This window comes from Acerihabitans arboris, assembly GCF_010131535.1.
In the GTDB taxonomy this organism is placed as follows: Bacteria; Pseudomonadota; Gammaproteobacteria; order Enterobacterales; family Enterobacteriaceae; genus Acerihabitans; species Acerihabitans arboris.
This window is the reverse complement of record NZ_WUBS01000014.1, coordinates 57672-171037: the sequence shown is the minus strand read 5'-3', so window position 1 is coordinate 171037 and position 113366 is coordinate 57672. Positions and strand designations below refer to the sequence as shown.

Annotated in this window: 121 protein-coding genes (2 of these 121 cut by a window edge); 58 read left to right on the top strand and 63 right to left on the bottom strand. The window is 54.6% G+C overall.

All coding sequences use genetic code 11. The annotated features are described in order from the left end of the window. Window positions 1-1168 carry the 3' portion of an ankyrin repeat domain-containing protein gene (locus GRH90_RS19230; protein WP_246236147.1) on the top strand. The gene continues 263 nt to the left of window position 1, outside the view, so 1168 of the gene's 1431 nt are visible here — the last part of the coding sequence; its start codon lies beyond the left edge, outside the window; it ends in the stop codon at window positions 1166-1168. Between the two features lie 196 nt (window positions 1169-1364). On the opposite strand, the gene GRH90_RS19225 is transcribed toward GRH90_RS19230, so the two are convergent. Beyond that, entirely contained in the window at window positions 1365-1790 is a 426-nt protein-coding gene (locus GRH90_RS19225) for a lysozyme inhibitor LprI family protein (RefSeq protein ID WP_162367574.1), read from the bottom strand. A 794-nt stretch (window positions 1791-2584) separates the two neighbouring features. Then, on the bottom strand, window positions 2585-2800 hold the full coding sequence (gene rpmE, locus GRH90_RS19220) for a 50S ribosomal protein L31 (RefSeq protein ID WP_162367573.1): 216 nt from the start codon (window positions 2798-2800) through the stop codon (window positions 2585-2587). Window positions 2801-3003: 203 nt separating this feature from the next. On the opposite strand from rpmE, the gene priA reads away from it, so the two are divergent. The 7 genes from priA to rraA all read left to right on the top strand — a co-directional run bounded on the left by priA (window position 3004) and on the right by rraA (window position 11164). Then, window positions 3004-5199, top strand: coding sequence for a primosomal protein N' (gene priA, locus GRH90_RS19215; RefSeq protein WP_162367572.1), 2196 nt, complete (start codon window positions 3004-3006; stop codon window positions 5197-5199). A gap of 259 nt (window positions 5200-5458) precedes the next feature. After that, complete coding sequence (gene cytR, locus GRH90_RS19210) at window positions 5459-6502, top strand: DNA-binding transcriptional regulator CytR (protein ID WP_162367571.1); 1044 nt, start codon at window positions 5459-5461, stop codon at window positions 6500-6502. Between the two features lie 79 nt (window positions 6503-6581). After that, a complete protein-coding gene (gene ftsN / locus GRH90_RS19205) occupies window positions 6582-7607 on the top strand; it encodes a cell division protein FtsN (RefSeq protein ID WP_162367570.1) in 1026 nt (341 codons plus the stop codon). 88 nt (window positions 7608-7695) lie between these two features. Further along, window positions 7696-8244 (top strand): ATP-dependent protease subunit HslV, encoded by a 549-nt coding sequence (gene hslV / locus GRH90_RS19200; RefSeq protein ID WP_162367569.1) that lies wholly within the window; start codon window positions 7696-7698, stop codon window positions 8242-8244. Further along, complete coding sequence (gene hslU / locus GRH90_RS19195) at window positions 8237-9568, top strand: ATP-dependent protease ATPase subunit HslU (protein ID WP_162367568.1); 1332 nt, start codon at window positions 8237-8239, stop codon at window positions 9566-9568. Before hslV ends, hslU begins: the two co-directional genes overlap by 8 nt. 92 nt (window positions 9569-9660) lie before the next feature. Further along, window positions 9661-10578, top strand: coding sequence for a 1,4-dihydroxy-2-naphthoate polyprenyltransferase (locus tag GRH90_RS19190; protein WP_162367567.1), 918 nt, complete (start codon window positions 9661-9663; stop codon window positions 10576-10578). A 100-nt stretch (window positions 10579-10678) separates the two neighbouring features. Then, window positions 10679-11164 (top strand): ribonuclease E activity regulator RraA, encoded by a 486-nt coding sequence (rraA, locus tag GRH90_RS19185; RefSeq protein ID WP_162367566.1) that lies wholly within the window; start codon window positions 10679-10681, stop codon window positions 11162-11164. A gap of 61 nt (window positions 11165-11225) precedes the next feature. On the opposite strand, the gene zapB is transcribed toward rraA, so the two are convergent. Next, the gene (zapB, locus tag GRH90_RS19180; RefSeq protein ID WP_162367565.1) at window positions 11226-11465 is read right to left on the bottom strand and encodes a cell division protein ZapB; all 240 of its coding nucleotides are present in this window, start codon (window positions 11463-11465) and stop codon (window positions 11226-11228) included. A gap of 508 nt (window positions 11466-11973) precedes the next feature. Here zapB and GRH90_RS19175 point away from each other — a divergent pair. The 6 genes from GRH90_RS19175 to tpiA all read left to right on the top strand — a co-directional run bounded on the left by GRH90_RS19175 (window position 11974) and on the right by tpiA (window position 18043). Then, window positions 11974-12831, top strand: coding sequence for an MIP/aquaporin family protein (locus GRH90_RS19175; protein WP_162367564.1), 858 nt, complete (start codon window positions 11974-11976; stop codon window positions 12829-12831). A gap of 39 nt (window positions 12832-12870) precedes the next feature. Further along, window positions 12871-14385, top strand: a complete 1515-nt coding sequence (gene glpK / locus GRH90_RS19170; RefSeq protein ID WP_162367563.1) for a glycerol kinase GlpK — start codon at window positions 12871-12873, stop codon at window positions 14383-14385. Between the two features lie 124 nt (window positions 14386-14509). Beyond that, window positions 14510-15520 carry a class II fructose-bisphosphatase gene (glpX, locus tag GRH90_RS19165; RefSeq protein ID WP_162367562.1) on the top strand — a complete coding sequence of 337 codons (1011 nt, stop codon included), beginning with the start codon at window positions 14510-14512 and terminating at the stop codon, window positions 15518-15520. A gap of 236 nt (window positions 15521-15756) precedes the next feature. Continuing rightward, window positions 15757-16503, top strand: coding sequence for a ferredoxin--NADP(+) reductase (gene fpr, locus GRH90_RS19160; RefSeq protein WP_162367561.1), 747 nt, complete (start codon window positions 15757-15759; stop codon window positions 16501-16503). A 101-nt stretch (window positions 16504-16604) separates the two neighbouring features. Further along, a complete protein-coding gene (locus GRH90_RS19155) occupies window positions 16605-17150 on the top strand; it encodes a DUF1454 family protein (RefSeq protein WP_162367607.1) in 546 nt (181 codons plus the stop codon). A 125-nt stretch (window positions 17151-17275) separates the two neighbouring features. After that, window positions 17276-18043: a triose-phosphate isomerase gene (gene tpiA, locus GRH90_RS19150; RefSeq protein WP_162367560.1), complete on the top strand. Its 768-nt coding sequence runs from the start codon at window positions 17276-17278 to the stop codon at window positions 18041-18043. Between the two features lie 143 nt (window positions 18044-18186). Here tpiA and rbsR read toward each other — a convergent pair whose 3' ends face one another. The 9 genes from rbsR to pfkA form a co-directional block, all read right to left on the bottom strand. Further along, window positions 18187-19188: a ribose operon transcriptional repressor RbsR gene (gene rbsR, locus GRH90_RS19145; RefSeq protein WP_162367559.1), complete on the bottom strand. Its 1002-nt coding sequence runs from the start codon at window positions 19186-19188 to the stop codon at window positions 18187-18189. Window positions 19189-19196: 8 nt separating this feature from the next. After that, window positions 19197-20117, bottom strand: a complete 921-nt coding sequence (rbsK, locus tag GRH90_RS19140; protein WP_162367558.1) for a ribokinase — start codon at window positions 20115-20117, stop codon at window positions 19197-19199. A 76-nt stretch (window positions 20118-20193) separates the two neighbouring features. Next, window positions 20194-21081, bottom strand: a complete 888-nt coding sequence (gene rbsB, locus GRH90_RS19135; RefSeq protein ID WP_162367557.1) for a ribose ABC transporter substrate-binding protein RbsB — start codon at window positions 21079-21081, stop codon at window positions 20194-20196. A gap of 24 nt (window positions 21082-21105) precedes the next feature. Then, on the bottom strand, window positions 21106-22074 hold the full coding sequence (gene rbsC / locus GRH90_RS19130; protein ID WP_162367606.1) for a ribose ABC transporter permease: 969 nt from the start codon (window positions 22072-22074) through the stop codon (window positions 21106-21108). After that, window positions 22074-23585, bottom strand: a complete 1512-nt coding sequence (rbsA, locus tag GRH90_RS19125) for a ribose ABC transporter ATP-binding protein RbsA (RefSeq protein WP_162367556.1) — start codon at window positions 23583-23585, stop codon at window positions 22074-22076. The genes rbsC and rbsA overlap by 1 nt, the downstream gene beginning before the upstream one ends. Window positions 23586-23592: 7 nt before the next feature. Next, a complete protein-coding gene (gene rbsD / locus GRH90_RS19120; protein ID WP_162367555.1) occupies window positions 23593-24012 on the bottom strand; it encodes a D-ribose pyranase in 420 nt (139 codons plus the stop codon). Window positions 24013-24199: 187 nt separating this feature from the next. Then, a complete protein-coding gene (locus GRH90_RS19115) occupies window positions 24200-26995 on the bottom strand; it encodes an OspG family effector kinase (protein ID WP_162367554.1) in 2796 nt (931 codons plus the stop codon). Between the two features lie 343 nt (window positions 26996-27338). After that, window positions 27339-28328, bottom strand: a complete 990-nt coding sequence (locus GRH90_RS19110; protein ID WP_162367553.1) for a sulfate ABC transporter substrate-binding protein — start codon at window positions 28326-28328, stop codon at window positions 27339-27341. A gap of 290 nt (window positions 28329-28618) precedes the next feature. Further along, entirely contained in the window at window positions 28619-29581 is a 963-nt protein-coding gene (pfkA, locus tag GRH90_RS19105; protein WP_162367552.1) for a 6-phosphofructokinase, read from the bottom strand. Between the two features lie 583 nt (window positions 29582-30164). On the opposite strand from pfkA, the gene GRH90_RS19100 reads away from it, so the two are divergent. From GRH90_RS19100 to GRH90_RS19085, 4 genes are all read left to right on the top strand, one after another. After that, entirely contained in the window at window positions 30165-30476 is a 312-nt protein-coding gene (locus tag GRH90_RS19100; protein WP_162367551.1) for a type II toxin-antitoxin system RelE/ParE family toxin, read from the top strand. Beyond that, window positions 30477-30776 carry a NadS family protein gene (gene nadS / locus GRH90_RS19095; RefSeq protein ID WP_162367550.1) on the top strand — a complete coding sequence of 100 codons (300 nt, stop codon included), beginning with the start codon at window positions 30477-30479 and terminating at the stop codon, window positions 30774-30776. It begins immediately after the preceding gene. Window positions 30777-31484: 708 nt separating this feature from the next. Then, window positions 31485-31763, top strand: a complete 279-nt coding sequence (locus tag GRH90_RS19090; RefSeq protein WP_162367549.1) for a helix-turn-helix domain-containing protein — start codon at window positions 31485-31487, stop codon at window positions 31761-31763. Window positions 31764-31839: 76 nt separating this feature from the next. Then, window positions 31840-32076, top strand: a complete 237-nt coding sequence (locus tag GRH90_RS19085) for a DNA polymerase V (RefSeq protein WP_178113233.1) — start codon at window positions 31840-31842, stop codon at window positions 32074-32076. A 595-nt stretch (window positions 32077-32671) separates the two neighbouring features. On the opposite strand, the gene GRH90_RS19080 is transcribed toward GRH90_RS19085, so the two are convergent. The 22 genes from GRH90_RS19080 to GRH90_RS18980 all read right to left on the bottom strand — a co-directional run bounded on the left by GRH90_RS19080 (window position 32672) and on the right by GRH90_RS18980 (window position 49615). Beyond that, the gene (locus tag GRH90_RS19080; RefSeq protein WP_162367548.1) at window positions 32672-34345 is read right to left on the bottom strand and encodes a hypothetical protein; all 1674 of its coding nucleotides are present in this window, start codon (window positions 34343-34345) and stop codon (window positions 32672-32674) included. Continuing rightward, window positions 34345-34887 carry a baseplate complex protein gene (locus tag GRH90_RS19075; protein WP_162367547.1) on the bottom strand — a complete coding sequence of 181 codons (543 nt, stop codon included), beginning with the start codon at window positions 34885-34887 and terminating at the stop codon, window positions 34345-34347. The genes GRH90_RS19080 and GRH90_RS19075 overlap by 1 nt, the downstream gene beginning before the upstream one ends. Beyond that, window positions 34884-35546 carry a hypothetical protein gene (locus GRH90_RS19070; RefSeq protein WP_162367546.1) on the bottom strand — a complete coding sequence of 221 codons (663 nt, stop codon included), beginning with the start codon at window positions 35544-35546 and terminating at the stop codon, window positions 34884-34886. Before GRH90_RS19070 ends, GRH90_RS19075 begins: the two co-directional genes overlap by 4 nt. A 35-nt stretch (window positions 35547-35581) precedes the next feature. Next, the gene (locus GRH90_RS19065; RefSeq protein WP_162367545.1) at window positions 35582-36082 is read right to left on the bottom strand and encodes a tail fiber assembly protein; all 501 of its coding nucleotides are present in this window, start codon (window positions 36080-36082) and stop codon (window positions 35582-35584) included. Between the two features lie 14 nt (window positions 36083-36096). Next, window positions 36097-37620 carry a phage tail-collar fiber domain-containing protein gene (locus GRH90_RS19060; RefSeq protein ID WP_162367544.1) on the bottom strand — a complete coding sequence of 508 codons (1524 nt, stop codon included), beginning with the start codon at window positions 37618-37620 and terminating at the stop codon, window positions 36097-36099. 88 nt (window positions 37621-37708) lie between these two features. After that, window positions 37709-38314: a hypothetical protein gene (locus GRH90_RS19055; protein ID WP_376766093.1), complete on the bottom strand. Its 606-nt coding sequence runs from the start codon at window positions 38312-38314 to the stop codon at window positions 37709-37711. Beyond that, window positions 38307-39494 carry a baseplate J/gp47 family protein gene (locus tag GRH90_RS19050; RefSeq protein WP_162367542.1) on the bottom strand — a complete coding sequence of 396 codons (1188 nt, stop codon included), beginning with the start codon at window positions 39492-39494 and terminating at the stop codon, window positions 38307-38309. Before GRH90_RS19050 ends, GRH90_RS19055 begins: the two co-directional genes overlap by 8 nt. Then, the gene (locus GRH90_RS19045; RefSeq protein WP_162367541.1) at window positions 39484-39822 is read right to left on the bottom strand and encodes a DUF2590 family protein; all 339 of its coding nucleotides are present in this window, start codon (window positions 39820-39822) and stop codon (window positions 39484-39486) included. Before GRH90_RS19045 ends, GRH90_RS19050 begins: the two co-directional genes overlap by 11 nt. Beyond that, entirely contained in the window at window positions 39812-41695 is a 1884-nt protein-coding gene (locus tag GRH90_RS19040; RefSeq protein WP_162367540.1) for a phage tail tape measure protein, read from the bottom strand. Before GRH90_RS19040 ends, GRH90_RS19045 begins: the two co-directional genes overlap by 11 nt. A 2-nt stretch (window positions 41696-41697) precedes the next feature. Continuing rightward, window positions 41698-41835, bottom strand: a complete 138-nt coding sequence (locus tag GRH90_RS26715) for a DUF6890 family protein (protein WP_376766091.1) — start codon at window positions 41833-41835, stop codon at window positions 41698-41700. A gap of 50 nt (window positions 41836-41885) precedes the next feature. Further along, entirely contained in the window at window positions 41886-42152 is a 267-nt protein-coding gene (locus GRH90_RS19035) for a putative phage tail assembly chaperone (protein WP_162367539.1), read from the bottom strand. A 159-nt stretch (window positions 42153-42311) separates the two neighbouring features. Next, on the bottom strand, window positions 42312-42677 hold the full coding sequence (locus GRH90_RS19030; protein WP_162367538.1) for a hypothetical protein: 366 nt from the start codon (window positions 42675-42677) through the stop codon (window positions 42312-42314). Continuing rightward, the gene (locus GRH90_RS19025; protein ID WP_162367537.1) at window positions 42656-43219 is read right to left on the bottom strand and encodes a lysozyme; all 564 of its coding nucleotides are present in this window, start codon (window positions 43217-43219) and stop codon (window positions 42656-42658) included. The genes GRH90_RS19030 and GRH90_RS19025 overlap by 22 nt, the downstream gene beginning before the upstream one ends. Further along, on the bottom strand, window positions 43216-43527 hold the full coding sequence (locus tag GRH90_RS19020) for a hypothetical protein (RefSeq protein ID WP_162367536.1): 312 nt from the start codon (window positions 43525-43527) through the stop codon (window positions 43216-43218). Before GRH90_RS19020 ends, GRH90_RS19025 begins: the two co-directional genes overlap by 4 nt. 31 nt (window positions 43528-43558) lie before the next feature. Next, complete coding sequence (locus GRH90_RS19015) at window positions 43559-44014, bottom strand: phage protein (protein WP_162367535.1); 456 nt, start codon at window positions 44012-44014, stop codon at window positions 43559-43561. 5 nt (window positions 44015-44019) lie between these two features. Next, window positions 44020-45141 (bottom strand): DUF2586 domain-containing protein, encoded by a 1122-nt coding sequence (locus tag GRH90_RS19010; RefSeq protein ID WP_162367534.1) that lies wholly within the window; start codon window positions 45139-45141, stop codon window positions 44020-44022. Further along, a complete protein-coding gene (locus GRH90_RS19005) occupies window positions 45138-45854 on the bottom strand; it encodes a phage virion morphogenesis family protein (RefSeq protein ID WP_162367533.1) in 717 nt (238 codons plus the stop codon). Before GRH90_RS19005 ends, GRH90_RS19010 begins: the two co-directional genes overlap by 4 nt. Then, complete coding sequence (locus GRH90_RS19000; RefSeq protein WP_162367532.1) at window positions 45835-46341, bottom strand: phage tail protein; 507 nt, start codon at window positions 46339-46341, stop codon at window positions 45835-45837. Before GRH90_RS19000 ends, GRH90_RS19005 begins: the two co-directional genes overlap by 20 nt. Continuing rightward, the gene (locus GRH90_RS18995; protein ID WP_162367531.1) at window positions 46338-46829 is read right to left on the bottom strand and encodes a head completion/stabilization protein; all 492 of its coding nucleotides are present in this window, start codon (window positions 46827-46829) and stop codon (window positions 46338-46340) included. Before GRH90_RS18995 ends, GRH90_RS19000 begins: the two co-directional genes overlap by 4 nt. Next, window positions 46826-47629 carry a phage terminase small subunit gene (gpM, locus tag GRH90_RS18990; RefSeq protein ID WP_162367530.1) on the bottom strand — a complete coding sequence of 268 codons (804 nt, stop codon included), beginning with the start codon at window positions 47627-47629 and terminating at the stop codon, window positions 46826-46828. The genes GRH90_RS18995 and gpM overlap by 4 nt, the downstream gene beginning before the upstream one ends. 9 nt (window positions 47630-47638) lie before the next feature. Continuing rightward, window positions 47639-48658 (bottom strand): phage major capsid protein, P2 family, encoded by a 1020-nt coding sequence (locus tag GRH90_RS18985; protein WP_246236145.1) that lies wholly within the window; start codon window positions 48656-48658, stop codon window positions 47639-47641. Between the two features lie 54 nt (window positions 48659-48712). Further along, a complete protein-coding gene (locus GRH90_RS18980) occupies window positions 48713-49615 on the bottom strand; it encodes a GPO family capsid scaffolding protein (protein WP_162367529.1) in 903 nt (300 codons plus the stop codon). 171 nt (window positions 49616-49786) lie between these two features. Here GRH90_RS18980 and GRH90_RS18975 point away from each other — a divergent pair, with 171 nt between their 5' ends. Genes GRH90_RS18975 through GRH90_RS18960 form a run of 4 tightly spaced genes read left to right on the top strand, consistent with a single transcriptional unit; the run spans window position 49787 to window position 55402 of the window. Further along, the gene (locus GRH90_RS18975) at window positions 49787-51589 is read left to right on the top strand and encodes a terminase large subunit domain-containing protein (protein WP_162367528.1); all 1803 of its coding nucleotides are present in this window, start codon (window positions 49787-49789) and stop codon (window positions 51587-51589) included. Continuing rightward, a complete protein-coding gene (locus GRH90_RS18970; RefSeq protein WP_162367527.1) occupies window positions 51586-52632 on the top strand; it encodes a phage portal protein in 1047 nt (348 codons plus the stop codon). The genes GRH90_RS18975 and GRH90_RS18970 overlap by 4 nt, the downstream gene beginning before the upstream one ends. 2 nt (window positions 52633-52634) lie before the next feature. Next, a complete protein-coding gene (locus GRH90_RS18965) occupies window positions 52635-54593 on the top strand; it encodes a TolB-like translocation protein (RefSeq protein WP_162367526.1) in 1959 nt (652 codons plus the stop codon). Then, window positions 54593-55402, top strand: coding sequence for a hypothetical protein (locus tag GRH90_RS18960; protein WP_162367525.1), 810 nt, complete (start codon window positions 54593-54595; stop codon window positions 55400-55402). The genes GRH90_RS18965 and GRH90_RS18960 overlap by 1 nt, the downstream gene beginning before the upstream one ends. 89 nt (window positions 55403-55491) lie before the next feature. On the opposite strand, the gene GRH90_RS18955 is transcribed toward GRH90_RS18960, so the two are convergent. Beyond that, window positions 55492-56049 carry an Rv1289 family protein gene (locus GRH90_RS18955; RefSeq protein ID WP_162367524.1) on the bottom strand — a complete coding sequence of 186 codons (558 nt, stop codon included), beginning with the start codon at window positions 56047-56049 and terminating at the stop codon, window positions 55492-55494. Between the two features lie 665 nt (window positions 56050-56714). Between GRH90_RS18955 and GRH90_RS18950 the strand changes: the two genes are divergently transcribed. Next, window positions 56715-56978 carry an Ogr/Delta-like zinc finger protein gene (locus GRH90_RS18950; RefSeq protein ID WP_162367523.1) on the top strand — a complete coding sequence of 88 codons (264 nt, stop codon included), beginning with the start codon at window positions 56715-56717 and terminating at the stop codon, window positions 56976-56978. A gap of 16 nt (window positions 56979-56994) precedes the next feature. On the opposite strand, the gene GRH90_RS18945 is transcribed toward GRH90_RS18950, so the two are convergent. From GRH90_RS18945 to GRH90_RS18905, 9 genes are all read right to left on the bottom strand, one after another. Next, window positions 56995-57684, bottom strand: coding sequence for a DNA adenine methylase (locus GRH90_RS18945; protein WP_162367522.1), 690 nt, complete (start codon window positions 57682-57684; stop codon window positions 56995-56997). A 108-nt stretch (window positions 57685-57792) separates the two neighbouring features. Further along, on the bottom strand, window positions 57793-60153 hold the full coding sequence (locus tag GRH90_RS18940) for a replication endonuclease (protein WP_162367521.1): 2361 nt from the start codon (window positions 60151-60153) through the stop codon (window positions 57793-57795). After that, the gene (locus GRH90_RS18935) at window positions 60150-60437 is read right to left on the bottom strand and encodes a hypothetical protein (protein ID WP_246236144.1); all 288 of its coding nucleotides are present in this window, start codon (window positions 60435-60437) and stop codon (window positions 60150-60152) included. The genes GRH90_RS18940 and GRH90_RS18935 overlap by 4 nt, the downstream gene beginning before the upstream one ends. Next, complete coding sequence (locus GRH90_RS18930) at window positions 60434-60949, bottom strand: Mu-Gp12 family protein (RefSeq protein WP_162367520.1); 516 nt, start codon at window positions 60947-60949, stop codon at window positions 60434-60436. The genes GRH90_RS18935 and GRH90_RS18930 overlap by 4 nt, the downstream gene beginning before the upstream one ends. An 11-nt stretch (window positions 60950-60960) precedes the next feature. Then, window positions 60961-61779: a DNA adenine methylase gene (locus GRH90_RS18925; protein ID WP_162367519.1), complete on the bottom strand. Its 819-nt coding sequence runs from the start codon at window positions 61777-61779 to the stop codon at window positions 60961-60963. Then, window positions 61776-62399 (bottom strand): hypothetical protein, encoded by a 624-nt coding sequence (locus GRH90_RS18920; RefSeq protein ID WP_162367518.1) that lies wholly within the window; start codon window positions 62397-62399, stop codon window positions 61776-61778. Before GRH90_RS18920 ends, GRH90_RS18925 begins: the two co-directional genes overlap by 4 nt. Before the next feature lie 201 nt (window positions 62400-62600). Beyond that, window positions 62601-62960 (bottom strand): hypothetical protein, encoded by a 360-nt coding sequence (locus GRH90_RS18915; RefSeq protein WP_162367517.1) that lies wholly within the window; start codon window positions 62958-62960, stop codon window positions 62601-62603. Window positions 62961-63166: 206 nt separating this feature from the next. After that, complete coding sequence (locus tag GRH90_RS18910) at window positions 63167-63448, bottom strand: hypothetical protein (RefSeq protein WP_162367516.1); 282 nt, start codon at window positions 63446-63448, stop codon at window positions 63167-63169. Window positions 63449-63464: 16 nt separating this feature from the next. Further along, window positions 63465-63737, bottom strand: a complete 273-nt coding sequence (locus tag GRH90_RS18905) for a Cox family DNA-binding protein (RefSeq protein ID WP_162367515.1) — start codon at window positions 63735-63737, stop codon at window positions 63465-63467. A 140-nt stretch (window positions 63738-63877) separates the two neighbouring features. On the opposite strand from GRH90_RS18905, the gene GRH90_RS18900 reads away from it, so the two are divergent. Both GRH90_RS18900 and GRH90_RS18895 read left to right on the top strand, forming a co-directional pair. Continuing rightward, window positions 63878-64171, top strand: a complete 294-nt coding sequence (locus GRH90_RS18900; RefSeq protein ID WP_162367514.1) for a helix-turn-helix domain-containing protein — start codon at window positions 63878-63880, stop codon at window positions 64169-64171. 66 nt (window positions 64172-64237) lie between these two features. Next, window positions 64238-65221: a phage integrase gene (locus GRH90_RS18895; RefSeq protein ID WP_162367513.1), complete on the top strand. Its 984-nt coding sequence runs from the start codon at window positions 64238-64240 to the stop codon at window positions 65219-65221. A gap of 238 nt (window positions 65222-65459) precedes the next feature. Here the strand turns inward: GRH90_RS18895 and cpxP are convergent, their stop codons facing one another. Next, window positions 65460-65951, bottom strand: a complete 492-nt coding sequence (gene cpxP, locus GRH90_RS18890; RefSeq protein ID WP_162367512.1) for a cell-envelope stress modulator CpxP — start codon at window positions 65949-65951, stop codon at window positions 65460-65462. Between the two features lie 149 nt (window positions 65952-66100). Here cpxP and cpxR point away from each other — a divergent pair, with 149 nt between their 5' ends. The 3 genes from cpxR (at window position 66101) to trmL (ending at window position 68737) form a co-directional block, all read left to right on the top strand. Continuing rightward, complete coding sequence (gene cpxR, locus GRH90_RS18885; protein WP_162367511.1) at window positions 66101-66799, top strand: envelope stress response regulator transcription factor CpxR; 699 nt, start codon at window positions 66101-66103, stop codon at window positions 66797-66799. After that, window positions 66796-68193: an envelope stress sensor histidine kinase CpxA gene (gene cpxA / locus GRH90_RS18880; RefSeq protein WP_162367510.1), complete on the top strand. Its 1398-nt coding sequence runs from the start codon at window positions 66796-66798 to the stop codon at window positions 68191-68193. The genes cpxR and cpxA overlap by 4 nt, the downstream gene beginning before the upstream one ends. 76 nt (window positions 68194-68269) lie before the next feature. After that, window positions 68270-68737 carry a tRNA (uridine(34)/cytosine(34)/5-carboxymethylaminomethyluridine(34)-2'-O)-methyltransferase TrmL gene (gene trmL / locus GRH90_RS18875; RefSeq protein ID WP_162367509.1) on the top strand — a complete coding sequence of 156 codons (468 nt, stop codon included), beginning with the start codon at window positions 68270-68272 and terminating at the stop codon, window positions 68735-68737. A 13-nt stretch (window positions 68738-68750) separates the two neighbouring features. Here trmL and cysE read toward each other — a convergent pair whose 3' ends face one another. The 5 genes from cysE to GRH90_RS18850 are packed head-to-tail and all read right to left on the bottom strand — an operon-like array spanning window position 68751 to window position 71864. Then, a complete protein-coding gene (cysE, locus tag GRH90_RS18870; RefSeq protein WP_162367508.1) occupies window positions 68751-69566 on the bottom strand; it encodes a serine O-acetyltransferase in 816 nt (271 codons plus the stop codon). A gap of 43 nt (window positions 69567-69609) precedes the next feature. Further along, the gene (gene gpsA / locus GRH90_RS18865) at window positions 69610-70626 is read right to left on the bottom strand and encodes an NAD(P)H-dependent glycerol-3-phosphate dehydrogenase (protein WP_178113231.1); all 1017 of its coding nucleotides are present in this window, start codon (window positions 70624-70626) and stop codon (window positions 69610-69612) included. Between the two features lie 2 nt (window positions 70627-70628). Next, window positions 70629-71099 (bottom strand): protein-export chaperone SecB, encoded by a 471-nt coding sequence (secB, locus tag GRH90_RS18860; protein WP_162367507.1) that lies wholly within the window; start codon window positions 71097-71099, stop codon window positions 70629-70631. Window positions 71100-71157: 58 nt separating this feature from the next. After that, window positions 71158-71409 (bottom strand): glutaredoxin 3, encoded by a 252-nt coding sequence (gene grxC / locus GRH90_RS18855; RefSeq protein ID WP_162367506.1) that lies wholly within the window; start codon window positions 71407-71409, stop codon window positions 71158-71160. 23 nt (window positions 71410-71432) lie between these two features. After that, window positions 71433-71864 carry a rhodanese-like domain-containing protein gene (locus tag GRH90_RS18850; RefSeq protein ID WP_162367505.1) on the bottom strand — a complete coding sequence of 144 codons (432 nt, stop codon included), beginning with the start codon at window positions 71862-71864 and terminating at the stop codon, window positions 71433-71435. A gap of 240 nt (window positions 71865-72104) precedes the next feature. Here GRH90_RS18850 and envC point away from each other — a divergent pair, with 240 nt between their 5' ends. From envC to coaD, 16 genes are all read left to right on the top strand, one after another. Next, a complete protein-coding gene (gene envC, locus GRH90_RS18845) occupies window positions 72105-73403 on the top strand; it encodes a murein hydrolase activator EnvC (RefSeq protein WP_162367504.1) in 1299 nt (432 codons plus the stop codon). A gap of 46 nt (window positions 73404-73449) precedes the next feature. Next, window positions 73450-74331 carry a divergent polysaccharide deacetylase family protein gene (locus tag GRH90_RS18840; protein ID WP_162367602.1) on the top strand — a complete coding sequence of 294 codons (882 nt, stop codon included), beginning with the start codon at window positions 73450-73452 and terminating at the stop codon, window positions 74329-74331. Between the two features lie 94 nt (window positions 74332-74425). Continuing rightward, window positions 74426-75643: a glycosyltransferase gene (locus tag GRH90_RS18835; RefSeq protein ID WP_162367601.1), complete on the top strand. Its 1218-nt coding sequence runs from the start codon at window positions 74426-74428 to the stop codon at window positions 75641-75643. A gap of 7 nt (window positions 75644-75650) precedes the next feature. Beyond that, window positions 75651-76565 carry a glycosyltransferase family 2 protein gene (locus tag GRH90_RS18830; RefSeq protein ID WP_162367503.1) on the top strand — a complete coding sequence of 305 codons (915 nt, stop codon included), beginning with the start codon at window positions 75651-75653 and terminating at the stop codon, window positions 76563-76565. Window positions 76566-76712: 147 nt separating this feature from the next. Next, window positions 76713-77645 carry an ADP-glyceromanno-heptose 6-epimerase gene (gene rfaD, locus GRH90_RS18825; protein WP_162367502.1) on the top strand — a complete coding sequence of 311 codons (933 nt, stop codon included), beginning with the start codon at window positions 76713-76715 and terminating at the stop codon, window positions 77643-77645. Window positions 77646-77673: 28 nt separating this feature from the next. Continuing rightward, the gene (gene rfaF / locus GRH90_RS18820) at window positions 77674-78723 is read left to right on the top strand and encodes an ADP-heptose--LPS heptosyltransferase RfaF (protein WP_162367501.1); all 1050 of its coding nucleotides are present in this window, start codon (window positions 77674-77676) and stop codon (window positions 78721-78723) included. After that, window positions 78723-79712, top strand: a complete 990-nt coding sequence (rfaC, locus tag GRH90_RS18815) for a lipopolysaccharide heptosyltransferase RfaC (RefSeq protein WP_162367500.1) — start codon at window positions 78723-78725, stop codon at window positions 79710-79712. The genes rfaF and rfaC overlap by 1 nt, the downstream gene beginning before the upstream one ends. Next, a complete protein-coding gene (locus GRH90_RS18810) occupies window positions 79712-80803 on the top strand; it encodes a glycosyltransferase family 9 protein (protein ID WP_162367499.1) in 1092 nt (363 codons plus the stop codon). Before rfaC ends, GRH90_RS18810 begins: the two co-directional genes overlap by 1 nt. Continuing rightward, the gene (locus GRH90_RS18805; RefSeq protein WP_162367498.1) at window positions 80796-81803 is read left to right on the top strand and encodes a glycosyltransferase family 8 protein; all 1008 of its coding nucleotides are present in this window, start codon (window positions 80796-80798) and stop codon (window positions 81801-81803) included. The genes GRH90_RS18810 and GRH90_RS18805 overlap by 8 nt, the downstream gene beginning before the upstream one ends. A 107-nt stretch (window positions 81804-81910) precedes the next feature. Then, on the top strand, window positions 81911-83122 hold the full coding sequence (locus GRH90_RS26610; protein WP_162367497.1) for an O-antigen ligase family protein: 1212 nt from the start codon (window positions 81911-81913) through the stop codon (window positions 83120-83122). A gap of 66 nt (window positions 83123-83188) precedes the next feature. Then, window positions 83189-84193, top strand: a complete 1005-nt coding sequence (locus GRH90_RS18795; RefSeq protein ID WP_162367496.1) for a glycosyltransferase — start codon at window positions 83189-83191, stop codon at window positions 84191-84193. Between the two features lie 56 nt (window positions 84194-84249). After that, entirely contained in the window at window positions 84250-85335 is a 1086-nt protein-coding gene (gene rfaQ / locus GRH90_RS18790) for a putative lipopolysaccharide heptosyltransferase III (RefSeq protein ID WP_162367495.1), read from the top strand. A gap of 24 nt (window positions 85336-85359) precedes the next feature. After that, a complete protein-coding gene (locus GRH90_RS18785) occupies window positions 85360-86490 on the top strand; it encodes a glycosyltransferase family 4 protein (RefSeq protein ID WP_162367494.1) in 1131 nt (376 codons plus the stop codon). Window positions 86491-86618: 128 nt separating this feature from the next. Next, on the top strand, window positions 86619-87887 hold the full coding sequence (waaA, locus tag GRH90_RS18780) for a lipid IV(A) 3-deoxy-D-manno-octulosonic acid transferase (protein ID WP_162367493.1): 1269 nt from the start codon (window positions 86619-86621) through the stop codon (window positions 87885-87887). After that, a complete protein-coding gene (locus GRH90_RS18775; protein ID WP_162367492.1) occupies window positions 87888-88670 on the top strand; it encodes a glycosyltransferase family 2 protein in 783 nt (260 codons plus the stop codon). After that, entirely contained in the window at window positions 88667-89149 is a 483-nt protein-coding gene (gene coaD, locus GRH90_RS18770; RefSeq protein ID WP_162367491.1) for a pantetheine-phosphate adenylyltransferase, read from the top strand. The genes GRH90_RS18775 and coaD overlap by 4 nt, the downstream gene beginning before the upstream one ends. Window position 89150: 1 nt before the next feature. Here the strand turns inward: coaD and mutM are convergent, their stop codons facing one another. From mutM to radC, 4 genes are all read right to left on the bottom strand, one after another. Next, window positions 89151-89960, bottom strand: coding sequence for a bifunctional DNA-formamidopyrimidine glycosylase/DNA-(apurinic or apyrimidinic site) lyase (gene mutM, locus GRH90_RS18765; RefSeq protein WP_162367490.1), 810 nt, complete (start codon window positions 89958-89960; stop codon window positions 89151-89153). A gap of 102 nt (window positions 89961-90062) precedes the next feature. Next, window positions 90063-90230, bottom strand: coding sequence for a 50S ribosomal protein L33 (gene rpmG, locus GRH90_RS18760; RefSeq protein ID WP_012882902.1), 168 nt, complete (start codon window positions 90228-90230; stop codon window positions 90063-90065). An 11-nt stretch (window positions 90231-90241) separates the two neighbouring features. After that, window positions 90242-90478: a 50S ribosomal protein L28 gene (gene rpmB / locus GRH90_RS18755; RefSeq protein ID WP_132924257.1), complete on the bottom strand. Its 237-nt coding sequence runs from the start codon at window positions 90476-90478 to the stop codon at window positions 90242-90244. 240 nt (window positions 90479-90718) lie between these two features. Beyond that, window positions 90719-91399, bottom strand: coding sequence for a RadC family protein (gene radC / locus GRH90_RS18750; protein ID WP_162367489.1), 681 nt, complete (start codon window positions 91397-91399; stop codon window positions 90719-90721). A gap of 186 nt (window positions 91400-91585) precedes the next feature. Here radC and coaBC point away from each other — a divergent pair, with 186 nt between their 5' ends. The 3 genes from coaBC (at window position 91586) to slmA (ending at window position 93960) form a co-directional block, all read left to right on the top strand. Then, complete coding sequence (gene coaBC, locus GRH90_RS18745; RefSeq protein ID WP_162367488.1) at window positions 91586-92800, top strand: bifunctional phosphopantothenoylcysteine decarboxylase/phosphopantothenate--cysteine ligase CoaBC; 1215 nt, start codon at window positions 91586-91588, stop codon at window positions 92798-92800. Further along, the gene (gene dut, locus GRH90_RS18740; protein ID WP_162367487.1) at window positions 92778-93236 is read left to right on the top strand and encodes a dUTP diphosphatase; all 459 of its coding nucleotides are present in this window, start codon (window positions 92778-92780) and stop codon (window positions 93234-93236) included. Before coaBC ends, dut begins: the two co-directional genes overlap by 23 nt. A 127-nt stretch (window positions 93237-93363) precedes the next feature. Continuing rightward, complete coding sequence (gene slmA, locus GRH90_RS18735) at window positions 93364-93960, top strand: nucleoid occlusion factor SlmA (RefSeq protein WP_162367486.1); 597 nt, start codon at window positions 93364-93366, stop codon at window positions 93958-93960. Window positions 93961-94161: 201 nt separating this feature from the next. On the opposite strand, the gene pyrE is transcribed toward slmA, so the two are convergent. Then, window positions 94162-94803, bottom strand: a complete 642-nt coding sequence (gene pyrE, locus GRH90_RS18730; RefSeq protein WP_162367485.1) for an orotate phosphoribosyltransferase — start codon at window positions 94801-94803, stop codon at window positions 94162-94164. A gap of 121 nt (window positions 94804-94924) precedes the next feature. Next, complete coding sequence (gene rph, locus GRH90_RS18725) at window positions 94925-95641, bottom strand: ribonuclease PH (RefSeq protein WP_162367484.1); 717 nt, start codon at window positions 95639-95641, stop codon at window positions 94925-94927. Window positions 95642-95768: 127 nt separating this feature from the next. On the opposite strand from rph, the gene GRH90_RS18720 reads away from it, so the two are divergent. After that, window positions 95769-96632, top strand: a complete 864-nt coding sequence (locus GRH90_RS18720; RefSeq protein WP_162367483.1) for a YicC/YloC family endoribonuclease — start codon at window positions 95769-95771, stop codon at window positions 96630-96632. A gap of 163 nt (window positions 96633-96795) precedes the next feature. Here the strand turns inward: GRH90_RS18720 and GRH90_RS18715 are convergent, their stop codons facing one another. After that, window positions 96796-97044, bottom strand: coding sequence for a helix-turn-helix domain-containing protein (locus tag GRH90_RS18715; RefSeq protein ID WP_162367600.1), 249 nt, complete (start codon window positions 97042-97044; stop codon window positions 96796-96798). 11 nt (window positions 97045-97055) lie between these two features. On the opposite strand from GRH90_RS18715, the gene GRH90_RS18710 reads away from it, so the two are divergent. Beyond that, complete coding sequence (locus GRH90_RS18710; RefSeq protein WP_162367482.1) at window positions 97056-97268, top strand: cupin domain-containing protein; 213 nt, start codon at window positions 97056-97058, stop codon at window positions 97266-97268. A 232-nt stretch (window positions 97269-97500) separates the two neighbouring features. Here GRH90_RS18710 and fhuE read toward each other — a convergent pair whose 3' ends face one another. Together fhuE and GRH90_RS18700 are read right to left on the bottom strand one after the other, a co-directional pair. Next, complete coding sequence (fhuE, locus tag GRH90_RS18705) at window positions 97501-99690, bottom strand: ferric-rhodotorulic acid/ferric-coprogen receptor FhuE (RefSeq protein WP_162367481.1); 2190 nt, start codon at window positions 99688-99690, stop codon at window positions 97501-97503. 392 nt (window positions 99691-100082) lie between these two features. Beyond that, entirely contained in the window at window positions 100083-101066 is a 984-nt protein-coding gene (locus GRH90_RS18700) for a LysR family transcriptional regulator (protein WP_162367480.1), read from the bottom strand. Window positions 101067-101256: 190 nt separating this feature from the next. Between GRH90_RS18700 and argH the strand changes: the two genes are divergently transcribed. From argH to GRH90_RS18660, 8 genes are all read left to right on the top strand, one after another. Next, window positions 101257-102696, top strand: a complete 1440-nt coding sequence (gene argH / locus GRH90_RS18695) for an argininosuccinate lyase (protein WP_162367479.1) — start codon at window positions 101257-101259, stop codon at window positions 102694-102696. Window positions 102697-102711: 15 nt separating this feature from the next. Beyond that, window positions 102712-103581, top strand: a complete 870-nt coding sequence (locus GRH90_RS18690; RefSeq protein ID WP_162367478.1) for an amino acid ABC transporter permease — start codon at window positions 102712-102714, stop codon at window positions 103579-103581. A gap of 12 nt (window positions 103582-103593) precedes the next feature. Next, window positions 103594-104358 carry an amino acid ABC transporter ATP-binding protein gene (locus GRH90_RS18685; RefSeq protein WP_162367477.1) on the top strand — a complete coding sequence of 255 codons (765 nt, stop codon included), beginning with the start codon at window positions 103594-103596 and terminating at the stop codon, window positions 104356-104358. 27 nt (window positions 104359-104385) lie between these two features. Continuing rightward, window positions 104386-105213: an ABC transporter substrate-binding protein gene (locus GRH90_RS18680; RefSeq protein ID WP_162367476.1), complete on the top strand. Its 828-nt coding sequence runs from the start codon at window positions 104386-104388 to the stop codon at window positions 105211-105213. A 69-nt stretch (window positions 105214-105282) separates the two neighbouring features. Then, on the top strand, window positions 105283-106131 hold the full coding sequence (locus GRH90_RS18675) for a polysaccharide deacetylase family protein (protein ID WP_162367475.1): 849 nt from the start codon (window positions 105283-105285) through the stop codon (window positions 106129-106131). Further along, complete coding sequence (locus GRH90_RS18670; protein ID WP_162367474.1) at window positions 106121-107095, top strand: polysaccharide deacetylase family protein; 975 nt, start codon at window positions 106121-106123, stop codon at window positions 107093-107095. The genes GRH90_RS18675 and GRH90_RS18670 overlap by 11 nt, the downstream gene beginning before the upstream one ends. After that, on the top strand, window positions 107088-108506 hold the full coding sequence (locus tag GRH90_RS18665; RefSeq protein ID WP_162367473.1) for an MmgE/PrpD family protein: 1419 nt from the start codon (window positions 107088-107090) through the stop codon (window positions 108504-108506). The genes GRH90_RS18670 and GRH90_RS18665 overlap by 8 nt, the downstream gene beginning before the upstream one ends. A gap of 173 nt (window positions 108507-108679) precedes the next feature. Next, window positions 108680-109768, top strand: a complete 1089-nt coding sequence (locus tag GRH90_RS18660; RefSeq protein WP_162367472.1) for an iron-containing alcohol dehydrogenase family protein — start codon at window positions 108680-108682, stop codon at window positions 109766-109768. Window positions 109769-109878: 110 nt separating this feature from the next. Here the strand turns inward: GRH90_RS18660 and GRH90_RS18655 are convergent, their stop codons facing one another. Next, window positions 109879-110184: an MFS transporter gene (locus GRH90_RS18655; protein ID WP_162367471.1), complete on the bottom strand. Its 306-nt coding sequence runs from the start codon at window positions 110182-110184 to the stop codon at window positions 109879-109881. Next, window positions 110184-110471: a hypothetical protein gene (locus GRH90_RS18650; protein ID WP_162367470.1), complete on the bottom strand. Its 288-nt coding sequence runs from the start codon at window positions 110469-110471 to the stop codon at window positions 110184-110186. The genes GRH90_RS18655 and GRH90_RS18650 overlap by 1 nt, the downstream gene beginning before the upstream one ends. 12 nt (window positions 110472-110483) lie before the next feature. On the opposite strand from GRH90_RS18650, the gene GRH90_RS18645 reads away from it, so the two are divergent. After that, complete coding sequence (locus tag GRH90_RS18645) at window positions 110484-110984, top strand: LysR family transcriptional regulator (protein WP_162367469.1); 501 nt, start codon at window positions 110484-110486, stop codon at window positions 110982-110984. Window positions 110985-111276: 292 nt separating this feature from the next. Here the strand turns inward: GRH90_RS18645 and GRH90_RS18640 are convergent, their stop codons facing one another. Together GRH90_RS18640 and GRH90_RS18635 are read right to left on the bottom strand one after the other, a co-directional pair. Beyond that, window positions 111277-112662: a formimidoylglutamate deiminase gene (locus tag GRH90_RS18640; protein WP_162367468.1), complete on the bottom strand. Its 1386-nt coding sequence runs from the start codon at window positions 112660-112662 to the stop codon at window positions 111277-111279. A gap of 76 nt (window positions 112663-112738) precedes the next feature. Continuing rightward, a protein-coding gene (locus GRH90_RS18635) for an amino acid ABC transporter ATP-binding protein (RefSeq protein ID WP_312857202.1) crosses the window boundary here: on the bottom strand, window positions 112739-113366 show its 3' portion. Its footprint extends 119 nt past the window's final position; only the last 628 of its 747 coding nucleotides appear in the window; its start codon lies off the right edge, out of view; the stop codon is at window positions 112739-112741.

Below are 113366 nucleotides of genomic sequence, written 5' to 3'. Positions count from 1 at the left end.
TGCCGATCGGTACAACTTAAGCGCTCTGCATTTTGCCGTCCTGCGGGACAGCTCCGCGCTTATTGCACGACTGATTGCCCAACCCGGGATAAATATCAACGCCAGCAGCAGGCATGGGTCGACCGCGCTGCACTGCGCCGCCACGTTCGGTCATGACGCCTCCTTGAAGCTGCTGTTGGAAAGGGCAGACGTTGACGTCAATGCCGCCGATAGCAGCGGCGCGACCGCCTTGCATTATGCCGCCGGCATGGGCCGCACTTCCACCATTGCGACAACCCTCTCGAGAACGGAGTCGGGCGGTTGTAACGACGATGCCAATGATTTCTCACCTTTCTCCGCCCTCGTGCCTGCCCATCTTGGCGCCACCTTGGCCCAACTGCTCGCGACGCCGGGCATTGCCTGCAACGCGGCCGACCAATTGGGATGCACCCCGCTGCATTACGCGATTATCGATGGCTATATGGCGACGGTCGCGATGCTGCTGGATTTGCCCGATATTGATGTTAATGCCGCCGATGCCCATGGCCATACACCCTTGCATCTGGCCATTTTCAGGGAAAGGACAGAGATAGTGCGACTTTTGCTGAAAGCGCCGGGCATGGATGTGAACCGTCGCGATAACGACGGCTGTATTCCTTTGCAATACGCGGTCAGGGGTGGTTTTACCGCCATAGCCCACCTGCTGCTGGAAGCGCCTGGCATTAACTATAATTCCGCCGACGGCCTGGGCTGGACAACCTTGCATTCCGCCCTGGCGTTTTCTCAGACGGAGATAGCCAAACGACTGCTTACCCTGCCGGATATCAACGTTAATGCCGCCCAGGCCGAAGGCTGGACTGCGCTGCATTTTGCCTCAATCCACGGTAATACCCATTTAGTCGAACTGCTGTTGGCCAAGCCGGAGATTAAGGTCAATGTGCGCCAGGGCGATGGATGGACCCCGTTACATTGCGCCGCTATCAACGGTTTTGCCCTGACGATAAAATGCTTGTCCGGCCGGTCGGATATCGATGCAAAGGCCACCGATGCCTACGGCTGCAGCGCACTATATTACGCGTTGGTACGATGTCATCACGAGGCGGCCAGGATATTAAAAAAGATAAAATCGCCGCAAACCGGCAATATTAAGGCCGGCGCAACGAAGCATACTGATTCAACAACGGGTTAAACGCCGTTCGATTTGCTGACCTAACGCCGCCGAAGGCGCCCTTCCCCTTCACGCTGCCATGAAATTATCATGATGGATCCTCAGCGGCGCGGTTCAAGGGCTGCTGGATGGCGAATCATTCCCTCGATAATTCCACTATATTAAACAAACACGCTAAAAATTGCGCATCATCTAATGAACATGGCTCACGCAGGGTTCAATTCATCGGGCAGAAGAAATAATCAGCCGGACAGTCAATCATATTCTTCAGTTGTTCAATTCGCTCTTTAGTTCGTTCTAATTTACAGCTCATGGCACCGATCGACGCACGATTCCCTGAACCAGCATGGGTCACGGCACCAAATGTGCAGTCATCATCCCGAAATTTTATCCAGCTTTTTTGCGCTACTTTAAGTAACGCCCGATCGGCAGGGACATCGGCCATTTTAGCCATGAGATTTTTATAGGCATCATTGAGCAGCATATCCGCCGCAACAAAGTTCGATTTAAGGCAAAATAATTGCTTATCATGGGAATGACTGTGCAAGTGAGTGCATTGTACACTGGCGCGGGAGATTAAAGGAGTTGCGGCCAACAGGATAAAAAGCATTACAGTCTTCAGAATATTTGCAGGGTAGATCATATGTCTTATCCTCAAGAATTAAGTTTTGATAATGCATTGGAATTCATGTATTAAAAAATAATGATCACATATTAATACTTATATTTTCGTTACTGCGTAAGCATTTTTAACGACGGGTGGCCTTAGCCTCCGTTGCTAATCATTTCAATATTTTGTGTTCATATCAACCCATGCCACGGCAAGGAACTCAGCTGAATTTATTGAATTTACTCACTAAGTCATTTATAAAGTCGGCATGACCAATTTTCAATTAGAATATTTAATTTTGTATAAAACGCCCGCAATTATTATCCAGGCACACTATCAGCTTAGATTTTTTGCAGTTCATATTTAATCAACCATCTTGGCATTTGCCAAGTCGTAATATTACAACTCCAACTGAGGTGAAGCCTTCTTTTTTTGATAAGGATGCAATGTGATTTAACAGAAATAAAAAATATATATTATCAGTAATTTTTAACTAAAATTTTATCTTATATGAATATTGCGTCAAGTTTATTAATAACAATTTTAAATGCCCATTAATAGTTACATAAAGCATTCATTATGCATATTTAAATGAACCATAATCTTAATACTTTTAGCCCCTAAATACCAGCCCATTCTCTTTACACCGGATGGGGAAAATAAAGGCAGGCGCTTCAGCTGTCATCATGGCCGGCCGATACCCCCGGCCCCGGCAGAAAAAATCATTCTCCCGGCGCTTAAAAAAAACGAAGCCCCGACCTTTCGGCCAGGGCTTCGTTAAACAGCAAAAGTCACGCTCGGTGATTGTTGTGTTGTCGGTCAGGCAATTATTTTTTGCTAACCGGAACGCTGAAACGTTTGTTGAAGCGATCAACACGTCCGCCGGTATCAACAACACGTTGTTTACCGGTATAGAACGGGTGGCAGGCGCCGCAAACGTCCAGGGTCAGATCGTGGCCCAGGGTGGAATGGGTCTTGATAACGTTACCGCAAGAACAGGTTGCAGTAATTTCTACGTATTTCGGATGGATATCTTTCTTCATGGAAAACCTCGTCGTAAGGCCGCGTCGCTATCCAGTCTTCTACCGCCGGACACCACGCGAATGGAGTTGCGTTTCTCTAAATGCCGGATGGCATCAAAGGCGGCGAATCATACAGAATGCCGCCGCTCTTTGCAAACACATCCGTGCATTGAAGGCGACACAGTGTACACTATCAGCGCAATTTTTCCACCCTGGATGATCCAATGCCTGTTGTACACGTTGCGCTACCGGTGCCATTGGCACGCACGTTCGATTACCTTTTGCCCGGCCATCTGCGCCCCGCGGTGGGCGGACGCGTGCGCGTGCCCTTTGGCCAACGTCATGCCATCGGTATCGTCGTCGGCATCAGCGAAAAGAGTGAATTGCCCCTGGATAAGCTAAAGAGCATCAACGACGTGCTCGATGAACATTCCCTGTTCCCGGAAAGCCTGTGGCGCATCCTGAACTGGGCGATTGGTTATTATCATTACCCGGTCGGGGAAGTGCTGTTCCATGCATTACCAGTATTGATCCGCCAGGGCAAACCCGCCGAAATGACGCCGTTATGGCAATGGTTCGCCACGGAGCAGGGGCGCGTTACGGCGCTTGATACCCTGAAACGCGCGCCGAAACAGCAACAGGCGCTGGCCGCCTTATTGCAAGGGCCTGTTTATCGCCACCAGGTGGCGGAGCTCATGCTGGCCGAAAGCGCATTGCAGGCCCTGCGAGCCAAAGGAGCATGCGACCTGCGTTCCAGCCGGCCCGCCGGCGCCGACTGGCGCGAGAGCTATCGGGTCGAGGGCGAAAGATTACGGTTAAATACCGAACAGGCTACCGCCGTCGGCGCGATCCGCAGTGAGGACGATCGCTTTGCGGCCTGGCTACTGGCCGGGGTTACCGGTTCGGGCAAAACCGAAGTCTATCTGACCGTGCTGGAAAATATCCTGGCCAAGGGAAAGCAGGCGCTGATCCTGGTGCCTGAAATCGGCCTGACCCCGCAGACGATTGCCCGTTTTCGCGAGCGCTTCCACGCGCCGGTGGAGGTTTTGCATTCCGGCTTGAACGACAGCGAACGCATGGCGGTCTGGCTGAAGGCGCGCAGCGGTGAAACGGCAATTGTTATCGGCACCCGTTCGGCGCTGTTTACGCCCTTTGCCCGGCTGGGCATTATCGTTATCGACGAAGAGCATGACAGCTCTTATAAACAGCATGAAGGCTGGCGCTACCATGCCCGCGACCTGGCGGTGTTCAGGGCCCGCGAGGAAAACATTCCTATCGTGCTGGGCTCGGCGACACCCGCGCTGGAAACGCTGTATAACGTCCAGCAGAAAAAATACCGCAACCTGACCCTGGGCAAACGCGCCGGCAACGCCCGGCCGGCCACGCAGCAATTACAGGACCTGAAAGGATTGGCGCTGGCCAACGGCATGTCGCAGCCGCTGCTGAAAAAAATGCGTACCCACCTGGACGCCGGCAATCAGGTCATGCTGTTCCTGAACCGGCGCGGCTTTGCCCCTGCGCTGCTGTGCCACGAATGCGGCTGGATTGCCGAATGTCAACGCTGCGATCATTATTATACCATCCACCAGCAGCAGCGGCTGATGCGTTGCCATCACTGCGACAGCCAACGGCCGATACCCAATCAATGCCCCCAGTGCGGCTCCACCCAACTGGTGCCGGTTGGCCTTGGCACCGAGCAACTTGAAGAGACGCTGACGGCGTTATTCCCCACCACCCCCATCACCCGTGTCGATCGCGACACCACGTCGCGCAAAGGGGCGCTGGAGCATCATCTGGCCCAGGTGCATAAAGGCGGCGCCCGTATCTTAATCGGCACCCAGATGCTGGCGAAAGGGCATCATTTCCCCGACGTCACGCTGGTTTCGTTGCTGGACGTGGACGGCGCGCTGTTTTCAGCCGACTTCCGTTCGGCCGAGCGGTTCGCGCAGCTCTATACCCAGGTCTCGGGACGCGCCGGACGCGCAGGTAAGCCGGGAGAGGTATTTTTGCAAACCCACCATCCCGATCACCCGTTACTGCAAGTGTTACTGCACGAAGGATATATGGCCTTTGCGCAACAGGCGCTGGCCGAGCGCCAGACGGTATTATTGCCGCCGTTCACCAGCCATATCATGATCCGGGCGGAAGATCACGATAACCAGCAGGCCAGGCAATTCCTGGAACGTCTGCGCCAGTTGCTCGACGCCAGTCCGTTACGCGACGAGGCGATGTGGCTGATGGGTCCGATTCCGGCGCTGCAGCCCAAACGCGGCGGTCGTTTCCGGTGGCAATTGCTGCTCCAGCACCCGTCCCGCGTGCAATTACAGCGGCTGGTCGCCGCCAGCCTGCCGCTGGTGGGCGCGCTGACCCAGGCGCGCAAGGTGAAATGGTCGCTGGATGTCGATCCGATGGATATTTAATCCTGATGGGGTTATCAGTATTTTGCGAGCTACATTCGGATAATATGCAAAGTTTGTACCGTGACGATCTTTTTAGTAACTCAACTAACGCACTATCTGATAGAAAGGACGTAATAGGGAATAGTGGAACCGGCCACGTAGGGCGGCCTGCGCTCGGGTTAACCCCGGACAATAGCGTTGGCGGACTGGCCGATAGACCCTGTGGGAACTTGCGCGATTTTGGTCTGTATCTGTATTGCGCCGACATCAGGAGAAAGATGTGGAACAGAAAAAAGCTGCCGGCATGGCGACCATGAAGGATGTGGCGGAAAAGGCCGGCGTGTCGACAGCCACAGTTTCCCGGGCGCTCATGAACCCGGAGAAAGTTTCCGTCACCACACGCAGAAAAGTCCAGCTCGCCGTGAGCGATGTCGGCTATTCACCACAGCCCCTGGGCCGCCAGGTAAAGCGCAATGAAACCCGCAACCTGCTGGCGGTGGTGCCTGATATATGCGATCCCTTTTTCTCTGAAATCCTGCGCGGCATCGAGGAAACCGCCGATGAAAACGGCTATCTGGTCCTGATTGCCGACTGCGCGCATCAGCGGCCACATAAAAAAAGCTTTAGTGATTTGATCATTGCCAGGCAGATAGATGGTATGTTGCTGCTCGGGTCCGAACCGCCGTTTGCCATTGATATCGCGGAACAGCTCAATCTGCCGCCGATGGTCATGGTCAATGAGTTTGTCCCGGAGCTTGCATTGCCGACGGTGCATATCGATAATCTTACCGCCGCCTATGAAGCGGTGGATTATCTGTTCAGCCTGGGGCACCGGCGTATCGCCTGTATCAGCGGACCGAAACATCTGACGCTTTGCCAATACCGGGTACAGGGGTATATTCAGGCGTTGCGGCGCCATGGCATCCCGTCCGAAGAACATATTGTCATTCAGGGCGACATCAGTTACCAGACGGGCGCGACGGGGCTTAACGCATTAATTTCGCGAACTTATCCACCAACTGCTATCTTTTGTCACAGTGATATCATAGCGTTTGGGGTCTTGTCCCAGGCAAAAAAAGTCGGGCTGGACGTGCCGGCGGATCTGTCCCTGATCGGTTTTGATGATATAACGCTCGCACGTTTTTGCGACCCGCCGTTGACTACCGTGGCCCAGCCGGGCTATCAGCTCGGACGCGAGGCGCTATTGTTACTCTTGCAGCAGCTCAGGCAACAGGCGGTAACGAATACCTCCTTGCTATTGGACAGTAAACTGATCGTCCGGGGCAGCACCGCCATGCCCCGCATAAAACGAAATGCGCTTTAGGATTGCAGGCGCTGGTCAAATATTATTGCCTTCAGTAACATGACGGGCTGGTTACTTTCTCAAACTTAGCGAAACGACAGTGGCACAAAGAGACTATGTAGGCCGTGGAAGGACAAACACTCGGCGCAAAAAAACCAACAGTCGAAAAAAACGCACCTCTTCCGGCATTTCAAAGACGATGATCGCATTGGCGGTTGCCGTATTGATTACGTTTATCGGCGGTCTCTACTTTATTGCCCACAATAAAACGGAGGAGGCGGTTATCCTGCCAAGCCATGGCAACCATACCAGCAATGGCCTGCCGCCCAAACCGGAAGAACGTTGGCGTTATATCAAAGAGCTGGAGAACCGCCAGATAGGCGTACAAACGCCTACCGAGCCCACCGCGGGCGGCGAAGTGCAAACACCGGCACAATTGACCGACGAGCAGCGCCAGCTGCTTGAGCAAATGCAGGCGGACATGCGCCAGCAGCCGACCCATCTCAATGAAGTGCCCTATAACGATCAGGTGAAAACGTCGGCGGCGAATCACGCCCGCAGCCAGCAGAACCAGCCGTCATTCCAGACGGCGCCGGCGCCGCGCCAAACGCTCGGCGGCACGACGCCGGTACAGCCGCGCCAGGTCTTTACCGCGCCGGTGGAGCAACAGCAGCCGCGCCAGGCGCCGGCCGCCCAGCCGGTGCAGCAGCCCCCGCGCCAGGCGCCGGCCGCCCAGCCGGTACAGCAGCAGCCGCGCCAGGCGCCGGCCGCCCAGCCGGTGCAGCAGCAACCGCGCCAGGCGCCGGTGACGGCAATAGAACCCGCGCCGCAGCCGAAAGCGGAAGCCCGCGCCGAACCCAAGGCCGAGACGAAGACGGATAAAGAACCGAAAGAAAAATCCCAACGCTGGTTGATACAGTGCGGCTCGTTCAAGACCATGGATCAGGCCGAGTCTATCCGCGCCCAACTTGCCTTTGGCGGCGTTGAAAGCCGGATCACCACCAGCGGCGGCTGGAATCGCGTGATGTTGGGCCCCTACCCGACCCGCGCCGGCGCCGATAAGTCACTGCAGAATTTGCGTGCATCCGGGGTATCAAATTGCATCCCCATCGCCAGCGGGGGTTGAAAACTACCAATCCCACCCCATCTATAAATTCAATATGCCCCATACTTTCTATGGGGCGCGTTAATCTATAGTTACCGGAGGGTTGCTCGTGACAACAATCGTAAGCGTACGCCGCAATGGCCGTGTGGTCATCGGCGGCGACGGCCAGGCCACCCTGGGTAATACCGTGATGAAAGGGAATGTGCGCAAAGTCCGTACTCTCTATGCTGAAAAAGTGATAGCGGGGTTTGCCGGCGGGACTGCGGATGCCTTCACTTTATTTGAACTGTTTGAGCGTAAGCTGGAACTGCATCAGGGCCATCTGACCAAGGCGGCCGTGGAGTTAGCCAAAGACTGGCGTACCGATCGCATGTTACGCAAGCTGGAAGCCATACTGGCGGTAGCGGATGAAACCACATCGCTGATCATTACCGGCAACGGCGATGTTATCAAGCCGGAAGACGATCTGATCGCCATTGGTTCCGGCGGCCCTTATGCCCAGGCTGCAGCGCGGGCCCTGCTTGAAAATACCGAGCTTGGCGCGCGGGACATCGTTGAGAAAGCATTGGCGATCGCGGGGGATATCTGCATTTATACCAATAAATTCCATACGATCAAAGAATTACCGTCCAAAGTGAAGGAGCCTAAAAATGTCTGAAATGACTCCACGCGAAATCGTCAGCGAACTCGACGGGTATATTATCGGTCAGCATAATGCGAAACGCGCTGTTGCCATTGCGCTGCGTAACCGCTGGCGTCGCATGCAGCTGGACGAAGCATTGCGTCATGAAGTGACGCCGAAAAATATCCTGATGATTGGCCCCACCGGCGTCGGTAAAACCGAAATTGCCCGGCGCCTGGCCAAATTGGCCAACGCGCCGTTTATCAAGGTAGAAGCCACCAAATTCACCGAAGTCGGTTATGTCGGCAAAGAGGTGGATTCGATTATCCGCGATCTGACCGATGCGGCGGTGAAAATGGTGCGCCTGCAATCCATAGATAAAAATCGCCAGCGCGCTGAAGAATTAGCGGAAGAACGCGTGCTGGACGTACTTATCCCGCCGGCCAAGAATAACTGGGGCCAGCCGGAAGAATCCGCCGAACCGTCGGCGGCGCGCCAGAATTTCCGTAAAAAACTGCGCGAAGGCCAGTTGGATGAAAAAGAGATTGAGATAAACCTGGCCGCCTCGCCGATGGGCGTCGAGATCATGGCGCCGCCGGGAATGGAGGAGATGACCAACCAGCTGCAGTCGATGTTTAAAAACCTGGCCGGACAAAAACAGAAGCCGCGTAAAATAAAAATCAAGGAAGCGCTGAAACTGCTGGTCGAGGAAGAAGCGGCAAAACTGGTCAATCCGGAGGAGCTGAAAGAGCAGGCCATCGAAGCCGTCGAGCAGCACGGTATCGTGTTTATCGATGAAATCGATAAAATCTGCAAACGCGGCGAAACCACCGGCCCGGATGTTTCCCGTGAGGGCGTGCAGCGGGATTTGCTGCCGCTGGTGGAAGGCTGCACCGTTTCCACTAAGCATGGCATGGTAAAAACCGACCATATCCTGTTTATCGCCTCAGGCGCGTTCCAGGTATCCAGCCCATCGGATCTGATTCCGGAATTGCAGGGCCGCTTGCCGATTCGCGTTGAACTTGAAGCCCTGACCACCAACGACTTTGAGCGTATTTTGACCGAACCCAGCGCCTCGCTGACCATTCAATACAAGGCGCTGATGGCCACCGAAGGCGTCAGCATTGAATTTACCGCCGAAGGCATCCGCCGCATCGCCGAGGCCGCCTGGCAGGTTAACGAACGCACCGAGAATATTGGCGCCCGCCGCCTGCATACGGTACTTGAGCGTTTGATGGAAGATATTTCCTATGACGCCAGCGAATGGGATGGTAAAACAATTTCAATTGATGCAGATTATGTTCGTAGCCATCTGGATGAGTTAGTATCTGATGAAGATTTGAGCCGATTTATCCTGTAGGCGTCAAGGGATAGACGACATCCGCAATGGGGGGCTCCGGCCTCCCGTTTTTTTTTGCCGTAACCGGGTATTAAACATAAGATTCGTTAATTATGAGCGAAACCGTCACCATCAGTCCGACCAAAGCCTGGATGGTCAGCCTGCGTCTGCGTACGCTGCCGCTGGCGCTGGCCTCCATCGTCACCGGTTCGGCGATTGCCGGCTGGCAAGGCCATTTTAAACCCGTCGTCGCGTTGCTGGCGCTGCTCACCGCCGCCCTGCTGCAGATCTTGTCCAACCTGGCCAACGACTATGGCGATTCCGTTAAAGGCAGTGACGATCATGGCCGTCTCGGACCGCTGCGCGGTATGCAACTGGGGGTTATCACCCGTGAGCAGATGAAGCTGGCGCTGATCCTCGCCATCGTGCTGTCGCTGCTCAGCGGCGCCACCTTAATCGCCGTCGCCTGCGAAAAGCCCGCCGATATCCTGGGATTCCTGGTGCTGGGCGTGCTGTCGGTTATCGCCGCCATCACCTATACCATGGGCACCCGTCCTTACGGTTATATGGGACTGGGCGATCTGTCGGTACTGATCTTTTTCGGGTGGCTCAGCGTCGGCGGCAGTTATTACCTGCAAACCGGCGCCTTCCATACCATAGTGATGCTGCCTGCCACCGCCTGTGGCCTGTTGGCGGCGGCGGTCTTGAATATCAATAACCTGCGCGATATTGAAACCGATCGCCTAAACGGTAAAAACACGCTGGCGGTACGTCTGGGACCGCAACGGGCGCGCTATTATCATGCGTGCCTGCTTGCCTGCGCGGTGATATGCCTGGCCATTTTCACGCTGCTTGAGTTGCGCAACCTGGTAGGCTGGCTGTTTGCGCTGGCGGTGCCGGCGCTATATATGCAGGCGCGTTATGTACTGCACGAGCCTAATCCGTCGGGCATCAGGCCCATGCTGGAAAAAACCGTGAAATGTGCGCTGCTGATCAATATTTTGTTTGCCGTCGGGCTGTTGTTTAGCTAAATGTTTTCTGACGCGTATCAAGTTAACAATTGATGATTTTGGCAACTGGCACCAGAACGCGATATACTTCCATCTCCAGCGGCAAACCGACGTAAATCCTATGAAATACGATACTTCAGAACTATGCGACATTTATCATGAAGACGTGAATGTTGTTGAACCTCTCTTCAGCAACTTTGGTGGGAGGACATCGTTTGGCGGGCAAATCGTTACCGTGAAATGCTTCGAGGATAATGGTTTGCTTTACGACGTGCTTGAAGAAAACGGGCTTGGCCGCGTATTAGTCGTTGACGGCGGCGGGTCGGTCAGGCGCGCGCTGATCAATGCCGAGCTGGGCACTCTTGCGGTGCAAAACGAATGGGAAGGTATCGTGGTCTACGGCGCGGTGCGCCAGGTGGACGACCTTGAAGAACTCGACCTGGGCATCCAGGCCATGGCCGCCACGCCGGCGGGCGCCGCCAGCGAGGGCATCGGCGAGAGCGATATCCGGGTCAATTTTGGCGGGGTGACGTTCTTCTCCGGCGACCATCTTTACGCCGACAATACCGGCATTATCCTGTCGGAAGACGCCCTCGACCTCGAATAGACCACCGCAACATTCAAAAGGGCGATCGGGTATCGCCCGTTTTGTTGACCTTAAGCCGGCGTTACACTTCTTCCATTTTACTCAGCAATGCGCGTAAACGCTCTTGCCAAACGCCCTGTTCCTGTTTCAATTGCTCGTTTTCATTGACCAGCGATTCACGGTTGCCGGACGCTTGCTGAATCTCCTGAGCCAAACTGTTGTTCTTCTCTTTCAATTCTTCAATTTCCATTTGCAACAGCGTGATGGTATCTATCGCCTGCTGTACCTTCGCTTCTAGTTTTTCAAATACTTCAAAAGCCATTTCAGCCCCCTTAAGCCTACAAGGTGTAATCGTGAATGTGAGCTACGCGCCGGCGCGCAGCCCTTTGATCGTCTCAGCGTCAGCACCGCTACAGGCGCGTGTCAAAATGCCTTGGTACAGCCTGGAAAGGGGATTTTATGTAGCCCCACCCCCGGTGTCCAGCCGCAATCGTCCAAACGGCCAGATGAGACCGCTATTGTACGCTATGAACCCCGCGGGCAGCGGAAACTTTTCCCTGCGATCGGATGCGCGTTTGGGTAATTAACACCTTTTGTTAAAGAAGGTGATAGCCAGCACACAGAAATTTTGTCCATTTCGGTCTAAATTAAGCGAATACGCTCATTTTTATGACGTACTGCACACAATTTGATTTCGATATTTCTCGTTTCTGCTCGTTAACGATAAATTTACATCATACCTACATGTTTTTCTAGGTTAGATTGATTCGGTAAGCAGACGTGTCCATCACTCCACTGCTAACCCCACTTTTCGCCAGCAGGAAAAGATTATGAGCCAACAAAGAACTCCAACATTGAAAGGCCAATGCATAGCTGAATTTCTGGGAACCGGTCTGCTGATTTTCTTCGGCGCCGGCTGCGTCGCCGCGTTGAAGCTGGCCGGCGCCAGTTTCGGCCAGTGGGAAATCAGCATCATATGGGGTTTTGGCGTCGCCATGGCGGTTTATCTTACCGCCGCCGTTTCCGGTGCCCACCTCAACCCCGCGGTATCCATCGCGCTTTGGCTATTCGCCAGCTTCCAGGGCCGCAAAGTCATACCCTATATCGTTGCGCAAACGCTCGGCGCCTTCTGCGGCGCGGCCCTGGTCTACGGCCTTTACTACAGCCTGTTTATCGATGCCGAACAGGCAAGCCATATGGTGCGCGGCAGCGTGGAAAGCCTGCAGCTTGCCGGCGTGTTCTCCACTTATCCTAACCCCCATATCTCCGTTATCCAGGCGTTTTTAGTGGAAACGGTGATCGCCGCCATTTTGTTATGCCTGATCCTGGCGCTGACCGATGACGGCAATGGTATTCCCCGCGGCGCGCTGGCGCCGTTGTTGATCGGTATCCTGATCGCGGTGATCGGCGCCTCGATGGGTCCATTGACCGGATTTGCCCTGAACCCCGCCCGTGATTTCGGTCCCAAGGTGTTTGCATCCCTGGTGGGCTGGGGGAAAGTGGCCTTTACCGGCGGTCGTGAAATCCCCTACTTCCTGGTGCCGCTGGTTGCACCGATTATCGGCGGTTGCCTTGGCGCGTTTATCTACCGCTCGCTGATCAGCCCTTACCTTCCTTCTAATATTATTGAGGATGGTATGGAAGAGACCCGCTCGGCAAACTCAGCAAAATCCGAACGCAAAGCGTAATGCTTACCTTGTAAATTATAACTTTTGCAGGAATATATTATGTCATCAGATAAAAAATATATCGTGGCTCTCGATCAGGGAACAACCAGCTCACGCGCCATTGTCATGGATCATGACGCCAATATCGTCAGCGTTTCGCAGCGCGAATTCACCCAGATTTATCCCAAACCGGGTTGGGTAGAGCACGATCCGATGGAGATTTGGGCATCACAAAGCTCTACCCTGGTGGAAGTGCTGGCCAAGGCCGATATCCGCTCCGACCAAATCGCCGGCATCGGCATCACCAACCAGCGCGAGACGGCGGTGGTCTGGGATAAGGAAACCGGCAAGCCCATCTATAACGCCATCGTCTGGCAGTGCCGCCGCACATCGGATATGTGCGAAAAATTGAAACGCGACGGCCTGGAGGAGTATGTACGCAACACTACCGGGCTGGTTATCGATCCTTACTTTTCCGGCACCAAGGTCAAATGGATCCTGGATAACGTCGAGGGCGCCAGGGAACGCGCCAAACGCGGCGAACTGCTGTTCGGCACCATCGACACCTGGCTTATCTGGCGCATGACTCAGGGCCGGGTGCACGTTACCGACTATACCAACGCCTCCCGCACCATGTTGTTTAATATCCATGCGTTGGAATGGGATGATAAGCTGCTGGAAATTCTGGATATTCCCCGGTCCATGCTGCCCAAGGTACGTCCTTCTTCCGAAATCTACGGACAGACCAATATCGGTGGTAAAGGCGGAACCCGTATTCCCATCGCCGGTATCGCCGGCGATCAGCAGGCCGCGCTCTACGGGCAGCTGTGCGTACAACCCGGCATGGCCAAGAATACCTACGGCACCGGCTGCTTCCTGCTGATGAATACCGGCACCAAAGCGGTACTATCGAAGCACGGCCTGCTGACCACCATCGCCTGCGGTCCGCGCGGCGAGGTCAATTACGCCCTGGAAGGCGCGGTGTTTGTCGCCGGGGCGGCCATCCAATGGCTGCGCGACGAGCTTAAACTGATTAATGACGCCACCGATTCGGAATATTTCGCCAGCAAGGTGAAGGACACCAACGGTGTTTATGTGGTGCCGGCATTCACAGGCCTGGGCGCGCCGTATTGGGACCCCTACGCGCGCGGCGCGATTTTCGGTTTGACCCGCGGCGTTAACGCCAACCATATTATCCGCGCCACCCTGGAATCCATCGCCTTCCAGACCCGGGATTTGCTCGACGCCATGCAGGCTGACTCCGGCGCGCGCCTGCAGTCCCTGCGCGTGGACGGCGGCGCGGTGGCCAACAATTTCCTGATGCAGTTCCAGTCCGATATCCTCGGCACCCGCGTTGAACGTCCCGAAGTGCGGGAAGTCACCGCCCTGGGCGCGGCTTACCTGGCCGGCCTGGCCGTGGGCTATTGGAACGATCTGGAGGAGGTCAGGAGCAAGGCGGTTATCGAGCGTGAATTCCGTCCGGGCATTGAAACCGTGGAACGCAACATCCGTTATAGCGGCTGGCAAAAAGCGGTTGAGCGCGCCCGTGCGTGGGAAGAACGCTCGGACGAATGATGCCCCGACCGGCACGGTTTTTAATACTGGCCGCCTTGCGGGAAAGCCCGACCACCCGTAATGCGCGCCAGGTGTGATAAACTTTGCGCCAAACTTCTTTCAGGTCGATACGCAAGGTTTAAGCATGAAACGTGAATTAGCCATTGAATTCTCCCGGGTTACGGAAGCCGCCGCGCTGGCTGGCTATAGCTGGCTGGGCCGCGGCGACAAAAACGCGGCGGACAACGCCGCGGTCCAGGCCATGCGCATCATGCTCAACCAGGTACAAATCGACGGGCGAATTGTGATTGGCGAGGGCGAGATTGACGAAGCGCCGATGCTCTACATCGGCGAAGCCGTCGGCACCGGCCAGGGAGACGCGGTGGATATCGCGGTCGATCCCATCGAAGGCACCCGCATGACGGCCATGGGCCAGGCCAACGCGCTGGCGGTATTGGCGGTCGGTGAAAAAGGCGCTTTTCTGCATGCCCCTGATATGTATATGGAAAAGCTGGTGGTCGGTCCCGACGCCAAAGGCGCCATCGACCTTAACCTGCCGCTGGACCAAAACCTGCGCAATATTGCCCGCATCTTGAACAAACCGCTCTCGCAGCTGACCGTGGCCATCCTGGCCAAACCCCGTCATGATGAATGTATCGCCGGTTTGCAGCGGCTTGGCGTGCGCGTGTTTACCGTTCCCGACGGCGATGTGGCCGCGTCCCTGCTCACCTGTATGCCGGACAGCGAAGTGGATGTCATGTATGGCATCGGCGGCGCGCCCGAGGGGGTCATCTCGGCGGCGGCCATCCGCGCGATGGACGGCGATATGCAGGGCCGGCTGTTGCCCCGCCATCAGGTCAAAGGCGATAACGAGGCCAACCGCCGCATCGGCGCCGACGAACTGGCGCGCTGCGCCGCCATGGGCATCAGCGCCAATACCGTGCTCAGGCTCAACGATATGGCGCGTAATGACAACGTGGTTTTTTCCGCCACCGGCATTACCAAAGGGGAACTGTTAAACGGCATCACCCGCAAAGGCAATCTTGCCACCACCGAAACGTTGTTGATTCGCGGCAATAGCCGCACTATCCGGCGCATTGCTGCCACCCATTACCTTGATCGCAAAGATGCCGCCTTGCACCCCTTTATTCTTTAAACAGTGGATTTTGCGCGGCGGCATCATTTATAGAACGAATCCTTAACATTTACCCATGCCCCTCTGGATGCCGCTGCCGAATTAGCTGATAATGACGCGTTCGCGGTAATTAAGGTGGCGCAGGGGAACATGCCGGCGTTTACCTTGTCTGCAATCATCATTAGCCGCTGTGACAGAGTGGGGAATCATTAGCCGGTCCGGGTACCGGCCGGGAAGACCAAGGGGAAAAGATCGTTATGGCTGAATGGGTGACCGGGAAAATCATACATGTGGAACATTGGACGGAGAGCCTTTTTAGCTTAACCGTCAATGCGCCCGTAGATCCTTTTACCGCCGGCCAGTTTGCCAAGCTCGGGCTGGAGATTAACGGCGAACGCGTACAGCGCGCGTATTCATACGTCAACGCGCCGCACAGCGATAACCTGGAATTTTACCTGGTTACGGTGCCCGAAGGTAAGCTCAGTCCACCGCTTCACGCCTTGCAGCCGGGGGATACGCTAATGGTGACCAAGGAGGCCGCCGGCTTTTTTGTCCTGGATGAAATCCCTGAATGCGACACGCTGTGGATGCTGGCGACCGGCACGGCATTGGGGCCGTTCCTGTCTATCCTGCAGCAGGGGGAAGGCCTGGAGCGTTTTAAGGATATCGTCCTGGTGCACGCCGCGCGTTTCGCCCGCGATCTCAGCTACCTGCCGATGATGCTTGAACTACAGCAGCGCTTTAATGGCAAATTGCATGTCCAAACGGTGGTCAGCCGCGAGGCGGTCCCCGGCTCGCTGACCGGCCGTGTCCCGGCGCTGATTGCCGACGGCTCTCTTGAAGCCGCGGTCGGGCTGCCGCTAAATGCCCAAACCGGCCATGTCATGCTGTGCGGTAACCCGCAAATGGTACGGGACACCCAGCAGATATTAAAAGATACCCGCGAAATGCGTAAGCATCTGCGCCGCAAACCGGGTCATATTACCAGCGAACATTACTGGTAAGCGCCGCGCAGCTGTTTAGCGGGCGGCGCCAAGCCAATGGGAAGCTACAGGTTGTGAAGATAAAAATCCGTGTCGCCGTCCCGGCCCTGCTGCTGGGATTAATGTGTCCGATTGCGACGGGCGCGGCGGCGGAAGCCGCCGCTGATACCTCGTCCCCCGCGCCTTATCTCCTGGCCGGCGCGCCGACCTTTGATTTGACGGTAGTAAAATTCCGCGAACAGTATAATGCGCGCAATCCCGCGCTGACCATTGGCGAGTTCCGGGCGATTGATAGCCGCAACGACGGCATCAACCTCACGCGTGCCGCCAGTAAAATTAACGAGACCCTGTATGCCTCCACCGCGCTGGAAAAAGGCAGCGGCAAGATCAAGACCTTGCAACTGACCTACCTGGCGGTGGAAGGGGGCAGCGAAAAAGCGGCGCGCGCCGTGGCCGTAAGTTATATGGCCGCGCTGCTGCGGGAGTTTGAGCCGGGCTTGACCGTGGCGCAAAGCAACGCCCGGGTGGCCGACCTGCTGGCCAAAGGCAAGGGTTCGCGCTTTTTCCAGCAGTCCTGGGGCGCCTTGCGTTATGTCGTGGTCGATAATGGTGACAAAGGTCTCACTTTTGCCATAGAACCAATCAAACTCGCGCTGTCCGAGCCCTGATCGGCCCCGGTTTAATGACAAAAAACAAAGCCACCGCGACGCTTTCTCTCTATACTGGGGGCAGGTAGTACTGTCCCCGGACAGTCAATTTTTTTGTTTCGCGTTTCCTGATTGGAGAATATAAGATGCGACATCCGTTAGTGATGGGTAACTGGAAGCTGAATGGCAGCAAGCATTTGGTGAACGATTTGATCGCCGCGCTGCGCTCTGAGTTGAGCGGTGTTGTAGGCTGCGGCGTGGCTATCGCGCCGCCGGTAATGTACCTGGAACAGGCCAAGCGCCAGCTTGCCGGCAGCCAGTTGGCCCTGGGCGCGCAAAACGTCGATACCAACCTGTCCGGGGCATTTACCGGCGAAGTCTCCGCCGACATGCTCAAGGATATCGGTGCGAAATATATCATTATCGGCCACTCCGAGCGCCGCACCTATCATAAGGAAAGCGACGAACTCATCGCTGAAAAATTCGCGGTACTGAAAGAAGCGGGCCTGATCCCGGTGCTTTGTATCGGTGAGAGCGAAGCGGAAAACGAAGCCGGCCAAACCGAAGCGGTTTGCGCCCGCCAGCTTGACGCGGTACTGAACGCCCTGGGCGCCAAGGCCTTTGATAACGCGGTTATTGCCTATGAACCCATCTGGGCTATCGGTACCGGCAAATCGGCGACTCCGGCACAGGCACAGGCGGTACATAAATTCATCCGCGGCCATATCGCCAAGCACGATGCCGCGGTAGCGGAACAGGTTATTATCCAGTACGGCGGTTCGGTGAATGCCGGCAACGCGGCGGAACTGTTTACCCAGCCGGATATCGACGGCGCGCTGGTAGGCGGCGCCTCGCTGAAGGCGGATGCCTTTGCGGTCATCGTCAAAGCGGCGGCTGAAGCTAAACAAGCCTGAGATAACGCCATGGGCAGGTTAGCGGCGCGATAGCCGCCCGGCCTTGGCGTGCTGTCGGCAAATCAACCGGAAACCGGGCCTTGAAGACCGGGTTGCCGGTTTTTTTTCGCCTCAACCCGGACGGAACGGCTTTTACCGCCGGCTCAACAACGGCCAACCGACGCCCGTTCCACCAGTTCGGGGGTCAACACCAGCACCTGGGGTTCGGTATCGGGATGTTGTAACCGGTAAAGCAGGGTGTCGATCGCCAGCTCGCCCAAAGAATCTTTCGGCTGGTTAATGGTGGTCAGCGGCGGGGTCAGGTATTTTGCCAGCTCGATATCATCGTAGCCGATGACCGCCATATCCTTAGGGACGGACAGGCCGGCTTGGAACAACGCCTGGTAGGCGCCCACCGCCACAGCGTCGTTACCGGTAAACACCGCGTGGGGCGGCTCCGTTAACGATAAAAGTTGCTGCATCGCCGTCACGCCGCCGCCGAATTCGAAATCGCTGAAAACCTCATAACCGGCCGGTATCGCAAGCCCGGCGCGCTCCATGGCCAGACGATATCCCTGCAGCCGATGGCGCGCGGTGGTTTTATCCTGGGGACCGGAGATACAGGCGATCTTGCTGTAACCGCGCGAGATCAGGAATTCAGTAGCCAGGCAGCCGCCCAGTAACGAATTATCCTGGATGATATCCAGCGCGTCTTCAAACGGCGTCCAATCCATCATCACAATCGGCAACGAAGGATAACGACGCAGCGCCAGTCGGGAGGGCCGGTTATTTTCGGTACACATGATAAGCAGCCCGTCGACGCGTTTTTGCAGCAGCGTTTCCATGCTGCGGCTCATGCGGTCGGCATCCTCTTCGGTATTACACAAGATCAGGCTGTAGCCGCGCTCATAGCAGCTGCGTTCAACGCCATGCACCACTTCCGCATAAAACGGGTTATTACTGGAGGTAATCAGCATCCCGATGGTGCGCGTCTGGTTTATCTTCAGGCTGCGGGCTAAGGCCGACGGCGCGTAGTTAAGCTGTTCCACCACCGCCAGCACCTTATCGCGCACCGCATCGCTGACAAAACGGTTGTTATTGATGACATGCGATACGGTGGAAGTGGAAACGCCCGCCAGGCGGGCAACATCCTTCATGGTGGCCAAATAAGCTCCTAATCCTGTAAAAAAGCGTCGATTTCGTCGCGCCACGGGATCGACGGCTGCGCGCCGGGGCGGGTCACCGCTATTGCGGCGGCGGCGTGGGCGAACCTGACGGCGCTACGCATATCCCGGCCTTCAAGCAACGCCGTCATCAGCGCGCCGTTAAAGGTATCGCCGGCCGCGATGGTATCCACCGCGCGGACCTTGAATCCGGGCACCAGCACGCCGTTGCCGCCTTCGCTAAGCCATACGCCCCTGCTGCCAAGCGTAATAATAACAGTGGTTATGCCTTTGTCGTGCAATACCTGCGCGGCGCGGGCGGCGGCGGCGTCATCGCTGATAGTCACGCCCGTCAGCTGTTCCGCCTCGGTTTCATTAGGAGTGATGATATCCACCAAGACCAGCAATTCGTCCGGCAGCTGACGCGCCGGGGCCGGGTTTAATATGACCCGGGTCTGGTGATCCCGCGCCAGCCGGGCGGCGGCAATCACCGTATCAAGCGGAGATTCCAACTGCATCAATAATGCCGAGGCGTTGGCGACCACCTGCTCATAGCGGGCCAGATACGCCGGCGTTACCGCGGCGTTGGCACCGGGATCGATGCCGATGACATTTTCGCCTTCAGCGTTGACGAAAATCAGCGCTACGCCGGTAGCGGCGCCGGCGCTGGGTTCCACCGGCCGGACGTCGATGTTGTCCGCCTGCAATTGCCGGCGGATGCTCGCGCCGATATCATCGTCGCCCACGCGGGCAATAAACGCGATATCCGCCCCGCTCCGGCCGGCCGCCACCGCCTGGTTGGCGCCCTTGCCGCCGAACGCCACCCTATAGTTGCCGCCAATCACCGTTTCACCGGGACGGGGAAAGTGTTTAAGGTTGAGAATATGATCCGCATTAATGCTGCCGAGAACCACCAGCTGTTTGATTGCCATCGCCTGTATCCTGATTAGATGCGTTATCGCCGGGATACGGCGATAACGCAGGGCCCTGCGGTTGAAGTTTTACGGCCTATTTGGTGACCAGCTTCAGGGCAACCGGGATCACCGCATCCACTTTTTCGCCCTTCAGCACTTTGTCGGCGGTTTCCACGCCGATAATGCCGATCTGGTCGGGCTGCTGGGCCACGGTGGCGGCGAGTTTGCCGCTTTGCACCGCTTTGATGCCGTCGGCCGTACCGTCGAAACCCACCACCAGCACATCGGTTTTATTCACGGTTTGCAGGGCGCGCATGGCGCCCAGCGCCATCTCGTCGTTTTGCGCAAATACCGCCTGCACGGTCGGGTGCGCGGTCAGCAGGTTTTGCATCACGTTAAGCCCTTTGGTGCGATCGAAATCGGCGGGCTGGCTGGCCAGCATATTGAACTTATACCGATCGGCGGACTGTTTAAACCCTTCGCCACGCTCGCGCGCCACCGAGGTGCCGGCAATACCTTCCAGCTGGATAACCCTGGTATTCTGGCCCAGCTTTTCACCGATAAAATCACCGGCCATTTTGCCGCCTACCCGGTTGTCCGAGGCGATATGGCTGACGACGGTCCCCCTGCTGGCCTTACGGTCCAGGGTAATCACCGGGATTTTGGCCTGGTTGGCAATGATTACCGCGTTACCCACCGCGTCGGAATCGCTTGGGTTGATCAGCAGCAGTTTAACACCGCGCACCGTCAGGTCCTGCACGTTCGCCAGCTCCTTGGCCGGGTTGTTTTGCGAGTCGAGCACCACCAGTTGATACCCCAGTTTATCCGCTTCCTGCTGCGCGCCGTCTTTCATCGACACAAAGAACGGATTGTTCAGGGTGGAAACCACCAGCGCGATACTATCCTTCGCCAGGGCATTGGCGCTCAGGGTGGCGCTTAACGCAACGGCGGACATCAGAACGGCTAATTTTTTCATTTTCATTTTTATCATTCCTGCGGGGAGAGGTTATTTACTGCTTTTGTTATCCACCAGCACCGCCAGCAAAATCACCACGGCTTTAACAATCATCTGGTAGTAGGAGGAAACGCTTAATAAATTCAGTCCGTTGTTCAGGAAACCCAGGATCAGCGCGCCAATCAGCGTCCCCATGATGCGGCCTTTGCCGCCGGACAGGCTGGTGCCGCCCAGCACCACCGCGGCGATGGCATCCAGCTCATAGCCGGTGCCCGCCGTAGGCTGCGCCGACGATAGGCGCGCGACTTCGATAACGCCCGCCAGGGACGCCAACAGGCCGCACAGCGCATAGACGATAATCTTGACCCGGTCGACGCTGATGCCGGACAGGCGCGTCGCGGCCTCATTGCCGCCCAGCGCGTAGATATAGCGGCCCAGGCGGGTATGGTGCAGCATGTACCAGGCGGCAAGGAACACCACGGCCATGATCCATACCGGCGTCGGCACGCCAAGGGGGCGCCCGATGCCAAACCAGCCGAACGCGTCGGCCGCATCGCTGAAGCCGGTATTGACCGGGCTGCCGTTGGTGTACACCATGGTGATGCCGCGCAGCAGCAGCATCATGACCAGGGTGGCGATAAAGGCCTGTACCTTGCCCTTGGCCACGATAAGGCCGGTCACGGCGCCGATGGCCGCGCCCAGCGCCAGGGAGGTGGCCACCGCCGCCAAAACGTTCATTTCCAGCCCGACCACCGAGGCGGCTACCGCGCCGGTGAGGGCCAGCAGCGAACCGACGGACAAATCAATGCCGGCGGTAAGGATCACCAGCGTCATGCCCACCGCCATAATGGCGTTGACCGAGGTCTGCTGGAGAATGTTGAACAGATTGTTCAGGGTAAAGAAATTGGAACTCATCGAAGAGACCACGGCGATCAGCACCAGCAGCGCAATCAATGATTTTTGCTCCAGCAGCCAGGCTTTGCTGATGCCGCGTTTAACGGGGATGGTCCGGGAATTCATCACTGATTCTCCTGCATTGGACGATAAAGCTTGCCGACGGCCGCGGCCATCAGCACTTCCTGGGTGGCCTGCTCGATGGGGAATATGCCGCTTAGGCGCCCCTCGTGCATCACCATGACGCGATCGCTCATGCCAAGGACTTCGGACATCTCGGAGGACACCAGAATGATGGAGAGCCCTTCCTGCTTAAACTGATTGATCAACTGGTAAATCTCTTTCTTGGCGCCCACGTCGACGCCACGGGTCGGTTCATCCAGGATCAGCACCTTGGGACGGGTCATCAGGCCGCGCGCAATGGCGACTTTTTGCTGGTTGCCGCCGGACAGCAGGCCGATAGGCTGCTCCATCGACGGCGTTTTAATATTAAATAAACGAATAAAATCCCCCACCGCCACCCGCTCGTCGGCGTGTCTCAGCCAACCGGCCTGATGGCTGAAATAGCGCAGGGCGGTCAAGGTCATGTTCTCCTTAACCGACATGCCAAGCACCAGCCCGTCACGCTTGCGGTCTTCGGAAATATAGACGATGCCGTTGGCCAGCCCATCCTGCGGCGTCCTGGCAGCCACGGCGCGTCCGTCAAGCGTCACGCTGCCGCCGGTGCGCCTGGCGGCGCCATATAAGGTTTTCATCAGTTCGGTACGACCGGCGCCCATCAGCCCGGCACAGCCCAGGATTTCACCCTGGCGCAGGGTAAAACTGACGTCATGCACACCGGGGCCGGACAAGTGGCCGACCAGCAGACGCTCCGCGCCCGGACGCTGCGTTATGCGCGGATACTGTTCCTCCAGGCGGCGGCCCACCATCATTTCAATCAGCTGGTCTTCCCGCAGTTCGTTTACCGGCCGCTCGGCAATAAACTGTCCGTCGCGCATTACCGTGACATCGTCGCAGATCTCGAAAATTTCCTTTAACCGGTGGGATATATACACGATGCCGCAACCCTGCTGCCTGAGCTCCCTGATGACGCTGAACAACGAGGCCGTTTCGGTATCGGTCAGGGCATCGGTCGGCTCATCCATGATAATTACCTGGGACTTGAAGCTGATGACCTTGGCGATTTCCACCATCTGCTGATCGCCGATCGACAATTCACCCACCAGCCGGTGGCTGCTGTAGCTCAGGTTCAGGCGGGACAGCAGCCGGTCCGCTTCGCTGTACATCCGCTTCCAGTCGATGCCGCCGAACCGGTTAAGGAATTCGCGGCCCAGGAAGATATTTTCGGCAATCGTCAGTTCGGGGATCAGGTTCAGCTCCTGGTGGATAATACCGATCCCGGCCTCCTGGGAAGCCTTAGGTCCGCTGAATATGACCTCCTGGCCCAGAAAAGAAAGCGTGCCGGCGTCTTTGCTGTAAATACCGGTCAATACCTTCATCATGGTTGATTTACCGGCGCCGTTTTCCCCGACCAGGGCCATCACGCGGCCCGGATAGACCGTCAGCGCAGCGCCGGAAAGCGCCTTGACCCCGGGGAACGACTTGTCTATTCCTGTCAGTTGCAATAACGGTTGCATGGATGCCTCAGAAGGTGACGCCGGAGCAGAGGATAACGTTGGCAAAGGGCGAGCACTCCCCGCTGCGAATAACGGCCCGGCTGTGGGTGGTCTGCGTTTTAAACGCCTGGTGGCTGATATAGTCGATGCCGATGGTATTGCCCTGTGATTGCTCAAGCCGGGACAGCCGGGTCAGCAATGCCTGATGCAGCGCGGAATTATGCGCGGCCATTTCGCTGGCAATGATGGCCCTCTCCACCTGCATCTCACTGGTCACGACGTCGAACACCTGTAAAAATCCCGGCACGCCCTGGGTCAGCGCCAGATCGATCCTGGCGGTGGCCACGGGTATGGGCAGCCCGGCGTCTGCAATGACGATTTCATCGGTATGGCCTAAGCGGGAAATCAACGCGGAGACGTCGGCGTTAAGCAATAACCCTTTCTTCATGTTCAAACCCTCCCAGCGAAACGTTTCGCTAGGCTGAAAATAATCATTAATCCTGTCGGCCACAAGTACGGGATATCAAAAACGTGATCGCCATCGAAACGTTTCGCTGGCCAAGGCTTAAACCGGACGACATACCATCACGGGTTAATGGCCGATACCGCTCGCTGCTGCGGATATGCATACTCCGTTACGTGACGTCGGGCCTTAACGCAACCATTTTATGTTCTATCTCATCAATAACACTGTTCCAATCATCTTCTCCCAATCTATTTTGCATATGTTTGTAGTAGCTGCCGCTTCTGAAATAACTCGGTTTTATATTAGTGATGTCGATGGGAAAAAACATGTTACTCTCACCATCCCACATAATATTTCCCGTATGAAGATCTGCGTGAATAATGTTCTCGACATTCATTTTCTCCAGCATATCCACATATCGTTCAATCGCATCGCGCGGCAGTGAGCCTTCGGGGACAGACTCCAGTGTTCTACCTGGAATTTTATACATTCTGTTGTAAACATTGCCTTTATCGTCTTTAAAAACTTTCGCCGAGTCAGGACCGTAAAATTGACGGAATGTTTCGGCTTCTTTTTTCGCCAATGCTTCAATATCGATATCGCTATCTTCATCTGAACGGGCATGCATTTTTTTGATATAAAAATCTGGATCTTTTGCATCCTTCAACACCAGGCCAAAATCACCTTCACCCACGGTCTCTCCAAAAGAGAACTCATGCACTATGCTCTCATCGTCAGGATCAAACACACGCACGCTCATATCTTGGGTTGAGCCTGAAGGCTCGTTTCGGGGGCTGATTTTAAATCTTTTAGCCCACGGCGGAATAGTGCCGTAATGTTCTATGTCCAAAGCAAACGAACGCTCGTTAAACAGGCCGTTGGTAGGGAAACGGTACTGGGCCAGCAACATTTTGGCTTGCTCAAAACTGAATCCATCTACTTCCTTGAGAATATCGATGGCGGCTTTTCGCTTTCTGACCCCGCCGTGTCCACTCATGCCGACCTGGCGAAGATCGTAAATCCGCTCTTTATAGGTTTCTACGTGGAATTTATTTTTCCTGAATCGAAGCATAATTTTACGATCGTTATTTATCAGAAAATATTTATTATATGAATCTGAGTATTTTTTAATTTTTATAAATTTATTTTTTATTTTTAGATGTGCATTATTATTAGCATCCCAACGCAGGCCTTTCTCATCCGGCGCCGATAAATGATGGGCGCTTATGCCGTCAGCTGTGAGCTTTTTGCTGATAGCGCGTCTTAACGTTTTGCCGGCATGGACTGAGGTAGCTTGCTCAAATAACCACCGGCGCCCGTCAAATTCGACCGGATGCCCGCGCCGGCGGGGCATTGATCTATTATATATTTCGTATTTAATGCCGCGTTCAGGCACGACCACCTCACGAACGGGCACCAACTCTCCCTTCAGCTCGATAACTTTCATCAATGGGACGTGGTTGCCATAGGCGGCGTCTTTAGGCCTGACCTCGATAATCTTGCCTAAGCCATAATATGGCTGGTGAAGATTATCAACCGAAATATAATAATGATCGTTATTAAAATCAATTTTCAATGAATTAATGATTTTTTCTTGTTTTTCCTTGAACACGGGTTTGTGATTATGAGTACCAAGATGCCATGAATGGCTTATTTTTTCCCTATACACCGGCACCCGTGATTCCGTACCGTCACGGTTATGCAATTTCAGTTCAGGCGTTTTTTTAACGCTGTTAAAGGTCAGCTCATAATTTTCGTTATATAATCGTAAAAATTTCTTGCCATCCTGTATTTTATAATCAAACCCCTGTCTCGGAGGAATATTACCCTCGATATTAATTTTATCATTTATCACGTCAAAATACACTTTCCGGTCGGTTTTCCCCGGTTTGCCCTGCTGCGCTGGTGTAATGACATATTCGCCGGTTTTCGCTTCACGCACCGTCAGGGTTGAACCTTCCCGGTCGACCGCCAGATGTTTCACCGTATTGATTCCCGCCGGCAGCCTCTCATGTACAAAGGCCCCATCAGGTTCAAAAACATGGGTCCCCGCCAGTTCCCTGGGTTTGGGATGAACAAGTGAGTTGAAAAAAGCCCGGCGATCGGTGATGCCCACCTCGGTATTAAACAGCAGATTGGCCAGTTCTTCCGGCGAAAAATCGTTCCACACGCAGGCGCTGTCGCCGTTAATGGCATGGCCGGCGACATCGAGGGATTTTGATGAGGTATATTTTATAACCGGATACGCTCCCATGGTGAAAAACCCAAGGATAATGTCTTGCCCAAGATTGGCGATTTCAAGCAGCGTGGCTTGCGTCCGGGACAGTTCACCCTCGCCCTGGATAAGCGCCTTCAGTTTCTCGACGATACCGCGCATCGGATTCCTGACGTATTCGCCTGCAATCAGAAGACTGTCCCCTAACACCTTCCCTTGGAGGGTTTTGGTCCTGATGTGGCAATGGTTTTCAATAAATTCCCGGTATTCCCGCGCACGCATCCCCGATGATCTATCAATAGCTATTCGCTTGCCCCGGCGAGCTGTAGTCATGGCTGGCGAAAAATAGACATAAGGAACGATCCCCCGGTGCTTGCTGTTATCAGGTACGGGTCCCCGTCCGCCCAGCATATTCTGTAAATGCCGCCGTTGGGCCTGGTCCCGCATCTCACAGATTTTAAAAGCGGGTAATCCCGCCGCCGCGCCGCCGGACGTCACCGGCCGGCCGGGTAGCGGGAAAACAGCGCCAGGGTGCGACGACGGCGATGGAAGTAAGCAGCTGATTGATGCGTTAGCCACCAGCGCCAGCGCATGGAGTAACAAATGCGCCCTGGCGGCCGCTACCGGGTCGCCCGGCGACGCGGCCATACGGCTCAACTTGCGCCGCATTTTTTTATCACTGACATTACCATGGGTTTGGTTGTAATAGCGTCCGGTATTGACCCTGTGCTGAATGGCGGATAAAGGCATACTCTGGATCCCTCCCTTCTTAATACGATGAAGTCATTTAAATTGCGGTACCGGAGCGGCAACATAAAACGATAAGAAGCCAATTATTCAATAGCAGGATGTCATTTTATGAGCTGATGTTGGCTTGATTAACGCTATCTCGCATAAATAAATCAGCCTGTCCCAATTGAATATAAAAAATATATGATTAACGGCAGATTAACGGAACCGCTTAAAGCAGTAATGGCGGGATGAGGATGAGAAATAACATTTTGATGGCAGTCCAACAAATGATAAAAAACCGATCGGGGCAACCGATCGGTCATTATTTGTAGCGAAGAGATGCTTGCGGATTTACCCGGCGTTAGCGCTGGCTGATTTGATCGTAACTGCCGCCGGTCGCGAAATGGATTTTTTGCACCTGCTGCCAGTCGCCGAAATCGTCCTTAAGCGTAAATAATTTTATCTGCGGGAACTCCTTGGCAAACTCCTTGGCAACCTGCGGGTCGCGCGGTCGATAATAATTCTTGGCGGCGATACGTTGGCCTTCCGTTGAATAAAGATACTTCAGGTATTCGGTCGCAATATCGCGCGTGCCCCGTTTATCGACCACCTTATCCACCACCGATACGGTAGGCTCAGCCAGAATGGACTCGCTCGGCGCCACGATATCAAATTTATCTTTGCCTACTTCATTGACCGCGAGCAGCGCTTCGTTTTCCCAGGCGATCAGCACATCACCTATGCCGCGTTCCACAAAAGTATTGGTGGAAGCGCGCGCGCCCGAGTCCTGTACCTCGACGTTTTTAAACAGGGCTTTGACAAAGTCCTGGGCCTTCGCCTGATCGTTATTATTATGATGCAGGGCATAACCCCAGGCGGCCAGGTAATTCCAGCGGGCGCCGCCGGATGTTTTTGGATTTGGCGTAATGACCGAAATACCCGGTTTGATCAGATCGGGCCAATCGTGGATTTGCTTCGGATTGCCTTTACGCACCAGGAACACAATAGTGGACGTGTAAGGAGCGGAGTTATCCGGCAGGCGCGAAATCCACTTTTTATCGATACTGCCGCGCTCGGCAATGGCATCGACATCGTAAGCCAGCGCCAGCGTCACTACATCCGCTTCAAGACCGTTGATAACCGAGGTAGCCTGTTTGCCGGAACCGCCGTGTGATTGGCGAACGGTAACCTTGTCGCCGGTCTTGGCCTGCCAATATTTGCTGAATGCCACATTATAGTCCTGGTATAACTCACGCGTCGGGTCGTAGGATACATTCAGTAATTGAATATCCTTCGCCAGCGTGCTTCCTGATAATAAAATCAACAACAACCCTGCTTGCCATTTCGACATCATTCCGCTCCCCAAGAGATTTTTTTTCATATGAATAGTGCATAACCAGAGAGTGTCAGAAATCGCTCCGTGTTTTAAAGAATAAAAACGCAATTTATATAAGCAAAAGAGCTAACCGGGGTGGGAAGCTAAAAATGGGGTTGCCGATTAGGTATCGACCGGACAGGGAGGCTGGAGGCAAACAAACCGCTAAGGCCAGTGGAGAATGGCGGCGGCCGGTCGGTCTCGTCCCTGAGAACCAGGCGGAGGGCCAACGCCTGAAAGCGTTGTTACGCCCTGCTTGCAACTGATTAATACAGTTTTTTAGCGCATTCCAGCAAATCGCTTTTAAACGGCCGCTTCATGTTTTCAATGGCATCGACGATGTCATGGTGAACCAGCTTTTCGTTTTGCACGCCGACACAGCGGCCGCCGTAGCCTTGCAACAACAGCTCAATAGAAAAGGCGCCCATGCGCGAGGCCAGGATGCGATCGTAAGCCACCGGGCTGCCGCCGCGCTGGATATGGCCCAAAACCGTGGCGCGCGTTTCACGTCCGGTCTCTTTTTCAATATATTGCGCAAGTTCGGCTACGTTACAGATATGCTCGGTGATGGCGACAATGGCGTGTTTTTTGCCTTTGGCGATACCGGCTTTGATTTCATACACCAGATCGTCGGGTTTAAATTCGACTTCCGGCAGCACGATAAATTCACAGCCGCCCGCGATAGCCGCCGACATCGTCAGGTCGCCGCAATAGCGGCCCATGACTTCAACAATGGAAATGCGCTGGTGCGAAGAAGACGTATCGCGCAACCGGTCGATCGCCTCGACCACCGTTTCAAGCGCGGTGAAATAACCGATAGTGTAATCGGTGCCGGCGACGTCGTTATCAATGGTGCCGGGCAGGCCGATACAAGGGAAACCCATTTCAGTGAGGCGTTTTGCCCCCATATAGGAACCGTCGCCGCCGATGACCACCAAGGCGTCAAGCCCGCGTTTATTCATGTTTTCGATAGAGATGGCGCGGGTACCTTCTTCCCGGAACTCAGGGAAGCGGGCAGAGCCAAGAAAGGTACCGCCACGGTTAATCATATCCGACACGCTATAGCGGTCCAGCTTGCTCATCCGATCCTGAAACAAACCGAGGTAGCCGTCATAGACGCCATAGACTTCCAATCCCTCGGACAGTCCGGCGCGAACCACGCCCCGGATCGCTGCATTCATGCCTGGTGAATCACCGCCGCTTGTCAGTACACCGATTTTCTTAATCATGACTACCTCTGAACTTTAGATATAATTGTAGAATACACTATGCCGGCTGGATATCGGGGCCCATTTACAACAAGGCCCTTGGCTTATGGTAAAAATAGTATATCAATTCCGTTTAGCTGAATTGATTCAGGTCAGGCAAATTCCGACTATCATCGCGATTTAGGCCATATGATAATGCATTACATTTCCGCTTGCCCGCGCTTTCTCCCGGGGCTAATTCTAAGGGATCGCGGTAACCGCAGCCGCTTATAACCATAATGCCGATTCGTGGCGGATACAGCATTGCAGTTGATAACAGATGTTGCAAACATAGCGCCGTTAAACATCGCTGTTTCGATTATTTATACTAAAATTAAGATAAAAAAAACCCCACCTTTCGGTGGGGAAGACAGGGATGGTGTCCATCATTTCCTGTTAAACATATGAAATAAAAGGATTTATTTTATGCAATGTCCACACATTGACCACATCGACCAAAAATAAAAACAAGACCCCGCAACGCGGGGTTTATTCTATTGTACGCCATTGACTTATAGAAGCATGGTGTTAATCTATGATTATCATACGCCATTGACGCATAGCCATGTTATTTATTGAGTCTGATATTTTTACTGAGGATGTCAAAGAACTACTGACCGACGATGAATACCGCGAGTTTCAGACGTATCTAGCGGCAAACCCTGATAAAGGGGATGTGATCCAAGAAACTGGCGGCTTGCGCAAAATTCGCTGGTCTGCGGCGGGTAAAGGCAAGCGTGGAGGGGTTAGGGTGATTTATTATCACAAAGTCGCCGAATCTCAATTACGAATGATTCTAATTTACAAAAAAGGTATCAAGGACGACCTGAGTTCGGACGAAAAACGGCAGCTACGTGAATTGAATAAGGGGTGGTAAATGGATAAGAAATTATTTGAACGTCTCAAAGAAAGCATGGTGCAAATGAATGAAATTACCGAGGGCTCAAGGGCCCCGGCAAGAGAAACGAGCGTGATCGCCGTGCGAGTGAAAGAAATTCGTCACGCGACCGGGCTTTCCCAAAGCGGATTTGCCAAACTGATATCTGTCAATGTAGACACACTGAAAAATTGGGAGCAAGGGCGGCGCGATCCCACCGGCCCGGCTAAGGCGTTGCTGCGCGCAATTGAACGCGATCCACAACATGTTATCCCGGCGCTTTCTGCTGGTGAATGTTAACCCTGCTTGTCAGTTCTTGGTAACTTGCAATAGGGTTTAATTGATTGAAATAAAAGGATTTATTTTAACTAACGTCCACACATTGACCACATCGACAAAAAAGCCCTGGGAAACCGGGGCTTTTCATTGCATGCCGGTTATGTTCAGCACTTGATTATGCATTGCGGAAAAACAGTAGCAGAACGAAATGCAGTGCTACGGGCGACGGCGGCAAGATAAGCGGGCCTTGATAATTGGGCATTAAAAGTATTCATGAATAATTTATTCTATCTTTAATGAGTTGCTTATAAAGTCCTGAACCTTTTTTCAAACTGATATTCTTTATACCAAATCGCTCTAATACTATTTGATAATGCTCCAATATGTCATTTCCAATATTCCGATCAGATAAACAACAATAAAGCGGTGGTTTTCTATACGGTTCAATGAACATGTAGTAATAACTAAATAAAGTACTCCAGCCTATGAATATTTTAACCGGACCGCCAACAGTTTCACCCATCAAACTATAATGCATTTGAATGCTCTTAATAAATATTGAAACATACATATCATTTTTTGCAAAAAAAATGCCGCCCTTAAAGACGGCTAAGAAGGAGGCTTTTTACATCCCTTTTATTATCACGACTAATGTCAACAACTTGTTTACAGCACCATGTTAGAAATCTGCTAGACATGCGTCAAGTAAAATTTATCTGACGTTAAACAATGATTGGCTATCGACTGAAAAGAGCGCGGCTAGCCGCGAAAATGTCACAAACAGAACTTGGGATAGCTGCGGGCATTGAACCGGAAAGCGCAAGGCAACGGGTGTCACATTATGAAACGAGTCAACGTACCCCTCAATTCCAACTGGCGTGCCGGTTTGCTGATGTGTTGGACGTTCCCGACTGCTATTTTTATATCCGAAGTGAAGATTTTGCAAAAAAAGTGCTGGAACTATACAGGCAGGAAAAAGCAGCGGGAAAATGGGATGGTGTTAAATAAGCAATTGATGCCTCACATACTGTAATTATATACAGTTTATAGTATGCTCTCGTTTGAATCTAAAGGAGAGCAGATCATGCCTAGAATGTACGAAATCCCCGCAGCATTTGATCATGCTGTAAAACGCGCAAAAGACGGGCGCTATACTGTTACCACGCGCGATTTTATCGATGAATTACGCAAGTTAAATCATCACTTTGGCCCAAAAGAAGCTAACGCCTGGATCGCATTTTATAGGGGCGGTTGGCGGCTTTACGACGAGGGCGAGCAAAATTTTAACGTCTATACAAAATTCAATCCGCACTCCAGATAAACCGCCAAGCGGTGATCGTGGCATTGCGCTTTTTTGCTGCCACTGACCAGTAGCGCACTTGACTACAAGCCGCGCCGTACTTAGGTTTCATCAGAAATGCCCTTTTTTGCAACTTCCCCGCCAGCGATAGCTGATCCTCACGGAATTGGAACGATCCTTTTATATTTTAATGGGTTATTAAATTCAACAACTTACATAAATCCCTTCGATCTTTCAAAAAGATGCAAAACAGATCACAGATTGCAATAGCCCTTTGCGGGCAAGACCCCAGCGGCGCTGCGGCCTGGCGATAGTGTTTGCAGTATTTGAGTTTTGCAAAAATATTCGATCACGAAACGGGCAGGCGGGTGCGGTGTAGCGCGGTTTCCGTGGCGGCTGCGCTCCGTTACGTGGCGCTGTGCGTCCTGGGCGGGCCATGGCTTGATGATGATTGACTGAGGTACATAGCGTGATGATTCGAGGCCTGCGCGCCGTGGCGTGGCGCTGGCTGCGTATGATGAGGTGGGGTGTCGTGCTGGGTTTAGGTGATGGCCAATACAGCCGCTTATGGCTGTGCTGCCGGCGGCATCGTCATGAATGGCTATGCCACCAGGGGCTATAGAATGATGGGTTGATATTTGGCTTTGAGCGCGGTTGCCGCGGTGCCGGTAGCTGCGAGGTCTGCGCTATTGGTTGGGTTCCCAGTGTCCGGGTGGGTATGGGTAGCCGTCTGTTGGGCCAGCTCATGCAATAGATCCAGCGTTTCAATCAGGAGCGTTAGCACATTGGTGTCGGCGTTACCCACCTTAACCGTGCCCGCTATCAGCGCGAGGGTGGCCGATACGCTTTCCCGTGCGCCGGCTATCCGCTCGGTGAGCATTCCGCCCACATCGGCCGTCTTGTCGCTGCCAATGTTTTCGGTGCTGTTGCCGCCCGCTTTAGTGGTCAAATTGGCCGACGTGGCCACGGCATAATCCCCCGTCGCCACCTGCATGATGGCGCCGGCCAGCAGCTTAGCCGTACCGATCACCGTGGTGGTGTCGGTGGCCTGAATGGTGGTGGTGCGGGTGGTGATGGTACGTGTTTCTTCATCCGCGGCCACCGTGCGCCGGTGGGATGTGTCTTTGATTTCCTGGTCGGTCTCACGTTGCCAGCTGCCGTCTTGTGTGGCGCGCTGGGCGACGCCGGCGCGATGTTGCCATAGCCGTTCGCCCGGTTTGATTTCCGGCAGGGATTTACCTTCCGGCAGGATTTGACGAATGATCGGCTTATCCTGGCGCCCATCCGGGAATGCCACTTCTACCAGTGTCCCCTCTTCTGGATACGACAAGAATCCGCCCTCGTCCCCGGCTTGCGGAACGGGCAGCGGCACGGCGGCATAAACCGGCGTGTTTTTGTTATCGGCGCCGTTCTGATCCAGCAGTTGCACATTCACGGCGTGGCGCGGGCGAAACGGATCGGCGATGTCGCCCAGGCTGGATGCCTCGGCCGGCCCCTCAATTCTGGCCAGTTTCGGCAAGTGCAGGTTGCTGGCCAGTTCCGGGTGGATTTCCTCAAGCTGACGTTGCAGCGGGGTTTTCTGTTTCGGCGTGCCGTCGCCTTTGAGCGGCGTCCAGGTCAGCGACATCTGATCGTCCTTGAGTGCCACCCGTGTGATGCGCTCGCCGTTTAACACCACTCCGGGGCGGATGGCCGGCGCCGCCGGTATGGTCATGGTATTGCCGCCGTGGGCGGCTGTAGCGAAATTGGCCGGCACAGTGATGGGCTGGCCGGCAAAACGCGAATCTGTCCAGGAGCCTAACCAGACCGTTCCGTCCGGCAACTGCTGCCATATGTAATCACTGATATTAAATGCGCGGCCCAGGGTGGCCAGCAATTGCCAGCCAGTGCCATGGTGCACAAAATGCGGGATAGGCGTGTCGGTATAACTCCGGCCGCCCGGCAGTACAAACGTCACGCCCGTATCTGCGGACAGTTTGTCCGTGACCTGGCGCAACGTCGGGTGCTGCATTGAAAGCGGCCACAGCGATTCGAACACGCCGGCCACTTCACGCACGAATAGCCGGCGCGACCCGTTTTCCGCCGGCTGGTCCCGCTCGACATAGCCGGTAAAAAACCGGTATGCAGTGTTGTTATAGCCGACATCGATGCGCACGGCCTGACCTGTTGCCACCGCGTCATGCACGACAGTGACAAATCCCCGGCCGCAGGCGCTCAAATCTAAAACCAGCTCGCAGGATGATACGGTTACCAGTTCGGCGCCCAGGCGCAGCGTGATTATCTGTTTCATTAGGAGCCTATCTTATCGTTGAGGGATGATAACCATTTCTCAAACCCGGTTAATTCGTGATCGGGAGCATCGCCGCCGGCCCCGCTGTCCGTCGTTGCGCCATCTGCCGTCTGGGTGGTAGTGGTGGTTTTGCTGCTGCGCGCCGCCGTTTTTTCAGCGACGCTGACCTGCTCTTTGAGCGTAAATGATATTTGCCAGGCCATTTTGTTGTCTTGCTCTTCGGCGCTTACGTCGCCGCTGAAAATGCCCTCACGGAATTTGATCGCCTGTGCGACCGGCGAGGCCACGCGATACCGCCGCGCGGCGCCATTATCGCCCTTGGCTTCCGCGAGCTCAAATAGCCGAGTCAAGGCGGCCTTTTCCACGAATGGGATCATGCCTGTTACCTTCAGCTCTTTGGCTTTAACGCCTTGCTCCGCCGTCGCGGTTCCCGATGTTTGCCCGGACTGGTCTTTGTCCTGAATGTTCATGCTGGGCGAGACACGGATAGCCCGTAGCGGGATAGCCTCGCCGTCCAGCGCTAGCATGATAATTTGCGTCACGTCAGCATCTCCAATAATGGATCCAGCTCCCCGACAAACAGCGTTGCCATGGTGTAAATCGCGGCGGGGTTTGGCACTCCCGTTTGGATCGCGTTGGCGACATTGGATAATGCGCCTTTGTCCGAAAACACCCACAAATCGACCCGGCGCCCCGCCAGGTCGGCCAGGCTATCCGCGGCGGCTTGACTGGCGGCGGCGGCGGTGGATTGCAGCTGACTCAACGCCGTGCCCAGGTCGCTTAGTGAGATACCGCCGGCGGCGGCGGTAACGGCTTGCTTGATCCGCTGCGCGCTGACGGCCTGACGGGCAGTACTGACCGCCAGCGGCGCCGCACTCGATAGCGCCTGGCTTTGCGCTCCCGGCAACAGCATTTTTTCGCTATCCAGTTTCGCCTGGGCCGCTGCCCGGCGCGCCAGCTTGGTAAAATCCGGGTGAGGAAATACGGCCGCGAGGTCAGAGATCGACTGTGTGAATTCATTTAATTGCGTCCCTGTTAACAAAAAAATCACTGTCTGCTGCGTGCCACCCGTCTGGGCCAATTTTTTGGCAAGGTAGGCCATGGCATTAGGTGGGCTCAGATAGCGCCCGGAATCAGCCACCTGGGCGGCGCCATAGGTCCATGGGGTTACTGTGGATACGGCACAGTTGATTTGCCCCATCGTGGACGGAAACGCCAGCGTTTTGCGCGCCCAGGTCATGGTGCCACCGGCCAATCAATATTATCGGTAGAAGTGTCTAGACGGCTCAGGTTCACGCGGTACGTTTTCCAGGCCGTGAGCGCCGCCGTCTCGGTTTCGGTGGCCATACCCAGATCGACAGCGTCTTGCAAAATAGCGATTTGCGTTCCGGCGGCGGCCATCAACGCTTGTTTTTTGTTACTGGCCTGCTCCGCAGCATAACCCGCGCGCGGCGTGATTTTTTTCCCGTCATACACCCATGCCCCATTCAGGCTAATCCCGGCTGGAATAGTCGACGCTTTTAATTCCGCAACCGATAAATTGAGCGGCCATAATTTAGAAACATCGGCATCCATTAATCGGATAATACCGGCTGCGTCAAAGGCTATTTTAACAGTCTCTTCACCCCATAATTTACCGTCGATGCTTTCATACCAGTCGCTGCCGTTCTCATCTTTTAAGTAAAGCACGTTAGAGGCTTTTTTTTCATCTGGTGTATATAAAGTAAGCGATTTCATTGTCAGCATTTTCCTTACCCCGAAATAGTTCGCCAGTTGCCATTAATATTTATCTGGATAGGCTTGTATTCAAGAATATCCGATGCCGGGTTGTCACCCTCGAAATAATACCCCGTCACCATGCACCCCGATGGCGCCCTAACCCATGTATCATGAGTTATCACCATATTCCCTGCCGCCCCTAAGCGCGTATCGATAACCGCTTCGGTTTTATACGCATATCGGGGGTTAAATCGATTATCATATCGATCGTCGTAACGCGCATCAAAATGGTCATCCCAATTATTATATTCATCAGGGATAAAACGTCGCGCAAAACTATATCCATTTTGCCTAAACCGGAAAGCATAGGCATTTGATGAGCTATTAATGTCAGCAACCAGCATAACTGATTGAATATAATTACCGATCGATTCCTCTTGATAAAATCTTGTGACCAAACTGCCGTTTTCAATGCTAAAGCCATTGGTATAACGGGTTGCGTTATCAGATGAAACATACGAGCCATTTTTGATAACGAAAGAGGTATTATTAATACTTAATACGCCTGTTATCTCGCCGCCAGCAGCTTTAATAAGATAACGGGCATCAGCAGTGGTTTTACTATAGACATCGAGATTATTCTGGGCAGTAGCCTTATTTTCCAAATCAGACAGATTGGCCGCTTTTTTCAAATACGCCAGCTCTGAATTTTGTTCAGCCAGCGAGCCTTTAGGACGCAGGTCCGTAACGTTGCCGTTTGCATCTATGCTCGCGATTGCAGTGACGTAATGACTAAATCCCAACGCGTCGACATAATCCGCTAAATTAACCGCGGCCGACACCTTAGCGACTACCTCCCATCGGCTGGTCACCTGGCCCTGCAAGCTGACATCCAGCCACATCACGGCCGGCAGCGCGCCAACAACTACGGTCCCTCCTGCTGCCTGGGCGGCGCGGACCCCGCCGACATAACCCACCCCGGCGCCCAGGGCAAACGGCGATGCGTGGCCCGATAGTAAAAACGCATTATCAAAAAACGCCGCGTGGCCGTATCGGTCATAATTCGCCTGGCGTAGGCGTTCGTCGACGCCAAACAGGCGGGCGGAAAAATCAATCTGCCAGGTTGCCGGCGTGACGGTTATTTGCGCCGCCGCCGCCGCGCCGCTGTATTGCATCGCCAGGGTGCGCGTGAGAGTGTTCCCCTGCCCGTCGCCGCTGGTAGCAATTTTTTTCTGGGTCATCGTATGCACAATCATGCATAACGTGCCGCTGGCCGAGTCGAGCAATCCTATCCAGTTATATTCAAAATCACCCACCGTCGTATCCAGGATCACCGAAAACACCACAGCGTCAGTATTCAGCATACCGTATTGCAACACCGGGGCGGTATGCACGATGTACTGCGCAGGCGGCACGGTTTCGTCCCGGCTGATTGCAGCATCGGCATTTTGCCCTGGCACATTGGCAAAAATAAACGTGTCGGGCCGGGCCGGCAGATTAGCGGCCTGCCGCAATGCGGCCCACTGCTCAAATTTTCGCGTGATAATTGATGGCATTGCTATTCTCCCTGGCCACGCTGTCGCGTCGCTGTTTTGTCTGTTTTCATGTGCTGCAGCACAGTCATTAATGGCTGTACTCGATGCGCTATACCGTCAGGATTTTCCCGTCTTCAGTCATCAGGTACTGGCCCAATTCCGTTAAAATCGGGGCGTCCTGGCCTATCTCTCCGACATAAAGCCGGTGATCGTTATCAAACCAACTGGCGCCGACTTGCACGGCCGCCACGTTGAGCACATCAAAGCGGTACCGGCGGCAGGTCCGGCCATATTTGCGAACGATTTCATTCATCAGCGTCGAATTGGCGGCCAGCTGCCCATCTGATACCCGGATAATGATCACGTCCCAATCAACGCCGGGCTGGCGCTCAAACTGTTGAATTGATCCAATGCCCAGACGTTCAAAGATCCGGCCAAATCCTTCATAACTTCCGCTGTCCTGGGCATTAGTAAACGCCCATTTCACGCGCAGCCGGTAGAGTGCCAGCGGTTCACCTTCAAACCGGTCGATGTCCCGCTGATACGCGATCAGATTCAAAATCGACACCGTGCAGGTCAGGGGGTCCATCTGATTAAGAGGCCAATAGAGCCAGTCGCGCACCCTGCCCCAGAATTCCGCGCAAGACGCGGCGATAGCGGCCGGTTGGCTCCCTCCCATCCAGGTTGGTAGGGTGATGGTCGGCTTCTCACTCATCATTCACCGCCACGGCCAGCGAATTCAGGCGCGGAATATTCAACCCGCTGATGATGTCGGCCAGTGAAAACGTCACCGACTCGATCGCCGGGAATTGCGCGTGCAGCTCGGCACCCAATTGGGAGAATGAAAAGCGGCTGTTTGGCCACGTTTTCGTGACATCAAACGTCGCATTCTCGCGAAAGGCACAGCGCACCAGATTTTCAACACCGTTTTTTAACTCCGCCGTTTCCTCGTCCGTCAGCGCCAGGGTGGCATACGGGAACACCGTCACAATCAGATCATGCTGGGATTCCAACATCGGAAAACACTGCATGTCGTCGCCGTGGCCGTGGTAACCCTGGGTAGTTATGTGATAGTTCACCGCGGCGACGAATGAATCTGACGCCACCCCGGTATCCAACAGCAGGTAGGCGTTAGCCGTTCCCGGCCCGCGCGGGGCGTCGTGCTGGAAAAAAACCCGGTCAGCGCTCAGCCCGGCAACGGTTGCTATCATGCTGCGGTACACCGCGTCGATGTGATATGAGCCCACCAAGTTAAATTGCGTGCGGCACCTACCGCGCAATTCCTCTTCCGATTCGATGTCCGAACCCGGCACGGTTAACCAATCGTCCTCGTTTTCGACGGACGTTATCCCGGCGATATCTGTCGGCAATATGCGGTAATAACCCGCGGCCAGGTTATAAGCCGACCCGGCGCCCTCCGCCTGGGTAAGGATGGCCAGGCTTGCCGTACCGGAAGGGATCACTGTTTCGACCAGGGTCAGCAGCCGGTAAATAATCCCGTTGATGCGCTCGGTCTGGATGATGGTGCCGGCAGGAATGGTGATGGCCACCGTTGGATCGGATTTGCGAAACGTGATCAGCCCATTGCTAAACGTGGCGCTCTTGCGCTCCAAATTCAGCGCCCAGGCGAACAGCTCCAAAAATGGGCCGGTGGCGTAGGCTAAATACATATTTGGCATAACGACGGTAACGAGGATGTTTTTCAACCACATCACCGGGGCGGTCACGATGGCCTTAACCAGTCGCCAGAAAGGGGACATTTTCGAGGTATTGGTAATTATCGCGCCATTGGCCACAACGATGGCCTGAAACTCCGCGTTGGCCTGGGCTTCGGTGACCGGCATACCGCCTTCACTGAGCGACGCCTCAAAATCTACCGTGGGTTTAGTTGCCATAACTTACCGCCGCGTCTACTGGCCCAAAATCATAGGTTTCCGCCAGGATCAGCAGGCGGCCCGTTGTTTCCTCGACAATCTGAATGGTGCCGGGCACCAGGCGAGTATCGTCCTCTACCAGAAATTCAATCCGCATCATGATATCGGCGCGCAATGTCGGACTACGCTCCGCGACCAGCAGCGTGGCCAGCCCACTTTCCATGATGCTGTGCTTGATATCCTGGGCAATACTGACCCGGTTGTTACACAACACCGGCTCGCCGCCCGGATCCAGCGTAAAATCCCGGTCTGTGATCAGCAGATCGATGTACAACGCATCACTGGCCATAAAGCTCCTGATATTCCTGTAGCTGTTGCGGTGATGGGAAGGCAGCCGTATTAATCTCAATTTTGCCGATTTGCTGCGTTTTGCCGCCGGTGGTGGTGCTGGTCGAATTATTGACCGCGCCCAATACTCCACCTTGGCCGATGCTTTGCGGCGTTCCGCCGGTGAGTAAATTGCCCGCTGCCGGCGCCTGGCCGCGCAGCTCAAGATTGACGCCGGGTATTTTATTGAGATTCTCAATAATCCAGTTATAGGTGCTGTCAAACGAACTTTTCAGGTAATCCCACAACCCGGTGAACACGCCTTTTATTGTGTCGCCAAATCCTTCAAAAGCGGCGAGCGGTGATAATCCGGAAAAATAGGCGACAACCATTTGCCAGCCGAGAGTGATCGAATTCCACAGGCCGGCAAAGAATGCGCCGACATCCGCTATAACGGACATCAGACTTTTCCATGCATCCGTATTTGCAATCGCGGCGGTCCATGTTTTCCAATTAGCTATCAGCCAATACACGCCATAAGCCAATCCTGCTACCACAGCTATGATCAGCATAAGCGGCGACGTTAATAACCATGTGGCAGCGGCGGTCAATATCATGGCGAATCGCACAGCAAGTAATATAAGTCGCAGCCCCTTCATAACAATCATGAATCCCAACCACAAGAACCGCGCCACTCCGACAACAATATTAGCCAGGCCGCATATGGCCACAAAAGACAACACACCCATGCTGACATAACCAATCCAGCGGGCGATATTTTTGAACATTAATAACCATTCAACAACGCGCGCACCCATTTCAACAATTTTGTCTATTAATGGATTCATGGCTGGCAGTAGCGCTGATCCAATGGCTATACGTATCCCCTTCCAAACGGCTAGCATCCTGTCAAATAAATTGGTCATGTCCTTTGCCATTTTTTCGGCGTTTTCCATGCCGTTTATTTTTCCCAGGGCGGTTATATTCTTTGCCAGCCCGCCAACATCAGTTGCGAGCAATTTAATCATTGAAACGGCCTCATCGGATCCAAAGGCTTTTTTCAACAGATCACTATCAGCCACTTTGGAGATATCACCGTATTTCTTTTGAATTAACGACATGATGTCAACAATGCCCTTCATCGTGCCGTCTTTGTTTGTGAAATTCAGGCCCAACGTTTTTTGCGCGGTGCCGACCCCGGCCAGAAAGGCTTTATATTTTGTTCCCGCCTCGCTGCCGCTCATGGTGGCCTGCAATGACCCGAGTACGGCAAACTGTTCCGACATACCCACCCCGGCGGCGGTAGCGTTAGCGCCGATGGCTGTGAATGCGTCCGACATCTGTTTACCGTCGGATTTGAATATTTTCACCGCTTCAGCAGTTTGGCCAGTCATCATTTTGACCCAATCGGAACGCCCCATGCTGTCGGCCGTTTTTCTGAAAATGCCGTACATGGTGCCCATATAATTGGTAATGGTGTCGGCGTCAGCTTTAGTCCCCTTGGCCAAAATGGCGCCGGCTGTCGTGAAGGCGCTTAATTCCTGGCCGGATAACCCATCAATGGCGCCCTGGATGGAATAAGCGGATTGAACAAAATCCGCGGCGCTTTCCCCGTATTTCACGGAAAATCTAACCGCGGTGTCGCTTAGGCTATTAAGGGCTTCTTCCGATACGCTCAAGGAGCGCACTTGTCCGAGGGCGCGTTGCATTTCATCGGCAGGACCGACGACACTCATAAACGACTGCGCAACACCCCAGAGTGCGGCGCCGCCCACGACTACCTGGCTAAACGCCTGACGTGATTTATTGGCGAAACCCTGTATTGACCCCTGAGCCTGTTTTAATGGCCGGGTCATTTTGTCAATTAGGGACAGCGTTAAATCAAGCTGTTTCATTTTTAATCGCCTTTAAATGATGTGGCTATACCGTTATTGACTGCGATAGCCATATATTCCCAATGCCGGTTATCAATCCAGATCGTGCGGGCCAGCCATTCAGCGCTATTATCAGCCTGGGGAAAATAGTGCTCTCGCAATATCTCCAGCTGCTCTAACTGGTTTTTACCAATAGCGGCGGCCCGGCCGGTTAGTTTTTTATTTCAATTTCCAGCTCAGGAGAATATTTTTCATTTACCGCGCCGGTGAGCTTAAGTGCGCCGCCCGGCAAGGCTAAAATCTTTTCGAGGTTTTCTTTTGTGTCTTTGGTGATGATGCGCCTAAGATAATTCGTAGCGGGAGCCACTTTATTATCCGGCATCATTTCGTTAGTGAACTTATTAAAGGCGGTGATGTTGGGTTCAAATACCAGATCCAGACCGTTAATGGTCATGGCAATTTTTACATTTTCGCTCATTTTGATAGCTCCGCTCGTTTGTTTATGTCATCAACCAGCCCGTTATGCCGGACCGCGCAATCCAAATATAAAGCCAACCATCCCTGCTGTGATTTATCGAAATCCACCCCATGCGGTCCCTCCAGGCGCGGCAATCCCTCTTCCGGGCATTTCTGCATTTCATTTGCCTGATAGGGTACGTTCAGAGGCCGTAACGTTGTCGTTCCACAACCTGACATACTCATCAGTAGCGCAAACGTTATTAAACACCGGCTTAATAATTTCCTGCTGATATATAGGCTGTAATCGGATTTCATTGTCTTTTAGTCCGCTCAGTTTATTTTCGATTTGCTGCCCGATGGCCGTACTGATACCCATCGTCAGCGCGGCGATTTTTTTGTCGCCGGCGTTTTCGGCGCGCTCAGTAGTCAGTTGCAAACTGTCTTCATACCAGCCGCGGCCAAACCATCCGGCGGACAGCATGCACGCCATCAGGATCAACAGGATGATTTGCGCCCGGCCGGTCATGCTACGTCCCTCAGACACAGCGCCATTTCTTTTTGACGGCGGTCGACCAGGCCCGGCAAGATAACCATTTTCCCGTTGACCCGGCCGTAGATGAACCGCTTAATTTGCTTGCAGGCACTGACCCAATCGCCGCGGCGCAGAAATGCGTTGACCGTGGGATAGCTGCTGAATTTTGCGCCGCCGACATTAAAAATAAACGAGCCCATGCCATCGAAAACACTCTGCGGCCACTGCCGGCCGAGCTTTTTTTCGTATTTTTGCTCGATGAAATTTTGGGTATCGCGCAAATCCTCCGCCCACCAGGCGGCGATTTGTTGGTCGCTGGCGACCGTAACCGACCCGGCACCCGGTCCGGTATGCCCGATCCCTTGTGTGACTTTGCCCACCGGACACAAGTAGGGATCACGGCGGCACCCTTCGGCGTTCCCTTGGATTTCCAGCGATGCCTGCGAAAAGCGCAGCGGGGCGCCGGAATCGGATTTATATTGCACGCCCAGCGCTAACACGATGCCGATAATCATCCCGACGGCACATTTTTGGACTTTATTTTTGATGCTCATTTCGTCGGTTCCTGCGTTTCGATGTTATCGATAATTTCCGCAATAGCGCTGATATGCTTCGGTAGATCGTCAGGGGCCACACTGGCCCCCTTCTGGAACTCCAAGGCGTCGTTGAATTTCGCCTTAGCGAGCTGCCAGTATTCCTGTTTTACTTTTTCAGTTTTCCGGTGCTGCATATACGTAACGGCAGTAAACGCGATACTGACTATCACGCCAATGCCGGCTGAAATATCTTGTATGGTCAACGCTGAAAATACCCCCGTCGAAACTGAACCGAGATAGGTCAACCACTCATTCAGCCGTGCCATTAATGCGGCTCTCGAAAACATATGTCCGCCCTTATCCGATCAGATCGCGCGTGTCATTAGCGGACAGATACGGGATGCCGTTGATGTGAACAAAATCCGGGCTGGTCACAAAATATTTAATTTTGTGAGTTGCGGCGGCGTTGCTGGTCGGGTCGATGGACAGGATGTCGGAAATACTCAGCTTATTGCCGAACGATTCCACCTTGATTTCCTCGGTGCCGGCTTTTGCGTAGTAGGCAAAATCCATGACATCGATCCCGCGCCAGCTGCCTGCCGCCGCTGCCTTTGCCTGAAGCAACAAAAAATTCTTGGTGTCGAGTTCAATCTCACCGTCTGCCGCGACATCGCCATCGACATGGCCATCGGGGACCCCCCGCGTGGTCGATACGGCGGTATTGTCCGTAATGGACAGTGATATATTTTTGACGTGGACAACGACATCGCCGATATCAACATCAAAGCTAAGTCCTGAAATTCGTGCGGTCATTGGGATTACTCCGTCAGGCTGGTATCCAGCAGGATGTTAATTTCAATCGTTTTCGGCGATTCATACGGGCGTGCAACGATATAAACCTGGACCTTGGTGCTACTGATCCAGGTAATAACCACATCCCCGTTTTGCGGCGTCTTGACCTCGCCCGGAAAGGTGATGCCGTTGATTTGGGTTCGCTTCGCCATTTCCCGCAGGGTGGCGGCGAAATAGGTTTGATGAAATTCAACGCTGGCCGCCGTCGAATTTAGCGACCGGTCGGCGATTTTGGGGATGGCGCGCAGCCGGGTGCGGCGAGCGACTTTATCGGCGATGCGGACATACTCGATTGCCTGATAATCGCCGCCGTCCACGTCCAGCGTGAGCCCGTCCGCCCAGTAAATACCGTCATAGTCGGGGTACCACATCGGCACGCTAGCGCGGTTGGCGGCCAGGGCTTGCAATGTCGCCAGGGTCAACGGCGCATCTTCCGAGTCAGTCGGCAACTCGTCGGTTCCCAGGCTTACCACAGCCCCGGTTTTCACGCGCGCCGGACTGTCAGCAATGGTCACGGCGCGGTTACACAACCGGCCGGCCAGAGCGCCCGGCTCATTTCCCCAGAGACGCGGCACAAGCTGTACCGAGATACCGGCAATGCCATCCTGAAGCGCGGCGAACCGGGTGACATATTCCGCCCAGGTCTCTTCCTCACCGGGACCACCTACAGACAGAATTGACCACAACCAGCGGCCGTGACTGCCGATAATGTCCGAGCGCAGCGTAATCGCAGCGTTGATGTCCGTTTCCTGGTCAATGTCCTTGACCAAGACAAAACCCTCAACGGATGCGGTGGCCATGGCGGCTTTAACCGCCGCCACCCAATCCGCCGTTGTCGCATTTGCGGCCAAAGGCCACACATAACCAAACCAGCTTTGTCCGCCGTTACTGCGCGCGGCCGCGACGTTGCTTTTTAGAATGCTGTCCGGTTCACCAAGCAGCGTATCCAGGTCGGAATTGTTATTGACGGGGATCAGCTGGCCGACATTCGTCGCACCGGTGCCCAGGTACAACAGGACGCGCTCGATTTCCGTCGTCGTGCCCGCGTATTCATTGAGCTGATTGATCACCACAGTTGGCCAGGTCATATTTTCCCCTTGATATCTTGTGCTTTAACTTCCCAGCCAAACCCAATCGCTTGCAGTTGGCGGGCCAGTATTTGATTAAATTCCGCATCACTGACGCCCAGGAAAACACGCGCCGGAATATCAATGGTCCATGTGCGTTTTTTAGGCGCTTTCGACAGCTTTTTGATTAACATGCCCGCCTGCGCCATCGACATTTCTTTTGTGATCCAGGCCATCGCCGGCTTAACCCGGCGGCCCTGCCACATCACCTGATATCCCAGTTGGCGGAGCTTTCGCGCCTGGCGGTTGGTGGCCAGCTTGCCCTCTTGCCTGGGCTGATTTTTATAGCTGTCGGCACGCCCGGTAATGTTCGCCCCGCCTTGATGCACTGCCCCAATTAACCCGGCGGCCACCGGCGTATTACCGTTTTTGTAGTGGCCGCCCTGGAGGTAGATCCGGACCGCTTCTATTTGCGGCAATTCCCGCACATGCAGCAATTTCGGCAATTGGCGCAACATTTTGCGCTTGCCCCTCTTGCGTGCCGGCCAGGGCGCGCCGTCCGGCGTGCGCTGGTTGCGCGCATTGCGTTTTGACGCGGCGATGATCCCGAGCTTGGCGATACGCCACAAAAGCCGCTGACGCTTCGCTTTCGGCATTTCCGCCCCCCGCAGCGCGTCTTTCAGTGCGCGCAGTTGGGTTTTATTCAGTTCGCCATTAATGACCGGCGCTGGCATCGTCCACCTCGGCCGGCGTTCCGTCGGCGCCGGTTATCAGCGCGCCCTCGGCGATATCGATCAGCGGCGTGGCGATTTGCCACATCCTGCCGGCGTAGGGAATGGCCCCGGCCGGGTCCGGCTGGATCAAAATTTCCTCGGCCATCGGCACAGTGATGCTGATAATGGCGATTTCTTCATCCACGACGTCCACATCGAGATCGGGATCCGCGACGCCGGTATCGTCCATCACGTCAGTGGCATGCTCATCACGCCAAATCAGCACCAGGGCATACAGCAGGGCCGGGTCACAGATCCGATACGGCCACTTGTCCCACATCACCACGCCGTCATACGTCGTCAGCCCGATGCGTGTCTGCTCACGATTACGGTCGCCATCTTTGCGCCCCATAACGAGCCTGACCTCATCCATGTAACTGTCGAATTCCCGGACCCGCTCCGGCAGATGCGTTTCTAAAAACGTGGTCAATTCCGTTAACTGGCTCATAGCAGCGCCACCGTGGCCCGGCCCATGCCCAGGATGTTGCGAATCACCATGGCGTATTCCGCTATCAGCATGTTGCGGGTCGCCGCCTCTTCATCGTCGGCCGTGGTGCCGCCGCCGGTCTGCCCGGTCTTCCCCAGGCGGGCTACGCTTGCGAACTCACCCAGCAAATCGGCCTTAGCCAGGGCATAGACGGCTTTTTTGTATTGGGCGGTCAGTTGGTTGTCTCCGCTCACCCGCGCCCCAGGTACGGCCGATGCGGTGGCATAGCCCACGGTTTTCTTCTGGTCCACAAAACTGGCCAGCGCCAGGTTGACCGTCGCCACCGCTGATAAAATCGCCCCGGCCAGTGTGGCGCCGTCGACTGCGACCGGGATTTTCCGCTGGGCCTGCAATTCAGCAACGTTTAGCGCTGGCCAGAATGTTTCATCCTGGATAATCTCAACATCCTGAAAAGTCAGGCTATTACCGCTAAATCCGAGTGTAGTCATTGTGCGGCCTCGTTATTAAGGGACGGGACAGCGGGATCCACGGGCTGATTATCCTCACCAGAGGGATCACCCTCCTCCGCGCCCGCCCTGCCGTGCGGCAGTCGTTTTTGTAAGCCGCGTATGCGCATGCCGATTTTTTCACGCAGCGTCTTAACGCCCACCGGCGCGTGAAATTTATGTGCCTCGGCAAGCAGCGCGTCAGCGGCTTGCAGTTGTTCAATGCTTTCTATCGCGCTCGGCAGCGGTTTTCCGGTGTCGTCACGCAGCAGCAACAGGCCGGCGAACTTGAACCACTTGGCGCTGATTTCTTCGTGCAGGCGCCAATCGTCGCTCACCTTGGCGAACACCCTCGAAAAATACGGCTCTACGCTATGCCCCGCCTCCGCCTCACGCTCCGCCCACTCAAGGACGGTATCAGCGACAAAGGCCGGGAATCGGCTTTTGAAATTGTCCGGGGTCGGCTGGCCCTGCTCGATGGCGATTTCGGCCCAGTCCAGCGCCCGATCAAATTCCCCGATATCGAACAGCCAGATCACGCAGTGGGAAAACACCAGATTGGTGTAAACCTCCCCGCGCGCCAGGTATTGCTCTACCGTCGGCGTCCATTTTGGCAGCAGGGTTCGGCGTTTCATCTCAACCCGGTCGCGGGTCATCGGCAGCGCCCGCAGGCGAGACACATCCCGCGCCAGCTCTCGCAATTGAATGTGCAGGCTGTCGGGGCTTGCTTCCAACGCCTGCCCGGCGTCAAGCTGACGGCGGGCGGCGATTTCCGCGTTATGACGCATTCCGGGGGAGATCATGGCTAAGCCTTACTCGCCGGTGCCGATAGTTACCGCGCTTTCATCAATGGCCGCATAAAGTTCGCGATAACCCAATGCGTACCCTTCATTGCGCAGGTACTTGTTTTCGTACTGCTTGCGGTCTTCCACAAACTCAACCTTGCGTTGGCGGGTATTACGTTGGGTCAGAATTTGCAGGTTAGCCGGGATGGTGACTACCAGGCGTTTGCCAGGCATAAACGGCGGAATGATGGCTTTTCGGCCGGCAATAGAATTCGCCAATAGTTGCGCCGCGATTTTTTCCGTCGGCTTGTCGGCGGCCTGATACAGGCGGAATTGCTCAGCGGCCACCAAATCAGCACCCACCAGGACAGTAAGACGAGGATCATCACGGAACTCCGCCGGAATTTTGGTGTTAATGAGATCGGCGGCCATGGCATCGAGCGATACATAATCACCGCCGGCGCCGAGCGTTACCGCAGTTGAGATAATTTGCGCCCCACCATTGAATTCCTTGGCAATCTGGTGCCAGCCTTTATTGACATCCTCGCCGAGCGGGTTAGTCGTGTAGTCGGTCGTTGCGGCCGCACTGGTGCCGTTCCAGCCGATACGCAGCATATCCAGCGCAAACGCCTGAGTGGTAAAAGCGTTGACCAATTGCATAAACTGTTCATTGCCGCCGGCATTGGCCCAAATGGACAGCAGATCCCAGGGCAGCGCGACGCCGGAATCCGTTTCTTTCAGGGCGTACTGATTCCCATCAACGGTGATCGGACGAATAAAGCGCCCGGCGGCTTTGCGACCAGTGAATAGCGCGGAGGCGCCCACATCCACCACTTGACCCTGCATCTGATCTACATCGGATGATGTCACCATCCCCAGAAAATCGATACTTTCCAGCAGGACCTGGCGTAACGCCTGCTCCATGGGAGGCGTTAGAGCAAAATAGGCGTCGGCCGGCGAATTTCCCGGCACCCCACCCACTGCGGCATGCAGTGCGAGCGTATATTGCGTCATGGCCTCGCGGGCACGTTCATTTAGAAATGGCATAACTTATCCCTCTATCCGCCCACAGGCGTATCGATGCAATGGCCGATCGCGTACTTAAACGATCGTGAGTTTAATATTTTCCGGTGCTGTGGCCGGCGCGCCTGACGGCAGCTTTGTGATCACCTCGTCCAACTTGGCAAACTTCTGCATCAGATCAGGCAGCTTTTCAAAAAGCTCTTTTGCTTCCGGGCGCCTGAACTGCGCATTGATTTCATCCACGGCGGTTCGCACTTCCGCCACGGCTTTTTTGGCGTCATTGGACGCGCCGACGGTTTCCAATAAAGACGATTCAACGATAGAGAATCGGTCCTCAAGATCGGCAACCGCCTGAGCTAATTGCGTCAGTTGGTCCGGGGTTGCTGAAAATGGTTTTTCCGATGCTGCCGGCGGTATTACAACCGTGGCCGGTTCTTCTTTCGGTTTGAGGCCAAACAGGCTGCGCCAATTCGGTTTTGTTTCGTCCGACATGTTTTTATCTCCAGGCAGATCGGTGACATTGTTAATAAAAAAGGGTTCCAGATTGCCGCATACGACGTTATTCTTTTCCGCACTGAATCTTATGCGATCCGTGCCGACGCTGGCCGGTGAGTCCGTGACGCCCAAACCTTCCAGATAACATTTACCTGAGCCGCGAAAATTCCCGGTCGGTGTGGGTTCGATAGAGGAAAACAGTAACTGCCCGCGGGCGTTCTGATTCATCAGTTCAATCGACGGGCGCAGGCGGGCAAATAATCGCATCAGCCCATCAACCGGCTCAGCTTTTAATTCGAGCACTTCGCCGAAATTTCCCCACCACCGTTCATGCTCCGGCCAAATCAAGGCGGTGTATAAAGCGGGGTCATAGGTCGCGGCCATATCCGTTAACCACTGCGCCGGTATATTTCGACCGTCCACGGTCTGACCTTCTGTCGCGATGCGGATAAAGTCCGTCATTAATTGCGAAGCTTGTCCCGGCATATCATTAATCTCGACTGATAAAGGTTTCATTTAATTAGTGAGGCGAGTATTGCGGATATTTATTTACGCCGCGAGGGGTTTATTTCGGATGTATTCGGATATAAGCCGTTAGCCGAACGTAGCCGATATTTAATGATCAACGGCTGAAAAATTTGCCCGCATAATGCCGACATGGCGACTTATCCTGATGAAATAAAAGACGCAGCCGCCCGGCTATATCTGCAAAGGTATACTCCGGCGGAGATTGCGAAAAAATTAAACCTGAATTCTGTTCGGGTGATTTACACGTGGGTTAAAAAAGGCAATTGGGGATCATTGCTGACAGAGGAAAGCGTCGAGGATTGCATTACCCGACGTATCAATGTGTTGGTTAAACGCGATAACAAGACCTCGCTGGAATTAGATGAGATCGACCGGCTGATCGAGCACCACGTTAAATTATTGGTGCAGCGCAGTAAGCACGCCGAAAAAATGGCGGCTATTGGCCATGGCGCGGGTGGCAACGGCGGCGCGCCCGGCGGCGTCGGTTTCATGGCGGCCGGTGAAGATGAAAAACCCGCCAAGCTCGGCAAGCGGGTTAAAAATGATGTCAGCCTAATGCCGGCGGAAAAGTTTGCAGAATTTGCCGAAAATAGCTTATTTGAATATCAGAAAATCTGCCGGGCCAACTTACATCTTGCTATACGTAACATCCTCAAATCCCGACAGGTCGGCATGACCTGGTATTTCGCGTTTGAGGCATTGGAAAACGCCTGCTTAACCGGCGACAACCAGATATTTGTTTCGGCGTCTAAACGCCAGTCCGAGATATTCCGACGCTATATCGTCAAATTCGCGCAAGAGCTTTTCGGCGTAACGCTTACCGGCACCCCCATCGTGTTAAGTAATGGCGCCAGCCTGATATTCCTATCCACCAATAAAAACACAGCCCAGGGCGAAACCGGCCACTTGTACTGTGATGAATATTTCTGGGTGCCTAAGTTTCAGCTTTTTAAAGACGTGGCCGGCGCCATGGCCACACACGACAAATTCCGTCGCACCTATTTTTCGACACCCAGCGCAAAAACCCATGACGCTTACCCGTTCTGGACCGGCAAAGAATGGGCCGGCAAAGATAAAAAACGCCTGGCTGAAAAATTCCCTGATTTTGATGAAATGCGCGACGGCGGGCGAATGTGTCCGGACGGCCAGTGGCGTTATGTCATCACCCTGGCCGACGCGTGCGCCGGCGGCCTCAGTAAATATGTCACCTTCCAGCGCATCAAAGACGAGCACAGCCCGGACGCGTTCAATCTGCTGTATATGTGCGTCTTCATCGACAGCGGCGATAGTGTTTTCCGCTTCGATATGTTGGTGCGCTGCGAAGTCGACCCGGCTACCTGGCAGGATTTCAAGGCCAGCGATAGGCGGCCGTTTGGCGAGCGTGAGGTCTGGGGCGGATTTGACCCGGCGCGCACCGGCGACACGTCGACGTTTGTTGTGGTGGCACCGCCAACGCTTGAGGGCGAACGGTTTCGCGTATTGGAGACCTACCGCTGGAACGGCATGAATTTTAAATACCAGGCCGACCAGATCATTAAAATCATGGCCAAGTACCGCATGACCTATGTCGGCGTTGACGTGACCGGCATCGGGCGCGGGGTTTTCGAGCGCCTTCAGATTGCCGCGCCACGCGAGGTCAGAGACATCCACTACAGCACCGAGACTAAAAATAATCTGGTCATGAAAATGATTGATACGGTCGAAGCCGACCGCATCGAATGGGACGCCGAGAATAAAAGCATCGCCGCGTCTTTTCTGGCCATCCGTCGTACGTCCACCGCCAGCGGCAACGCGTTGACTTTCGTCGCGGAGCGCAGCGCCGAAACCGGCCACGCCGATGAATTTTTCGCGATTTCGCATGCAGTCATCCACGAACCGCTGAATTTTGACACGCAGCGTAAATCAACTTGGTTTTTTGAGAGGGCCGCATGAGTAGAAAAAAACGGCGGAATTACAACGCGCCGGCCACCGACGTCCCGGCAACATTGTTGCCCGGCGGCAACAGCACAATATTTTTTGGGCCGCCTGAGCTGGTCCTGACGACCGGCACCGATTATCAAGAGGTTTGGTACGACAATTCCTATGATCAGTGGACGCTCCCTATCAGCCGCCTGGCCCTGGCGCGCCTGGCCAACGCCAGCCCGCAGCATTCAGGCATCCTGTATGCCCGCCGTAATATGGTCACGTCAGACTATGATGCCGGCGGACTGACGCACGCCGCCATTAACGCGGCGGTGTTTGATTACCTGACGTTTGGTGACGTGGCCATACTGAAGATCCGCGATCGGTGGGGGCGCGTGGTCGGTTTATATGCTCTGCCGTCGCTGTACCTGCGGCGCCGGAAAACCGGCGAATTTGTCATCCTACAAAAAGATGAACCCCTGGTTTATCAGTCCCAGGATATCCGTTTCCTCACGCAGTACGATCCGCAGCAACAGGTCTATGGCCTGCCCGACTATATCGGCGGCATCAACTCGGCGTTACTCAACAGTGAGGCCGTGGTATTCCGCCGCCGCTATTATGCCAACGGCGCGCATATGGGGGGCATCCTCTACACCACCGATCCCAATATGTCCGCCGAGCTGGAAGAGGAAATCAAAAAGAAAATCCAGGGCAGCAAGGGGATCGGCAATTTCAAAAATCTGTATATCAACATCCCCAACGGCAAGGAAAAAGGCGTGCAGTTTATCCCGGTGGGCGATATCAGCGCGAAAGACGAATTTGCCAACGTCAAAAATATTTCCGCCCAAGACGTTCTCAATGCACACCGGTTTCCGGCGGGCCTGGCCGGCATCATTCCACAAAATACGGCTGGCCTGGGCGACCCGACAAAATGGCGCGACACCTACCGCCAGGACGAGGTGATCCCTATCCAACGGCGGTTTATGGCCACCGTCAACGGCGACCCTGAAATCCCCGCGGCGCTGCACCTTAATTTCAATATCATCCCCCCGACGCCGACTGGAGGCGCTTAATTATGACGGACACGTCAAACGTCCCTAATGGGAAGCGGATTTCCGAGCTTGATCCTAATACTATTTTGAATGACGCGGACATCTTGCCTATTTCTTCACCTGCTGATGATGCTTATACAACGGGAAGAGGTTCTATTTCTAATCTTCGAAAACAACTCAATTTTGAAAACGCGTTTAATTCTGCTCCTGAAGGACTTGCCGCCACGGTGAACGGCCAAATTTTCCATGTTTGGACCAGTGCTGATAAAGTGCGGGTTAATGAATTTTTTAACTATAATGGCGCGGCGGCCCCTGTTTATCGCGCAGATGGCGTAACACAGGTTCAGTACCCTAGCGCTGCGGCTGTTGATATAGTGGCGGCCAGCGTGGCTAATATTGTGCCACTAAATGAACAGGTAACTTATATTGATCAATCTAAATTTGAACCTGATGGAGAGTATGAGCTTTTCGGTAGCGTGCAACAAATGCAAATTGACAATGAAAATAACATTGTTGAGATAGCTCGCAATGGCTATAAGAAAGTACTCATCCCCACTGAGTTTAAAGAATTATCCGTGGATAAATTAACAGCCAATGGCGAGGCAGTTGATTTGTCATCCCTACCTGATGCCGAAACATCGGAAAATATCAATATTCTATCGGGTGCATCTAAATTCATAGAGTCATCAGGTGAATTCGAACTCAACAACAACCCCTCGGTACTTATTGATGCCGAAAGAAATAAGCTATTCGATATCACGGAATGGCTAAAGAAAAAGAGCCTGTGGGATGAGGCGTATGCTGCGTCGCAAACCATTCCAACGGTCGAGACTAACCCGTTAGCCCCTTTTACTATCATCGACAGTGCGGGAAAATCACAGATTCGGGTTTACAACACTGATGATAATACCGAAACCTCTCTAACATCCGGAGATTCGAACGAGTCAAACCCTCGCATCGACGGGACTCATAGGGTTGTTTGGGTGTCCGACCGCGCCGATAACGCACCAGGTGGCCTGTTCTACGCCGAGAAATCTATATTGACTCCCTATCCGTATATCGCTCGTTCAAAGCTGGTCGGTTGGGGCCATTCCATGATGGAAAACGCCCGCATGATGAATCGGCTTGTTGAGTTAACTGGCCTGTATGCATACAATTTTGGTCGCAGTTCTGCTCGGTCTGTTGCGATAGCGGCGCGCCAGGGTGGCGACCCTGCGTATTATGTACCGACGTCAGGGGTGATACCTGCCGATATTCAGGATGTGCCGTTAACTGCGAAAGCTGGGCAATGGGCGCAAGGCCCATGTTTCCTTTATAACCCGGCTGAATCAAATAGCATCGCGTGCACATACGCGGGCGTTGCCGGGACGTTCACATGGAACGGGGCGGCACCGATATTTACCAGGACGGCGGCCGGTAATGCGGTAACAGTATCTGAAATGACACCAATAAAAGTGATCCCAAAAACGACTCAACCCGTCCCCAATGGTGCGCCGGCAGGAACCGTTTATTATGACAACGACCAATGTATAAATATATTTTGGTTGGGCAGAAACAATATAAATTACACGGATGAGATTATTAACAACACCATCAATATGATTAAGCATCTGAAGAATGTGGGTAAACGAGTAGTGATCCTTCCCGACTTTCCAGGGGCATCAGATACAGCTGGTAGTGCTGGCGCTAGTAACGTAAATAAACTCAACGCAGCATATAAGCGAAAATTTCCGCAGGAATACTGCCAGATTAATGGCATTGATATGCTGCAAAACTTTATCAATCATTATAATCCTGACTATGTGGACGATGTGACAGATGTCGGAAACGGCGTTACACCACGCTCGCTTCGTTATGACTATCTCCATCCATCACAGGCTAAATCCAGTTCAATGGCGCCCGCTTACGCGCTTTATGTTGGCGCAGAAGTGAATGCAGAGTTCGTATATCAATTTATGAAAAATAAAGGATGGGTTCAATAATGGCTGGAAAAATAGAACAGTTAACCGGTGTCACTATTGACACCGGCGAGAAACTCTATCGTGACTCCACGATGAACGCGGGAACTATTGGCCCGTTCGACTGCGGTATCACTTGGAGTGGCGGCAAAAAAAATGTCGTTGCTGGCTCGCAGATAAAAAGCCTGTCATACGAAAATTCTGTAGGCGTGTTTGCAAAAGCGCACACTTATGCAAATGGGGGCATGCTATGGGCGGGCGCGTCGGGTAGTCAATTCCAATTGCCAGCCGTAGCCGTTCCGGCCTTAACTGATAAAGACTGGATGTACACAATTTGGCTGAAAATCAACCAGGTGGGAAACACCAGTACTAACAACAATATTTTTCTTGTAGGCAGTTCCCGCACGACAGCATCGGAAAAGATTTGCGAAATCCGCCTGGTAGCAGCGGCTGGTGATTTAACTACGCTGGCACGCACGCAAATTGTGGTATTGGGCGTAGATCTTTCAGTTGGAACTGTTTTAAACGGCATGATGGGCGGAGGGGTGCATCAAATTGCTGTTCGATGCAAAGTTGCAGACGACGGCACATCTTTTGTGTTTTACGTTTACCTCGATGGCGTGCTTGTTTACACATCGAGCACTCAGACTTACCCTGCAACCCTGCCGACCTTTCCGCCCACAAGTCATTATGTAGGCACTGATGGGGGATATGCTGCAGCGTTCAGTGGCGCCTTTTACCGTGTGAGACTCGATATCCTGAGCAACATAGACTTGATGCCAAATGAAGTGTTAGCGGCTGATTACGAGCTAAACAATGCAAGATTCAGCTAAATCAAAGTAACATCAAAAAAGCTCGCTTAAGATTATTATTGTGGCCACCAAAATTTGTGGCGGCCACACACTAAAATCTTAATTATAATTTATGGGTAATATCTAATTGTCTCTTCATTAATACCTAATGAAATTATTTTTTTAATAACATCTTCCTTTCTACCCCACAAGGAATTTACATTTATATATTTATCAATAAGGTATAAATTATAATTTCCTTCTAAATGTTCTCCAATATTTTCAGGTGAAAGGATCACAATGATTCCTAATGCACTGAGATATTTTTTATCAAGAATAAATTCATCCCCGAATGATACCCCTCTTCCCTCTTGCACTGACAATCTCTTATCTAGTTCACCTTCATGTGCTATCGATGTCCTTCCGTATTTATATAATGCATCAATAACAGAAACACCATTGAATGTATTTCCCACAACAAAACCACCCAACGCAATGAAGGATAGCAATTTTTCTTCTTCTGTAAGAAATGCTTTTATTCTTTTAGATACGTTTTCCTTTGGCCTTCTGAGCTTTGCCGTTTTATCTAAGGCTGGGAAATAATGAATAAAAGCGTTTTCAAAATCATTATGCTGTAATGCCCCAAAAAATGAATTCAACCTTCTGCTTATCGAACTTGGATTTGCCATAATTGACACCTAACATGAAAAAACACATATCATTAATATGCTTTTTTTAAAAAAAAAGTAAGCAATTTATAGCTGTTAGAATTTTCTTGCCTAACGCGATTATTGGAGAATAAAAAGGATAAAATTTGTTTTAGACTCAATGTCCTACGAGTGTCCGTCCCCTATACTGTTCTCAGCTCCAAAGTTCAACCCAACATCCTTAACTGTATATAATTACAGACATTAGGTGACGAAAATGGGTTTTCCTATACCCGTACAAACCTAAATTGAGCAAAGCCTCTGCCTGGACGTGCTACACATCCCAGTGGCGCCGCGACGTTCTTCACCCGCATAGGGGAATGCTCTAACCGCCAGGAGATTTTCCAGGGTGCCCTGCTCATCTTAGATAGATCCCTTATGCCGCTAGACGGCAGCATTATCATTGCAGAAATAGCTGGCGCGTTTAAAATGTAGCGTTTTGAACTTTACCTGGCCCGCAGCCTGGAACTGTTGGACTACCCCAGCAAGTTGGTGTGTTTTAGCGAGGTTGGCTGCATCGTCTGCTGGGGTGCCGTCACTTATGTACTGAACGATATGCGAACCGGGGAGTTCGATGATAGCCCGTTTATATAGCCATTTTTTATAAAGTGGTGTTAAAATAACCGGGTGTTTTGTGGAGGGTTATCATGCGCGTAATGAAAGTTTTTTGCCCGGAATGCGGATCAGCGGCCAATATTCGCAAAACAAATCGCAAAGACGTCCACCTATCCGATTTATATTGCCAGTGCAGTGACGTGGAATGCAGCCATAGCTTTGTTTTGAACGTCACGTTTTCCCATACAATAAGCCCAAGCGCTAAAACTGGTAACGGTTTGGTCAGGTCGCTACTCAATTTAATTCAGCCAAAAGATCGGCAAATGGCCCTGGACCTTTTACAAGGCCGCGTCTAACCCGCCGCCGGCGGGTTTATTTTTCCTTCATCATTTCCGACATAATTGCCAGTCTTTCCCGCTCCGGTAAATTTCGGTATTTTTCCGCCCACCGCTCGGCCTTACGCTTTATCCGCTGGCGCTCTTTATAATCCCGCCCGGCGAATGAGTGGCTATAGGCCGGCGCCGACTCATCAAAATTGAGCCAGACGCTTTCCGTTCTCACGCCACCGCGCGTCATGGCCTGGAAGTCCTCCCGGCGCCAGTCAGATAAAAGCGAATCATAGAGATCCGACCGGTAGCCGCTTATCATCACCCTGGCGCCCGGCAGCGCCCGCAACGTGTCAATCATGGCGTGATGCTGCGGCTCAGTATATTCATGCTGATAGCGGGCGGCGCTGGTCCGCGTTTCCAGCAAATAAGGCGGGTCAGCATAGATTAAAACGTCCTGCCAGTTGAATACCTCCCCGCGCTTCCAGTCGCGGAGCGAGGCCATACTATCGGTCTGATAACCCTGAAATTCAATTCCGGCCTGATAAAGTTCATTTCTCACGAAAATCAAGGCGTCCACGTTTAAATCAAAGCCGATGTTTTTTTCAGCCGCCGGCTTATTGCGGATGATTGCCCCCTCCCCGAGAAACGCTTCAATGTAAATCCGGTGCCTGGGCATCATGCTGATAATTTTTTGATACACGCCGCTGCCGCCTTTGCTCCCCAAATACCCCATATCGGACCTCCATCGTCATTCTTGTCTTTGCTGCAGCACAGCTATTTATGCCTGTGCTACTCGGTGGCCAGCACAGACGAATCCGTCTATGTTTGCCGGTCTGCATAGTTAAATCTGGCTGTGATCGATACCGTCTTCTGGTTTCAGGTTTTCAAAATATTGCCTTAAAATAGCCGCACGTTCAGACTCAGGCGGCGGCCCGTACCGACGTTTCAATTTTTCGAACCGTTTAAGGGGGTCGGTTGGCGGTTTTGCGGAATAAATTTCACCATCGCTACGCCCACTGAAATACTCATCGCCTATTTTCATGGCATGACCGGATAGCAGGAATTTAATTTCGCCCAGGCTTAGTTCGAACCCGAGCGCGGTCCTAGCCGCGTCACGCATCCTTGCCGCCATTTCAGGATCCACACCAAAATCAGCGCGCGCTGGCCGCCGCGCATCCCGAAGTTCCCGCGTTTCTTGCCTGATTCTTTTCAGCGCCCGGCGGCGTTCTTTGCGGGTCATGGCTTTGAAGTCCGCAATAGTCAAGGGCATAGCCATACTCGATCCCGTTCCGTCATCCTGCGGGCCGATCCCCGGCCCCGTACAGTTATTGACAGAACTCCGAGAGGGCGCAGGCGCGCCCTTAAGGTCAACCCCCGAAAGACCAAGGTCAACGGCCTGTTTCCGGACAATTTTCCACTGCTTTGCCCTGGTGATAATCGGGCAATCTATGCCTACTAACGGGGTGTAAACGCCACGTATGCGGATCACTTCTTCACCGTAAGGGGATAGCGCTTCGTTGGTCTCATACCAATTTCTAACAATAAGGTTCTCGCGGCGCACAAACGGGCCGCCCTGGGCGTTGACGTACTCATCCCAATGGCCGAAATCAGCAGCATCATGAACGGCGGCAAACTCAATACTCAGCCCGATCGCGGTCTCATGATCGGCCATCATGCGTAACTCGCGATAAACGGTCACTGGGGCGCCGCCAATGAATTGAAATTGACGAATGCGCCAGCGTGCCGCCCATGCAGATACGGACGCGGCCACATCTTTAAGCGGCTTTTTGGTTTCGTCGTCAATTTCATCGTCCAGGGCATACCCGTCGATATTTTTCGAAATATACTTTGCGATGTACCCGGTGGCGCTTCCTTTTTCCGGGTCGATAGCCTCAACGCAAAAACGGGCTTTTCTTGCCCTGGCGTTGACTAATTCGTGCTCGTCCTCTTTTGTTACGTAACCCTGCATAACTTCCCGGACGGCGCCGACATGCTCAGGTTTCATAAACATCAGCATATGCCAGTGTGGGGTGGCATCATGGTGCGGTTCGGCTACGCGAATGCCGAAAATACTGATGCCATCGCGGGCAAGCTTTGCACGAATGGCCGCCCAGGTCCGCCGCAAGTATTTTTGGGTATCGGCCGGGCTGGCCCCTTCCCACTTCGGATTGCGGTGGCCGTGTTTATTGGTGGCGTGGTATTTGGACGGCGCGGTCATGGTATAGAACTCACCGACATAACCTTGCTGCTCGCAGATATTTTCAAATCCCCGGATGCGATTCATTAATTCGCAGCGTCGTATCGCCGGATTGGCCACGCTGTGATCAAATTTTTCAATCAGCGATATGCGGTTGCCTTCCTCGTCCTCAAGCTCCATCCCCTTAAGAAATTCACGGGTACGGCGTTTCTGCTCCCGCCAGTCGCCTACCGCGTTTTTACTGGCATAAGGGGTGTCTTTTTTGCTTACCTGACCGAAAGCGATCCGCAAATGCTCGCGCCACATGGCGGAGTATCGGCGCAAGCGGTTTTGCCACCACTTAGGCGAGAACATGCGCGAGATCACCGGCGTCATATCTTCCAGTGTGAGATTTTTTTTACCTTTGGTTGGTACGGGTTGCCGAAATCCGCGGGTGATCTCTGCGGCCCGGCGATACATCGCTAGGGCGGTTTTGAAATCGTTCAGGTTATCGGCGGCGGATGACTCCGATATAACACCCAGCTCCAAGGCGATAAATTGCGCAATGTCTTCGGCTAAATGATCGGTTTCCTTGCGGCCCAGATCGGCCAATTTATTAAAACTCCAGAATAAATTGACGTTATCCAGCGTTCTCGCCTCCAACCTGTATTGGGCATTGACCAGATCTAAACGCGGAAATATGCGCTCAACAAAAGTTTTCGTTAAGTACATGTTTGCGCGCTTGGCACCGTTGGTATGTTCCAGGCTGGTAATGGTTCCCATGACCGACCGGCGGATAAATTCCGGTTGCTGATCAAGCATTTCATAGGCGCGGTTAATCGCCGTGCACATTTCATAATGATCACGATCTAGGGCGTGCTTCTCGGCATACGTTGGCAATTCTGGCGGGCGTACGGCTGGACGCGGCGCGTTCCACCAATACGGCCAAGTGATGTTTTTTTCATGACTACCAGGGAAAGGCGGCGGCGGAGAAGGGGCGCGACGGCCCCTGTTGATATCTGTCATTTCCGTTTGCCGTGAACCACCGCAAAACACTGGTCTGTCCGGCGCATCAATTCGTCCTGGATCGCCTCCGGAGTTTCTGGCTCGCCGGGATTTCCCAAGCCAGCAGAAAAATCAGCTATCTCGCTGGTCAATAACAGATCCATCGCCGCCGCTGCGTCCTGCCACGTCTTTTCGTGTTTTGCAATATCGCGTGCACTCATTGTCTTTCGGCGAGAAAGTTTTGATTGTTTTTGCGAGGGCTGATCAAGCCATTTATCGAAAGTTACCGGCGTGCATTCGCTCATGCCGCCTTCCTTACTGCGGCGCGCGCTAAGTCAAAATCACTACCAAGAATTTCCGACGCCCCGGCGCCCTTCTCCGGCTTGGCGTCTGTTTGCAAGTAAATGGCATCTTCATGGCGAAACATTGCATACCCGGTAATGATGAGCATGCCCCAATCAAGACCCATGGCCTTGTTGAGCAAATCACGATCAACATATCCGTTCGGCATTTCGTCGAGCCATAGCTCGAACAATGCCCGGCTTTGCTCTTTTAGGGGGGCCGGCACTTTTTTGCGCGGCCAGCAGGCGTATCGGCTTTTCGCCTCTCCTTTTGTCCATAGGCCAGGGTCTTGATACGGTCTCTCATCAAAACTTATGCCGTAAAATGACACCCTCGTGACGTCGTATTTATAGACTGGCTTTCCGCCAAACAGATCGCAGAACATTGAACAGTTTGATTTAAATTCCGCCTCCAACCGTTCCACCTCATCCCAGACCCCCAAAACGGTTGAAGTCGTGTATTTGTAATAACTCATACGGCACCGCCTTAAATATTATTTGTGGTAGTGAAAATCGCTTCTTTCGCCGTTTTATCAACTCCGGTTGCGCGTGATATTGAACGATTTGCGTCTATAGTTTCGCATTCGAACTGGCTATAAATTTTCGTTTTAATTGCGGCCTCGCTATTCGATGCCACAATGCGGCACCCGCGCGTTTTCGCATAACTCAGCTCATTAGAAAGCCGTTCATGTTCTGGCAATCCAAATTCAGAGGAATAGTATTTAGTAAATGAGGATGACCCCGAGATTGGGACATAGGGAGGATCGGCATAAATCACATCACCATCGCCCGCCATTTCAATGCATTCAGAAAAATCGCAGCATAAAAAAACAGCGCCGGTGTCGTTTGCTTTTTCAGAAAATAGGCGCAACTCTTTATCGGGAAAATATGGCTGTTTATATTTACCAAACGGCACATTGAACCCGCTCAATTCACTATATCGACAAAGCCCATTGAAGCAGTGGCGATTCAGGTACAGAAACATGGCGGCTTTTTGATAACTCGAATAATTACCGCTATTGAAAGCGGTGCGTATTTCATAAAATTTTTCCGGCGTATTTCCATTAGTGAACAACTCTCGCGCGTAACGTAGCAACTTTTCCATGCTATTTTTAACTTTGATGAAAAACAAAATCAGGTCAGGGTTAATATCGCAGAGCAAATAGGTTTTGTAATCAGTGTTAAGAAACACTGTGCCAGAACCTACGAACGGTTCAACCAGTCGGTTTCCCGTAGGCAAAAAATAAATCAGTTGGTCCATAACGCCGGCTTTTGACCCGGCCCACTTCAGCGGGGAGCGGTTCATAGAGCGCCCTCCGCCTGGCGGCGATAATAATCCGCGCGAGAAAACAGAAAGCCCAGCAGCGGCGCAGCCTCGACTTGCAATCCCTTAAGCCTGGCGGCACATAACAACACAAGCTTAATATCATTGGCGGCGTCATATACTGCGGCGGCCTTAATGGCGCAAGCCTGGGCGCTATCAAATGGCCTGGCCGGCAATTCCTCACAAATGGGCGTGGGTGCATTCAAGGCACGCACCGCCTGTAGCCGTTCCGATTCAAGCTGCCGCACAGCGTCGATAGCGTTTTTAGTTAGGATCTCAACATCAACATCGTCGATAACCTCTTGTCCGGCTTCCGTTCCTGTGATTGCAAAAATAACCGAATCGAAAGAGGCTTCGTAATTTTTTAGGCGGTTATATTCTTTATTCAGCTTCGCATTTTCTTGCGACAGGTTATCCAGATCCCGAGATATTTTATAAATCATCTCAGCAACATTACTTAACGCACCTTCGATATTTTTAACATCATGCCCCGCAAGTATCGCTGTCTCAGTATTTACATTAATGGCCGACTTAATTCCATCAATCGTAAGCCACAAAGTCCGCTGCGAGTTACGCAATATTTCGCTAGTAGTGAGACTCATTTTAATGCCTCTATAAATTTATATAACGCCACAACAGCGGCGCTGCCTACGATCCAAATTGCTGCACTAAAAATAATTACGTACAGAGCAGCATGCCTACATAGATGTTTGCTGAATATGCCTTCTAACATATCAACTCCTTAATTGAGGCGAACGAGGTCCGGCGCGCTTATTAAAGGCACCTTTGTTTTTTAAATGTCGCTAAAGATTTAAGCGGCAGTCAGCTATTGATATGAATGGAGGTAAAGCACGCCCAAATGATCCGATCTCATTTAGGGCGTATATAATGAGCTCGCGTTGGGCCTCGGTGAAATCCTCGAATCGTTTCGCGGCATCGCCCGCCACGAAAGGCCGTTTTAAGCCGTTCTGTTTTGCGATGCGATTAGCGCGAAATAAAATCATTTCCCGGTTTGCATCGCCGGTTTCATCGCCCACTTTTTCAGACGATGGATTTTTATTAAAATTTCTGGCGGCCTCGTTACTTGATATCTTAGCTTTGCGGCGCCAGTCGATCGCGAATTCTTTAAATGGCATTTTTTCCACAGCTTGATTAGATTGCATAGGACACCTCAATTAGGCGCATATTCCCATTAACCAGGCGAACCAACGCGGGCGGGCCGGGGCTTTGCCTGGCGCGCGCATAAACGGGACGTTGGGATCAGAAACAAATTTGCGGCCGTTTGGCAAATCCACCCAAAAGCCGGCGGCGGCCCAGCGGGCCGGGCGCTGATGGTTCACCAGTAACGATGATAATGACGGGCATTTGTTCATGCGGCCCCCTGTTCATCATCGGCAAAGGGCTGTGGAGGGATGCTGGTTATTTTGAATTCAGCGACCATGGCGGCCAGCCTTTCGGCATCCGGATCGGAAATGCTGAACGCGACGGTAGCCAAAGAACTTAAGTCGCAGCGAGTAGCGATAATCGCAGACCGCTGCCAAGGTAGAGCGGGCCTATACCGCTGATCGATAAGCGGCGCGTTTGGTTCGGTCATACGTACCGCGTGCCGCTCCAATATCTGATTAGTCAAAGCGCGAATAGCCGATTTCATATTTTCTACCCCTCTCTTACAAACCGAGCCATAACAGCCAGGCGTCGCGCTGTTCTTTTGGCCGGTTAGCAAAAGCGTCATGCATGGCGCGGTTGAACTCAGGAAGGAACACCCATTGCTCGCCACGACGTGGCGCCGGATTGTCCGGGTTTTTCCAGGGAATGAGAGGCAATTTCCCGTCCTCAACCATGTTTTTGACAGCTGTCTCCGTTTTACCAATTAACTCCGCGAATTTTCGGAGCGGGACGGCATCCAGCGGATAGCGAATTTCGTAAGCCTCTTTGTTCATTTATGATAATCTCCTCTGATCCGCCAGATGCTTACAGAGGCTTATAGCTACCTGTGTAAGCGGCGGATTTCTGCGCCTGTACTGGTTCCGATTATGGGACCTCGTGGGCGAATATTAGGATAACTCTCGGAACCAAGTCAATGCATATTTCCGAAAAATTGAAAGCGATACGAGCAGCGGAAGGCTTAAGCCAGTCTCAATTCTGTAAAATCATGGGCATACCGATTAGTACATTGAAAAAACTTGAAGGGGGACATAACGAGCCAGGATGGATAACGTTAACAACACTTACGCAACATCATCAATTCGAGAAATATACTCTTTGGTTGATGACAGACAAAATAGCCCCTGAAGCCGGTCAGATTGCACCGGCCGTCGCACACTCTGGGCAAACCGAAACAAAATCACACCAATCAGGCAGCAATGTTGGCTAAACATTTACATTATTTACCTTTTTGATATTGATTTTCAAAATGATAGTTATGTCGGAGGGCTTCATCATGTCAATTAAGAAGCTCGATGATGATCTATATGAAGTGGACATAAGGCTGGGCGGGCGCGATGGAAAACGCATCCGGCGGCGGTTTGAAAAGAAAGGCGAGGCGGTGGCATTTGAGCGCTACACCTTGGCAAATGTGAGTAAAAAGGAATGGCAAAGCGGTGCAGGAATAGAGCGGCGGAAACTTAGCGAAATTTTGGAACTATGGTGGCTATACCATGGACAGAATCTGAAAAACGGCATCATTGAACGACGGCAATTAAACAAGACTGTGATCCAATTTGGAGATCCAGAGATCAATCGGTTGAATAAGCGCGTTATCCTTGAGCATCGCACCCAGCGACTGATCGGGGGAATTAGCGCGGCTACCATCAACCGCGATATTTACCGAATTTCCGGCCTGTTCTCCGCGCTGATCAAGGTGGAGGTACTGGATTGCCCCAATCCATTTAAAGGATTGCCGCCCCTGGCGGAAAAGCAGCCGGCCATGACTTTTTTGTCAAAGCCTGAAATCAAAAAACTGCTTGAGGTGTTATCTGGGGATGCGCTGCGTTTAGCGTTGCTTTGCTTAAGCACCGGGGCGCGCTGGGGCGAGGCGAGCAGCTTGAGGGCCGAACAAGTCGCAAATGGACGGGTTACGTTCCTTGATACTAAGAATGGAAAAAATCGAATGATCCCGATCTCCGTTGAGCTTGAGCAGGAGATTAGAAAACAAGATTTTGGAGGATTGTTCAAGGTGGATTATGAGGCGTTCTGTAACACGCTCCGTTTGGTAAAACCAGCGCTACCAAAAGGGCAGGCGTCTCATGTGTTGCGGCATACGTTTGCCAGTCATTTTATGATGAACGGCGGTAATATCGTGGCATTACAGCAAATTTTGGGGCACGCGAGCATTCAGCAAACCATGGCGTATGCGCACCTGGCGCCCGATTATTTGAAAAATGCCGTAAATCTCAATCCGTTGCACGGAAAATTAAGCATTTAAAAGTGTCCACATATTGTCCACACTCGCGGAATTTCGTCCATTTTTGACCACATTCCAGATGGCTACAAATGCTTGCAAATGCTTAATACTATTGATTTAGAAGGTTTTATTTTTTAAGTCATTGAAAAAAAACCCGCCTTGTGGGCGGGGAAGACAGGGATGGTGTCTATGGCAAGGAAAAAAGGGAATGCACTATTTACGCGTTACTGTACTCTCTACATCACTACACATCACGTTGCTACTCATTACTCAACACTGGCTTCTGGGTAGAAGTTTGGGTCATTTCCGCCATCTGCAGCTGGATTTCGGCGATGCGCTGCTGATGTTTTTGATTCAAAATTTGTCTTTGCTCGGGCGTCAGCAGGTTGTACATTTGGTTGCGCACCTTGGCCATTTCAACCTGGCGAATCACCTGCTGTTGCGCCATTTTTTCCGTCTGGGCCCGGACAGCCGGTTCATCGAAAGTTTCCGCTGTCACCAATGTATGCAGCCGTTCCATTTCGCTAATATTAAGTCGGGGTGCTGCAAGCCGGGCCTGGCTCATTAAATCACGCATTTGTTGCCGCTGTTGCTCGGTGAGCCTGACGCCGTCAAACATGCTGTAATGACTATCGCTAAGCCGACCGGCGATATCATCGTGATGCCAACCTTCCGTAGCAGTCTTTTCGCCAGCCATGGTGCTTCCTGTTGCCAGGGCGGCGGCGATGACTAATACGTTAAGTTTGTGCATCCTTAACCCCTTGACCCTTTTCGTTGTTGCTTAACCATGAAGTCATTCTACTGAGGCCGCTGCAAACATGCGTCAGGGGATGTAAAGCTACGTAAAGTCATGGATTGGTAGTGATTGATGACGTATTTTGCATCATGAGGTGAATAAAAATGAATAAAATCCTTTTGGTTGATGACGACCGTGAATTAACGGCTTTGTTAAAAGAATTGCTCGAGATGGAAGGTTTTGACGTCCTGGTCGCCTACGACGGCGAGCAGGCCTTGAATATGCTGGACAGCTCGGTGGATCTCTTATTGCTTGATGTGATGATGCCCCGTAAAAACGGTATCGATACGCTGAAGGAATTACGCCAGCAACACCAGACACCGGTCATTATGCTGACTGCGCGCGGCAGCGAACTGGATCGGGTGCTGGGGCTGGAGCTGGGCGCGGATGACTATTTGCCCAAACCGTTTAACGATCGCGAGCTGGTGGCGCGGATCAGGGCGATCTTACGCCGTTCGCACTGGACCGAGCAGCAGCAGGCCGGTGATACCGGCACGCCCGCGCTGGAAGTGGATTTTTTACGCCTCAACCCCGGCCGGCAGGAAGCGACGTTCGACGGCGTGGCGCTTGAGCTGACCGGTACGGAGTTCACCCTGCTTTACCTGCTGGCCCAGCATCTGGGACAGGTGGTGTCCCGTGAGCACCTGAGCCAGGAGGTGTTGGGCAAACGCCTGACGCCGTTCGACCGGGCGATCGACATGCATATCTCCAACCTACGGCGTAAGCTGCCGGAGCGCAGGGACGGACACCCGTGGTTCAAAACCCTGCGGGGAAGAGGCTACCTGATGGTTTCCGCCGCATGATAAACAGCTTAACCGCCAGGATTTTTGCCATTTTCTGGCTAACCCTGGCGTTGGTGCTGATGTTGGTGCTGATGGTGCCCAAGCTGGATTCACGGCAGCTGACGCCATTGCTCGACAGTGAACAGCGCCAGGGCATCATGCTGCAACAACATGTGGAAGCGGAGCTGGCCGGCGATCCGGCCAACGACCTGATGTGGTGGCGGCGGCTGTTTCGCTCCATCGATAAGTGGGCACCCCCTGGGCAACGCTTGATACTGGTGACCAGCGAGGGGCGGGTTATCGGCGCCCAGCGTAATGAAATGCAGGTTATCCGTAACTTTATCGGCCAGTCCGATAACTCCGACCATCCGCAAAAGAAAAAATATGGCCGCGTGGAATTGGTCGGTCCGTTCCCGGTGCGCGACGGGGAGGATAACTATCAGCTTTATCAAATTCGTCCCGCCGGTAATTCACAATCTGACTTCATCAGCCTGATGTTCGATCGGCCGCTGCTGTTGCTGATTGTCACGATGCTTATCAGCATTCCCCTGTTGCTCTGGCTGGCCTGGAGCCTGGCGAAACCGGCGCGTAAGCTCAAACATGCCGCCGATGAGGTGGCCCGGGGTAATTTACGCCAGCATCCGGAGCTGGAAGCCGGCCCCCAGGAGTTTTTAGCCACCGGCGTCAGTTTTAACCAAATGGTCAGCGCCCTGGAAAGAATGGTGAATGCGCAGCAACGCCTGCTGTCCGATATCTCCCACGAGCTGCGTACCCCCCTGACGCGTTTGCAGTTGGCTACCGCCCTGATGCGGCGCAAGCATGGCGAAGGCCATGAGCTGGCCCGCATTGAAACCGAAGCTCAGCGCCTGGACTCCATGATTAACGATTTGCTGGTCCTGTCACGCAATCAGCATAAGAATGAGTTAACCCGCGAATACGTCACGGCCAGCGATCTGTGGAGCGATGTGTTGGACGATGCCAAATTCGAAGCCGAGCAGATGGGCAAAAACCTGCAAATCACCGCCCCGCCCGAAAACTGGATGCTGGTGTGTAATCCCGCCGCGCTCGACAGCGCACTGGAAAATGTCGTGCGTAACGCCCTGCGTTACTCGAACCAGCAGATATCGGTGGCGTTCACCGCCGATCAGCTCGGCGTCACCATCACCGTCGATGACGACGGGCCGGGCGTCAGCGCTGAAGACCGGGAGCAGATTTTCCGGCCGTTCTATCGTACCGATGAAGCGCGCGATCGCGCCTCCGGCGGCTCGGGACTCGGCCTGGCGATCGTAGAAAAAGCGGTTGAGCAACATCACGGATGGGTTAAAGCGGAAGATAGCCCGCTGGGCGGGCTGCGGCTGGTTATGTGGCTGCCGTTGCAGCACCGTCGGCAGGCGACGGGCGTCGAAAGCAAATAACATTCGGCAAGCGTCCGGGAGTTGCGGCGTACCGTCGTTTTTTTTGTTATCCTGCGCCCTCGTCAAGGGGGCCGCCATGTTACACATCGTTTTATTCGAACCGGAAATCCCGCCAAATACCGGCAATATCATACGCCTGTGCGCCAACACCGGCTTTCAGTTACACCTTATCGAGCCGTTGGGATTTACCTGGGACGATAAGCGCCTGCGGCGCGCCGGCCTGGATTACCATGAATTCGCCGAGATCAGGCGCCACCATGATTATGGGGCTTTCCTGGCCGAGCAAGCGCCGCAGCGGCTGTTTGCCCTGACCACCAAGGGCAGCGCCGCCCACAGCGCGGTGAGCTATCTGCCTGGGGATTATCTGCTGTTTGGGCCGGAGACGCGCGGCTTGCCGCCCGCTATCCTCGATACCCTGCCTGCGGATCATAAAATCCGCATTCCCATGCAATACGGCAGCCGCAGCATGAATCTATCCAATGCCGTTTCAGTGGTGGTGTACGAAGCCTGGCGCCAGCTGGAGTACCAGGGCGCGCGCGCCTAGGCGGGAACGCCGGTCAGATGCCGTCGCCATATTCGAAACCATGACCGCCAAAGAACTGATCCATATCCATGGACGGCTTATCGCTGTCCGGCCTGCCGACGATCCTGGCAGGCACGCCGGCGGCGGTGGTATGCGGCGGTACCGACTGCAGCACCACGGAACCCGCGCCGATTTTAGCGCCCCGGCCGACCTCGATATTGCCCAGGATAGTCGCTCCGGCGCCAATCATCACGCCCTCGCGAATCTTAGGATGGCGATCCCCGCTGGTTTTTCCGGTCCCGCCGAGCGTGACCGACTGGAGAATGGAGACATCGTTTTCCACGACGGCCGTCTCGCCGATAACAATGCCGGTGGCATGATCGAGCATAATGCCGCAGCCGATTTGAGCGGCCGGGTGAATATCGACGCCGAAGGACACCGAGATCTGGTTTTGGAAATAGATCGCCATCGCCTTGCGGTCCTGGCCCCACAACCAATGGCCGATGCGATAAGCCTGCAGGGCATGGAAGCCCTTCAGGTACAACAACGGCGTAGAGTATTTATCCACCGCCGGATCGCGCAGTCGCACCGCATGGATGTCGCTGGCGGCCGAAATAATCATCTGCAGGTCGGCGCTATAGGCCTCTTCGACGATTTCCCGGATGGCGATGGCCGGCATAATCGGGTTGGCGAGTTTGTTGGCCAGCATATAACTTAGCGCGCTGCCCAGGTTTTCATGTTTGAGCAGGGTCGCATGAAAAAAACTGGCCAGCATGGGTTCACAATCCGCCAGCAAACGCGCTTCAGCTTTAATGTTATTCCACACCAGCTCCAACTCTTCAGTCGACATACTCACTACCTTCCGCGGATGGATATCTTCTGACATACCGGTGTCAGCCACCGGTTTTCTCATCTTTCTGCGCCCGCCCCAGCAGCGTCAGGGCGGCCTCTTTGGCATTCTTGTGCTGGTACAGCACCTGGTAGATTTGTTCGGTAATCGGCATTTCCACCCCGCAACGGCCGGCCAGCGCCAGGACTTCCTTGGTATTACGATACCCTTCCACCACCTGACCGATGGTGTCCTGCGCGGACTGTACGTCGACACCTTGCCCCAGCAGCATGCCGAAACGGCGGTTGCGGGATTGGTTATCGGTACAGGTCAACACCAGGTCGCCCAGTCCGGCCATGCCCATAAAGGTGCCGGAGTCGGCGCCCAGCGCCGCGCCAAGGCGGGTCATTTCAGCCAGGCCGCGGGTAATCAGCGCGGTACGGGCGTTGGCGCCAAAACCAATACCGTCGGACATGCCTGCGCCGATGGCAATGACGTTTTTAACGGCGCCGCCGAGCTGCACCCCGATAAAATCCGGATTGCCATAGACCCGGAAACTTTTACCGCAGTGCAATAAATTCTGTAAATCAGCCGAAAAACCGGCATCGGTCGATGCCAGCGCAATGGCGGTAGGCAGGCCTGCCGCCAGTTCCCTGGCAAAAGTCGGTCCGGATATCACCGCCAGGGGAATCGCGTCGCCGAGTATTTCGCGCGCGACATCCGCCAGCAGCCGGCCGGTTTCAGCCTCCAGGCCCTTGGTCGCCCAAACCACCCGGGCATCCGGCCGCAAATGCGGTTTTAACTGGGCCAGGACGCTGCCAAATACATGGCTAGGGACTACGATCAGCACATCGCGACTGGCGCCAAGCGCCCGCGATAAATCGCTCTCCAGGCGCAGCGAGGGCGGGAAAGGCACATCGGGCAAGAAGGCCTGATTGCACCGCGCCGCCTGCAACGCCTGGATATGTTGCGGATCGTGCCCCCAGAGCACCACCTCATGACCGTTTCGCGCCAGGGTAATAGCCAGGGCCGTACCGTAAGAACCGGCGCCGATAACGATCATTGAGGCGTTATGGCTCATGATCAGGCTTCCTGCGCCGGTTGGCTTCCTTCGCTTTCCGACTGCTGCTGCAGGTAGTTCATGAACAAAGCGTCAAAATTTACCGGCGCCAGGTTCAATTGTGGGAAAGTGCCGCGAGAAACCTGGCTGGTGATGCATTCACGGGCATATGGGAACAGGATATTCGGGCAGTATGCGCCCAGGCAATGGGCCATTTGCGTACCGTCGATGCCGGAAATGGTAAAAATACCCGCTTGCTGGACTTCACATAAAAACGCGGTTTCTTCGCCCAAAGACGCGGTGACGGTCACCCGCAGCACGACTTCATAAATGCCGTCTGCCAGCTGGCTGGACGCGGTATCCAGATCCAGTTTGATCTCCGGCTGCCATTCCAGTTGAAAAACCTTCGGCGCGTTCGGCGCTTCAAAAGAGACGTCCTTGGTGTAGATTCGCTGGATCTGGAACGCCATCTCGGTACTATTTTGCTCTGACATTAAAAAAACCCTATGGTTAATTTGCTGCATGCGCCCGGGCACGACAGCCGTCCCCTGTTTATTTCAGCAGGGGATCCAGGCCGCCGCGCGCATCGAGCGCGTGTAAATCATCACAGCCACCCACGTGCTGTCCGTCGATGAAAATTTGTGGAACCGTGGTGCGCCCACTGCGTTTAATCATTTCTTCCCGTTTGTCCGCGTCCCCGTCAATGGGTATTTCCTGGAACACGGCGCTCTTGCGGGTGAGCAAAGCCTTGGCGCGATGGCAATATGGACATGTCGATTTGGTATAGATTTCTATATTGGCCATGGTTCCCCCTCTCAGGTGATAATTTATTTACCCCGGACCAGCGGTAAATTTTCTCCGCTCCAGCCGGATATGCCCTCTTTAAGAACATAAACCCGATCAAAGCCTGCTTTATTCAGGTTTTCGGCCGGCTCGCGGGACGTACTGCCGGTTGCGCATACGACAATGACCGGTTTGGTCTTGGACTTATCCAGCTCGCCCAAACTGCCGCTTTTGATTTCCGCCGACGTCAGGTTAAGCGCATTGGCTATATGCCCTTTACGGTAATCATCCCGGCTGCGCAGATCAACGATCACCGCGTCTTCCTTGTTGATCAAACGGATGGCTTCGCCGCGGGAAATTTCATTAACCTTGGAAAAACGATTTTTGAAGGTTGTCACAATGACGGCGATCAATAAGGCGACCCATGCCAAACATAGCATAGGGTGATCGCTAACAAACTGCGTAATTTCTTGCATGGGGTGTAAAAGCTCCCGTTAGTTGTGGCCACGCTTTGAAGCCTTCGAGTATACCCTCGCATTACGGCAAATTCAGCCAATATACATGACCGGAAAGAAGAAACTACCTGCAATGCGCGTCATGTCGCTAAAAACAAGGAGGTTTTTCGGCCGGCGGCGCCCGTCCCCGCGGGCGGAGGCCGCGTAGAAGCCATAAGAGATGACTGGTCAGCGGCTGTTCAACGTGGAATAATCCAGCCAATGAGGGGAAAGGCATCGTTGAACAGATTGAATATCAGGGAAAACGGCCGGCAGCGCCGTCATTCCACGCGAAAATACATCTTGCACGCCAGCATTATCTTCGCTGGCGTTATGTTATTGCCTGCTATCAGCCATGCCGAGGATAATAAACAACAGCTCAAGACCCTGCAGCAAAGCATCGCCGAAAAAGAAAAAAGCGTACAGCAGCAGCAGCGGCAGCGCGGCAAACTGCTCAGCCAGCTCAAACAACAGGAAATCGCTGTTTCCCAGTCCAGCCGCGCCCTGCACGAAACGCAGGCCACGCTTGCGGCGCTTGACAAGGCTATTGCCCGGCTGAACCAGTCCATTAAGCAGCTGGAAGCGCGGATGGCCGCGCAGCAAAAGCTATTGGCCCAACAGCTGGACGCCGCCTTCCGGCAAGGACGCAATGCGGGCATGCAGCTTATTTTGAGCACCGAGGAGAGCCAGCGTAACGAGCGTATATTTGCTTATTACAGCTATCTGAACGAAGCACGGGAAAAATCCATCCGCGACCTGAGCGCTACCAGGCAGGCCTTGGCGGACCAGAAAAAAGACCAGCAGCAAAAACAGCAGCAGCAAACCGCGCTGCTGCAACAGCAGCATGTTCAACAAGACCAGTTGGAGAAGGCCCGCGCGGCGCGCAGGAAAACCCTTTCCGGCCTCGACTCGTCCATTGCGCAGGATCAGCAAAGCCTGGGCGAGCTGCGCCTGAACGAAGCACGCCTGCGGGATAATATCGCCCGGGCGGAACGTGAAGCCCGGGCGAGGGCCGAGCGGGAGGCGCGGGAAGCGCAGCAGGTGCGCGAGCGCCAGGAGCAGGCCAAAAGCAAAGGCGGCACCTATAAACCCTCCCCCAGCGAACGCGCGCTGGTGTCCCGCACCGGCGGACTGGGCCAGCCGGCCGGCCAGGACCTTTGGCCGGTCAGGGGGCGGACGCTGCATCGGTTTGGTGAATCACTGCAAGGTGAACTACGCTGGAAGGGCATGGTGATCGCCGCAGCCGAAGGCAGCGAGGTCAGGGCCATTGCCGACGGACGTGTCCTGATGGCCGACTGGCTGCAAGGATATGGGCTGGTGGTGGTAATTGAACATGGTAAAGGCGATATGAGCCTTTACGGCTATAACCAGAGCGCGCTGGTCAGCGTAGGCGCCCAGGTCAGATCCGGCCAGCCTGTCGCGCTGGTGGGCAGCAGTGGCGGCCAGGGAACTCCTGCGCTTTATTTTGAAATTCGTCGTCAGGGTCAGGCGGTGAACCCATTACCCTGGTTAGGAAAATAGTTTGCTAAGGAAAAACCTTCGCCGCGTTTTATTCTGTGTCCTGCTCATGGCCACCGCCGGCGCGGACGCAGGCAAATTGGCTATCGTCATAGATGACTTTGGTTATCAACCGCGTAACGAGCGTCAGGTGCTGGCGATGCCGGCGGCGGTATCGATTGCGGTACTGCCCAATGCTCCCTATGCCCGGGAAATGGCCACCAAGGCGCATCAGCAGGGCCGCGAAGTGCTAATCCATCTGCCGATGGCGCCCCTGAGCAAGCAGCCCCTGGAACGCGATACGCTGCAGCCCGGGATGAGCCGGGACGAGATAACGCGTATTGTCCGCGACGCGGTCGGCAAAGTGCCCTACGCCGTCGGGGTGAATAACCATATGGGCAGCGCCATGACCTCAAGTTTCGGCGGCATGCAAAACGTCATGCAGGTGCTGAGCCATTATCCCTTTTATTTTCTCGACAGCATGACCATTGGCAACAGCCAGTCGCGACAGGCGGCGGCCGGCACCAGCGTCATCGTTATCAAACGTAATGTGTTTTTAGACGACACCAGCAACGAAGCGGATATCCGCCAGCAGTTTAACCGCGCCGTCGCCCTGGCCAGACGTAACGGTTCGGCAATTGCCATCGGCCATCCTCATCCCAACACCATCCGGGTATTGCAGCAGATGTTGCCCGCGTTGCCGGCCGATATCGTCCTGGTGCGACCGAGCATGTTGTTGAATGAACGCTATGCCCCGGCTCCGGCTCCGGCTCCCGACACTAAACCCGTCCGGCCGCGCCATCCGTTCCGGGGCGTGCCCCAGTGTATCGTGAAACATGCGCCGCCGCCGGTCTACGCCGATGCCATGTTCAAGGCTATAGTATCTAGTCTGGATGAAACCCGACGGGTTATGCTCACCGGACGCGGCGGCGCCTTAAGACCGGTAAAATAAAGAGAATCGGCCGGAATAGCGGGAATAGTGAAGGGGTATAGTCCGTGTTAACATACATTAAATGATAATCATTCAACATTAGGAATGCATGACGATGCCACAAAGCCGGATGAAAATTCTTCTCTTGGACAGCGGCAAAGAATGGGGCGGTGGCACCAATAGCATGCTGGAACTGCTAAAACGCATTGACCGCGACAAATTTGATATTAGCTGCTGTTTCTACAATAATTATGTCCGCGATAATAACGAAACCGTCAGCGAGGTCCTGGCAGCCCTGGGAGTTCAGGTGTTCTTTATTCCGCAGACCCGGCAGCCGGCCTGGGCAAAATGGGGCAAGGAAATCCTGCGCACCCTGCTTTTCTTCAACAAAAAAACGCGTTTGGCCGCCATTTACGCCATCGACAAAGTTTGGCGTATCGACCCTAATATCAATAAAATCAATTCATTATTAGAAATGGGTCAATATGATATTTTATATATGAACAACCAGCCCAGTTCCAATGTGGAAGGCTATTACGCCACCGCCGGCTTATCGACCACGGTGGTGCAGCATTGCCGCATCGAACCACTGATGAACCGCCAGATAGTTAAAATGGTCAATAACTTATGCCATGCCATTATCTCTGTGTCCTCCGGTGTTCAGGAAAAGCTGATTCAAGGCGGCGTGCAGCCGGAAATCTGTTATACGGTATTTAACGGCATCGATATCGATCAGCCCCTGCCGGACGGACTCCCGCTGCGCCACGCGCTGGGAGCCGATGAACAGACCTTTATCTTCGGCAGCATCGGCTCCCTTATCCCGCGCAAGGCCCATCATCATATCCTGCAGGCATTACATTTATTCGACCAGGCGTATCCCGAGGCGCGCTGGAAGATGGTCATCGTCGGCGCGGGTCCCGAGCATCAAAAACTGGTCAGGATGGCGGCCGGCTTTCGTCTTCTGGACAAAGTCATTTTTACCGGTTTTAAAAGCAACGCCATGGAATATCTGGCCGCTTTTGATACCTTTATCCTGGCGTCGCGCAGCGAAGGCCTGCCGCGCGTGATACTCGAAGCCATGCTGCTCAATACGGTGGTCATCGGTTCCAACGTTACCGGCACCATGGAGCTGATTAAGCATGAGCAAACCGGTCTCCTGTTTCCCTACGGTGATACCCAGACGCTGTTCAAACATTTTAAAACGGTCTTTCTGGACGCCCAGTATCGCCATAAACTGGCGCAGCAGGCCAATTATATGGTAAGGACCCAATTTACCATCGATAAATATGTCCTGGGTGTTGAAGCCGTGCTCGGCAGCATAAAGCCTATTTGAGGTATTGATGTTCGAATTTTTCAACGCTAAATATCGTCATATCGTCCGGCGTCATAACATCGCCTATGATGAAAAAAAATTGACTAAACCGCCCCGCCTGCCGATAACCTCGGTAGTGATCCCGTCGGTGGGCGAGGACTATATTGCAGAGGCGATGCTGAGCGCCACCTTTGCCCAGCGTTATGCGCAAGATGTGCAGGAAATTGTGATAGTGACCGACCAGCCGGCGCAAAAATTCCCGCTGCTGCCCGAAAAAGCCCGGGTTGTAACCCTGGCGACGGAGACCCGGGATGGTGTTTATCGCTATAAACAAATCTATCTCAGCCGCCTGATCAAACTACAGGCGCCCCTGCAGGCCCGCACCGAGGGCATTTTGATGATCGATTCCGATCTGAACCTGCTGCAGATGCCCGATATCCAGTTGGCGGACGATGATATTTACGCCAGCTTCCGGCAGGGGAAAATGATAGCCAAACTCAGCGGCATCACGCCGGAACGCATACCGGCGTATTATCGCGACGCCATACGGCCGAAATTGGTGGATCACGTTAACGGCGCGTTTCTCGCCGCCACGCGCAAAACCTGGCAGCGGATGTGCCCTGTCTGGATGGCCTTATTCATCGATACCTGGGCGCAAATGGACGACGACCAACCGCCTACCGACCAGTTACCCCTGGCCGCCATGCTCGATACGCTGGACATTCGCACCGTCAACCTGGGCGAGTGGATGAATTGGCCGGTCTCGAAAAAAATCGGCGGTACGCCGTCTATCATTCCAGCGCAGGTCGTGGGCGCCCACGGTGGTTTCCCGCTGGCGGAGTGGCAAAAATATCTGCAATCGCCCGAGACGGAGTTGTTGTTTAAATCGCAGGATTATACCCGTAAGGTGCGTTACCTTACTGATAACGATAAACAAATTTGATAACCAGATACAGTCCACGACGGCACTGCGCTATCCCGGCGGCAACTTTACCGTATGGATACTAAGGCCACTTAGGAAATGCTATTATAGCTGCATTAAAGGAGCAGACACAGTGCCGGCTCCGTGTAAAGTCAACAAGGGTAACCCATGATAGTCGTCACTGGTGGGGCCGGATTTATCGGCAGTAATATTGTTAAATCGCTGAACAAAATGGGCCATAGCGATATCCTGGTGGTGGATAACCTCAAGGACGGCACAAAATTCATTAATCTGGTGGATGTGGATATCACCGATTATATGGATAAAGAAGATTTTATCTCCAGCATAATGGCCGGCGATGATTTCGGCGATATTGAAGCGGTGTTCCATGAAGGCGCCTGTTCCTCCACCACCGAATGGGACGGCAAGTATATGATGGATAACAACTATCAATACTCCAAAGAGCTGCTGCATTATTGCCTGGACCGTTCTATACCGTTTCTGTACGCCTCTTCCGCCGCCACCTACGGCGGCAGGACGGAACATTTTGTCGAACAACGGCAGTATGAGCAGCCGCTAAATGTCTACGGCTACTCAAAATTCCTGTTCGACCAGTATGTCCGGACATTATTGCCGGAAGCCGAGTCACAGATCTGCGGTTTTCGTTATTTTAACGTTTATGGTCCCCATGAAGGCCATAAAGGCAGCATGGCCAGCGTCGCTTTTCATCTGAACAACCAGCTCAATGCCGGTGAAAACCCAAAATTATTTTCCGGGAGCGAAGGCTTTAAACGTGATTTCATTTACGTAGGCGATGTGGCCGATGTGAATCTATGGTTTTGGCAAAACGGCGCCTCCGGCATTTTCAACTGCGGTACCGGCCGGGCGGAGTCCTTCCAGGCGGTGGCGGATGCGGTGCTGGATTTTCACAAAAAAGGCCAGATTGAATATATCGATTTCCCCGAGAAGCTCAGGGGTCGCTACCAGGCTTATACCCAGGCCGATCTGACTCAGTTGCGGGCCGCGGGTTACAATAAACCCTTCAAAACCGTGGCCGAAGGCGTTGGCGAGTATTTAACCTGGTTAAATCGCAACCATTAACGCCAGTTCAAGGATTGATATCAGCGGTATGAAAATACTGGTTATCGGGCCGTCATGGGTTGGCGATATGATGATGTCGCAAAGCCTGTACCGCACCCTGCTGAGCCTTCATCCCGGCGCGGAAATAGACGTGATGGCGCCCGATTGGTGCCGTCCGCTGCTAAGCCGCATGCCGGAGGTAAACCGGGCGTTGTCCATGCCGCTTGGCCACGGCGCGTTGGCGCTGGCTGAACGTCGGCGGCTTGGCCTTGGCCTGAAAACGCAGGGCTACCGGCAGGCAATAGTGCTGCCCAACTCCTTCAAATCGGCTTTGGTGCCTTTTTTTGCCGGCATCGCCAGACGTACCGGTTGGCGCGGTGAAATGCGTTACGGCCTGCTTAACGACCTGCGCGTGCTGGACAAAACCGCCTTTCCCCTGATGGTGCAGCGCTATGTGGCGCTGGCCTATGATAAAGCGGATATCCAAAGCGCCGGGGATTTACCGCAGCCGCTGCTCTGGCCGCGCCTTGACGTCCGCCAGGACGAAATACAGGCGGCCCGCAAAACCTTCTCCCTGTCTGCCGAACGGCCGGCGATTGGCTTTTGTCCCGGCGCGGAGTTCGGGCCGGCCAAGCGCTGGCCCCATTATCATTACGCCGCGCTGGCCCAAACGCTTATCGCCCGGGGTTATCACATCATCCTGTTCGGCTCGGCGAAAGATCGCGCCATGGGTGATGAGATAAGCGCAATGTTGCCGGCGACAGCACGCGAATATTGCCGCAACCTGGCGGGGCAAACCGCCCTTGGGCAGGCGGTGGCGCTGCTTGCCGGCTGCCAGGCGGTGGTCAGCAATGATTCAGGGTTGATGCATATCGCCGCCGCGCTGGAACGTCCGCTGGTGGCGCTTTACGGCCCGAGCAGCCCCGACTTTACCCCACCGCTCGCGCAACATGCCAAAGTGATTCGTTTAATCAGCGGCTATCAGCGCATCCGCAAAGGCGACGACGAGCAAGGCTATCATCAGAGCCTGATTGATATCCACCCCGACCGGGTAATCGCCGAGCTGGAAACCTTGCTGCCCATGGGTAAGGGGAGCTGATGCAGGTGCTGATTGTTAAGACCTCCTCCATGGGCGACGTATTGCATGCGCTGCCCGCGCTGACCGATGCCATGCACGCCCTGCCCGGCATTCGTTTTGACTGGGTAGTGGAAGAAGGTTTCGCCCAAATCCCGTCCTGGCATCCGGCGGTTGATCGGGTGATACCGGTAGCCATCAGGCGCTGGCGGAAAAATTGGTTTGGCATGGTTACCCGTCAGGAACGTTGCGATTTTAAACGCCAGGTGCAGCAAAAACACTACGATAGGGTGATTGATGCGCAAGGATTGATAAAAAGCGCCGCGCTGGTGACCCGGGTCGCCAAAGGCGAAAAACATGGCCTGGATAGTAAAAGCGCGCGCGAACCCTTCGCCAGCTGGTTCTACAATCATCGGCATCATATTGCCCGATCACAGCATGCCGTCGAGCGCATTCGCCAGCTGTTCGCCGCCAGCCTGGGATATGACGTGCCGGCGGGACGCGGGGATTATGCCATTGCCGGGCATTTTACCGGCCAGCCTGCCCAGCCCGGCGGCGCCTACCTGGTTTTTTTGCATGCCACCACGCGTAAAGAGAAGCACTGGCCGGAAACCCACTGGCGTACGCTGATTGAATTGCTGTCACCAAGCGGCTTTAATATCAGGCTGCCGTGGGGAACCCAGCCGGAATATCAGCGCGCCCTGCGTCTTTCGGACAATTTCCCTTTAGTTGAGGTACTTCCTAGGCTTAATCTAGCGGGAGTCGCCGAGGTGCTGGCAGGCGCCACGGCGGTGGTCTCGGTTGATACCGGCTTAAGTCATCTTGCCGCCGCGCTCGATAGGCCGAATATTACGCTATATGGTCCCACCGATCCCGGGCTTATCGGTGGTTATGGCAACAATCAGCATGCATTGCAATCAGCGGATAACCGGCTGGAGAACCTCCCGGCAACGCGTGTTTATGACGAGTTAGCTAACCTGTTATCGCTTGAGGCAAGCGGACGAATGATCTAATGAGCTATGTGATCTTGTTTTTTTTATTGCTACCAATTAAGTTCGCGCTAAAGCCTTTCCAAAAGCACACTGGTAGAAATTTAATTATCCAAACAGCCAAGATTGGCGATTTTGTCAATATCACGCCGTTATTGCAGCAGCTTGGCCGGTCCGACGCGCTGCTAAGCCGGACGGTTGGCCCGCTGGCCTCCCGTGACAATACCTTGGCGGACTGCTTTTTTATTGAAGAATACAAGTCCGGCTTCTTAAAAAAAATGCGCCTGGCGTTTATGCTGATTAACCGTTATAGCAACGTCTATTTGCTGCAGCCCAACAGTACCAATCTGTTTTATGCCGCGGTTTGCAATGCGCGCAATAAGCAATTCCTCACGGTATACACGCGCAAATGGTACCACGGCATTTTTTATCTGACGGCTTCGGGCTGCGTTGAACACCGCCGGGACACGCTGTCGCTCGAAAACTACCTGAAGCTTGCCGATCGCGCGCTGACGTGGCGCAGCCAGCCTAAGCATGCCACGCAGCCGCTCTGGCAACCGCAGCGGGTATTGCCGATGCCGGATGCGCCGGGAAAAATCAAAATCGGCATCAGCATCTCCGCCGGCAATAAGGCCAAAACCATCCCCGCCGCGGTTTGGGGGCAAATCCTGGCTACGCTGGCCTCCTTGCCATGCGTATTCTATATTTTCGGGCCGCAGGATGAACAACGCTACCTGGACGAGTTTTACCAGGTCAATGGCGGCAGCGGCAACGTTATCAGCCTGGTGGGACAGCTGCAGCTGGAGGAAATCCCTTACGCCGTTTCACGAATGGATTGCTATATAGCGTCGGATTCGGGCAATATTTACATTGCCGATTCACAGCGGGTACCGGTGATTTGCCTCTCAGGTCCATGCTGCATGGCCGAACAGCGGCCTTTGGGCCAGACGCTCATTATCTCTCCCGCGGATATTAAGCCATCATCGTTTGTATTTTCCGCGCCATATCACTTTGAACACTCTCCGCTAAGATTATTTGCGCTAACCCAGGCAAATCGCGACGATATTTTTGCCTTTGTTGCTAAACTTAGCCATAAGGAAGTGATTAATGGATAGTAAAGTCGTGACCAACATGATTGAGCATCAAGTGAAGCTCATCGATACATTATCGGCCGCACCGCAACCTGTTTGTCATATTGCATTTGGCGTTGATAACCAGTACGCGCGAGGTATGGGTGTAACGCTATTTTCATTGCTGGACAATAATCCTGGCAGTTTGTTTCATATCCATATTTTTAGCAACGGTCTGGCCGATAGTGTCAAAAAGAAGCTACTAATCCTGGTGGCGGGGCGTTCAATTGCCATAACATTATATAAATACCAAAGCGGTTGCTTTGATGACATGCCTTGTATCGGTCGGTATGCCAAAACGATTTATTATCGGATTTTTATTCCGTTAATACTCAAGGATACCGTGTCGCGGGTGATCTATCTTGATGCCGACATCCTGTGTATCGGCAGTATTAAGCCTTTGATTGATCTCTCTTTTGATAATTATACCCTGTGCGCGGTCAATGATAATAAACGCGCGCGCAGCACGCTATGCCCGGAACTGAGCTTAACCTCCGGGAATTACTTTAATTCTGGTTTTCTGTATATCAATATCCCCTTATGGCTGGAGCGAAAGACCACGGCACGCTTGCTAAAATTGTTAAGCGCCAAAGGAGACTATTTCCGTTTCCCCGATCAGGATGCGCTGAACCTGGTGCTAGAACAGGAAGTCCTGCTGCTGCCAAAAAAATATAATTATATCTATGATATTATTGCCAATAAGGTCAGCCATCGTCCGAAGATCCCCGCCGATACCGTGCTAATCCACTACACTGGCAAATGCAAGCCCTGGCATTTATGGGGATCGGGGCCGTTAGCTGATTTATATAATACCTATCATCGGCGTACGCCCTGGCAATCCGAACCACTGGATTCGCCGGTCAAACATAAAGAGATGAAAAGATACGCTTACGCGCTTTGGTTTCAGAAACGTTATCCCGACAGTCTGATGTGGCTGATAAAATATATAAAAAACAAGTATTTCCATGTTGGAACCGCTAAATGATCGCTTTGAAAAATGCTTATCGCCCGCAAAATATCGATAATGTTCTTCCGTTGCTTTATTTTTTTCTCACCAGTATTTCCATCGCATTTTTTTTGTTTTCAGGCGAGGTGAGTCGTAATGCATTTTACATCCTGACTTATGTCAGCATTATCCATTTTATTTTTCTGGTGTTTAAGGTCGATAAAAAAATTCATTTTTACGTGTTCCCAACCCTGTTTTTTTTACTGGGCCTGAGCAAACTCATTTGGCTGGCCCTTACCAGCAGCCCCGAATTCCCTCTGGTGGCCCACCATTATCAGATTAGCGGTAAGCGCATGTTATTAGGCGCTTTTGTGCTGTATTGCATCGAGCGCAACAGGCACAACTGGCGGTTTAGCTTTCGGACCGCAACCTTCGCCAGCTATCTGATATTTGTGCTGCTGGTAATGATTGCCATTACCGATACGCTGCAATATCTCAAGAGCGGCGATCGGATAAAAATCAACGCCGATGCCGCCACCTCCGGCGCCTATATATTGGTGCTGTTTTCCATGGTGGCAATCTATTGCCTGCGCCGTTTTGTGCCGCATCTTTACCGGCCGTGGTGCCTGATGGCCATCGGCCTGACCCTGATAACCCTGTTAGCCACCGAGACCCGCTCGGCCTTGATGTTCTATGCGGCGTTCATGGTGTTTTGCCTGGGACATGAGCTGTTTTATGGCAAAAAAAACCATAAACGCATTTTTGCTACCGCCATTGTGGTTTTAGGCGTCTGCGCCCTGCTGTACGGCAAGCCTTATTATCATCCGGCAATGGAGCGGTTGGATGGCATCCAGCAAGAGGCCGAGCTCTATATGCAAGGTCGAAACAATACCTCGATGGGGGCCAGGATTAGCTTATGGAAATCCGCCTGGCATAGCTTTGAGCAGCATCCGTTCGGTCAATCGGCGGACAGCCGCAATACCCTGGCAACGAGCTATATCCAACAGCACGAAGCGGGAAACCAGGAAGCATTGAATAACGTACAATATCATATGCATAACGATCTGCTGGATACGCTCTCATTACAGGGTATTTTTGGTGCTATCCTTATGCTGGCGGTGTTTGTGGCGCTCCTGGTTTACCCTTTTGTCCTGTTCTCGGGCGCGGGGGCGTTTTTGCTGCTGTCGCTGCCGGTTATCGTATTTAGCCAGGTCGACTGCCAATTTTATAATCGTGAGTCACCTTATTTTATCCTGCTGGTGTTGGGTTTTTTAATGATGTTGCGCCTGGTCGCTCCAGCTCCTGACAGGGTAGACCGCCCGGCAGGGAGCGCCGGCAAAACAACAGATGCGGTGTAACAATCCATTGATTTCGGCCGACACGGCCTGGTGGTACTTAGTCGCTTTGTCCGGAAAGTTTACCATATGACCGCTGACACGCCGTCCGCAACCCCTGTCAAGCTGAGCGTAATCATTCCACTGTATAACGCAGGCGGGATGTTTGCGGCCTTTATGGACTCGCTGCTGGCCCAGACGCTGAAAGACATCGAGATCATTATCGTCAATGACGGCTCGACCGACGGTTCGCAAACGCTTGCGCGTCAGTATGCGGACGACTATGGGCATATTACCCTTATCAACCAGCCTAACGGCGGAGTGTCGCGCGCGCGCAATGCCGGCCTGGCGGTTGCCCGCGGCGCCTATGTCACTTTCCCTGATGCCGACGATCTGTTGTACCCCTCGATGTACCAGACCCTGGTGGATATGGCGCAGCAAGACGATCTTGATGTCGCCCAATGTAACGGCGAGCGTTTTTTCCTGGGCTCAAAACGCGTAAAAACGCTGATCCCGCTTGACCGCCTGGCGTCTACCGGGGTACTGGACGGCCCGACCTGGCTGCATAAGGCTCTGGCGACTAAACGCTACCTGCATGTGGTCTGGCTGGGTATCTATCGCCTGGCATTAGTCAGGCGGCTTAACCTGCTGTTCGAGCCGGGCCTGCATCACCAGGATATCCCCTGGACCACGGAGCTGATGTTTAATGCCCGCCGGGTACGTTATACCCAAGACGTGCTGTACCGGTATTACATTCACGACCAATCCATCAGCAACCAAAAAAGAACCGGCATGAAAAACGTTGAGTACCAACGCCATTACATCCGGATTGCGCAACGTCTGGAAGAGATCAACCTGCGTTATCGCGGCAAGATAAAAATGTACCCTGAATTTGCCTATCAGGTGGCACATGAAGCGCTATCCATTTGTCATTCCATGCGCCGCGAACCCGACCCGGCGGCCAAACAGACGATGATTAATGATATCTTTGCCAGCGGAACCCATAAGCGTATGATCCGCAATGCCCGCGGTATCAAGCAGTGGTATCAGTTATTATTGTGGCTGCGCAGGATTTATGCGTGGCGCAAGCGCTGAATTTTAGCGTGATTTCACGGTCTGAGTTATCAGAATATCAATAGGTCAGTGCCAACATGTCCATTCGCCACGCCGTATTACCCGCCCAGGTCAAAAGAATACTGTTAATCAAATTACGTCATCACGGCGATATGCTGTTGACCACGCCGGTCATCAATACCCTGCGCCAACGCTATCCCGAGAGTGAAATCGATGTTCTGTTGTACAAGGAAACCGAGGCCATCCTCCGCTACCATCCGGCGATATCAGTAATCCACGCCATCGATCGCTCCTGGAAAAAACAGGGGATCCGCTATCAGTTAAAACAGGAACTGGCCCTGCTTAAACAGATCCGCTCCCGCCATTTTGATCTGGTCATAAACCTGGCCGACCAGTGGCGCAGCGCCGCCATTTCGTTATTGAGCGGGGCGCCGGTACGCATTGGCTTTGGTTATCAAAAGCGGCGTTCGTTTATCTGGCGCAAGGCGCATACCAGCCTGGTTTCCACCGCAAACCACGGCAAGCTGCACACCGTCGAGCAGAATCTGAGCATCCTGGCGCCGCTGAATATCGAGATTACCGACAGCCGCGCCTCCATGCACTATTGCGCCGACGATGAGGCCAGCCGGCAGCGGCTGCTGGCCGAACGCGGCGTTACCGGCGACTATATCGTGATCCAGCCCACCTCGCGCTGGACCTACAAATGCTGGGACGATGCCAAGATGGCACAGCTGTTGGATGCCCTGCAGCCACAGGGATTAACCCTAATCCTCACCGCCGGGCCGGATAAAAAAGAACGCGACATGATCGCGCATATTCAGTCCCTTTGCCATAATCCCCAGGTCATCTCCCTGGCGGGGGAGCTGACGCTAACCCAATTGGCGGCGCTTATCGATCGCGCCCGGCTGTTTATCGGCGTCGATTCGGCGCCAATGCATATGGCCGCGGCGCTGCACACGCCCTGCGTCGCCCTGTTTGGTCCGACCAAGCTGCATCATTGGCGGCCCTGGAGCGATAACAGCACGGTTATCTGGGCCGGTGACTTTGCCGAACTTCCGCGGCCTGACGCCATTGATACCCGTACCCGGCAACGTTACCTTGACGCCATTCCCGTCGAGACGGTATTGGACGCCGCGCGTGACTATTTAGCAGAAGCAAAATGAGCGGTTTATGGTGAACAAGGGGCTATGAAAACAACCAGACTGGCGATTGTCCGGCAAAAGTACCGCCCCGACGGCGGCGCGGAGCGTTTTATCACCCGGGCGCTGGACGCATTGGACGATACCGGGCTGGAACTGAATATCCTGACCCGGCAATGGTCCGGCGACCCTCGCCCCGATTGGCATGTGCATATCTGTAATCCGGCAAAATGGGGGCGTGTGTCGCGTGAGCGCGGTTTTGCCCGCGCCGCCAGGCGTTGCTGGCAACGCGAACATTTTGATTTGGTGCAAAGCCACGAACGTATTGCCGGCTGCGACGTCTTCCGCGCCGGCGACGGGGTGCATAGGGCTTGGCTTGAACAGCGGGCGCGCATTATCCCGGCACACCAGCAATGGTTAACCTCGTTCAGCGGCTACCATCGTTATGTGCTGGCGGCGGAAGAGGCGATGTTCCACGCGCCTGAGTTAAAGAAGATCATTTGTAATTCCCTGATGGTGAAGAACGACATTATCCGTTGCTACCAGGTGCCGGAAGACAAATTCGCCTTGATCTATAACGCCATAGATTCAGCGCGATTTTATCCCGCGGCGCCGGAACAGCGCAGGCAGGCCCGGATGAAAATGGCCATCCCGGAGCAGGCCTGCGCCCTGATCTATGTCGGTTCCGGCTTTGAACGCAAAGGCCTGAAAGCGGCCATCACCGCGATAGCCGCCAGCGATCGTTATCTGATTGTGGTGGGCCAGGATAAACAGCAGGATAAATATCGCGCTTATGCCCAGGGTTTGGGATGTCTGCAGCGCATCCGTTTTATCGGGGTACAAAAGGACGTGTTACCTTTTTACCATGGGGCGGACGGCCTGATTTTGCCCACCCTTTACGATCCCTTCCCCAACGTCATACTGGAAGCCATGGCCTGCGGCCTGCCGGTAATCACCAGTGAACGCTGCGGCGGGGCGGAGTTTATCGAAGCCGGGAAACAGGGTTTTGTCTGCGATGCGCTGGATGTCAAAACGCTCACGGAATTCGTCAGCGCCATACCTTCACGTCAGCTGCGGCCCGAGATGGGACTCGCCGCCCGCGAGCGGGTGAAAGACTGCACCCCCGTCCGCCTTTCCCAGCAGTTGACCGGGCTGTACAGCCAATTGTTATCTGTTTAAAAACACCGGATATAATGTGGGAAAGCGACTTATCTGTTAGCATGGACGCGCTTAAAATGCGATTTTAATAATTTGGTTTAACTTTAACTCAGCACACCAGCCGCGGTGCCTTACTATAGCTAACTATAATGATCTATAACATACTCATCTATCTCATCCAGCCGCTGATATGGATCCGGTTATTATGGCGCAGCCGTAAAGCGCCGGCATACCGTCGTCGGTGGGCTGAGCGCTACGGATATTGCCAGGGCAAGGTCAAGCCCGGCGGCATTATGCTGCACTCGGTGTCGGTCGGTGAAACACTGGCGGCCATCCCTCTGGTGCGCGCCCTGCGCCACCGTTATCCTTTTTTGCCCATTACCGTCACCACCATGACGCCGACCGGTTCGGAGCGGGTCCAATCCGCCTTTGGCAAGGATGTACATCACGTCTATTTGCCCTATGACCTGCCGGGGGCCATGAATCGCTTTCTTAACCACGTCAATCCCAAGCTGGTTATCGTGATGGAAACCGAACTGTGGCCTAACCTGATCAAGGCCCTTTACCGGCGCAAAATTCCCCTGGTGGTGGCCAATGCGCGATTATCCGCCCGCTCCGCCGCCGGTTATAAAAAGTTCAGTACCTTTATCGCCAGGATCATGGGACGGATCACGCTTATCGCGGCGCAGAACCAGGAGGATGGCGATCGCTTCCTGGAACTGGGACTTAAACGTAACCAACTGGCCGTCACCGGCAGCCTGAAATTCGATATTTCCGTCACCCCCGAACTGGCGGCGCGGGCGCTGACGCTGCGGCGCCAGTGGGCCTCTCGCCGCCCGGTATGGATTGCCACCAGCACCCATGAAGGCGAAGAGATCATCCTGTTGCAGGCCCATCGCCAGCTGCTGGCCGCCTTTCCCGATTTACTGCTGATCCTGGTGCCCCGCCATCCGGAACGCTTTCCCGTCGCCAGGGAAATGACACAAAAGGCCGGCTTAACCTCGATTTTACGCAGCTCCGGCGATATCCCCGCCCACGATACACAGGTGGTGATCGGCGATACCATGGGCGAGCTGATGCTGCTTTACGGCATTGCCGATCTGGCGTTTGTCGGCGGCAGCCTGGTCGAGCGCGGCGGTCATAATCCGCTGGAAGCCGCGGCCCATGCCATCCCGGTGCTGATGGGCCCCTATACCATTAACTTCAAGGATATCTGCGGCAAGCTTGCCGAAGCCGGGGGATTGATAACCGTTAGCGACGTCCCGTCGCTGGTCAAGGAAGTCACCACCCTGCTTACCGACGAGGATTATCGGCTCTATTACGGCCGTCACGCGGTTGAAGTACTGCATCAGAACCAGGGCGCCCTGCAACGGCTGCTACACTTGCTGGAGCCTTACCTGCCGCAGCGGAGCCAATGAATGCCGTCGGGAACGCGTCTTTCGGTGGTGCTAATCACCTATAATGAAGCCGAACTGCTGCCGGCCTGCCTTGCCTCGGTCCAATGGGCGGATGAGATTGTGGTACTGGACTCATCCAGCACCGATCTGACGCGCCAAATCGCCGCAGAGGCCGGCGCCAGGGTATTTGAGGCGAAAGCGTGGCCGGGCTTCGGCAAACAGCGCCAGCGGGCTCAGGAGCATGCCACCGGCGATTATATCCTGATGCTGGACGCCGACGAGCGGGTAACGACCGAACTTAAGCGCTCGATTGAAAAAATCATCAACCAGCCTCCCCAGCCCGATACCGTCTACAGCTGCGCGCGCGCCAATCTGTTCCTCGGCCGCTTTATGCGTCACAGCGGCTGGTATCCGGATCGGGTAATACGCCTATATGCGCGCGCAAATTATCGCTATAACGATAATGCGGTGCATGAATCCCTGGATATACGACAGGCGCGGGTGGTCAAACTCGACGGCAGCCTGCAGCACCTGACCTGCCGCGACCTGATGGCGTTCCAGCGCAAGCAGTTACAATATGCCGAAGCCTGGGCGCTTGAGCGCCACCGGCAAGATAAAACCTGCGGTTTTATCTCCATCATCGGCCATACGCTGGGCGCGTTTATCAAAACCTGGCTGCTGCGCGCCGGCTTTCTCGACGGTAAGCAGGGTTTATTGCTGGCAATGGTGAACGCGCAGTATACATTTAATAAATATGCCGCCCTGTGGGCGCTTCGCCGCGCCGTAAAGAGAGACGCCAGATGACAACCAAAGCCATTTATCCGGGCACGTTTGATCCGCTCACCAACGGCCATCTTGATTTGGTCACCCGCGCCGCCAGGATGTTCGATCGGGTGATTCTGGCCATCGCCTACAGCCCAAGCAAAAAGCCGCTGTTTACCCTGGAAGAACGTGTCGCCCTGGCCAAACAGGTCACCGGCCATCTGCCTAACGTCCAGGTGATAGGCTTTAGCGACCTTATGGCCAACTTCGCCCGCCAGCAGCAGGCTAATATCCTGGTGCGGGGACTGCGCGCGGTATCGGATTTTGAATATGAAATGCAGTTGGCCAAGATGAACCAGCACCTGATGCCCGAACTGGAAAGCGTGTTCCTGATGCCGGCCCAGGAGTGGTCCTATATTTCGTCAACCCTGGTCAAAGAGGTGGCGCTGCACGGCGGCAATGTCGATTTTTTCCTGCCGGATCCAATTGCCAGGGAAGTCAAAGCGCGCCTTCATCCCTGACTCAATGCTGGCAGTTGGGGCAAAAGAAGGTGCTGCGCTGACCGTGCTTCGCCGTCTGGATCGGCGTGCCGCATACCCGACAGCCCTGCCCCCCGCGACCATAGACCTGCAGCTCCTGCACAAAATAGCCCGGCTTGCCGTCCGATTGCATAAAATCGCGCAGCGTGGTGCCGCCCTGCGCGATAGAGCGCAGCAATACCGCCTTGATGGTCTCGGCCAGCAGGCCGGCCTCGGCCTCGGTTAACGAACCGGCGGGCCGCGCGGGCAGGATCCCCGCCACAAACAGCGACTCGCTGGCATAGATATTGCCCACGCCGACCACCAGTTTGTTATCCATCAGCCAGGGTTTCACCAGCGTGCGCTTGTTGCGCGACTTGTCGAACAGCCAGCGACCGTTAAATTCATCATTCAGCGGCTCCGGCCCCAGATGCGCCAGCACGCGGCTGGTTGCCAGATCCCCGCTCCACAACCAGGCGCCGAAGCGCCGCGGATCGGTATAGCGGATGGTACAGCCGTTGCTCATTATCAAATCCACATGGTCATGCTTTTCCGGCGGCACCGGCTGCGGCAATACGCGTAAACTGCCGGACATGCCCAGGTGGATAATGATCCAGCCGTCGCTAAGCTCAAGCAGCAGGTATTTGGCCCGACGCCGCACGCTGATGACCAGGCGATCGCGCAGGGCGATGATTTCATCGGACACCGGCCAGCGCAGGCGCGCGTTGCGCACCACCGCCCGCACGATATGATGGCCGGCGACCCAAGGCTCTATGCCGCGCCGGCTGGTTTCCACCTCAGGGAGTTCTGGCATGTCGTCACCCGTTTTTCGTTAAGCCGCCCAGGTAAAATAGCGCCTGGGCAAATCACCAATAAAAAACCCGGCCGAAGCCGGGTTTTTTGCAATCCACTAAAATTATTTGATTTTAGCTTCTTTGTACAGTACGTGCTGGCGTACAACCGGATCGAATTTTTTCAATTCCAACTTTTCCGGTTTGGTACGTTTATTCTTCGTAGTGGTATAGTAGTGACCAGTACCAGCAGAAGAAACCAGCTTGATCTTCTCGCGAACACCCTTAGCCATGATTCAGTTCCTTAATACTTTTCACCGCGGGCACGCAAATCGGTCAAGACCGTTTCGATGCCCTTCTTATCAATCACACGCATACCTTTAGCAGATACACGCAGCGTAACAAAGCGTTTTTCGCTCTCAACCCAAAAACGGTGAGAGTGCAGGTTAGGCAGAAAACGGCGTTTGGTCGCATTCATTGCGTGGGAGCGGTTGTTGCCGCTCACCGGGCGCTTGCCGGTAACTTGGCAGACTCGGGACATGTCTATTCTCCAAAAATCTAATCAGCTCGAGCTTCGTAAAAAGGTGTTAGCCGCCTCGTCAGGCTTTAGAGCCCATCTCAGCACATTCACTGAGGAGAGACTTTCAACAGATTTAAATCTGCTGAGATAGGCTCTCAACGCTACACCCAGGATTCTCAAAGGTGGCGTAGTATACGCTTTGAAGCGCAAGTGCTCAAGTCCCGCGCAACTAAAGATCCCTGAGGATCGCAGGAAAGAGGCTCACAACCACCCTTTTTCGGCAAAAGAGACGTATTCTCCCGCGCCGATAACCAGGTGATCGAGTACCCGGATGTCCAGGAATAAGCACGCCTTGACCACCAGATCGGTCACATCCCGATCGGCGCGGCTGGGCTGGGCTTTTCCCGACGGATGATTGTGCGCTAAAATTATCGCCGCCGCATTGACTTTAAGCGCCTCGCGCAGGATTTCACGCGGGTGTACTTCTACGCTGTTCACTGTACCCTTGAACATCTCCTGATGGGCAATCAGGCGATGCTGGTTGTCCAGGAACATGACCACAAATACCTCCCGCTCCCGGCGCGCCAGTAATAACTGCAGGTAGCTACGGGTGATTTCCGGGCTGGTCATGGCGTTTTCACGCATCAGATGTGAACAATAAAAACGATGCGCCATCTCGCCGATGGCCTGCAGCTGGGCATACTTAGAGTTGCCCAGTCCCTTGACGGCGCAGAGCGTCTGCCGGTCCGCCGTGATTAATTTATGAAACGAGCCAAACTGCGCCAGCAGGCTTTCAGCGTATTGCATGACGTGCATGCCCGGCACTCCGGTACGCAGGAACAGCGCCAGGAGCTCCGAATCGCTGAGGATCCCCGGACCAAACAACAGTAATTTCTCACGCGGCGCCAGTTTATCATGCCATCCTTTATCATCATCATCCATCTGCCTGCCTCCGTCCATGTGCCCGCCTATCATGCCATTGCGCACGGGCTTGTACGACGCGGAAACGGGAAAGTTGCGGCCCTCCCTGCAATTTAGCACCAGGTGCTTCTTGACGAGACAGATGCCTGTTCATGGAAGGGTTATGATAAAATGTTTTTTACTTAAGCTTACAAGCGGACAACCGAGATGACGGAACTTGCCGGCAAACATATTGTACTTGGTGTGAGTGGCGGTATCGCAGCCTATAAAAGCCCTGAACTGGTGCGCCGTTTGCGCGACCGGGGCGCGGATGTGCGGGTGGTTATGACTCCCGCGGCCAAAGCGTTTATCACCCCGCTGACGCTGCAGGCGGTATCGGGTCACCCGGTTTCCGACGATCTGCTCGATCCCGCGGCCGAAGCGGCCATGGGCCATATCGAACTGGGGAAATGGGCGGATTTGGTCCTGCTGGCCCCCGCCAGCGCCGATCTGATCGCGCGTATCGCCGCCGGCATGGCAAACGATTTGCTGAGCACCCTGTGCCTGGCCACCGCCGCGCGGATTGCCATAGCGCCGGCCATGAACCAGCAAATGTACCGGGCGCCGGCCACCCAGGCCAACCTGCGCACCCTCGAATCCCGCGGCGCATTGCTGTGGGGGCCGGATAACGGCAGCCAGGCCTGCGGCGATATCGGCCCGGGCAGGATGCTCGACCCGTTGGATCTGGTCGAACTGTCGCGCCGGCATTTTACCGTCGACCTTTCGCTTGCGCACCTTAACGTCATGATTACCGCCGGCCCTACCCGCGAGGCCCTCGATCCGGTGCGTTATATCACCAACCACAGCTCCGGCAAGATGGGTTTCGCCATTGCCAGGGCGGCGGCGGCGAAAGGCGCGCACGTCACGCTGGTGACCGGCCCGGTGGATTTGCCCACGCCGGCCAATGTCTGGCGCGTCAATGTCACCAGCGCGCAGGAAATGCAGGACGCGGTGATGAAGGACATTGGCGATCAGCAGATTTTTATCGGCTGCGCCGCCGTGGCGGATTACCGCTCGGCCGAGCCGGCGGCGGAAAAAATCAAAACCCGGGGCGACGAAATCACTATCAGGATGATCAAGAATCCAGATATCGTGGCAAGCGTCGGGGCATTGACGGAAAATCGTCCCTTTGTGGTCGGATTTGCCGCCGAAACCCAAAATATGGAAGAATACGCCCGGCACAAACGCGTGGCGAAAAATATGGATCTGATCTGCGCAAATGACGTTTCCCAGCCGGGACAGGGTTTCAACAGCGAGACCAACGCGCTGCACCTGTTCTGGCAAGACGGGGATACCCGGTTACCGCTAAGCGATAAGTCCCTGCTTGGTCAACATTTAATTGACGAGATTGTCCGCCGTTATGATGAAAAAAATCGACCTTAAAATCCTTGATAGCCGTATCGGCGATCGTTTCCCACTGCCTGTTTATGCCACCTCGGGTTCCGCCGGCCTGGATCTGCGCGCCTGTATCGACGATGCGATTGTCCTGGCGCCCGGCGAAACCACCCTGATCCCGACCGGCCTGGCGGTGCATATCGCCGACACCGGCCTGGCGGCGATGGTATTGCCGCGCTCAGGGCTGGGCCATAAGCACGGCATCGTGCTGGGCAACCTGGTGGGACTGATCGATTCGGATTACCAGGGACCGCTGATGGTGTCCGTCTGGAATCGCGGACAGCATGTTTTCACCATCGAGCCGGGAGAACGCCTGGCGCAAATGGTGTTTGTACCCATCGTCCAGGTGGAATTTAATGTCGTCGACGAGTTTAGCGCAAGCTCCCGTGGAGAAGGCGGTTTCGGCCATTCCGGCCGTCAGTAGGCGTTAACGGGCGGCCTTCCCCGGCATCGACAATCCACTCTTTTAACGCCGCAACACCCGAAGTTGTTGTGGCCGATGCCTGATAATAATTCATTATTGATACTTTTTACCCAGGGACCTATTCGGCATGGTAGAAAAAAAGAATACGAAACGTAATCGCCGCGAGGAGATTCTTCAGGCATTGGCGCAAATGCTTGAATCTGGTGACGGTAGCCAACGTATCACCACCGCCAAGCTGGCGGCCACCGTAGGCGTTTCCGAAGCGGCGCTATATCGCCACTTTCCCAGCAAAACGCGGATGTTCGACAGCCTGATCGAATTTATCGAAGATAGCCTGATTTCCCGTATCAACCTGATCCTACAGGATGAAAAGGAAACCCTTAATCGTCTTCGTCTGATTATGCAGCTGATCCTGGGTTTTGCCGAGCGCAACCCCGGCCTGACCCGCATCATGACCGGCCATGCGTTGATGTTTGAACAAGACCGGCTGCAGGGCCGTATCAACCAGCTGTATGAACGTATCGAAGTGCAGTTGCGCCAGGTATTACGCGAGAGAAGACTACGGGAAGGACAGGCGTTTGAACTGGATGAGGCCCTGCTGGCCAGCCAGTTGCTGGCTTACTGCGAGGGAATGCTGTCTCGTTTCGTGCGCACCGAATTCCGTTACTCGCCGATGCATGAGTTCGATGTGCGCTGGCCGCTGCTGGTGGCGCAACTGCGCTGAGCCGCGACAGCGGCCGCCTTATTGAGCGTTTGCGCAGGTGCACCAGCCGTTTGATACGGCGGAAATCTGGATTGGTGATAACCGGTTTTGCCAAACCGGGTTCAAAAACGACGAGTCTGGAAAACCTGTTTAAGTGCAGACTGTTCATGCGCGGATAGTATGGGACGGCGCCCGCTGTACCGGCCAGCTATCTGTTTATGCTTAGACTCCGTATTGACGCTGATAGGCGCGCACCGCCGCCAGATGGTTGGCCATTTCGCTTTTTTCTTCCAGGTAATCGATAAGATCCTTCAGCGTAACGATGGCGATGACCCGACAGTGGTAATCACGTTCCACCTCCTGTATCGCCGAGATTTCGGCCCGACCCTTTTCCTGCCGGTCAAGAGAGATCAGCACACCGGCCAGCTGCGCCTGATGAGCCTCGATTATGGCCATGGCTTCGCGGATGGCGGTGCCGGCGGTAATCACGTCATCTAGCAGCATCACTTTACCTTGCAGCGGGCTGCCCACCAGGCTGCCGCCCTCGCCGTGATCCTTGGCTTCCTTACGGTTAAAGCAATAAGGCACGTCGCGTTCAAAATGTTCGGCCAATGCCACGGCCGTGGTGGTGGCGATGGGAATGCCTTTATAAGCCGGGCCGAACACCAGATCAAAATCAATGCCGGACTCCATCAGCGCGGCGGCGTAAAAGCGCCCAAGCAACGCCAGGTCGCGACCGGTGTTAAACAAGCCGGCATTAAAAAAATAGGGACTTTTCCGGCCCGACTTCAGCGTAAATTCGCCGAATTTCAAGACCTGTTTGTTTAAAGCGAACTCGATAAACTCTCGCTGATACTGTTTCACTGCTGGCACTCCTCACAACGGGGCGACGAAACCGCCGCCTGGGTTTGCGTCAACGGCGCAACAGGATGCGTTGACTCATCCGACACCTGTCCCGCCATTCAGTCTGCAATCATCTAATACATCAATCAGCCAATGCGGCCTTTTGCGCCTGGATTAACGACTCGATGCCGCCACGGGCCAGCTCCAGTAGGGTGATAAGCTCTTCCTGGCTGAAGGGTTCGCCTTCGGCGGTACCCTGCACTTCAATCATGCGGCCGTCTTCCATCATCACCACGTTCATATCGGTTTCAGCGGCCGAGTCTTCCACGTATTCCAGATCGCAGCGCGCTTCACCCGCCACGATGCCGACAGAAATTGCCGCGACAAAGCCCTTGAACGGATTGGTCTTCAACTGGCCCTTTTTCTGCATGCCCGCCAGGGCATCGGCCAGCGCCACGCAGGCGCCGGTAATAGACGCGGTGCGGGTGCCGCCGTCGGCCTGCAGTACATCGCAGTCCAGGGTAATGGTGTATTCGCCAAGCTTCTTCAAATCCACCGCGGCGCGCAGCGAGCGCGCAATCAGGCGCTGGATTTCCAGGGTGCGGCCGCCCTGTTTGCCTCGGGACGCCTCGCGGGCATTACGGGTATGGGTCGCGCGCGGCAGCATGCCGTATTCGGCGGTGATCCAGCCCTGGCCCTGTCCTTTCAGAAAACGCGGCACGCCCTCTTCCACCGTGGCGGTGCAAAGCACCCGGGTCTCGCCAAACTCAATCAGCACCGAACCTTCGGCGTGCCTGGTAAAATGGCGGGTAATGGTGACGGGACGGACTTGCTGAATGTTTCTGCCTGCTGGACGCATGGCTTTCTCCGGGCTGATATTTTGTGTATTGGCTGCGCATTATACGGTCTTCGGGACCATATGCCTATCATGCCCGGCCCTGCGACGTTATAATCCCCCCAACTTTTTTATAAGGACGGGTACGCATATGATCCGCAGCATGACCGCATTCGCGCGGCGCGAAGTTAAAGGTGATTGGGGCAACGCAGCCTGGGAGCTTCGCTCCGTTAACCAACGCTATCTGGAAACGTACATCCGTTTACCGGAGCAGTTCCGCGGCCTGGAGCCAGCCATCAGGGAACGTACCCGCACCCGCCTTACCCGCGGCAAGATTGAATGCAACCTGCGTTTTGAGGTCAATCCCAACACCCAAAGCGCGCTGATTTTAAACCAGCCGCTGGCCAAGCAGCTGGTGGAAGCGGCCCAGTGGGTCAAGATGCAAAGCGACGAGGGTGAAATCGACCCGATGGAAATCCTGCGCTGGCCGGGCGTCATGGCGGCGGAAGAGCAGGATCTGGACGCCATCGGCGCGGAACTCCTGGCGGCACTGGATGCCGCGCTGGATGACTTTATCCTGGCCCGCGAATCCGAAGGCGCCGCGATCAAGATAATGATCGAGCAACGCCTGGCCGGCGTCAGCGCCGAAGTGGCCAAGGTGCGCCAGCAGATGCCCGATATCCTGGTGTGGCAACGGGAACGCCTGCTGGCCAAAATGGAAGATGCGCAGGTACAGCTGGAAAACAACCGCCTGGAGCAGGAACTGGTGCTGCTGGCCCAGCGGGTGGACGTCTCCGAGGAGTTGGATCGACTGGATGCCCATGTGAAGGAAACCTACAATATCCTGACTAAAAAGGAAGCGGTGGGCCGCCGCCTGGACTTTATGATGCAGGAGTTTAACCGGGAATCGAATACGCTGGGGTCGAAGTCAATCAATGCGAGTGTGACGACATCTGCGATTGAGCTGAAGGTGCTGATTGAGCAGATGCGGGAGCAGATCCAGAATATCGAATAATTTCTGCTGACATCTAATAAATGCCACAATGCCCTGTTTTAAGGGCATTTTTTTGCACCCACTTTTCATTAACTTATCACTTTCGAACTTAATCAGGCCAGTTATGTTGCTAACGATAAGCGGACCTAAGCTTAGAATCAGTCCCTACAAAGCAGATTTAGGTTCAATGATTCAACTGGAAAACAAATGAACCGCCTAAGGCGGCAGCGTAACGGTTAAGCGTTGAGAAATTAGGTGAACCCAGTCCATTTTCAATGCGGCTGATATTCTGCTTTTTTATCCCGGTCTTAAGGGCGATGTCTTGTTGGGTAAGCTGCATAGCCTTGCGTACCGTCTTGAGCTGAGCGGCGAGCGCTTTCCTGACCGGAATATCGTTATAAGCTTCCTTTACATCCGGGTTTTCCAAGGCAATAGCTTATCCGGATGGACAACAGCGGCGTTGCCGAAGAACGCCATGATGATTTCGCCGAAGCATTGATTCTTATCGAGGGCCGGCTACAGCTTGATATCGAAGGTCATCTCATCAAGATGAAATCGGGAGACTATTACGTTATTGCGCCCGGCAAAACGCACCGTGTTTTACCGGGCAGCCACGGAACGCTGCTGCTGATTGACGCTGGAACCTCCATCCCTTGATACAGGTGTCCGAAAAATCCTTCGTATTTTATGTGGCCATTGCGCGAATCAGTTTGTCTTGGGCGCAAAAACCTATCACGGCAGCGGTGTTTACTGGTCTCCCGAGAACAAAAAACCAACCTCGGCGATTGATTTATAAAGCCTGAGCCGCAAGCCTTCAAACACCGCTTTTGCGCGCGCTGTTTTCCACGTCGTAAAAAAACAGAGGCGGGATCCCTCCCGCCTGTCTTTATCAGAATGCGTAACCCACCGTCACCGACATGTTGCGCGGCGCCCCATAAACCGCATAAGGTCCGAGGTAGTCGTAGTATTCTTTATCGAACAGGTTGTTGATATTGGCCTGCACGGAAAGCTGTCGGGTGACCTGGTAGCGGCTGAACAGGCTGACCAGCGCGTAGCTGCCCTGGTCGGCGCGCATCGTCCCCTGCGGTCCGTAGGCGTCCTGCCAGCTATGATTCCGCCAGTTTACCCCGCCGCCGACCGCCAGATCCGGCAGCATCGGCAGTTGGTAGCGGGTAAAGAGTTTCAGCGAGGTGCGCGGCAGCTCGGAGTTAATGGCGTTGCCGTCTTGATCGTCGGCAACATAACGGGCTCCGCCAAAGGTCATTTGCAGATTGTCGGTTACCGCGCCGTTGAGCTCGAATTCAAAGCCCTTGCTGACGGTGCCGTCGACGCCGCGATAAGCCATCTCCGTCGTGCCGGGAATATAGGTGCCTTCGCTTTGCGCGACATTATCCTGTTCGATGCGGAAAACCGCCAAAGACGCGGTCAGGCGGCTATTATACCAGTCGCCCTTCAGGCCGGCTTCGTAGTTTTTACCGGTGGTGGGATCCAGGTAGTTTTTATCGGCGTCCCTATAAGTCTGCGGCTGGAAGATGGAGGTATAGCTGGCATAGGCGGACCAGGTATCGTCGAGATCATAAATCAGGCCGGCATAGGGCGTGACGTCGTCTTTATCACTGGTGGCGGTCGAGCCATTGGCGCGCCAGTCGGTGTAACGCGCGCCGACGATCAGGTGCAGCGGATCGGACAGCGCAAAGCGCGCCGCAGTATAGACCGATTTTTGCCGGATGGTGTCGTTGGAATAATCAACCCAGGGACTCCAGTCGGCATCGGCGATATGGCCGTTCCAGTTGTTATAGTTGCCAATATCCGATTCGGTGATGGTGGCCTGTGAATTAAAATAATGATTATTTTGTTTGCTGTAGCTGGCGCCGGCCACCAGCTCATGCTGGCGGCCTAACAGCTCAAAGGGGCCGGTGGCATAGGTATCGACGGAACCCAGCTTACGTTTGCCCTTATTCCAGCCACCATAGGCGGAAACGCCCTCGCCGGTGTCTTTATCCGGGAAACCGTCGGCATACATCAGCTTGGAATCGAAATCGGTTTCGGCATGGGTGCCGTTCACACGCAGCTGCCAGCCGTTATCAAAGCGCTGGGTCAGATCGGCAAATACCTTTTTCGACTCATGATTAGAGTAGCTCCAGTCCGGCGCCGGATTGAAGCCGCGGTCAAAGTGAGTACGGCTGCCGTCGCTGTACCAGGTCGGCAACCCGCCCCAGGTGGGATTGCTGGTATCACTTTCCTGGTAATCATATCCCAGGGATAACGTGGTGGAGTCGGTCAGGTCGGCGTCGACAACGCCATAAATGAACTTTTTGCGGTTATGATAGCGAGCGAGCCAGGTATCATTATCCTGGTAACCGGCAATAACGCGCCCGCGCACATTGCCTGACCCGGTCAGCGGCGCGGAGAGATCGGCCACCATCCGCCGCTTATCCCAGGTACCGTAAGTGCCCGAAACCGAGCCCTGGAATTCACGACTGTCAGCATGTTTGCGCACCATATTAATGGCGGCGGAAGGGTTGCCCGACCCGGTCAAGAGTCCCGTTGCGCCGCGCACCACCTCGATGCGATCGTAAATAGCGGTATCCGATCCCGAGTCGCCGAAGTTCCAAACGTCGCTAAGGGTGGTGGGAATGTCGTCAAAGACGAAATTATTGATAAAAAACCCGCGGGAATAATAGGTTGAACGATCGGAGTCGATATTATTGGCGGTAATGCCGGTGGTGTTGGTCAGCACCTCGCCGATGGTTTGCAGGTCCTGGTCCTGCATACGCTGTTTGCTGATAATACTGACAGACTGCGGGATATCACGCGGTACCAGCAGCATTTTGGTCCCGGCCGTGGTGACCGGCACACTGTAATCCTGCTGGTTATGATTAGTGCCTGTGTCGCCGTCGGTCCAGGCTTTGACCACCAGCGTCTCATCAGCGGCTTGTTGGCCGGCTGAATCGTCCGCCAGGGCAATATTGCAAGAGGAAGAGATGAAGACAACGACAACGGATAGTGAAAATGTACTTACTGACCTATTAACTCTCAGCTCCGCAGCTCTTTTACTTAACCCTGGCACTGACAACATTATCGCTCTCCATAAGACCGCAACTATTTTTCACAATTTCTCAATGGGTTGATTGATTCTTTTATGATTCGCCGCTGCCTGAAAAGCCACTTTCAGCCTGGTATGCTGACGTGAACCAAAAAGCCAATGAGAATACTACTCATTAGCTTTACAGGTGTAAATAAATTTAACGGTTGTAAAGTTGACGATCGGAGTCCGAAAAGATTCAGCGCTGGCGGCCGATCGATCAACTGATGTTAAATAAAATTATGCCGGAGGGCTGAGATATACAGACAAAAATCCATGGACCATGGCACCGTTATTGATTAAGCCCGCGTTCAAGGTCACCCTTGCATGCGCGTGCCGTTTTGCACCGCTGCCCTAAGGTGGTGCGCTGATGTGGGATCGATGCGCTATTCTGCCCTCGGATGGTCCAGCAGAGCGGCGGAAGTGTTCTTCAAAGCATCGAGGAATAATTTCACCACGGAATTTAATGCCGCGCCTCTTTTTACCACCAGGTTGAACGGCGTAGTAACATATATGCTTTCCGGTTTGATTGCTTTTATTTTTCCTTCGCGCACAAAGCGACTGATATAATGCGCCGGCAGAAAGCCGACATAATTTCCAGTGAGGATCAGCATGGTGACCGCCTCAACCTGCACCGCCACGGCATTGGAGGGAGAAAAGTGAAGCGAGGGGTTTTGATGACCATGATTGGTATAAAAATGCTTGATCAGGCTGGCGCGCTCTATACGTTCATTGGTCAATGCTTCCGGTGCAACGGAGAACAACTCATGCCGGTCAGAACAACATAGGTATGCTATTTCATTATAGAGGAAAAAATAATCTAAATCGGATTTCTCTTGATAAACGGGTATTATTCCACAGGTGAAACGACCATCAATCACGCCGCGCTCGATTTCCTCCAGCTGGGTGGCATGCAGGCGCACGCTGACCTTGGGCGCCTGGCGGTGTATCTCGCTCAATGCCCATACCACCGGCGATTGGCTGTCGGTGATGGTATTATCGATAATGCCGATATTTAATTCACCAAACATTTCATGGCGGGCGTGGTTTAAGGTATCCCGAAACTGGTTTATCGAGGAGAACAGATCAAGACATGCCAGATAGGCTACTTTACCATGTTCGGTAAGATAAAATCCCTCGCGTCCGCGGGTGCACAACTTCATGCCGAAACGGATTTCAAGATCGGAGATTTGTTTACTTATCGCCGCCAGGCCGATATTCAATTCATTACAGGCCGCAGTAAATCCTCCGGCCTCGACTACCGTTTTGAATACCCGCAAAAGCTTTAAATCCGCAACACCAATATTCTGCTGATTAATATCACTCTTGACCGGCGACGTGTTTCCAAATTTGGAAAGTGGACTTTCCATAATAACTATTTACCCTCACGCCTTCGTTCTCCATTATCAATTCAACAACATCATTCAACTTATTTCGCCATCGCCAGCGGTTGTTTGTAGTCCTTCTTTAAAGGTCACTCATCCAGTGATGTCGTTTACAGAAAAGATTGCAACATCTACAGAAAAGATTGCAACATCCATGCCATAAAAGGAGCATGCCATGTCACATCCGGTCGAACGTCTTTGGGGGGCGCGGTTTAAAAGCGGGCCGGCCGCCGCGCTCAGCGCGCTGTCGCGCAGTCCCGACGCCTATTTCGCCTTGGCCGCCTATGATCTGGAAGGGTGTCGCGCCCATGCTTATGAACTACAGCGCGCCGGGCTGCTGGACGAGAAGGAAACCACCCTGATGGTGGCGGCCATCGCACAGTTGGCCGATGACTATCGGCAAGGGCGCATCCAGCCCGGCGTGGATGATGAGGATGTGCACACCTTTATCGAGCGCCTGCTCACCGAGCGGCTTGGTGAACTGGGCGGCAAGCTGCGCGCCGGCCGCTCGCGCAATGACCAGACCGCCAACGATCTGCGGCTTTACCTACGCGATAACGCCCGCAAAATCGTTGGCGCCCTGCTGGACTTGCAAACGGCGCTGGTGAAACAGGCGGAGCGGCATATCGACAGTATCGCCCCCGGATTTACCCACCTGCAGCAGGCCCAGCCCATCGTATTCGGTCATCAGTTAATGGCCCATGCCCAGTCGTTTGCCCGCGACGTCGAGCGCTTTCAGGACTGGGATAAACGCTGTGCGCTGTCGCCGCTGGGCGCCGCCGCCATGGCCGGCTCGGCGATTGCCATGCATCCCGAACTGTCGGCGCGGGATCTGGGTTATGACGGTCCCTGCGAAAACTCCATCGACGCGGTGGCCAGCCGCGATCACGTGGCGGAATTTTTATTTGCCGGCGGCATGCTCGGCGTCAACCTCTCAAGGCTATGTGAAGAGGTATGCCTGTGGGCCTCGCGCCAGTTCCGCTGGGTGGCGCTGGATGACGCCTACGCCACCGGCAGTTCCATCATGCCGCAGAAAAAAAATCCCGATATCGCCGAGCTGACCCGCGGCAAAAGCGGAAGGCTTATCGGTAACGTGACGGCGATGCTGGCCACCATGAAAAGTTTACCGCTCTCCTACAACCGTGATCTGATCGAAGACAAACGCAATGCCATGGATAGCGTCGAACAATTGCTGCTGGTGCTGCCGGCCATGGCCGGCATGATCGAGACCATGGCCGTCGACCGGCAGCGTCTGCTGCTGCAGGCGCCGGAGGGCTTTACCCTGGCCACCGAAGTGGCGGACTGGCTGTCCCGCCGGGGCGTGCCGTTTAAAGAAGCCCATGAAATTACCGGCAAACTGGTGCAGCTATGCGAGCGGCATCAGTTGGAGCTGGACCAGCTCAGCGACGCCCAGTTGGCTGACGTGGATGTCCGTCTCACCGGCGAGGTGCGCCGGTGCCTGACCCTGGAGGCGGCCATCAACGCGCGTTGCGCCTGGGGCGGGACCGCGCCGGCCCGGGTGGCCGAACAAATCGCCCGGCTGCGGATAAAACTGGCGGCTCAGGCCGCCTGGGTGACCAGCTATACCGGCCTTACTTTAACATCGGTTGAATAACCCGCGGGAGTGGCCATGACCGAACAGCAATATCCGGGCGGCGGCGACCAGCCCGCCAAAATCGATTTAAGCGAATATCAGCATGTGCCCCAGCGTTATTACGGGCGGATTTTCTTCTCGGTAATTATCCTGGCGCTGCTGGCGTTACTGATTAACGCCTTCGCCCACGGCAAAATCGAATGGAGTTTTGTCGGGCAATTCCTGACCGCCAAAGCCATCCTGTTCGGCCTGGGCAATACTATCGTGATGTCGATCCTGGCGATGCTGCTGGGGGTGATCTTCGGCGTCATCATCGCGGTAATGCGCATGTCGCAAAACCCGGTGCTGCGAGCCGTGGCCATCGGTTATACCTGGATTTTCCGCGGCACCCCGTTGATATTGCAGTTATTACTGTGGTTCAACCTGGCGCTGATTTTCCCTGTCATGGGCATTCCCGGGCTGTTCAGCTTCAATACCGTCGATATCATGACGCCGTTTATGGCCGCTCTGCTCGGCCTGAGCATCAACCAGGGCGCCTATACCTCGGAAGTGGTGCGCGCCGGCCTGCTGTCGGTGGATCTGGGCCAGTATGAAGCCGCCAAAACCATCGGCATGACCCGCCTGCACGCCCTGCGGCGCATTATTTTGCCCCAGGCGATGCGGGTGATTATCCCCCCCATTGGCAACGAATTTATCAGCATGGTGAAGACCACCAGCCTGGCCAGCATGATCCAATATTCCGAGCTGCTGTATAACGCCCAGACCATTTACTTTGCCAACGCCCGGGTCATGGAACTGCTGTTCGTCGCCGGCATTTGGTATCTGGTGGCGGTGACCATCCTGTCGCTCGGCCAAATCCGCCTGGAACGTCATTTTGGCCGCGGTACCCAGCGTCGCGATCGCTAACGGGAGGATGAGATGAAAAACATAGTCAAAGCCATCAACGTGAATAAGTATTTCGATGAGTTCCAGGCGCTGAAGAACATTAACCTGTCGGTGGACCACGGCGAGGTGATGTGCGTCATCGGCCCCTCCGGCTCCGGAAAAAGCACGTTTTTGCGCTGTATTAACCAGTTGGAACGTATCGACAGCGGCGGTATCTGGGTGGATGACGAGCTGGTGGGCTACCGTATCCTGGGTAAAAAACTCTATCCGCTCAACGATCGCCAGGTGGCCCGCCAACGCCTGAAGACCGGCATGGTGTTCCAGCGTTTTAACCTGTTTCCCGATAAAACCGCGCTGGAAAATATTATCGAGGGGCCGACCCAGGTGCTGCTGCGCCCGGTGAAGGAGGCCAGGGAGGAGGCCATGGCGTTGCTGGAAAGGGTTGGCCTTGCCCATAAGCGCGACGCCTATCCGCTGGAACTGTCCGGCGGGCAGCAGCAGCGGGTGGCGATAGCCCGCGCGCTGGCCATGAAACCCAAACTAATGCTGTTTGACGAACCCACCTCCGCGCTGGATCCGGAGATGGTTGGGGAAGTGCTGGCGGTAATGCGCGGCCTCGCCGCCGAAGGAATGACGATGATCGTGGTGACACATGAGCTCGGATTTGCCCGGGAAGTGGCCAACCGCGTGGTCTTTATGGACGAAGGCGGGATCATTGAGAGTGGTAATCCGGAAGATGTTTTGCTTAATCCACAAAATCCTCGGACCCAGAATTTTATCTCTGCCGTCCTGATTTAAACATCATTACATATCGAGAACCTGATCATGAAAAAAACGCTGTTGTCCTTGTTAACCGCCGGTGTGTTGCTGAATACGGCGGCAGGCATCCAGACGGCCGGAGCCACGGAACTGACCCAAAAAGACGAAATTAAAGTGGCCATGATGCCAAACTATCCACCGCTGGAATTCAAGGATCCCGCCACCGGCGAGCTGACCGGCATGGATTACGATCTGGGGATGGAAATCGGCAAGCGCCTGAACCGCAAAATCAGCTGGCAGGAAATCGGCTTTGAACAAATGGTCAACGCGGTGGCCACCAAACGCATCGACATGATCCTCTCCGGCATGACCGACACCAAAGCCCGCCAACCCATAGCGACCTTCGTGGATTATTACCACAGCGGACCGCAGTTCTACACCACCGTCGCCCATAAAGACATCAACCAGATGCTGGATTTGTGCGGCAAGAAGGTCGGCACCAGCCGGCGCACCACCTTCCCGGCAGAAATCGCCGCCTGGAGCCAGGCCAACTGCGAGGCCGCCGGTAAACCGGCTATCGTGGTGGTGGGCGCCGAAGGCACCGCCGATGCGCGCACCCAGTTGCGCCAGGGACGTATCGACGGCGTGGTGCAGGGCAGCGAAACCCTGCCCTATATCATGAACCTGGAAAAAGACACCTATAAGCCGCTGGGCAAGGCGTTTGCCTACCAGGTGACCGGCATCGGCATCGCCAAGGACGATACCGCGCTGATTGAAGGCGTCAAGTCGGCCCTGACCGCGATGATCGATGACGGTACCTACCTGAAGATCCTCACCAAATGGGGTATGCAGGACGGCGCGATAACCGAGGTCACCATTAACAGCGGCAAATAACCGGCCGTGTTCATTACCGCGTGGACGGCTTGCGCCCGCGCGGCCTGCCAGCGGGGAAAACGCGCGATCATGTCTTTAACTTCAACCCGATGGCCCGGGGGTAAAACGGGCTGTATGGCGCTGGCGTTCGATGTCGACGGCCCGACCGGCGACGCCATGCTCAACGGCAGCATCTGGCGCAAGGCGGATTATTTCACCTTTGGCGGCTACGGCCCGTTCCGGGCGCTGGGGCGTATCCTCGATCTGCTCAAGGCGCACCAGTTGCCGGCCACGTTTTTTGTGCCGGCCTGGGTGGTGGAGAACTGGCCGGCGCAGTGCCGGGCAATCGTGGAACAGGGCCATGAGGTGGCCTACCACGGCTATCGCCACGAATCCTTTTATGCCCTGAGTCCCGAACAGCAGCGCTGGGTGATGGATAAATCCCGCGATATTTTCCATCAGGTATTGGGCATTCGCGCCGAGGGTTTTCGCACTCCGTCGGGCGACTGGCATCAGGAAACCCCGGCGATGCTGCTGGACGCGGGCGTGACCTACTCCAGCAGCATGCGCGGCGATGACCGGCCTTACCTGATACGGGTGCTGGGGCGGGAACGGCCGCTGGTGGAAATTCCCGGGCGTTGGGAGATGGACGATTATGCGTCCCTGGCCTATACCCGCGAGCCGAACTTTCCTTCGGGTCTGGATCGCACCGCCGGTTATGCGCTGACGCTGGATAACTGGTGTCGCGAGTTCGACGGCGCGATGAACGAGGGGCTGAGCCTGACCACCCTGTTCCATCCGAAGATTTCCGGTAAACCGGGCCGCATTATGCTGCTCGACCAATTTTTTGATCATCTGCGCCGGCGCGACGACGTGTGGTTCGCCCGCTGCCGTGACGTGGCGCGCTGGTGGCTGCAGGAGCATGGCAATGAACGTTGACGCTGGATCATCCCCAGGCCGCTGGCCCTATGGCAAACGCTGCGCGGTGGTGGTGACGGTTGATTTTAATGATATCCACGGCATCCTCAGCCAGGTACCTGCGGTGGCCGGCCGGGAAAAAACGCTGTCGGTATGGCGCTACGGCACCCTGCGCGGCATCGATCGTTTACTGGCGTTGCTGGCGGCGAAAAACGTCCCCGGCAGTTGGTGCGTGCCGGGCGTGGCGGCGGAAGAGCATCCCGATCGCATAAGGCAGATCCAGCAGGGCGGCCATGAGCTTGCCGGCTGTGGTTATCGGTTTGAGTCCTTTGATGGCCTGACATTGGCGGAGCAGGTCGCAAGCGTACAGCGCGGCAATGCCGCTATCGGCTCCATTACCGGCGCCGCGCCGCAGGGGTTTCGCCTGCCGGCGGGCAATTGGGCCGCCGGCCTGCCCGACGCCCTGGTAACCGAGGGCATCCGCTGGACCTCCGGCTGGCGCGGCGACGATATGCCTTTTTTTATCCCGCTACAGACACCCGCCGAGGGTGCGGATTCGCCCCGGCTGGTGGAGCTGCCGCTGCACTATGAGCTGGAAGACGAACCCTATTTTGCCTTTAACCTCAGCCCGGCGGTGCCGCCAGCGCAATCCCGCATCGCGTCCTATAGCCAGACCCTGGGCAATATGAAGATGGACTTCGACGGATTCTATCGTTTCGGCCTGTGTTATGTGCTGCGTTTGCATCCTGAAGTGATAGGCACCGCCGGGCGCATCGGCGTGCTGGCCGAATTGCTCGATTACATTGCGGCACACCCCGACGTCTGGATCGCCCCCGCCGGCGGCGTCGCCGACTGGTGGCGACGCAGCCAGCCGGACAACGATCCCGCGCACCCGGCCGAGGTGTGGCAACGTCATTCAAGCCAGGAACATCAAGATATCCCATCCCTCCCAGGGAATAACCAAAAGGGAATGCCCCATGCCTGACGCCGTATTGCACAATCACAACGACGCGCCCGCCGGCGCCAATCCCCAGCGTACGCTGGTGGATTTTATTACCGGCACCACTTTTGAACAGTTGCCGCCGGCGCTGGTGGAACGCTGCAAACGCCATATTCTTGATACATTAGGGGCGGGACTGGCGGGCGCGGGCAGCCAGGTGGCGCAGGATATGACCCGGCTTTTGGCGACGGAAGGCGCGGCGCCGCAGGCGGCGGTGTGGGGCACCTTACAGGCGACCTCGGCCCGCAACGCGGCCTTGCTGAACGGCATTGCCGCCCATGCGCTGGAGCTGGACGATACCGGCGGCTGCGACCATTCCGGCGCGGTGGTGATGCCCGCCCTACTGGCGGTATTGCCTCTTTGCCCACAGCCGGTCAGCGGCAGGGCGTTGATCCTGGCCACGGTGATAGGTTATGACATTGCCCGCCGGGTACTGGAAGCCTGCGGCGGTTATTCCATCCATAATGGCGCCGGCTGGCATTCCACCGCCACCTGCGGCGTATTCGGCGCGGCGGCGGCGGCGGCCAGCCTGCTGGGGCTGAGCCCGGTTCAAGTCAGCTCCGCGCTGGGTATTGCCGGCAGCTTTAGCGGCGGACTGTGGGGATTTATCCACGACGGCTCGCAAAGTAAAAAACTACATGCCGGCCGCGCCGCGGAAGGCGGGGTACTGGCGGCGCTCAGCGCCCGCCAGGGTATCAGCGGGCCTGGCGCGCTGTTTGACGATCGCTGGGGTGGCTTTCTTGCCACCTTCGCCGCCGCGAGCGCCACACCCGCGGCGCTAACCCAAGAGCTGGCGCGGGTATGGAAGCTGGAACGCTGCTCGATAAAACCCTATGCGTCCTGTCGCGGCACCCATGCGGCGATAGACGCAGCCGGGCTGCTGCTCGACCGGCTGAATGTCGGCCATCGGGAGATAGAAAAAATTGAAGTCCGGCTCTGCACGTTCCTGAACGATATGTGCGGCAACGCCAATCTGCATACGTTGGCGGCCGCGCAAATGAGCCTGCCCTATGCGGTGGCGGCGCGGCTGGTGTTCGGCCATGCCGGCCTGGACGCCTATGGGGAGCGGGAGCGCCGCGATCCCCGGCTGCTGGCGATGATGGCCCGCATCGAGCTACAGGTTGACCCCGCCCTGCCCTCAGACGGCGAGCCGGAAGTTACCCTGCACACCCGCGAGGGAGAATGCCTGTCGCTGCGCGTGGAAATCGCCCTCGGCAACCCGGCCAACCCGGTCAGCGATCGGCAATTGCGGGATAAATTTTTATCCCTGGCGGCCAGGGTATTGCCGGCCACCCAGGCGCAGTCGCTATGGGCAAGAGGCATGGCCCTGGAAGATGAAGCTGATATCGGCGCCCTGGCCGCGCTGCTGATCCCAAGCCGGAAAGATTTTATCTGAGCGCGGGCTAAAAACCGCCCGGCACAGGGCGACAGCGTCTTGATCAGCCTATTTTTTGCCCGGGCCGGGCGTGGCCATGGCGCATACGGCGGCGGTTAAGGCATGATTAAGGCGCGACGCGCGGGTTAAGTTATCAACCTTTAGAGAACACTAAGTCAGTGGAGAAATCGTACATGCAAGCACAAACCATTATTTTCCCGGCACAGATCCTGCGCGGGCCAGGCACCCTGTCCCGGCTGGGAGAGGTTTGCGGCAAGATCGGGCGGCGCGCGCTGCTGGTTGGCGGTCACCAGGCGCTGGCGGCGGTGGGCGATAGAGTGAAAGCCCAGTTGTCAGGCGGTCCGGTGTCATTGGTCGGCAGCGCATGGTTTGGCGGTGAATGCAGCGAAACGCAAATCCAGCGGTTAACGCAATGGGTGGCGGAGCAGCATATCGACCTGATTATCGGCGCCGGCGGCGGCAAGGCGCTGGACACCTGTAAGGCGGTGGGCGTGGCCGCCAATGTGCCGGTGGTGGCCGTCCCGACTATTGCCGCCACCTGCGCGGCGGTGACGCCGCTGTCGATTCGTTATTTCGACGACGGCCAGTTCCGGGATCTCTATCCGTTGCCGCAGGCGCCGGCGGCGGTAATCATCGACAGCGATCTGCTGGTGCGCGCGCCGATACGCTGGCTGGCGGCCGGGCTTGGCGACACCCTGGCAAAATGGTACGAATTTCGCGCCATCAGCGCCCAGCAGACCCAACTGGTGGGTATCCAGCGTTCATCCCGGGCCAACAGCCTGATTTGCTATGATCTGATCGCCGCCTATGGACCGGCAGCCTGCCAGGCGGTACGCGGCGGCCGGGCCAACACGGAACTGGATCAGGTATTGGACGCCATCTTTATGTTCGCGGGACTCACCTCGCTGATGAGCAACGGCGCCCATGCCGCCGCCGCCCACGCCATCTATGAAGGCTTTACCGTCTGTCATAAAACCCATGATTTCGGCCATGGCCTGCTGGTGGGGTTCGGTAATTTATGCCTGCTGGCGCTGGAAAACCGCTCCGACGACGAACTGCGTGAAGCCATGCTGCTGGCGAAAGCCTGCGCGGTGCCGCTGCGGTTAAGGGATATAGCCGATTTAAGCGCTGGGGAGCTGGAGAGCATTGTGCAGGCGTCGGTACATGCGCCGGATATGGCGAATATGCCGGGCAAGGTTACCGTGGCGGACCTGTATGCGGCCATCAGGCGGGTGGAGAAGATGGCGGAGACGATCGGTTAGTGATATTCGCAGGATGGTGGGAAAGACGTTAGCCACGAGACCCTTTGACTGGTTGAGTCGATGATAGCGTAGTTACGCCGCAACTACACCTCAACTATATCGGGAACATATCATTTTGTCGGGAGCCGCCGCCAGATCATTAGTGCCAGCAGCATATGGATCAACGCCGACACCAGCATCAGCGTAACCAAAGGCGAGGCAACCAGCGTAAAGGCCAGGCCGGTCAGCGCCACTCCTATCAGCGCCCCCAGTTGCCGCAGCGTGGTATGCACCGCCGAGGCGGTAGCCGCCATGGATAACGGCGCGTTATGCAAAACGGTGGCGGTCATCGGCGGCACCACAAAGGCGGCCCCTCCGGCCCATACCGCCATGGCGATAATCACCAGTGGCGTAATGCTCTCGCGCAAAAACAACATTAGGTGCGCGAAGGGGAAAAATGCAACTTCTGCTGCAGGATCAGGCTCAGGGCGTAGATGCCGCCGAAATAGCATGCGTTAATCATCATACCGGTAAGATTGGCGATGTTGAAAGCGGGATACTGAAACAAGGACTGCGGGGTCAGCGGTGATATGGCGCGCCGTTCCGCCGCGATAAAACCCGTGGCGCTTGCCAGGGAAATACCTGCGGCGAGTTGGATTAAGTCGCTGTTCCATCCCAGCGCGGGCAGTTCTATCAATAGATAACTGAAACCGGCCAGCGTCACTATACCGAGACCTTGTCCCGCCAGACCAAAACCCCGGTCGCGGCCGCCGCCGGCCTGGGCGTCGATCAGGCCACCGTCGCCCGCCGCCTGCGCACGCTGGAACAGGAATTAGCGACCAGCCTGTTTACCCGCCATCCCGAGGGTTATAGCCTGACGGCGGCCGGCGGCGCTTTTGCCGGGCATGATCTGGTGATGTTTCCCCGTGACGTGCTGCCGCAGTATTGGCAGGAGCTGTGCGGCGAGCCCTTGACCAACGGCAATATCGTGATGGAAACCGCGTCGCAACTGCTGCTGATTGAAGCCGTCAGGCAAGGAATGGGCATCAGCATGATGGCGCGGGAGATAGTGGAAAGATGTTGTCCCGAACTGATCAATGTAATGCCGTCGCGTAGCGACTCCGCCGATATCTGGCTGGTGGTCAACCCCGAGGTCTGGACATCGGGACGCGTGCGAGTGGTGATCGAGGCGATTAACGACGCTTTTGCCGGTGCGGATACAGAATCGGGCCGATAACGGTTTTGAGATATTTAGGACATCCGTTCGTTAATAACAGTCCGTGGCGGGATCGTGCGACGCAGGGCTGCCGAATGGCGTAACCATCCATCGAAATTTCGCGGATAAATGCAACAATTTGTCGCGCCGGGGATTCGGCGCTGGTGCAGGGCGCCGGCGGCGTCGCGCCGTTCGCGCTGCAAATTGCCAAAGCGCTATCTTTAGGTGATGATGCCACTGCGCAACAGGCGGCATCCGCTTGTTTTGACCGACGGATGCCGCCTGCGAGCAGCCTGCACACCGGGACGCAGGCTTATCCAGCGTTAAATAATTCCTTGCGCATCTCGATAAACCCCGCCAGCGCCTGGTCATGTAACAGATGGTGGGTATCTTTCACCCGCAACTGTCCCCTGGTCCATACGCGCCGGATGGCGGAGGTGCGGGAACTGCCGAAGACATGCCCTGAAAGGACTTTTTCGCTGGGCAGCGACGCAATGGCATGATGTGTGTCGTCAAGTTCGACAACATCGGCGCTTTGCCCGACGGCAATACCGTCCACCTGCCGGCCGCTGGCCTGGGCGCCGCCGCTGACGGCGCCCAGGTAAAGCGCGGTCGCCACTTCCGGGAAACCATCGCCGGCGCCGATATTACGCTGGCGCAAATGGAAGCGCTGGCTGTATTCCAGCATCAGCAACTCCTCCGCCGCGCTGACGACGGAATTGCTGTCGGAGCCAATGCCCCATCGCCCCTGATGCTTGTGCCATAACGGATAATCAAAAGTACCGTCGCCCAAATTACCTTCGGTGGTGGGACACAACCCCACCACGGCGCCCGTTGCAGCCGCCTGCTGGTATTCACGCTCATTCATATGCGTGGCATGGATCAGGCACCAGTGCGCGTCAACCTGCGCGTGATCCAGCAGCCATTCCACGGGACGTTGCCCCGACCATGCCACACAGTCCTCCACTTCCTTCAACTGCTCGGCAATATGGATATGGACCGGGGCGGTGGCATCCATCCGCCGTACGGCCTCAACCAGATCGGCGAGGTTTTGCGGATCCACCGCCCGCAGAGAATGCGGCGCGATACCCAGCCTGGCATGTTGCTTACGGCAAAGCGGTAACAGCGTCTCCCACAGGGCCAATATCTGCGGCGTCGAATGAATAAAGCGTTTTTGCAGCGCCACGGGCGGTTGACCGCCAAAGCCGCCATTTTGATAGCAGACCGGCAATAGGGTAAGGCCGATGCCGGTATTGCGGGCGGCGTTCAGCAGGCTGCGGCACATTAGGGCGGGGTCCGCATAGGGCGCGCCGTCGGGCTGATGGTGCACATAGTGGAACTCACACACCGAGGTGTAACCTGCCTCCAGCATCTCCGCATAAAGCCAGGTTGCTACCCTTTCCATTTGTTCAGGCGTGATACGCGCGGCAAACGCATACATCAGATTGCGCCAGCTCCAGAAGCTGTCCTGTTGCGCATGACGATATTCCGTCAGTCCCGCAAAGGCGCGCTGGAACGCATGGGAGTGCAGGTTGGGCATCCCCGGGATGATACAGGCGACAACCTCACCGTCGGCAGGCCTGGCTGCATCAGGCGTCACCCGCTGGATGACGCCGTTCTCATCCCATTCTATCAGTACATTTTGCCGCCAGCCGGTGGCTAATAATGCCTGTTGTGCGAAAAGTTGTTTAGAAATCATATTAGTTCCGGATAGTGGCGGCGCAATTTCGTTGGCCGCAAGAATGTGCACATTAAGATATCCGGCGCCGGCCCCGTTATGAGCGGGACAGTACGCTTTGCAGGAACGTCTTGGTCCGCTCTTCGCGCGGCGCGCCGAAAATAGTTGCGGGCGGCCCCGCCTCGATGATCACCCCGCCGTCCATGACCACCACCACATCGGCCACTTCCTGGGCAAATGCCATTTCGTGCGTAACCACAATCATGGTCATGCCGTCCTGGGCCAAAATTTTCATCACCCGCAGCACCTCGCCGACCAGTTCGGGATCCAGCGCGGACGTCGGCTCGTCGAACAACATCACCAGCGGTTCCATCGCCAGCGCGCGGGCAATGGCGACACGTTGCTTTTGCCCACCGGATAGACTGTTGGGCATTGCCTCCGCCTTGGCGGCCAAACCGACTTTGCCCAACAACTTAACCGCCTGCGCCCGGGCTTCGGTTTTTTTAAGGTTACGCAGCATCTGGGGGGCGACACAAATATTGTCCAGCACACTGAGGTGAGGAAACAAATTAAACGACTGGAATACCATACCGACGTTTTTGCGCAGTTCGTTAAGCTCCACGTCAGGCAACATTTTCCCCTGGTTAACCAAGGCGCTGCCGCAAATCTCAATATCCCCTTCCTCGGCTTGTTCCAGCCCGTTGCAGCAGCGCAGGAAAGTGCTT

Bases quoted from the DNA above. Each gene is read 5' to 3' on its own strand.
- grxC (WP_162367506.1), bottom strand. From the start codon at position 71,409: ATGGCCAATATAGAAATCTATACCAAATCGACATGTCCATATTGCCAT.
- hslU (WP_162367568.1), top strand. From the start codon at position 8,237: ATGTCTGAAATGACTCCACGCGAAATCGTCAGCGAACTCGACGGGTAT.
- GRH90_RS18910 (WP_162367516.1), bottom strand. From the start codon at position 63,448: ATGAAATCGGCTATTCGCGCTTTGACTAATCAGATATTGGAGCGGCAC.
- GRH90_RS19050 (WP_162367542.1), bottom strand. From the start codon at position 39,494: ATGGCAACTAAACCCACGGTAGATTTTGAGGCGTCGCTCAGTGAAGGC.
- GRH90_RS18785 (WP_162367494.1), top strand. From the start codon at position 85,360: ATGAAAACAACCAGACTGGCGATTGTCCGGCAAAAGTACCGCCCCGAC.
- GRH90_RS19070 (WP_162367546.1), bottom strand. From the start codon at position 35,546: ATGGGGCAAATCAACTGTGCCGTATCCACAGTAACCCCATGGACCTAT.
- rraA (WP_162367566.1), top strand. From the start codon at position 10,679: ATGAAATACGATACTTCAGAACTATGCGACATTTATCATGAAGACGTG.
- rph (WP_162367484.1), bottom strand. From the start codon at position 95,641: ATGCGTCCAGCAGGCAGAAACATTCAGCAAGTCCGTCCCGTCACCATT.
- GRH90_RS19045 (WP_162367541.1), bottom strand. From the start codon at position 39,822: ATGGCCAGTGATGCGTTGTACATCGATCTGCTGATCACAGACCGGGAT.
- GRH90_RS19065 (WP_162367545.1), bottom strand. From the start codon at position 36,082: ATGAAATCGCTTACTTTATATACACCAGATGAAAAAAAAGCCTCTAAC.
- GRH90_RS19115 (WP_162367554.1), bottom strand. From the start codon at position 26,995: ATGCCTTTATCCGCCATTCAGCACAGGGTCAATACCGGACGCTATTAC.
- GRH90_RS18930 (WP_162367520.1), bottom strand. From the start codon at position 60,949: ATGAGTTATTACAAATACACGACTTCAACCGTTTTGGGGGTCTGGGAT.
- rfaC (WP_162367500.1), top strand. From the start codon at position 78,723: ATGCAGGTGCTGATTGTTAAGACCTCCTCCATGGGCGACGTATTGCAT.
- priA (WP_162367572.1), top strand. From the start codon at position 3,004: ATGCCTGTTGTACACGTTGCGCTACCGGTGCCATTGGCACGCACGTTC.
- mutM (WP_162367490.1), bottom strand. From the start codon at position 89,960: ATGCCAGAACTCCCTGAGGTGGAAACCAGCCGGCGCGGCATAGAGCCT.
- GRH90_RS18685 (WP_162367477.1), top strand. From the start codon at position 103,594: ATGAAAAACATAGTCAAAGCCATCAACGTGAATAAGTATTTCGATGAG.
- GRH90_RS19100 (WP_162367551.1), top strand. From the start codon at position 30,165: ATGTTATTTATTGAGTCTGATATTTTTACTGAGGATGTCAAAGAACTA.
- rfaQ (WP_162367495.1), top strand. From the start codon at position 84,250: ATGTCCATTCGCCACGCCGTATTACCCGCCCAGGTCAAAAGAATACTG.
- GRH90_RS18670 (WP_162367474.1), top strand. From the start codon at position 106,121: ATGAACGTTGACGCTGGATCATCCCCAGGCCGCTGGCCCTATGGCAAA.
- glpK (WP_162367563.1), top strand. From the start codon at position 12,871: ATGTCATCAGATAAAAAATATATCGTGGCTCTCGATCAGGGAACAACC.
- GRH90_RS19025 (WP_162367537.1), bottom strand. From the start codon at position 43,219: ATGAGCATCAAAAATAAAGTCCAAAAATGTGCCGTCGGGATGATTATC.
- secB (WP_162367507.1), bottom strand. From the start codon at position 71,099: ATGTCAGAGCAAAATAGTACCGAGATGGCGTTCCAGATCCAGCGAATC.
- GRH90_RS18655 (WP_162367471.1), bottom strand. From the start codon at position 110,184: ATGTTGTTTTTGCGCGAGAGCATTACGCCACTGGTGATTATCGCCATG.
- GRH90_RS18675 (WP_162367475.1), top strand. From the start codon at position 105,283: ATGTCTTTAACTTCAACCCGATGGCCCGGGGGTAAAACGGGCTGTATG.
- GRH90_RS18905 (WP_162367515.1), bottom strand. From the start codon at position 63,737: ATGAACAAAGAGGCTTACGAAATTCGCTATCCGCTGGATGCCGTCCCG.
- GRH90_RS18900 (WP_162367514.1), top strand. From the start codon at position 63,878: ATGCATATTTCCGAAAAATTGAAAGCGATACGAGCAGCGGAAGGCTTA.
- GRH90_RS18895 (WP_162367513.1), top strand. From the start codon at position 64,238: ATGTCAATTAAGAAGCTCGATGATGATCTATATGAAGTGGACATAAGG.
- nadS (WP_162367550.1), top strand. From the start codon at position 30,477: ATGGATAAGAAATTATTTGAACGTCTCAAAGAAAGCATGGTGCAAATG.
- cpxR (WP_162367511.1), top strand. From the start codon at position 66,101: ATGAATAAAATCCTTTTGGTTGATGACGACCGTGAATTAACGGCTTTG.
- GRH90_RS18640 (WP_162367468.1), bottom strand. From the start codon at position 112,662: ATGATTTCTAAACAACTTTTCGCACAACAGGCATTATTAGCCACCGGC.
- coaD (WP_162367491.1), top strand. From the start codon at position 88,667: ATGACAACCAAAGCCATTTATCCGGGCACGTTTGATCCGCTCACCAAC.
- GRH90_RS18950 (WP_162367523.1), top strand. From the start codon at position 56,715: ATGCGCGTAATGAAAGTTTTTTGCCCGGAATGCGGATCAGCGGCCAAT.
- slmA (WP_162367486.1), top strand. From the start codon at position 93,364: ATGGTAGAAAAAAAGAATACGAAACGTAATCGCCGCGAGGAGATTCTT.
- GRH90_RS18980 (WP_162367529.1), bottom strand. From the start codon at position 49,615: ATGCCGGGACAAGCTTCGCAATTAATGACGGACTTTATCCGCATCGCG.
- GRH90_RS18955 (WP_162367524.1), bottom strand. From the start codon at position 56,049: ATGGCAAATCCAAGTTCGATAAGCAGAAGGTTGAATTCATTTTTTGGG.
- GRH90_RS18835 (WP_162367601.1), top strand. From the start codon at position 74,426: ATGCCACAAAGCCGGATGAAAATTCTTCTCTTGGACAGCGGCAAAGAA.
- rpmB (WP_132924257.1), bottom strand. From the start codon at position 90,478: ATGTCCCGAGTCTGCCAAGTTACCGGCAAGCGCCCGGTGAGCGGCAAC.
- GRH90_RS18965 (WP_162367526.1), top strand. From the start codon at position 52,635: ATGACGGACACGTCAAACGTCCCTAATGGGAAGCGGATTTCCGAGCTT.
- GRH90_RS19015 (WP_162367535.1), bottom strand. From the start codon at position 44,014: ATGACCGCACGAATTTCAGGACTTAGCTTTGATGTTGATATCGGCGAT.
- argH (WP_162367479.1), top strand. From the start codon at position 101,257: ATGTCACATCCGGTCGAACGTCTTTGGGGGGCGCGGTTTAAAAGCGGG.
- GRH90_RS19080 (WP_162367548.1), bottom strand. From the start codon at position 34,345: ATGAAACAGATAATCACGCTGCGCCTGGGCGCCGAACTGGTAACCGTA.
- GRH90_RS19090 (WP_162367549.1), top strand. From the start codon at position 31,485: ATGATTGGCTATCGACTGAAAAGAGCGCGGCTAGCCGCGAAAATGTCA.
- GRH90_RS19085 (WP_178113233.1), top strand. From the start codon at position 31,840: ATGCCTAGAATGTACGAAATCCCCGCAGCATTTGATCATGCTGTAAAA.
- GRH90_RS18840 (WP_162367602.1), top strand. From the start codon at position 73,450: ATGGCCACCGCCGGCGCGGACGCAGGCAAATTGGCTATCGTCATAGAT.
- GRH90_RS18960 (WP_162367525.1), top strand. From the start codon at position 54,593: ATGGCTGGAAAAATAGAACAGTTAACCGGTGTCACTATTGACACCGGC.
- GRH90_RS18795 (WP_162367496.1), top strand. From the start codon at position 83,189: ATGACCGCTGACACGCCGTCCGCAACCCCTGTCAAGCTGAGCGTAATC.
- GRH90_RS19225 (WP_162367574.1), bottom strand. From the start codon at position 1,790: ATGATCTACCCTGCAAATATTCTGAAGACTGTAATGCTTTTTATCCTG.
- rpmE (WP_162367573.1), bottom strand. From the start codon at position 2,800: ATGAAGAAAGATATCCATCCGAAATACGTAGAAATTACTGCAACCTGT.
- GRH90_RS19035 (WP_162367539.1), bottom strand. From the start codon at position 42,152: ATGAGCGAAAATGTAAAAATTGCCATGACCATTAACGGTCTGGATCTG.
- GRH90_RS18915 (WP_162367517.1), bottom strand. From the start codon at position 62,960: ATGCAATCTAATCAAGCTGTGGAAAAAATGCCATTTAAAGAATTCGCG.
- fhuE (WP_162367481.1), bottom strand. From the start codon at position 99,690: ATGTTGTCAGTGCCAGGGTTAAGTAAAAGAGCTGCGGAGCTGAGAGTT.
- rfaD (WP_162367502.1), top strand. From the start codon at position 76,713: ATGATAGTCGTCACTGGTGGGGCCGGATTTATCGGCAGTAATATTGTT.
- cpxA (WP_162367510.1), top strand. From the start codon at position 66,796: ATGATAAACAGCTTAACCGCCAGGATTTTTGCCATTTTCTGGCTAACC.
- rbsC (WP_162367606.1), bottom strand. From the start codon at position 22,074: ATGAATTCCCGGACCATCCCCGTTAAACGCGGCATCAGCAAAGCCTGG.
- GRH90_RS19190 (WP_162367567.1), top strand. From the start codon at position 9,661: ATGAGCGAAACCGTCACCATCAGTCCGACCAAAGCCTGGATGGTCAGC.
- zapB (WP_162367565.1), bottom strand. From the start codon at position 11,465: ATGGCTTTTGAAGTATTTGAAAAACTAGAAGCGAAGGTACAGCAGGCG.
- rbsA (WP_162367556.1), bottom strand. From the start codon at position 23,585: ATGCAACCGTTATTGCAACTGACAGGAATAGACAAGTCGTTCCCCGGG.
- dut (WP_162367487.1), top strand. From the start codon at position 92,778: ATGATGAAAAAAATCGACCTTAAAATCCTTGATAGCCGTATCGGCGAT.
- rbsK (WP_162367558.1), bottom strand. From the start codon at position 20,117: ATGGCAATCAAACAGCTGGTGGTTCTCGGCAGCATTAATGCGGATCAT.
- GRH90_RS19010 (WP_162367534.1), bottom strand. From the start codon at position 45,141: ATGACCTGGCCAACTGTGGTGATCAATCAGCTCAATGAATACGCGGGC.
- GRH90_RS18700 (WP_162367480.1), bottom strand. From the start codon at position 101,066: ATGGAAAGTCCACTTTCCAAATTTGGAAACACGTCGCCGGTCAAGAGT.
- GRH90_RS18940 (WP_162367521.1), bottom strand. From the start codon at position 60,153: ATGACAGATATCAACAGGGGCCGTCGCGCCCCTTCTCCGCCGCCGCCT.
- GRH90_RS18975 (WP_162367528.1), top strand. From the start codon at position 49,787: ATGGCGACTTATCCTGATGAAATAAAAGACGCAGCCGCCCGGCTATAT.
- GRH90_RS18995 (WP_162367531.1), bottom strand. From the start codon at position 46,829: ATGACTACACTCGGATTTAGCGGTAATAGCCTGACTTTTCAGGATGTT.
- tpiA (WP_162367560.1), top strand. From the start codon at position 17,276: ATGCGACATCCGTTAGTGATGGGTAACTGGAAGCTGAATGGCAGCAAG.
- rbsB (WP_162367557.1), bottom strand. From the start codon at position 21,081: ATGAAAATGAAAAAATTAGCCGTTCTGATGTCCGCCGTTGCGTTAAGC.
- GRH90_RS19155 (WP_162367607.1), top strand. From the start codon at position 16,605: ATGTGTCCGATTGCGACGGGCGCGGCGGCGGAAGCCGCCGCTGATACC.
- gpM (WP_162367530.1), bottom strand. From the start codon at position 47,629: ATGATCTCCCCCGGAATGCGTCATAACGCGGAAATCGCCGCCCGCCGT.
- cysE (WP_162367508.1), bottom strand. From the start codon at position 69,566: ATGTCGACTGAAGAGTTGGAGCTGGTGTGGAATAACATTAAAGCTGAA.
- coaBC (WP_162367488.1), top strand. From the start codon at position 91,586: ATGACGGAACTTGCCGGCAAACATATTGTACTTGGTGTGAGTGGCGGT.
- GRH90_RS18660 (WP_162367472.1), top strand. From the start codon at position 108,680: ATGCAAGCACAAACCATTATTTTCCCGGCACAGATCCTGCGCGGGCCA.
- rpmG (WP_012882902.1), bottom strand. From the start codon at position 90,230: ATGGCTAAGGGTGTTCGCGAGAAGATCAAGCTGGTTTCTTCTGCTGGT.
- GRH90_RS18775 (WP_162367492.1), top strand. From the start codon at position 87,888: ATGCCGTCGGGAACGCGTCTTTCGGTGGTGCTAATCACCTATAATGAA.
- GRH90_RS18925 (WP_162367519.1), bottom strand. From the start codon at position 61,779: ATGAACCGCTCCCCGCTGAAGTGGGCCGGGTCAAAAGCCGGCGTTATG.
- GRH90_RS18720 (WP_162367483.1), top strand. From the start codon at position 95,769: ATGATCCGCAGCATGACCGCATTCGCGCGGCGCGAAGTTAAAGGTGAT.
- GRH90_RS18850 (WP_162367505.1), bottom strand. From the start codon at position 71,864: ATGCAAGAAATTACGCAGTTTGTTAGCGATCACCCTATGCTATGTTTG.
- trmL (WP_162367509.1), top strand. From the start codon at position 68,270: ATGTTACACATCGTTTTATTCGAACCGGAAATCCCGCCAAATACCGGC.
- GRH90_RS19005 (WP_162367533.1), bottom strand. From the start codon at position 45,854: ATGCCAGCGCCGGTCATTAATGGCGAACTGAATAAAACCCAACTGCGC.
- GRH90_RS18690 (WP_162367478.1), top strand. From the start codon at position 102,712: ATGACCGAACAGCAATATCCGGGCGGCGGCGACCAGCCCGCCAAAATC.
- GRH90_RS18805 (WP_162367498.1), top strand. From the start codon at position 80,796: ATGGATAGTAAAGTCGTGACCAACATGATTGAGCATCAAGTGAAGCTC.
- GRH90_RS19000 (WP_162367532.1), bottom strand. From the start codon at position 46,341: ATGAGCCAGTTAACGGAATTGACCACGTTTTTAGAAACGCATCTGCCG.
- GRH90_RS18665 (WP_162367473.1), top strand. From the start codon at position 107,088: ATGCCTGACGCCGTATTGCACAATCACAACGACGCGCCCGCCGGCGCC.
- GRH90_RS18830 (WP_162367503.1), top strand. From the start codon at position 75,651: ATGTTCGAATTTTTCAACGCTAAATATCGTCATATCGTCCGGCGTCAT.
- rfaF (WP_162367501.1), top strand. From the start codon at position 77,674: ATGAAAATACTGGTTATCGGGCCGTCATGGGTTGGCGATATGATGATG.
- GRH90_RS19175 (WP_162367564.1), top strand. From the start codon at position 11,974: ATGAGCCAACAAAGAACTCCAACATTGAAAGGCCAATGCATAGCTGAA.
- GRH90_RS18810 (WP_162367499.1), top strand. From the start codon at position 79,712: ATGAGCTATGTGATCTTGTTTTTTTTATTGCTACCAATTAAGTTCGCG.
- GRH90_RS19020 (WP_162367536.1), bottom strand. From the start codon at position 43,527: ATGGCACGGCTGAATGAGTGGTTGACCTATCTCGGTTCAGTTTCGACG.
- fpr (WP_162367561.1), top strand. From the start codon at position 15,757: ATGGCTGAATGGGTGACCGGGAAAATCATACATGTGGAACATTGGACG.
- envC (WP_162367504.1), top strand. From the start codon at position 72,105: ATGAGGGGAAAGGCATCGTTGAACAGATTGAATATCAGGGAAAACGGC.
- GRH90_RS18680 (WP_162367476.1), top strand. From the start codon at position 104,386: ATGAAAAAAACGCTGTTGTCCTTGTTAACCGCCGGTGTGTTGCTGAAT.
- waaA (WP_162367493.1), top strand. From the start codon at position 86,619: ATGATCTATAACATACTCATCTATCTCATCCAGCCGCTGATATGGATC.
- cpxP (WP_162367512.1), bottom strand. From the start codon at position 65,951: ATGCACAAACTTAACGTATTAGTCATCGCCGCCGCCCTGGCAACAGGA.
- GRH90_RS18920 (WP_162367518.1), bottom strand. From the start codon at position 62,399: ATGAGTCTCACTACTAGCGAAATATTGCGTAACTCGCAGCGGACTTTG.
- GRH90_RS18970 (WP_162367527.1), top strand. From the start codon at position 51,586: ATGAGTAGAAAAAAACGGCGGAATTACAACGCGCCGGCCACCGACGTC.
- GRH90_RS18985 (WP_246236145.1), bottom strand. From the start codon at position 48,658: ATGCCATTTCTAAATGAACGTGCCCGCGAGGCCATGACGCAATATACG.
- glpX (WP_162367562.1), top strand. From the start codon at position 14,510: ATGAAACGTGAATTAGCCATTGAATTCTCCCGGGTTACGGAAGCCGCC.
- GRH90_RS19110 (WP_162367553.1), bottom strand. From the start codon at position 28,328: ATGTCGAAATGGCAAGCAGGGTTGTTGTTGATTTTATTATCAGGAAGC.
- GRH90_RS18945 (WP_162367522.1), bottom strand. From the start codon at position 57,684: ATGGGGTATTTGGGGAGCAAAGGCGGCAGCGGCGTGTATCAAAAAATT.
- GRH90_RS19040 (WP_162367540.1), bottom strand. From the start codon at position 41,695: ATGAAACAGCTTGATTTAACGCTGTCCCTAATTGACAAAATGACCCGG.
- gpsA (WP_178113231.1), bottom strand. From the start codon at position 70,626: ATGAGCCATAACGCCTCAATGATCGTTATCGGCGCCGGTTCTTACGGT.
- GRH90_RS18935 (WP_246236144.1), bottom strand. From the start codon at position 60,437: ATGAGCGAATGCACGCCGGTAACTTTCGATAAATGGCTTGATCAGCCC.
- GRH90_RS19055 (WP_376766093.1), bottom strand. From the start codon at position 38,314: ATGAGTGAGAAGCCGACCATCACCCTACCAACCTGGATGGGAGGGAGC.
- radC (WP_162367489.1), bottom strand. From the start codon at position 91,399: ATGGATGATGATGATAAAGGATGGCATGATAAACTGGCGCCGCGTGAG.
- GRH90_RS19060 (WP_162367544.1), bottom strand. From the start codon at position 37,620: ATGCCATCAATTATCACGCGAAAATTTGAGCAGTGGGCCGCATTGCGG.
- rbsD (WP_162367555.1), bottom strand. From the start codon at position 24,012: ATGAAGAAAGGGTTATTGCTTAACGCCGACGTCTCCGCGTTGATTTCC.
- pfkA (WP_162367552.1), bottom strand. From the start codon at position 29,581: ATGATTAAGAAAATCGGTGTACTGACAAGCGGCGGTGATTCACCAGGC.
- GRH90_RS18710 (WP_162367482.1), top strand. From the start codon at position 97,056: ATGGACAACAGCGGCGTTGCCGAAGAACGCCATGATGATTTCGCCGAA.